Annotated in this window: 86 protein-coding genes and 1 other annotated feature; of the genes, 59 read left to right on the forward strand and 27 right to left on the reverse strand. The window is 42.8% G+C overall.

The window, feature by feature from the left end; translation table 11 throughout:
- Positions 1-149: 149 nt before the first annotated feature.
- Positions 150-461, reverse strand: coding sequence for a DUF2316 family protein (locus EKM80_RS03420; protein ID WP_125551723.1), 312 nt, complete (start codon positions 459-461; stop codon positions 150-152).
- A 111-nt stretch (positions 462-572) separates the two neighbouring features.
- Positions 573-1,577 (reverse strand): amidohydrolase family protein, encoded by a 1,005-nt coding sequence (locus tag EKM80_RS03425; RefSeq protein WP_125551724.1) that lies wholly within the window; start codon positions 1,575-1,577, stop codon positions 573-575.
- Positions 1,578-1,737: 160 nt separating this feature from the next.
- Between EKM80_RS03425 and EKM80_RS03430 the strand changes: the two genes are divergently transcribed.
- A complete protein-coding gene (locus EKM80_RS03430; protein WP_125551725.1) occupies positions 1,738-2,292 on the forward strand; it encodes a hypothetical protein in 555 nt (184 codons plus the stop codon).
- A gap of 83 nt (positions 2,293-2,375) precedes the next feature.
- Here EKM80_RS03430 and EKM80_RS03435 read toward each other — a convergent pair whose 3' ends face one another.
- Positions 2,376-2,849 carry a MarR family winged helix-turn-helix transcriptional regulator gene (locus EKM80_RS03435; RefSeq protein WP_125551726.1) on the reverse strand — a complete coding sequence of 158 codons (474 nt, stop codon included), beginning with the start codon at positions 2,847-2,849 and terminating at the stop codon, positions 2,376-2,378.
- Between the two features lie 215 nt (positions 2,850-3,064).
- Here EKM80_RS03435 and EKM80_RS14815 point away from each other — a divergent pair, with 215 nt between their 5' ends.
- The 4 genes from EKM80_RS14815 to EKM80_RS03455 all read left to right on the forward strand — a co-directional run bounded on the left by EKM80_RS14815 (position 3,065) and on the right by EKM80_RS03455 (position 6,904).
- On the forward strand, positions 3,065-3,649 hold the full coding sequence (locus EKM80_RS14815) for a hypothetical protein (protein WP_164509493.1): 585 nt from the start codon (positions 3,065-3,067) through the stop codon (positions 3,647-3,649).
- A gap of 50 nt (positions 3,650-3,699) precedes the next feature.
- The gene (locus EKM80_RS03445; protein ID WP_125551727.1) at positions 3,700-4,458 is read left to right on the forward strand and encodes an SDR family NAD(P)-dependent oxidoreductase; all 759 of its coding nucleotides are present in this window, start codon (positions 3,700-3,702) and stop codon (positions 4,456-4,458) included.
- Positions 4,459-4,674: 216 nt separating this feature from the next.
- Positions 4,675-5,241, forward strand: a complete 567-nt coding sequence (locus tag EKM80_RS03450) for a PadR family transcriptional regulator (protein ID WP_125551728.1) — start codon at positions 4,675-4,677, stop codon at positions 5,239-5,241.
- 85 nt (positions 5,242-5,326) lie between these two features.
- Positions 5,327-6,904, forward strand: a complete 1,578-nt coding sequence (locus EKM80_RS03455) for an MFS transporter (RefSeq protein ID WP_125551729.1) — start codon at positions 5,327-5,329, stop codon at positions 6,902-6,904.
- Positions 6,905-6,978: 74 nt separating this feature from the next.
- Here EKM80_RS03455 and EKM80_RS03460 read toward each other — a convergent pair whose 3' ends face one another.
- The 4 genes from EKM80_RS03460 to EKM80_RS03470 form a co-directional block, all read right to left on the reverse strand.
- Positions 6,979-7,368 carry an antibiotic biosynthesis monooxygenase family protein gene (locus EKM80_RS03460; RefSeq protein ID WP_318531433.1) on the reverse strand — a complete coding sequence of 130 codons (390 nt, stop codon included), beginning with the start codon at positions 7,366-7,368 and terminating at the stop codon, positions 6,979-6,981.
- Positions 7,352-8,092, reverse strand: coding sequence for an MBL fold metallo-hydrolase (locus tag EKM80_RS03465; protein ID WP_125551731.1), 741 nt, complete (start codon positions 8,090-8,092; stop codon positions 7,352-7,354). Before EKM80_RS03465 ends, EKM80_RS03460 begins: the two co-directional genes overlap by 17 nt.
- Before the next feature lie 113 nt (positions 8,093-8,205).
- Positions 8,206-8,349: a hypothetical protein gene (locus EKM80_RS14820; RefSeq protein WP_164509494.1), complete on the reverse strand. Its 144-nt coding sequence runs from the start codon at positions 8,347-8,349 to the stop codon at positions 8,206-8,208.
- Positions 8,346-9,770, reverse strand: coding sequence for an MDR family MFS transporter (locus tag EKM80_RS03470; protein ID WP_164509495.1), 1,425 nt, complete (start codon positions 9,768-9,770; stop codon positions 8,346-8,348). The genes EKM80_RS14820 and EKM80_RS03470 overlap by 4 nt, the downstream gene beginning before the upstream one ends.
- A gap of 126 nt (positions 9,771-9,896) precedes the next feature.
- On the opposite strand from EKM80_RS03470, the gene EKM80_RS03475 reads away from it, so the two are divergent.
- Positions 9,897-10,322 carry a MarR family winged helix-turn-helix transcriptional regulator gene (locus tag EKM80_RS03475; RefSeq protein ID WP_125551733.1) on the forward strand — a complete coding sequence of 142 codons (426 nt, stop codon included), beginning with the start codon at positions 9,897-9,899 and terminating at the stop codon, positions 10,320-10,322.
- 70 nt (positions 10,323-10,392) lie between these two features.
- Here the strand turns inward: EKM80_RS03475 and EKM80_RS03480 are convergent, their stop codons facing one another.
- From EKM80_RS03480 to EKM80_RS03495, 4 genes are all read right to left on the reverse strand, one after another.
- Entirely contained in the window at positions 10,393-10,704 is a 312-nt protein-coding gene (locus EKM80_RS03480; RefSeq protein WP_125551734.1) for an OB-fold protein, read from the reverse strand.
- A gap of 1 nt (position 10,705) precedes the next feature.
- Complete coding sequence (locus EKM80_RS03485; RefSeq protein WP_125551735.1) at positions 10,706-12,823, reverse strand: HelD family protein; 2,118 nt, start codon at positions 12,821-12,823, stop codon at positions 10,706-10,708.
- A gap of 241 nt (positions 12,824-13,064) precedes the next feature.
- Positions 13,065-13,622: a hypothetical protein gene (locus EKM80_RS03490; RefSeq protein WP_125551736.1), complete on the reverse strand. Its 558-nt coding sequence runs from the start codon at positions 13,620-13,622 to the stop codon at positions 13,065-13,067.
- 47 nt (positions 13,623-13,669) lie between these two features.
- The gene (locus tag EKM80_RS03495; protein WP_125551737.1) at positions 13,670-14,683 is read right to left on the reverse strand and encodes an amidohydrolase family protein; all 1,014 of its coding nucleotides are present in this window, start codon (positions 14,681-14,683) and stop codon (positions 13,670-13,672) included.
- Positions 14,684-14,804: 121 nt separating this feature from the next.
- On the opposite strand from EKM80_RS03495, the gene EKM80_RS03500 reads away from it, so the two are divergent.
- Positions 14,805-15,374 carry a TetR/AcrR family transcriptional regulator gene (locus tag EKM80_RS03500; protein WP_125551738.1) on the forward strand — a complete coding sequence of 190 codons (570 nt, stop codon included), beginning with the start codon at positions 14,805-14,807 and terminating at the stop codon, positions 15,372-15,374.
- 87 nt (positions 15,375-15,461) lie between these two features.
- Here EKM80_RS03500 and EKM80_RS03505 read toward each other — a convergent pair whose 3' ends face one another.
- Together EKM80_RS03505 and EKM80_RS03510 are read right to left on the reverse strand one after the other, a co-directional pair.
- On the reverse strand, positions 15,462-16,313 hold the full coding sequence (locus EKM80_RS03505; protein WP_125551739.1) for an alpha/beta hydrolase: 852 nt from the start codon (positions 16,311-16,313) through the stop codon (positions 15,462-15,464).
- A gap of 85 nt (positions 16,314-16,398) precedes the next feature.
- The gene (locus EKM80_RS03510; RefSeq protein ID WP_125551740.1) at positions 16,399-17,364 is read right to left on the reverse strand and encodes an amidohydrolase family protein; all 966 of its coding nucleotides are present in this window, start codon (positions 17,362-17,364) and stop codon (positions 16,399-16,401) included.
- Positions 17,365-17,469: 105 nt separating this feature from the next.
- Between EKM80_RS03510 and EKM80_RS03515 the strand changes: the two genes are divergently transcribed.
- The gene (locus EKM80_RS03515) at positions 17,470-18,033 is read left to right on the forward strand and encodes a helix-turn-helix domain-containing protein (RefSeq protein ID WP_125551741.1); all 564 of its coding nucleotides are present in this window, start codon (positions 17,470-17,472) and stop codon (positions 18,031-18,033) included.
- Between the two features lie 117 nt (positions 18,034-18,150).
- Entirely contained in the window at positions 18,151-18,618 is a 468-nt protein-coding gene (locus EKM80_RS03520) for an RrF2 family transcriptional regulator (protein WP_125551742.1), read from the forward strand.
- A 406-nt stretch (positions 18,619-19,024) separates the two neighbouring features.
- Here EKM80_RS03520 and EKM80_RS03525 read toward each other — a convergent pair whose 3' ends face one another.
- Both EKM80_RS03525 and EKM80_RS03530 read right to left on the reverse strand, forming a co-directional pair.
- Positions 19,025-19,315, reverse strand: a complete 291-nt coding sequence (locus EKM80_RS03525; protein ID WP_125551743.1) for a YciI family protein — start codon at positions 19,313-19,315, stop codon at positions 19,025-19,027.
- A gap of 6 nt (positions 19,316-19,321) precedes the next feature.
- Complete coding sequence (locus tag EKM80_RS03530) at positions 19,322-20,479, reverse strand: alpha/beta fold hydrolase (RefSeq protein ID WP_164509496.1); 1,158 nt, start codon at positions 20,477-20,479, stop codon at positions 19,322-19,324.
- A 222-nt stretch (positions 20,480-20,701) separates the two neighbouring features.
- Between EKM80_RS03530 and EKM80_RS03535 the strand changes: the two genes are divergently transcribed.
- The 9 genes from EKM80_RS03535 (at position 20,702) to EKM80_RS03570 (ending at position 28,813) form a co-directional block, all read left to right on the forward strand.
- Positions 20,702-21,283 (forward strand): MarR family winged helix-turn-helix transcriptional regulator, encoded by a 582-nt coding sequence (locus EKM80_RS03535; protein ID WP_164509497.1) that lies wholly within the window; start codon positions 20,702-20,704, stop codon positions 21,281-21,283.
- Between the two features lie 34 nt (positions 21,284-21,317).
- Positions 21,318-21,722, forward strand: a complete 405-nt coding sequence (locus EKM80_RS15000) for a 6TM ABC transporter family protein (protein WP_225418801.1) — start codon at positions 21,318-21,320, stop codon at positions 21,720-21,722.
- Positions 21,723-23,210, forward strand: coding sequence for an ABC transporter ATP-binding protein (locus EKM80_RS03540; RefSeq protein ID WP_225418806.1), 1,488 nt, complete (start codon positions 21,723-21,725; stop codon positions 23,208-23,210).
- Positions 23,211-23,586: 376 nt separating this feature from the next.
- Positions 23,587-24,180, forward strand: coding sequence for a hypothetical protein (locus tag EKM80_RS03545; protein WP_125551746.1), 594 nt, complete (start codon positions 23,587-23,589; stop codon positions 24,178-24,180).
- A 34-nt stretch (positions 24,181-24,214) separates the two neighbouring features.
- The gene (locus tag EKM80_RS03550) at positions 24,215-24,658 is read left to right on the forward strand and encodes a MarR family winged helix-turn-helix transcriptional regulator (protein WP_125551747.1); all 444 of its coding nucleotides are present in this window, start codon (positions 24,215-24,217) and stop codon (positions 24,656-24,658) included.
- A gap of 18 nt (positions 24,659-24,676) precedes the next feature.
- Positions 24,677-25,666: an amidohydrolase family protein gene (locus tag EKM80_RS03555; protein WP_125551748.1), complete on the forward strand. Its 990-nt coding sequence runs from the start codon at positions 24,677-24,679 to the stop codon at positions 25,664-25,666.
- 580 nt (positions 25,667-26,246) lie between these two features.
- Positions 26,247-27,527 (forward strand): thiolase family protein, encoded by a 1,281-nt coding sequence (locus EKM80_RS03560; RefSeq protein ID WP_225418802.1) that lies wholly within the window; start codon positions 26,247-26,249, stop codon positions 27,525-27,527.
- Between the two features lie 18 nt (positions 27,528-27,545).
- Positions 27,546-27,980, forward strand: a complete 435-nt coding sequence (locus EKM80_RS03565; protein ID WP_125551750.1) for a Zn-ribbon domain-containing OB-fold protein — start codon at positions 27,546-27,548, stop codon at positions 27,978-27,980.
- A gap of 83 nt (positions 27,981-28,063) precedes the next feature.
- A complete protein-coding gene (locus EKM80_RS03570) occupies positions 28,064-28,813 on the forward strand; it encodes a glucose 1-dehydrogenase (RefSeq protein ID WP_125551751.1) in 750 nt (249 codons plus the stop codon).
- Between the two features lie 136 nt (positions 28,814-28,949).
- On the opposite strand, the gene EKM80_RS03575 is transcribed toward EKM80_RS03570, so the two are convergent.
- Positions 28,950-29,861, reverse strand: a complete 912-nt coding sequence (locus EKM80_RS03575) for a LysR family transcriptional regulator (RefSeq protein WP_125551752.1) — start codon at positions 29,859-29,861, stop codon at positions 28,950-28,952.
- Positions 29,862-30,165: 304 nt separating this feature from the next.
- On the opposite strand from EKM80_RS03575, the gene EKM80_RS03580 reads away from it, so the two are divergent.
- Both EKM80_RS03580 and EKM80_RS03585 read left to right on the forward strand, forming a co-directional pair.
- Complete coding sequence (locus EKM80_RS03580; RefSeq protein ID WP_125551753.1) at positions 30,166-30,564, forward strand: (deoxy)nucleoside triphosphate pyrophosphohydrolase; 399 nt, start codon at positions 30,166-30,168, stop codon at positions 30,562-30,564.
- 10 nt (positions 30,565-30,574) lie between these two features.
- Positions 30,575-33,499 carry a DUF3427 domain-containing protein gene (locus EKM80_RS03585; protein ID WP_125551754.1) on the forward strand — a complete coding sequence of 975 codons (2,925 nt, stop codon included), beginning with the start codon at positions 30,575-30,577 and terminating at the stop codon, positions 33,497-33,499.
- A 442-nt stretch (positions 33,500-33,941) separates the two neighbouring features.
- Here the strand turns inward: EKM80_RS03585 and EKM80_RS03590 are convergent, their stop codons facing one another.
- On the reverse strand, positions 33,942-34,979 hold the full coding sequence (locus EKM80_RS03590; RefSeq protein WP_125551755.1) for a toxin Cry1Ac domain D-VI-related protein: 1,038 nt from the start codon (positions 34,977-34,979) through the stop codon (positions 33,942-33,944).
- Between the two features lie 802 nt (positions 34,980-35,781).
- Here EKM80_RS03590 and EKM80_RS03595 point away from each other — a divergent pair.
- The gene (locus EKM80_RS03595) at positions 35,782-36,738 is read left to right on the forward strand and encodes an alcohol dehydrogenase catalytic domain-containing protein (RefSeq protein ID WP_125551756.1); all 957 of its coding nucleotides are present in this window, start codon (positions 35,782-35,784) and stop codon (positions 36,736-36,738) included.
- Between the two features lie 101 nt (positions 36,739-36,839).
- On the opposite strand, the gene EKM80_RS03600 is transcribed toward EKM80_RS03595, so the two are convergent.
- Together EKM80_RS03600 and EKM80_RS03605 are read right to left on the reverse strand one after the other, a co-directional pair.
- Entirely contained in the window at positions 36,840-37,508 is a 669-nt protein-coding gene (locus EKM80_RS03600) for a nitroreductase (RefSeq protein WP_125551757.1), read from the reverse strand.
- A gap of 85 nt (positions 37,509-37,593) precedes the next feature.
- Positions 37,594-38,478, reverse strand: coding sequence for a LysR family transcriptional regulator (locus EKM80_RS03605; protein ID WP_125551758.1), 885 nt, complete (start codon positions 38,476-38,478; stop codon positions 37,594-37,596).
- A gap of 112 nt (positions 38,479-38,590) precedes the next feature.
- On the opposite strand from EKM80_RS03605, the gene EKM80_RS03610 reads away from it, so the two are divergent.
- The 11 genes from EKM80_RS03610 (at position 38,591) to EKM80_RS03660 (ending at position 47,538) form a co-directional block, all read left to right on the forward strand.
- Positions 38,591-39,463, forward strand: coding sequence for an aldo/keto reductase (locus EKM80_RS03610; RefSeq protein ID WP_125551759.1), 873 nt, complete (start codon positions 38,591-38,593; stop codon positions 39,461-39,463).
- A 59-nt stretch (positions 39,464-39,522) separates the two neighbouring features.
- Positions 39,523-40,389: an aldo/keto reductase gene (locus EKM80_RS03615; protein ID WP_125551760.1), complete on the forward strand. Its 867-nt coding sequence runs from the start codon at positions 39,523-39,525 to the stop codon at positions 40,387-40,389.
- A gap of 190 nt (positions 40,390-40,579) precedes the next feature.
- Positions 40,580-41,005 carry a MarR family winged helix-turn-helix transcriptional regulator gene (locus tag EKM80_RS03620; RefSeq protein WP_125551761.1) on the forward strand — a complete coding sequence of 142 codons (426 nt, stop codon included), beginning with the start codon at positions 40,580-40,582 and terminating at the stop codon, positions 41,003-41,005.
- Positions 41,005-41,883: an NmrA family NAD(P)-binding protein gene (locus EKM80_RS03625; RefSeq protein WP_125551762.1), complete on the forward strand. Its 879-nt coding sequence runs from the start codon at positions 41,005-41,007 to the stop codon at positions 41,881-41,883. Before EKM80_RS03620 ends, EKM80_RS03625 begins: the two co-directional genes overlap by 1 nt.
- 107 nt (positions 41,884-41,990) lie before the next feature.
- Complete coding sequence (locus EKM80_RS03630; protein ID WP_125551763.1) at positions 41,991-42,470, forward strand: DUF2975 domain-containing protein; 480 nt, start codon at positions 41,991-41,993, stop codon at positions 42,468-42,470.
- 9 nt (positions 42,471-42,479) lie between these two features.
- Positions 42,480-42,689, forward strand: a complete 210-nt coding sequence (locus tag EKM80_RS03635) for a helix-turn-helix domain-containing protein (RefSeq protein ID WP_125551764.1) — start codon at positions 42,480-42,482, stop codon at positions 42,687-42,689.
- Between the two features lie 258 nt (positions 42,690-42,947).
- Positions 42,948-43,568, forward strand: a complete 621-nt coding sequence (locus EKM80_RS03640) for a DUF4767 domain-containing protein (protein WP_125551765.1) — start codon at positions 42,948-42,950, stop codon at positions 43,566-43,568.
- Between the two features lie 162 nt (positions 43,569-43,730).
- Positions 43,731-44,087 carry an MmcQ/YjbR family DNA-binding protein gene (locus EKM80_RS03645; protein ID WP_125551766.1) on the forward strand — a complete coding sequence of 119 codons (357 nt, stop codon included), beginning with the start codon at positions 43,731-43,733 and terminating at the stop codon, positions 44,085-44,087.
- An 87-nt stretch (positions 44,088-44,174) separates the two neighbouring features.
- Entirely contained in the window at positions 44,175-45,182 is a 1,008-nt protein-coding gene (locus EKM80_RS03650; protein ID WP_125551767.1) for an aldo/keto reductase, read from the forward strand.
- A 32-nt stretch (positions 45,183-45,214) separates the two neighbouring features.
- A complete protein-coding gene (locus tag EKM80_RS03655) occupies positions 45,215-45,727 on the forward strand; it encodes a nitroreductase family protein (RefSeq protein WP_125551768.1) in 513 nt (170 codons plus the stop codon).
- 392 nt (positions 45,728-46,119) lie between these two features.
- On the forward strand, positions 46,120-47,538 hold the full coding sequence (locus EKM80_RS03660) for an amino acid permease (protein WP_125551769.1): 1,419 nt from the start codon (positions 46,120-46,122) through the stop codon (positions 47,536-47,538).
- An 88-nt stretch (positions 47,539-47,626) separates the two neighbouring features.
- Here EKM80_RS03660 and EKM80_RS03665 read toward each other — a convergent pair whose 3' ends face one another.
- Entirely contained in the window at positions 47,627-48,679 is a 1,053-nt protein-coding gene (locus tag EKM80_RS03665; protein ID WP_125551770.1) for a DUF6933 domain-containing protein, read from the reverse strand.
- A 218-nt stretch (positions 48,680-48,897) separates the two neighbouring features.
- On the opposite strand from EKM80_RS03665, the gene EKM80_RS03670 reads away from it, so the two are divergent.
- From EKM80_RS03670 to EKM80_RS03690, 5 genes are all read left to right on the forward strand, one after another.
- Complete coding sequence (locus EKM80_RS03670) at positions 48,898-49,356, forward strand: ferritin-like domain-containing protein (protein ID WP_125551771.1); 459 nt, start codon at positions 48,898-48,900, stop codon at positions 49,354-49,356.
- Positions 49,357-49,603: 247 nt separating this feature from the next.
- The gene (locus EKM80_RS03675; protein ID WP_125551772.1) at positions 49,604-51,385 is read left to right on the forward strand and encodes a CocE/NonD family hydrolase; all 1,782 of its coding nucleotides are present in this window, start codon (positions 49,604-49,606) and stop codon (positions 51,383-51,385) included.
- Between the two features lie 185 nt (positions 51,386-51,570).
- The gene (locus tag EKM80_RS03680) at positions 51,571-52,479 is read left to right on the forward strand and encodes a LysR family transcriptional regulator (protein ID WP_125551773.1); all 909 of its coding nucleotides are present in this window, start codon (positions 51,571-51,573) and stop codon (positions 52,477-52,479) included.
- 404 nt (positions 52,480-52,883) lie between these two features.
- Positions 52,884-54,458 carry an Nramp family divalent metal transporter gene (locus tag EKM80_RS03685; RefSeq protein ID WP_125551774.1) on the forward strand — a complete coding sequence of 525 codons (1,575 nt, stop codon included), beginning with the start codon at positions 52,884-52,886 and terminating at the stop codon, positions 54,456-54,458.
- Between the two features lie 20 nt (positions 54,459-54,478).
- The gene (locus EKM80_RS03690; protein WP_125551775.1) at positions 54,479-54,904 is read left to right on the forward strand and encodes a universal stress protein; all 426 of its coding nucleotides are present in this window, start codon (positions 54,479-54,481) and stop codon (positions 54,902-54,904) included.
- A gap of 194 nt (positions 54,905-55,098) precedes the next feature.
- On the opposite strand, the gene EKM80_RS03695 is transcribed toward EKM80_RS03690, so the two are convergent.
- Positions 55,099-55,653, reverse strand: coding sequence for an amidohydrolase family protein (locus EKM80_RS03695; RefSeq protein WP_225418803.1), 555 nt, complete (start codon positions 55,651-55,653; stop codon positions 55,099-55,101).
- Between the two features lie 344 nt (positions 55,654-55,997).
- On the opposite strand from EKM80_RS03695, the gene EKM80_RS03700 reads away from it, so the two are divergent.
- Positions 55,998-56,471, forward strand: a complete 474-nt coding sequence (locus EKM80_RS03700; protein WP_125551776.1) for a CD3072 family TudS-related putative desulfidase — start codon at positions 55,998-56,000, stop codon at positions 56,469-56,471.
- A 1-nt stretch (position 56,472) separates the two neighbouring features.
- On the forward strand, positions 56,473-57,030 hold the full coding sequence (locus tag EKM80_RS03705) for a CD3073 family putative ECF transporter S component (protein WP_225418804.1): 558 nt from the start codon (positions 56,473-56,475) through the stop codon (positions 57,028-57,030).
- Positions 57,031-57,297: 267 nt separating this feature from the next.
- On the opposite strand, the gene EKM80_RS03710 is transcribed toward EKM80_RS03705, so the two are convergent.
- Both EKM80_RS03710 and EKM80_RS03715 read right to left on the reverse strand, forming a co-directional pair.
- On the reverse strand, positions 57,298-57,714 hold the full coding sequence (locus EKM80_RS03710) for a hypothetical protein (protein ID WP_125551777.1): 417 nt from the start codon (positions 57,712-57,714) through the stop codon (positions 57,298-57,300).
- A 166-nt stretch (positions 57,715-57,880) separates the two neighbouring features.
- Complete coding sequence (locus tag EKM80_RS03715; RefSeq protein WP_125551778.1) at positions 57,881-58,663, reverse strand: ElyC/SanA/YdcF family protein; 783 nt, start codon at positions 58,661-58,663, stop codon at positions 57,881-57,883.
- A 356-nt stretch (positions 58,664-59,019) separates the two neighbouring features.
- Between EKM80_RS03715 and leuC the strand changes: the two genes are divergently transcribed.
- From leuC to EKM80_RS03730, 3 genes are all read left to right on the forward strand, one after another.
- Entirely contained in the window at positions 59,020-60,393 is a 1,374-nt protein-coding gene (leuC, locus tag EKM80_RS03720; RefSeq protein WP_125551779.1) for a 3-isopropylmalate dehydratase large subunit, read from the forward strand.
- Positions 60,393-60,968, forward strand: a complete 576-nt coding sequence (gene leuD / locus EKM80_RS03725; protein WP_125551780.1) for a 3-isopropylmalate dehydratase small subunit — start codon at positions 60,393-60,395, stop codon at positions 60,966-60,968. The genes leuC and leuD overlap by 1 nt, the downstream gene beginning before the upstream one ends.
- Positions 60,969-61,118: 150 nt before the next feature.
- Positions 61,119-61,400, forward strand: coding sequence for a hypothetical protein (locus tag EKM80_RS03730; protein ID WP_125551781.1), 282 nt, complete (start codon positions 61,119-61,121; stop codon positions 61,398-61,400).
- Positions 61,401-61,465: 65 nt separating this feature from the next.
- Here the strand turns inward: EKM80_RS03730 and EKM80_RS03735 are convergent, their stop codons facing one another.
- Positions 61,466-62,131, reverse strand: coding sequence for a TetR/AcrR family transcriptional regulator (locus EKM80_RS03735; protein ID WP_125551782.1), 666 nt, complete (start codon positions 62,129-62,131; stop codon positions 61,466-61,468).
- A gap of 262 nt (positions 62,132-62,393) precedes the next feature.
- On the opposite strand from EKM80_RS03735, the gene EKM80_RS03740 reads away from it, so the two are divergent.
- The 3 genes from EKM80_RS03740 to EKM80_RS03750 all read left to right on the forward strand — a co-directional run bounded on the left by EKM80_RS03740 (position 62,394) and on the right by EKM80_RS03750 (position 65,792).
- Positions 62,394-63,275 (forward strand): ABC transporter ATP-binding protein, encoded by an 882-nt coding sequence (locus EKM80_RS03740; protein WP_125551783.1) that lies wholly within the window; start codon positions 62,394-62,396, stop codon positions 63,273-63,275.
- Positions 63,276-63,292: 17 nt separating this feature from the next.
- Positions 63,293-64,897 (forward strand): ABC transporter permease, encoded by a 1,605-nt coding sequence (locus tag EKM80_RS03745; RefSeq protein ID WP_125551784.1) that lies wholly within the window; start codon positions 63,293-63,295, stop codon positions 64,895-64,897.
- 313 nt (positions 64,898-65,210) lie between these two features.
- Positions 65,211-65,792: a homing endonuclease associated repeat-containing protein gene (locus tag EKM80_RS03750; RefSeq protein ID WP_125551785.1), complete on the forward strand. Its 582-nt coding sequence runs from the start codon at positions 65,211-65,213 to the stop codon at positions 65,790-65,792.
- 51 nt (positions 65,793-65,843) lie between these two features.
- Here EKM80_RS03750 and EKM80_RS03755 read toward each other — a convergent pair whose 3' ends face one another.
- From EKM80_RS03755 to EKM80_RS03765, 3 genes are read right to left on the reverse strand one after another with little or no spacing between them, the layout of a single operon-like run.
- Positions 65,844-66,602, reverse strand: coding sequence for an ABC transporter permease (locus EKM80_RS03755; protein ID WP_125551786.1), 759 nt, complete (start codon positions 66,600-66,602; stop codon positions 65,844-65,846).
- The gene (locus EKM80_RS03760) at positions 66,595-67,305 is read right to left on the reverse strand and encodes an ATP-binding cassette domain-containing protein (protein ID WP_125551787.1); all 711 of its coding nucleotides are present in this window, start codon (positions 67,303-67,305) and stop codon (positions 66,595-66,597) included. The genes EKM80_RS03755 and EKM80_RS03760 overlap by 8 nt, the downstream gene beginning before the upstream one ends.
- Positions 67,298-67,675, reverse strand: a complete 378-nt coding sequence (locus EKM80_RS03765) for a GntR family transcriptional regulator (protein WP_125551788.1) — start codon at positions 67,673-67,675, stop codon at positions 67,298-67,300. The genes EKM80_RS03760 and EKM80_RS03765 overlap by 8 nt, the downstream gene beginning before the upstream one ends.
- A gap of 293 nt (positions 67,676-67,968) precedes the next feature.
- Here EKM80_RS03765 and EKM80_RS03770 point away from each other — a divergent pair, with 293 nt between their 5' ends.
- The 14 genes from EKM80_RS03770 to EKM80_RS03835 all read left to right on the forward strand — a co-directional run bounded on the left by EKM80_RS03770 (position 67,969) and on the right by EKM80_RS03835 (position 82,750).
- Positions 67,969-68,277 carry a bacteriocin immunity protein gene (locus tag EKM80_RS03770; protein ID WP_125551789.1) on the forward strand — a complete coding sequence of 103 codons (309 nt, stop codon included), beginning with the start codon at positions 67,969-67,971 and terminating at the stop codon, positions 68,275-68,277.
- A gap of 281 nt (positions 68,278-68,558) precedes the next feature.
- On the forward strand, positions 68,559-68,858 hold the full coding sequence (locus tag EKM80_RS03775) for a hypothetical protein (RefSeq protein WP_125551790.1): 300 nt from the start codon (positions 68,559-68,561) through the stop codon (positions 68,856-68,858).
- Between the two features lie 113 nt (positions 68,859-68,971).
- Complete coding sequence (locus EKM80_RS03780) at positions 68,972-70,150, forward strand: MalY/PatB family protein (RefSeq protein WP_125551791.1); 1,179 nt, start codon at positions 68,972-68,974, stop codon at positions 70,148-70,150.
- A 183-nt stretch (positions 70,151-70,333) separates the two neighbouring features.
- A complete protein-coding gene (locus EKM80_RS03785; RefSeq protein WP_125551792.1) occupies positions 70,334-70,624 on the forward strand; it encodes a hypothetical protein in 291 nt (96 codons plus the stop codon).
- A gap of 228 nt (positions 70,625-70,852) precedes the next feature.
- Positions 70,853-71,692 (forward strand): BglG family transcription antiterminator LicT, encoded by an 840-nt coding sequence (gene licT / locus EKM80_RS03790; RefSeq protein ID WP_125551793.1) that lies wholly within the window; start codon positions 70,853-70,855, stop codon positions 71,690-71,692.
- A 101-nt stretch (positions 71,693-71,793) separates the two neighbouring features.
- Complete coding sequence (locus tag EKM80_RS03795; protein WP_125551794.1) at positions 71,794-73,677, forward strand: beta-glucoside-specific PTS transporter subunit IIABC; 1,884 nt, start codon at positions 71,794-71,796, stop codon at positions 73,675-73,677.
- Between the two features lie 20 nt (positions 73,678-73,697).
- Positions 73,698-75,137, forward strand: a complete 1,440-nt coding sequence (locus EKM80_RS03800) for a glycoside hydrolase family 1 protein (RefSeq protein WP_125551795.1) — start codon at positions 73,698-73,700, stop codon at positions 75,135-75,137.
- 503 nt (positions 75,138-75,640) lie between these two features.
- Positions 75,641-76,708, forward strand: coding sequence for a helix-turn-helix transcriptional regulator (locus EKM80_RS03805; protein WP_125551796.1), 1,068 nt, complete (start codon positions 75,641-75,643; stop codon positions 76,706-76,708).
- A 135-nt stretch (positions 76,709-76,843) separates the two neighbouring features.
- Positions 76,844-77,320 carry a GyrI-like domain-containing protein gene (locus EKM80_RS03810; RefSeq protein WP_125551797.1) on the forward strand — a complete coding sequence of 159 codons (477 nt, stop codon included), beginning with the start codon at positions 76,844-76,846 and terminating at the stop codon, positions 77,318-77,320.
- Positions 77,321-77,341: 21 nt separating this feature from the next.
- Positions 77,342-77,728: a hypothetical protein gene (locus EKM80_RS03815; RefSeq protein WP_125551798.1), complete on the forward strand. Its 387-nt coding sequence runs from the start codon at positions 77,342-77,344 to the stop codon at positions 77,726-77,728.
- A 165-nt stretch (positions 77,729-77,893) separates the two neighbouring features.
- Positions 77,894-78,166 (forward strand) — a binding site (T-box leader).
- A gap of 52 nt (positions 78,167-78,218) precedes the next feature.
- Entirely contained in the window at positions 78,219-79,829 is a 1,611-nt protein-coding gene (locus tag EKM80_RS03820) for a peptide ABC transporter substrate-binding protein (RefSeq protein ID WP_125551799.1), read from the forward strand.
- A gap of 9 nt (positions 79,830-79,838) precedes the next feature.
- Complete coding sequence (locus tag EKM80_RS03825) at positions 79,839-80,561, forward strand: gamma-glutamyl-gamma-aminobutyrate hydrolase family protein (protein WP_125551800.1); 723 nt, start codon at positions 79,839-79,841, stop codon at positions 80,559-80,561.
- Between the two features lie 136 nt (positions 80,562-80,697).
- The gene (locus EKM80_RS03830; RefSeq protein ID WP_125551801.1) at positions 80,698-81,324 is read left to right on the forward strand and encodes a hypothetical protein; all 627 of its coding nucleotides are present in this window, start codon (positions 80,698-80,700) and stop codon (positions 81,322-81,324) included.
- Positions 81,325-81,550: 226 nt separating this feature from the next.
- A complete protein-coding gene (locus tag EKM80_RS03835; protein WP_125551802.1) occupies positions 81,551-82,750 on the forward strand; it encodes a hypothetical protein in 1,200 nt (399 codons plus the stop codon).
- The last annotated feature ends 273 nt before the right edge of the window (positions 82,751-83,023 follow it).

Here is an 83,023-nt window from a genome sequence, read left to right on the forward strand (position 1 = left end):
TGGCCCTTTTGGTCTAGTTTTATTTATGTTGCACTTCTATTTTAAATCCGGCAGTTTTTACGCTGGGCTGACGTGATAGTTAAAAATACGGGTCAAAAAAAACAGACACTCACGCCCTCAAGGGGAGTTTGCCTGTTTTTGACTGGTGCTTAATTATCACCGGCCGTAATTTTACGTTGATCAATCGCGCGGCTATTCAAAAACCAATATTGGTGCCAATCGCCAACTAGAGCGGTAAAGGCAACTGGTTCCTGTCCATTTGCTTGCACTTTTTCAATGAGATAATTGCGCAAGATCCACGGGTCATTGAGGGAGCTTTGTGTCAGTGTAAATAACCGCTCCAACTTGGCCAGGCTAATATGCAAATCAGCGGCGACTTGTTCCTTGGTTAGGCCACTGCGGTTAAAATTTTCTTGTAATTCATTGATGGTATTCTTAACTTGTTGTGGATTTAATGACATATTTAGTAACTCCTTTAAAATTTAATTAGTGTGAATTGAGTTGGAGAAGTGGACTTCACCTGATCTGAGAAGCAAGGAGCAGGCAAAATTTATTCTTCTTTCAAATACCCGCTATTTCAAATGGAAAACACGTTCGGCGTTACCGTGGCTAAATGCTTCTAGTTGTGCTGAGGTTAAGGCCGTGTTATCCAAAAACGTCCGCGTATTGGCCGGCTGCTTGTACGGATAATCAATTGAATAAATCAGGTGTTCCGGCCCCATTTCCGCTAAGATAAAGTTTAACTGCGGTTGGCTTAAAATACCGCTGGGCGTGACGTAAACATTCTGGCGGTAATAGTCGGAAAATGAGTGCTTTAAACCAGCGTAAGCGTCGAGCTCATCGTCTAAACGTTCGAGAAATTGTGGCACTAATTCGCCCCAGTAGCCGGAGATTAGTTTCAAATTAGGTAATTTGTCGAAAATTCCGGAAATAATCATGCGCATGACTTGAATCCCAACGTCCATATGCCAACCATAGCCAGCGCTGGAAAAAATACCGGTGACCACGTCGGACCAGCCGGCACTAGCAAAATAATGCTGGGTGATGTCATTGGGAATAAATGAGGGATGGAAATATATCGGCACATCTAAGTCACTGGCCATTTTAAAGATGGGGAAGAAGAAGGCATTATCAAAGAATTTACCTTGATAGTTGCCCTTAAGCAATACCCCATTAAAATGCAGTTCCGTGATAGCACGCTTCAACTCAGCCGCAGCGGCAGCGGGGTCGCCAACGGGCAATGCTGCCAGCGCACCAAACCGGGTAGGGTTAGCGGCAACGACTTGCGCCAATTCGTCATTGGCTTGGCGACATAATGGTATTGCCAGCGCAGGTGCTAAATTTTGCGGCGAAGAATTACCGTAAGACAGCACTTGTTGATCGATACCATAATGCGCCATGAAAGTGAGGCGCTGGTCGGTAAAGTCTTGCATAATTTCTGGTGTTGGTAGGGAGGTGCGCATATAGTGCAACATGTCCGGACTTAAATTAGGGGCTGCCGCCTTACCAACTGACTGATTAATTGCTTGCGTAATTTTAGCGGATTCATAATGTTCTTCAACCGTAATAATTTTCATAGAGAACGCTCCTTTAGGCTGCGTAAAACAAGTCGTTGACCCAGACCTTGAGTCAATTGATAATTGTACTTTGACTTAACAGTTAGTATTATAGGAGGCAAGAAACTTAAAGCAAAGGTGGTTAAGCGACATAGTACTAGGTTATGTCGCATTTAATAAAATGGCAAAAGGATTTTTGTATCAACCGGTGAAAATAGATCAGCGGAAGCACCAAAGTGAAGTGAAGCTATTCAACGCATTAGCACGAAAATATCGATCTGGCGCTACTTTTAAACAAATTGCGATCACAGAATTCTGTCGTAGCGCAGGCGTTTCACGAGCGACTTTTTATCGCCATCATCAAACACTGACCGACATTATAGTAGTGCAATTTTTGATTGTGATCGCAGGTTTTGAGCGGCAAATTGATACGTTGACGCAAGCAGATTTTGCAAATAGTAGCCAAATTGTTGTGGCGACGATTTATACAAACCTTGAATTGATCAAAATGGTGCCGTGGAGCGGGGCACAAGCACAGGTACAAGCATTACTCAGTGGGACGGCGCAACAAATTTTAATGTTGCGTGATCATCCTAAAGCAACGCAAAACTTTGTTAGTGGGTTTCTCGGCGCAGCTATTCTCAACTTTGCGCTACAAATTGCTACGGTTCAGGAACCAATTACCAAGGCCACTGCGCTTAAATTGTACCAGCAGTTATTACCTAATAGCCTATAAAGCATGAGTGGCTTAAGCTAAGGGCGACTAGCTGATCAGTTTGTAGCTTGACTACTTTTGAGTTTGTTTGGTGCAGTCTTATTTTAGCCTTTAAATAGCGACATTTTTGTATCTGGATCAATAATTTTAGCTTTGATCATCAGGCGCATACTTTCATGGAGGTGTGTGCTTAAGGCTGCTTGCTCTTCTGGGGGCAGTGTCTGCACGTGAGCATCAATACGGTCTTGAATGAGTTGCATGTGTTTTGCGATAACAGTTTGGCCTTTAGGGGTCCCGTAAACATTGACTATCCGGCGATTAGTTTGATTATGTTTGCGCTGTACCAACTGGCGGGTTTCAAGGGTGGTGATCAGCCGCGTTAATTGGGCGCGCGAAATTCCAGTATTGGTGGCTAGTTGGCTCATACTGACGCCAGGATGTTGATAAACTTTACTAAGTGTCATTGCCTGTAGTCTAGTTAAGTTGAATTCCTCCAGTGAACGGTTTTGCGTAATTGCTTGGCTTAAATTAAAAAACATTTCACCTAAGCTTTGTGATTGACTAGTTTTAGCGGTCATAGTGCATTGCTCCTCTATTTTTAGCTACTTTTAAAGAATTAAAGCGCCAGCTAATTTGTTGTACGTTAATCATTGACAGATATCAATTATGAGTTTAAAGTAGATGATTGTCAAATGTAAAACATTAATTTTAGACGATTATTTGGGCTCAAACTGACCAAGTAATCACCTAATAGCTGATAATAGGGACAACTTGAAGGGAAAGCGACTAAATAATGAACGATTTTGAAGCAATCAGTCAGTTGGTTTTGCGGGAACGAATGTATCGTGGTCGGCATGTTAAGGCCTTAGCCGACTGTTATTTCTCTGACGCCACAGTGACCACTAGTTGGCAAAGTGGCCCTGTAGCGACTTTTCTTGGCAAACAACCAGTTGAAGTTGATAACAGCATGCCCATCGTAGGTCGTTTTGGCACGCCAATTGTCCATCAAAATGAGACACGGGCATATGTTGAATTATCGTCGACGACAAATCGGTGGCAATTAGTCAATGGTGTAGAAGCTGTTTTAGAATCTTATATGCGCCTAATTTATCGAGTGGCGAAACGAAATGGTGAGTGGAAAATTGTTGATCTAACGTCGATCGATGAAAGTGACAAGCTGACGCCAGCCATCCCAGGTCAAGACTTAAAAATCAAGCCAGAAGCAGTGGCTAATCTACGCCGTAGTTACCGCTACTTAGCGTATGTTCGCCAAAATGCAGGGGGTACGATCAGCCAAGATCTACTGGGAACAGACCGTGCGCAAGATGAAAATAATTTATATGAAAATTCCGAAAAATGGTTACACGAAAATGATTAGTAAATAAGATTAATACAGTAGCGTAATCGGTGAAACGAGAGGTAAAAATAATGACACAGACAAAACCAGTGATTACATTGATCACCGGTGCAGATAAGGGCATCGGGTTTGCAACAGCGCAGGCATTAGGCCAAAAGGGACAACAGATTTTAATTGGTGCGCGCAATCGACAACGTGGCGAACAGGCCGTGGCGCAACTTAAGGCTGCTGGTATACAGGTAACCTTTATCCAACTTGATGTTACTGATAAGACTCAAATCAAAGTAGCAGCCGAAAAAATTAAGGCCGACTACGGTTACTTGAGTATCTTGATCAATAACGCTGGCATCGCATTAGGTAATCATTTACCGGCTTCGCAAATGAGTACCGACACGATGCGGCAGGAGTTTGATGTTAATTTCTTCGGCTTGGTTGATGTGACCCAAGCAATGATTCCATTATTAAAGACCGGCCAGCCAGCAAAAATTATTAATGTCTCTAGTAATATGGGGTCGCTGGGCCTTGCGACTGATCCAAATTCGCGATTTTATAAAGTCAGTTCATTAGGTTATCAAGCAACCAAGGCATCAGTTGATTTTGCCACGATTTTGCTCAGTAAGGAATTGGCAGCTGCAGGTATTACCGTTAATTCGGTTAATCCCGGTTGGACGGCCACTAATTTTGGCGGACGGCCTAGTGATGCACCTAAGCCAGCTGGGATGCAAGACGTTGCCACTGGTGCCGCTCAAATCATTAAAATGGCTAGCTTGCCATTAGATGATCCACAAACGGGCACCTTTACAGAAAATGAAGGGTCCCTGCCCTGGTAAAGTGGTGGCTATTTTATAATCTTAACTTAAAAAGGTGAGGCTGTGATATAAGCAAAATTATGTCACAGCCTTATTTTAATGTCGCAGATTTGCGACGTATTTGGCTAATACCCAGGAGCTGATCGGCTTATGGCACACTTTTTTCTGAAAAAAAGCTTGTTTTATATGTCGTAGCGACGTATACTTAATCAGTCGCTACGACATATAGGAGGAATCATGTACGAGTTATTGATTTTAGGTATTTTGCAAATCCACAACATGTCTGGTTATAAGTTGGCGCAAGTACTGGAAAGTAGCCTAGAGCCACGCCGAGTAATTTCTAATGGCGTGATGTATCCCTTACTTAATCGCTTGGCCAAGCAAGGCTATATTGAAATAGCGGCTGAACCGAATACGCATCGTAATAAAAAAATGGTGCAGATCACCGAACTAGGACGCCAGCGGTTCCAAGAACTAATGGCGCAGCCGGTGGCGATGGATGCGAAGCGAGAGTCTATTTATCGCTTTAAATTCAGGGGGATGGCCAGTGTCGATACGGCCACACAACAAGCTATTTTGGCAGATTATGCAGCGGCCACGCAAGCGGATCTAGACAGTTATCAGGCTTTTAAGACCCATGTTCAAGCGCAAGTGGGCGTGGAGTTAGCCGCAAATACCTCGTTAGTAACTGGGGCGCGGGCTCTGGATTTAAGCATTGCGATTTGCCACGCTAAGCAAGCTTGGACTAAGCAATATCAAGCTAAGTTAAAGGGCCATACTTCTACTAGGCGAACTGAGCCGTAGTAGAATGGACACCGCCTGTAACATCAGAATTTATTAGCGGTTTTAAGCTAATAAAATACCTTAATTGTGGAATAGGAGAATCAGCATGCAACAAAGCAAGCATAATATCCGCCAATGGATTGCCTTAGTCGCAATGAGTTTAGGCGTTTTTATGGGTCTATTGGATGTAACCGTCGTTAATGTCGCGTTACCAACAATGGTTCGTAGTTTTAATACGACCTTTACCAATTTACAATGGGTTTTAAATGCCTATACCTTGGTCTACGCGGTCACCTTACTGATCATGTCCAAGTTAGGTGATATGTATGGCCGAAAAAAGATTTTTCTTGGGTCACTGATTTTATTTGTTATTGCCTCGGCTGTGAACGGGATGGCCACTAATTTATTAGTTTTAGATATTGGTCGTGGGATTCAAGCCCTTGGTGGCGCCGGGATGATGTCGTTATCGATGGCGTTAGTGGCGTCTAACTTTGCTGGTCGTGAGCGCGGATTAGCCTTAGGTATTCTGGGCTCGATCATGGGTATTTCCACAGCTTCAGGCCCGCTGATCGGTGGGTATTTGGTCGAGCAATTTGGCTGGCCCGCAATTTTTTATGTTAATGTGCCATTTGGTATTTTAGCGGTGATATTAACCGTGATTTATGTTAAGGAAACACCGAGCTACGGTAAAAATCAGCGGATTGATTTCGCTGGGATGTTCCTGTCTGCCACCGGATTATTTGCCATTATTTATGGGTTGATCGTTAAGGAAGGACATCCGCATTTAAGCTGGCTTAGTGGGCAAGTTAGTGGCTGGCTCGCGGGTGGTGTAATTTTGCTAATTGCGTTTGTCATTGTAGAATTACACGTTGCGGATCCAATGGTCGATATTAGCATGTTTAAACGGCCCCACTTTATTGGCATTGTGCTGGTTGCGTTTGTTTTAGGCGCTGGTATATACGCATTCAACGCTTACCTAACGCCACTAATGCAAAATTATATTGGGTATTCAGCCGTCCAAACTGGCGTGCGCCAATTGACGATTAGTGCGTGGTCATTGATTCTCGGGCCCGTTGTCGGTATTCTCGGTGCACGTTATTCTAAGAAATGGATGATCTGTATCAGTTTGTTCATTGGTGGGGCTGGCTTCTTATGGATCGGCCACGCCATGGGTCCTGGGGTCAGCTTTGTTGATTTATGGCCTGGCATGATTCTAATTGGGATCACCAACGGGATGGTCAATCCATTACTGAACACAACAGGGATGGAAGGCGTTATTCCTAGTGAAATGGGGATGGCATCAGGCTTGTTAAATGTGTTCCGACAGCTAGGAACCACAGTTGGGGTCGTTAGTTTAGGCTTGATTCAAAACGCGCAGTATGAAAACTATCTTAATGGGCATCTGGGTCAGATCAATATGCCAACCGCTGCTGTAACCGGGCTTAAAAAGGCGTTGCTCGATGCTGGACCATTTTCAGGTCATGGGATTGCTTTTTCACAACGCGTGAGTCAAGCACCATTTGCTAAAGCCTTTCAGCATGTTGTGGTGACCGCCTATCATAACGGCATGGCCGCTGTATGTATTACAGTTGCAGGCGTTGTTATTGTTGGTGGCGTTGGGGCGGCGTTGTTATTACGCAATCATGTGGAAGTGCCAGATATTACTAAACCAGCGGATAAATAATAATTGTTCTTGATTAAAAAATAGTAAAAAAAGTTGGTCTAGTTATGAACTGGACCAACTTTTTTGTGTACCACTTAATCATACAGGTGTGTATATGAAGCAACTGGGCGGAAGAAACCACGGTGAACCACTACGTTAGCAGTACCACCTAAATCACTGGCTAATTTTTTAGCGTAGTCTGGATTGTTATTGGCAGCGACCCAAGCATCATATGATTGCCAGTGGGCGACGTTAATAATTTGGTATTGATGATCTTTTAGTAAGGACTTTTCTAGATCCGCGCTAATGAAGCCAGCTTCTTGACCCATGATTTTTGAGCGGCGCTGCCAATCAGCAATAAACTGATCCATATCAGCGGCGGCAATTTCAAATAAATTGATAAAGTCAAAAGGTGCTTCGGGGTGTTTGATTTCTGGATTTTTTCTACTGGCATATGAAAGTGCTCCTTTATTTTTGTTTGCTATTAAGTGTTTGGGCTATCAGTTCAGGTAGCCATTTTTGTTGGAAAATTTGATCAGCGTTGCTTAATAAATCAGCGCCATGACTGACTAGTAGTTGGTCGAAGGAATAGTTAGCTAACTTTTTTAAACTTGCACGTGCTGTGGTGTAATTTTCATTACTAGGCGCAATCATGACGTGATGATCAACGTTAGTGATCGTGTCCGCGGCAAAAAGAATATTGTGATGGCGATGCCACAAAAAGGACAACTGGCCGGCACTGTGGCCAGGGGTAGCGATGGCGGTAATGCCACCTGCTAAAGGAATTTGTTCACCATCAACTAAACGGTGGGTGACCGGCGCCGGACTAAAGAACGGAATCTGTTTACCTGGATCACCAGCAGGCGTGTAAATCGGTCGTACGGGAATGAAAGCTTCTAAAATAGCGGCATCTTGTTGGCTCATCCAGATTGGCGCATGTGACTGCGCTTCAACTTCACCAATATTACCCACATGATCAGGATGGCCATGGGTCACTAGAATTTGTTTAATAGCGCTGGTGGTCAGATTCATTTTCTGAAGGGCGCGGATAACGATGTTAGGGTGACCTCTTTTAACCGGATAACCAGTATCAATCAATATCCAGCCATCAATTGGGTCGTGAATTAAAAAGGCGTGAACAAAATCAAGTTGCAATTGATACAGATCATCTTCTAATTGGACAATTTCTAGGGGTTCTAAGGCAGACATATCAATTAGCTCTTTTCTTTTATGCAAAATTAAGCGGTCATCACTTTCAAGCGACAAACCTAATTGAATGGTTATTTACTTATGTGGTGTTTGATTGTTGCAGCGATATTTTCTTACAGAATCAGGCTGATGTCGGCGATAATGGCACAAATTAGGAAAAATAATGCGCTCAAATTATGCTGGCGTTGTTTTTTAGTTACAAAAACATAGCTGAAAAATAAGCCAATGCTGGCGATGGTTAACAGCCAAATACTCATTTGTTCAGCACCTCTTTCTCTTTTAACATTTGGCCCATGATCAGGCCTAAAACCAGCAGGATAAAGACAATGGCGAAGGCCACGTGATAGCCACTGAGCAACGCGCTAGTTTTGGATGCTTGTGTGAGCATTTTTTGATTAGCGACATCTTGTTGGACACTGATCAAAATTGCGGTACCAATGGCCGAGGCGGTAAAGCGCATCATATTATTACCTGAGCTACCATGGGAAATTAAATCCTTAGTTAAGCCGTTGATTCCCATTGTCGTTACCGGCATTTGGACAGCAGAAAAACCAAAACTACGGACAGCGTAAAGCAAAATTATTTCAATTAATGGTGTGGTTGGTGTTACAAAGATAAAAGGCAACGTGCCCAGAAGCATAATGACTAAACCGACGCGAATCATACGTTTACCGTTAAAATGATTGAGTGCGTAGCCGGTAATTGGGCTCATGGCTGCGTTCACTAAAGCACCTAAAATCAAGCACATTCCTGATTCCATGGCTGAAAAACCATGAACAGTTTGTAAATAAAGCGGTAGGACAAATTCGAAACCGGCAAAAGCAATCTGTGAAATTGAAGTGATCGATACCGAAATCGAATAGTTATGTGATTTGAAGATATCTAATTTTAAAACCGGGTTGGTAATATGCAATTGGCGGCGAATAAACAAAACAACTAATACGCTGCCAACGATAATACCAGTGCTGACTTGCCAATTAGTCCAACCTAAGTTGCCAATCATGGCAAAGCCATAAAGTAAGCTACCAAAACCGAGAGTGGAGAGGATAACAGATGGCCAATCGAGGCGGGATTTATTTTCCATCACCACATCACGTAGACCGAAGAAACCTAGGATGAAGGCCAATAAAATCAAGGGAATTAAAGCGCCAAAAATATTATGCCAGTCCCAATTATCAAGCACCCAGCCGGAGAAGGTCGGACCAATCGCTGGTGCTAAGCCAAACACGATCCCCATTAATGCAGAAACCGTGCCGCGTTGCTTGGCGGGATAAATTGAATACAGCATTGTCGTACCGATACCGGCCAGTAAGGCACCACCAATGGCCTGAATTAAGCGGCCAACCAATAATGCGTTAAAAGAATTAGCCAGATAACAGCTGGTGGTGCCAATGAGGAAAAAGCCCATCGAAAATTCAAACAACCATTTAGAGCTGAAATTATCAGCTAGCCAAGCAGTGACTGGCGTCATGATGCCCACAATTAGAGAATAACCAGTCGACAGCCATTGCGCGGTTGCCGCCGTGACCCCAAATGTGTGCATTAGCGTTGGTTGCGCAACGGCTAAAATAGTTTGGTTAAAATTACTGCAAAACATGCCGATCATAATAATGATCAAGAAGAGGGTGCGGTTAAAAGGCTGCCCTTGGTTATCATGTGAAGTTGCCGTTTTATTCACCCCTTTGAATAGATAGTTGTTTATCGAAAAATTATGCATTGTAATTATATAATTAATGAAGTGTTTGCTTCACAACTAATTAATTACTATACTTAAGTTAAAAATAAAGTAGAGTAGGCGACATAAATGAAAACAAATGATCCAAATAATGTTTCAGATCGATTACACAAAGCTGTGGCATTAGAAACTGATTTGGTCAATCGACAACTGCGGCACATTGGACTTAATAATCAGCAGGCCCGGTTGTTGAAATTTGTGAGCGAGCATCCTGGCGTGATTCAAAAAGAGGTGGCCACTTTTTTAAATCGACAAAATGCCACGATTACCAATATGCTTAAAGCAATGGTTAAACAAGGTTATCTAACGCGAAAAATTCCAGTGGATAATGAGCGCCAGAAAAAGCTTTATTTAGAGCCCAAAGGCGAAGAGTTGATCACCTCGATCAACCTGATTTTTGCTGAGCTTGAGCAGCAGATCACAGCCGCGATTCCTCCAGCTGAACGGGCTGACTTTATCAAAAACCTCGATCGCATTAAACAAGCCTTAAGTTAACGCTAGTGTATTTGTACAGACAGGAAGGTTATTAGCCTAGAAACGAGCTAATAACCTTCTTTTTTTGATGCTATGAATTCACAGTTTCAATCGTACAATGTTTTAAGACCACCATGCCTTGCGTGAAGCCTTCACTGTTGCCGGTGATAACAACGCGGTCACCCGTTTGCACGCCGCCCATGTCAGGGACAACGCAGCCGACCCAAGTTTTATTACCAACTGGATTGCCTAGTTCAATGCAAGGTAGGCCGTATGAGTCAGGACCAACATAAATTGCAATTCCGCTAACCGTCACCATTTGGTCATCATAAATACTATCGTGTAAACCGGTATAACTCTCGTATAATGTTTCGCTGGTAACTTGGCTAATTTTTTGTGGCATATTAAAACGCTCCTTTTAAATTTAATAATGGGGTTAAAGTCTGATCAGCTAAAATGCTAACGTGATGGGTGGCACGAGAAATTGCTGTATAAAGACGGTGTCGGGCTAGTGGTGTGTCTGGGTATAAGGCTTGCTTTTGGTCAGGGATGATCACGCTATTGAATTCAAGTCCCTTGGCCAGCGCTAACGTTAGCAAAATAGTGCCATGGCTGGGTAAGTGACTTTTTTGTGTAATCACTTGATGTGGGGTTGTGGCTAATTGTTGATCTAGCCACGCCAATTGTTCAGTATTTGCGGCAATGATCGCGGTCAAACCAGTTGCCGTGGTCAACTTAGCGATGTGCTTCTTTAGTGCGTGACCATAATTATCTTTAGCGGACACGACCTCAATGCTGGGCATAACCCCAGCAGTTTGAACTGAGTTTGCTTTGACCGGCGCGTCGCCTATGGCAAGACGCGAAAATAAAGCGGTGATCTCCGGTGTTGAGCGATAACTAGTCAGCAGGTGGCACGTCGTTGTTTTTTTATTGTTGGTGTTAAAAAGCACCTCAATTTGCTTAAAGGTAGCTTTACCGGGCTCGATGGCTTGGTTTTCATCGCCTAATAACATAAAGTGTGCTTTTTTGAAAAACTGATTTAAAATCATTAATTGTGCTTCGGAGTAGTCTTGCACTTCATCGATCATGACGAATTTTGCTTTAGAATTACCATAACCGGTTAAAATTATCCGCAGATAAAGCCACTGCAGGCGTGTTACTTTACCTGTACCGGTTAGTCGTACACTGATATGAGTCAGGTTAAGCCAACTATAATTAGCCACTGCACTGATCGTGTCAGTGTATTTAATTCGTAAATAATGCAAGGCTAACTGTCTTTTAGCGCGATTGGTTTCTGGATCAATCAAGTGATGAAAATACTTTTTTTGTTCAGTTTGATCCAGCGCCAATAGTTCATCTTGCACGGTTTCAGTCTGGGCTAAGCGGTTTAATTCTCGCTGCAGCGCTTGGTTAACGGCTGCCTGGACTGCCGTCATCCGTTTTGTACCTAAAGGTAGATGGGTAAATTGGGTATTGATTTTGGCCAATGCATCTGCGGATAGCAGAGTATTTCGCGCCACCATAACTGGTTGAAAATCAGCGGCTTGTAAATCTAAATCAACTAAGTCAGTGGCCATCTGCTCTAATTGTTGTCGTGTCGTTGGCTCTGGCGTAAATTGTTCAGTTGGGAGCGCCAACTGGTCAACAAATTGGACCCAAGTCAGGTTAATTGGATTACTTTCGCCTAAATCAGGTAAGACGGTACTGATATAGTGCTGGAACAGTGGGTTTGGTGTGAGTAGATAAATAGCATCAGGCGTTAACTCAGTCCGCTTTTGATAGAGTAAATAGGCAATGCGCTGCATCATGACGGATGTTTTTCCGCTACCAGCGATACCATTGACCAGTAGCACCGGCACGTCTGGATAACGAATGATCGTATTTTGCTCTTTTTGAATAGTGGCTGTAATCGACTGCATCTGATCGGTTTGATGCTTAGAAAGTGATGCTTGCAACAATGGATCTTCAAGCGCAATGGTTGTATCAAAGTAAGCCAGTAAGTGATCACCGTGAATTTCAAACTGCCGCCGTAACTTTAAATCAGTGGCAACAACTCGTTGACCAACATGATAGGTGGTTGGTCCGTTGGCTTGATTATAGTAAGTTTCCGCAATTGGCGAGCGCCAATCAATAATCATTTGCGCCTTGTTTTCATCCGTCATGCCCACAGTGCCAATATAGAAATTTTCTGGTGCTTCCGTCGGCGCAAATTGTAGTTGCACCTTAGCAAAATAGGGTTGCTCTAATAAAAGTTTTAGCTGTGCTAAGGTGGTTGCAGCAATATCGCGATCAAAATTATAAGTGTCGATCTCGCGGTTACGGGACTCAATATCAGCTAGGGTTTCCATCGTTTTAATATCAGTATCAAAGTTCAAGGTGATATCTGAACCAAGATTACTTTTTGCCGCTAAGGCTTTTGTTTGCGTTGCCGTTTGTTGCGCTTGTAACTGGGTCTGTTTATGCAGTAATTGTTGATAAGTTTGCTTGAGGTAAGCTTGTTCATGCTCGAAAACAGTTGTCATTTATCGACCTCCTTGGAAAACAAAAGTAGCCATTAATTGAATAATCATCACTAATGTTGTTTAGCGAATAGTTTAGAATACAACTTAACGCAAAAACTATCATAATACAATGTTATATAGTTGTCAATGAAACTGTTAGAAATAAATCTAAATTATTTAATGACGATAGAAAGACTAAAAAAGACCTAGTCATTGACTGGGCCTTTTCAGGTACATAATTATTTTTGTAAACCAACCGTAACTAAGCTTCTTGATACAGAAAGCCTAACAGTGCTAACCAGACAACAACTAACAGACCAGGAATAGCAAGGTAAGACATGGGTAAAACGCCGCCAAAGAAGCTATAAACGCCTAACCAAGCGGCAATGAAGAAGCCTAGATATTTCAAAAGTTTGCTCCTAGTGAAGAGACAGACACTAATGATCCAAATTGCGCAAAGCACATGGCCACCAAGGCGTACCGGCATGGCAATTGAAGCCGCTACGTTAGCCATGGTCATGATGCCACAAGCAACATCCAAAGTGATCCAGCCATAACCGGCCATTTTAGCCCAAGTGGGGGCTTTTAATCTAGGGATGATCGCGATAATGATCAAATGGTAAAGCACGCCTAACGCACCAGAGAATTTAGTCCCTGACGTGAAAAGAATGACGATAAACATCAGTGCGGGAATGATGCCTAACACTTTTAGGCTGACGTACTGACGGTTGATATCGAAGGGCTTCCCGCGCCAATCCAGTAGACAAACACCTAAGAAAAGTAACAACATGATACCGAAGAAAAGATAATTAGCCTTCATATAAACATACCTCCTAAATTATTTTCAAAGTCTGCGTTATTTAGTTATTACGCTAAATGCAATAATTTAGTTGCGTTACCATAGGCAATTTTTTCTTGGTCACTTGTGTTAAGGCCAGCGTCAGCTAAAAAAGTGGTGGCGCCGGTTGGCTGATTATAAGGGTAGTCGACTGAGTACATTAAGTGGTCGCTGCCAACTTCGGTCAGTGCCAGTTGTAGTTGCGCTGGGAAAAACATGCCACTGGGAGTAATGTAAAAATTATCCCGATAGGTTTGGCTGATACTGCGCTTGAGCTTAACAGTTAAGCCGAGGGTTTGGTCTAATCGTTCAAGGAAATTAGGTACCATTTCGCCCCAATGACCGGTGATGATGTGTAAATTAGGGTGACGGTCGAATACGCCGGCTAAAATAAGCCGAATCATTTGAACGCCTAAATCTTCGTGCCAACCCCAACCAGCGCCAGCAAAGGTGAAGGCTGTCAGTTCTGACCAGCCGCTGCCTTGATAGTAGTGCTCGTCAATGGCGCTAGGAATAACTGCAGGATGAAAATACAACGGCACATCCAATTGCTCGGCTTTAGCAAAAATTGGTTCGTAAAATGGATCATCGAAGAAGCGACCAGCATAATAGCCATGGATCATAGCACCTTGTAGGCCTTTTTGTGTGACGGCCCGCTCTAGTTCAACTGCGGCAGCTGCGGGGTCGCCAACTGGTAAAACGGCCCAGCCACCAAAACGATCAGGCTGGGTGGCAATAGCTGCGGCTAAATCATCATTAGCCATTTTTGCTAACGGTACAGCGACTTGTGGGTCAAGATTTTGGGGTGAGTTGTCGCCATAACCGAGAATCTGTTTTTGAATTTGATTGGCGTCCATAAAGGCGAGGCGTTTGGTGCCAACGCTAGTTATTGCAGTATTATCTTTTTTTGATTTAGCTAAATATTCGGCAATACTGTGGTCAGCGGGGTTTTTATGCGGGTTAATTGGTGCTGGCATATATGGTTTTGCGGCGGCGTTGACGCGTTCTGATTCCCAATGTTCTTCTAAGGTAATAAATTTCATGGTGGTTCCTCCTTGTATGCTTGCTTAGTTGATAAATCTAATACTAGCGGATTGCGTGGCGTTTTAATACTTTGTTTTGTTGTCAAAATAGGGTACTATGTAACATAAAGAGGCGGAATTCATGAATTCAATCAAAATGCAACTGGCGTATAACCGGCATGTCGATCAACGCCTGCAACAGACCCAAAATCAATTAATTGCTACATTGATGCGTTATTATGACGCTCAAGTTGAATTCGCTAAAATTAGTGTGAGTCAGTTGTGCCGCGATGCTCAGCTGACGCGGCAGACTTTTTATCGCCATTACGGCAACATCGGTGAGGTGGTTGAAGTCAGCTGCGTTAGAATGCTCAATCAATTTTTGCAGCAGGTTGATCACACCCGTGATTCGGCACGGCTTGCGGCGCAACTAGTGGTAAATGCACTTGATCAGCAACGGTCGTTATTGGCGGTGATGTTCTGGAGTGAGGTTGACGAAGCAGTTATACAGTACATTACTGGCGATATTTTGCGCGTCTATGGCTTTCAGGATGATCAAACGCGGCATAAACCGTTTATTGCTGAAATGACGGCGCGTGGTATCATCAATTTTGCACGGCTAATGCTGAAGCAACCGCAGATCGTTAAAGCAGATTTGGTACAGCTGTATGCGCAAATGGTGCCGTTACCGGCAGTGATTTTTAAAGACTAAACGGTGGGGAAAAGCGAGTTAAACTAAAAAAGCTGGTCTAGTTAATGAACTAGGCCAACTTTTTGCGACTAATTTATGGAATTCTTATTATAAACGGGTTGCGAGTACTGCCGCAAAGCCTTTAGGATCTTGCGCATAGCCTAAGTGGCCGCCGGGAATGTGAGTAAGGGGAACGTTCAATTTTGTGGCAATATCAGTGGTGGCTTCGACTGGGAAGGAACCATTAGAAGCGTCGCCGACAAATAAAACTAATTGATTTTTGTGGGCAACAAGTACGGCGAAGTCGATTTTACGGCTGGTATATTGGCGAATTTCATTTTCAAACCAGAACGCTTGGCTCCGTGTCTTGGCGTCAGCAGCACTAGTTGCGGCATCGCTAAGATCAGCCACTTTGGTTGCTGGCTTGGACATTGCTTTTGCGTCGGCCGCACCGATCCGCATAAATTTACCAAAGGTTTGCATCGCGGCCATCATACCATCTTTTTCGGCAACGGTAACGACGGTTTGATTATCAGCTTGTAATTGTTCACTATCTGGTAAGAAAGTGTTCAGTGGTGTTTCATGCAACATGACTTTATTGAAAATATCAGGGTAGTCTTGTAACGTCTCCATAACGACGATTGAGCCAGAGCTACTGCCCAGAATCGAAACGGGGTCGTCACTGACTGCTTTAGCTAAAGCGGCCAAGTCACTAGCATCGGTTTTTAAGCGGTAAGTGCTGTGCACGTTTTTGATTTCATCAGGTAGTGGCGCTGTTAATTTACTTTGCCCAAAATTGCGCCGGTCGTACATGACGACTTGATAGCGATCTTTAAGGCTTTCAGCTACTCCACGGAAGATATCACCGGTGCCGTTAGCGCCAGGAACAAAAATCAACACTGGACCGTTACCGATTGTTTCATAGTGTAATGTTGCACCGTCTAAGACTAATTCACTCATATTAAAAATCTCCTCTATATAATATAATTTATAATTCTTGGCTGTTACAGATCATGCCTATTCAACTTAGGTAAAAATCGCTAAGTTAAAGTTGGGCCTTATTTTGGTTGAGTTCAGTTAATAGCTGCTGACCATTTTTGTAGAACAGCATTTGTTTAGTGGCAGCGGATAAAAGACCACTGTTTTCCAACGCTTGGGTTAATTGCTTGACCTGTGGCGCCGGCGTGTATGGTGAATCCGAAGCGTACAAGAGGTGCGTTGGGTCGGTCATCTGTTGTAAAATTGGTAACTGATGCGGTAAAACTAGGCCAGCAACATCAAAGTATTGGGTCGCCAAGGTGCTAATTAAGTCCACTTGGTCATCGGTTAGCTGTGGATTAAGTTTTTGCGCCAAACTCATGCGGTCAGCGATGACTGGCAGTAGCGCGCCGGCGTGCGGAATAATAAACTTAATGTTAGAGTAGCGGGTGAAAATACCCTGCAGTACCATGTTAGCCACTGCGCGCGTGGTGTCAAAGAAGAACTCCATGATGGGTGCTGGCAGCTCCGCGGTGACGTTTGGTATCATTGGTTGTGGTTCATTAGGATGTAACATCACTAGCGTTGGTTGTTGATTCAACTCAGCCATGATGGGGTCTAACCTAGGATCACCTAGGTAAGTCCCAGCGGCGTTAGTGGGTAAAGTGAAGCCGGTGGCGTTATTTTGCCGCGCCCGCTTAATTTCAGCAATACTGGCATCGACATAAGGTAGGGGTAAGGTGGCCGCATAGCCGATTTGTTCCGGATAAGTAGCTTGTTGTTTAGCCGCATAGTCGTTGCTTTCAGTGGCTAATTCACTTGCAAGGCCAGCATCCTGAACGTTGGCAATGTGTGGTGACGACAGGGAAATTAGCGAATACGTAATATCGTTAGCGGCCATGGTTGCCAAGGTTGTATCGATCGTGTATTCAGGGGTTTTAACGCCATCACCGTGATCGTCAAAGTAATCTTTCAGAAATTTTTTATAACCCGGAGATAAATAATGGGCGTGGAAATCAATTTTACGGTACATTAGTGGTCCTCCTTAGATTTAAAAAGGTTGAATTAATTAACTCACACCGTGTATAATAAACTCACGGTGTGAAATAGTCAAGCAAAAAGATTGGAGTAATGATCAATGAGTCGTAAAGCAAGTTTAACCACGGAAATGGTGGTGCAAGAGGCGTTAGCAATGGTGCAAGCTGGGGGCTTTAATTCGCTATCGTACCGCGGTTTAGCCCGCCAATTAAAGGTACAACCACAGACGCTATATCGGTATGTTGCCAATATTGAGGTGTTACAAATTGCAGTGATTTTAGCCTTTTTAGATCAAGTGATTGCGACTGCGCAAGCGGCGGTGATCGGCATGAGTGGACAGGAAGCGTTGCTGGCTTTTGCCCGCGCCACCTTTGAATTTTCCCGGCAGAATCACGCGTTTAGTGGGATGCTTTATCTGATCAGTCAAATCAATGATCAGCAAGCCATTCGTGAAAAAATATTAGAATTACGTGAAATTCCGCTGCTGATTTTGCAAAGAAGTCAGACTGATCCAAAAAAGATAAAACAGCGCGTACAGGTCTTGTTGAGTCTTATTTTTGGCTTTATTGAATTCACGGATGTTGGGTTATACGCCGATAAGTCAGTAGCTAGTGATGCATTGGTTGCCGATCTTACAGCAATCATACCGGACTGGTTCGAATGAAGTAATTGGCTTAAGTGGTGGTGAAAGCTGATTTAATTGGTTATTTTGCGCCAGTGTTATTTATTAGTATCGCAATTCCGCTATACTTAAGTCAGTCGATTAGAGAGGATAATGACCATGAAATTTAAAATTGGGGTTGAACAAGCCATCTATGTGGTGGTTATTTTAGCGCGGCAAATTGATCACCAGCCCTTAAAAAGTAAACTACTGAGCCAGATTTTGCAGGTTTCAGACTCGTACTTACATAAAATTACGCATCAACTGGCCGTGGCGGGAATTATTACTACCGCTGCTAGCAAAACTGGTGGGCTAACTTTAGCGCGGCCAACGACTGATATCACTTTATTAGATGTTTTTCAAGCAATTGAGGGTGCGGCTACCTTTGCTTCATGGAATAATTTACGCGATAATGTGTTAAAGCTTGATCGGCAGGCGTTTAATCAGAAGTACGATGAGGTGGGACATCAATTTCAACAGGCAGAAGATAATTATAAAAAGACGTTGGCTCAGGTTAGCATCGCGGCGTTATTAGGCGATGAGGCGGCGGCCTATGTTGATTGGCGGCAAATCACCACTCAAGAGTAAGCATATGCGCCAGATTAAGAAAAAAACGAGGCTGTGACATAAGTAATATTATGTCGCAGTCCCATTTTTATTGCCAAATATTATAGCTTAAACGTGTGCCATAAGACACTGTCGCTCGTTCTTAAAAACACTGCTTGCCAAGTATCAAAATCAACACTTATTCGCTAAGCAGAACGTGCTTCCCGTTGTCGATTGAACTATTGCCGAAGTACGGCAAGTTCAAGTCGCAGCTCCCTCCGCTTGCCATGTTTCTTGCGGCAAGGCTTTTGCCACAAGAATGGTCATCGACCGTAGCATCTAGGATATATTAGCGAACTTTGCTAATATATCTACAATTGCGGAGTAGTAGGCTAATGCTCAGGAGCTAACCGTCTTATGGCACACTCTCTTTTTGCATTGTAATTGGTTAGCCTAGCTCACCAAACTGTGGTTTCCACGGGGTAATCGTCATGGTTGTGATTAAATCGTGACGATAATAGGGATCTAAATGAATGAGCTGGGTTAGTTCTGTCTGATTTTTAACGGCAAAAATTAAAATTGCTTGACGCTTGTGGTCGCCATCACTGGGACCAGAGACGATTAAGTTACCTAATTTGATTTGACGCTTTAAATAACGGACGTGGGCAAATAAATGCTTGGTCCAACCAACTAGGTCATCATGGGTGTAGGTCACGACATAATACTTAATTTTAGCCATCGACGATCAATCCTTTTGGAAGTTATTTTGTTCAACTGTTTGGTAGAACTTGGTTAGCTGTTCCGCTACAGCTTGGGGTTGCTCCATAGGCATCATGTGCGTGCCGGGATCCAGTGAAACTAATTTTGAATTCGGGTAAGCGGCAGCTAGTTGTTGCATAATCGGTGGAATAGCGGAGGCATCTTGTTGCCCACCTAAGGCTAAAACGGGCATTTTAAGGGCACCGGCAGTTTCAGTGGCGTCACCAGCAGCCATGGCACGCCAAGCTGCAGCCCAATTGGCGACGCTAATGTGTAGGACACACTCACGACCATAACGGACTTCCCAAGGATTACGAGCAATAGTTTCTGGTGTAAACCAGCGAATTAAGGATTCAGCGACTTGGGCGGCCATACCGTCTTTTTCTGCGGCAACCGCACGTTGGGCTAAAACTGGGAACCCTTTTAACCCAGTGGCAATCAAAGCTAGGGAACGAGTTGCTTCCGGATAAGCAGTGGCAAAGGCTTGCGCAACAGCACCACCATAAGAAGCACCATAAATATCGGCTTGTTTAATATCTAATTGTACTAATAGTTGATGCAGATCTTGGGCTAATTGATCTAAATCTTTAGTTACCGGTGCGTTGCGGGCCCAGCCATGGCCGCGAATATCATAAGCGATTACCCGCGCACCAGTTTTAGCTAATTCAGGGTAAACTTCACGCCACGTCCGATGATCTAGAGCTAAGCAATGAATTAAGATAATCGGGAAACCTGCTGCGTGGTTATCCCACACCATGGTTTCATGATCACCGACATTGATTAGTTCTTCCTTAACATTGGGACGTAGACGGTCACTTTCTTGCTTTAAATAAGGCGCAATTGCCCGCGCCGCATTAACTGCGCGGGGGTTACCGGTATAAATACTAGCTAGATTCAAAACGTCTTGAATCTCATTATCTGTAGCGCCGGAATCAGTGGCCGCCTTAACGTAGACCTGAAGCTGATCGTCCATATCACCCATACCGATTAGTAAGGCTAAAGTATTTAAAGCCCAATTTCGATCGCCAATAATGGCGTTACTATTGAGCTCTTTGCCTGTATTGGCCATAGCACGGCTTAATTGGGGCGTTAGCTGGGCTAATTCAGTTACTTTTTGATCAACAATTGATTGTTTAGTTGGCATTATCATTATCTCCTTCTATCCGTAGATATTTATTATCTATAGATTATCAGCAATAGTACACCGAAAAAATTAAATCGTCAACACAAAGGTTTTAATTTAAAACTTTTTGAAAATTAGTTAGGCTAATCGTTGACATAAACTAACTATCGGTGTAAACTTCATTTTGTTAGTTAGCCATATAAACAAAACTAACTAAATAGAAAAGCAAAAGGAGTTTAAATGATGACTGAAAAAACAGATGAATTAATGAAAATATTTGGCCAGTTATTCCAGCACCGTGGTTTTGTTGGGGCTGCGATCACCAGCACCCAGTCGAAAGAACAGCGCCAGGAACAAAACCAGCGCGGCCCGCTGCGGGTTTTGCAGTTGTTGGCGGACAAAGGTGAATTAACTAATACAGCGATTGCGGAAGCATTCGATATTCGACCTAGCTCCGTCAGTGCATTGGTCAGTCGGTTGGAAGCAGTGGCCATGATTGAGCGCCACAGTTCGCCGACGGATAAGCGAGTCATGCTGATTTCGTTGACGACAGCTGGCCGCAAATTACTGCATGCCCAAGACGAGTACACGGCTGCAACGTTGGCCGGTTTGTCCGCAGCCGAAGTTGAACAGTTAAGTACGCTACTAAAAAAAGTATTAGCCGCGCTGCCGGCTGAAGATAATAGCTGGGCGCAAGGCTGGAACCGTGGTGGTAAACAAGCGCCATGGCAGGGGCCAACAACGCCCCATAATAAACCTAAAACGAATGGTCCAGAAGATTTTGGCGGTCACAATGGCTGGCCCTTTGGTTTTGAACAAAAATAAGTACCGCCGCTAACGGCGAAAGAAGGCAATTAATATGCAAGAACAAAAATTTGAGCAACAGCAAGACTTTCAAAGTGGCGGGCGACAATTTCAAGGCCCGCAACCAGGACAAGACTTTCAAGGCCCACCCCGGCGGTCAGGGTTTGATTTTAAAGGATTCTTGGGCTTGATCCGTAACGTTAAGCCGCGCTATTGGCAGCTTGTGGTGGGCTTGGTGTTAGGCTTAATTGCGACGAGTATGCAATTGCTGGTGCCAAAAATCGCCCAACAGCTGATCAATCAGCTTGGTCATCACGTCAATATGATGTTGGTGGTGGGTGTATTGGCGTTGTTCGTTCTCAGTGCCATTTTTAGTGCTGTTGCGGGCACAACGCTGGGCATCTTTGGTGAAAACGTGGTCGCTAAGCTACGTGATTTTCTGTGGGCCAAGATTCTATGACTGCCAGTGAGCTACTTTGATGACCATAAAGCAGGGGAAGTTTCGTCGCGGCTGGTCAACGATTCTACCCAAGTGAAGGATCTGCTGGCGAATACGTTACCAACAATGGTCACCTCCTTACTCCAATTAGTTGGGGCCATGGTCTTGATGGTATTAATGGACTGGAAGATGACCTTACTGATGTTTATCGTTGTGCCGGTGGTCATTCTGATTGCGTTACCGATTGGGACAAAATCACGCAACATTGCGATTTCACGGCAGGATGAATTGGCCAGTTTTAATGGTGAAGCCAACGAAGTTATTGGTGAAACGCGGTTAATGAAGTCTTCAACTGCTGAAGCCGTTGAACGGGCATCCGGTTATCAAAAAATTGCTCAGCTTTATAATTTTGGCAAAAAGGAAGCTATTTATGATTCAATTGCTGGTCCGTTAATGACGATGGCAATGATGGGGATGGTCGTTGGCATTCTAGCTTATGGTGCTGGCCGCGTTGCTCAAGGCACGATGACCATGGACACCATGTTCTCGTTTTTGATGTACCTGGTACAGTTGATTGGACCTTTTACGACTTTAGGTCAATTCTTCTCCGCAATTGCCAAGGCGAGTGGGTCAACGGAGCGGATCCAGGATCTAATCAACGCTACCGAAGAAGATCAAACGACTGGTGAAACGATCGATGCTAATGGGCAAGTGTTGCGTGTTGACAATGTCGACTTTGGCTATGAGCCAGATAAGCAGATTTTACATGAGGTGTCGTTTAAGGCAGAACCGAACACGGTGATTGCCTTTGCGGGGCCTTCCGGTGGGGGTAAATCAACTATTTATAGCTTATTGGAACGTTTTTACGAACCAGACAGCGGTACCATTAAAATTGGTGATACCAATATTGCGGATGTGAACTTGACAAACTGGCGGCAGCAAATTGGTTTAGTCAGTCAAGACGCCGCGGTTTTGGCGGGGACAATTCGGTATAACCTGACTTACGGTTTGACCGGCGACTATACTGACGAACAGTTATGGGCTGTATTAGCGCTGGCTTACGCTAAGGACTTTGTAGCGGAGATGGCTGATGGGTTGAACACGCAAGTCGGTGAACGCGGGGTTAAACTTTCCGGAGGACAACGACAACGGATTGCCATTGCCCGCGCGTTCTTACGTGATCCACAAATTTTGATGCTGGATGAAGCGACAGCGAGCTTAGATGCAGCATCGGAAATGATGGTACAAAAAGCGTTGACCCAATTGATGCATAACCGAACTACACTAGTGATTGCCCATCGCTTAAGCACCATTGTTAATGCCGATCAGATCTACTTTATTGAAAACGGCACAGTTAGTGGTCACGGGACGCATGATTACTTGGTCGCTCACCACAAATTGTATCAGGAGTATGTTGCTGACCAATTTGGTGCGGAAAAGAAAACTACTTCGGTGACGAAAGAGAGTGAGCAGCAAGCTGATCTAGCAAATGGACCAGCGTTAGCTTAATTGGTAAAAAATTGAGTTATTGTCTGATCACAGCAGACGACAATCATTTGCTTATTGCTAATAGTTACGTGGCTAAGTGGCAGCAAATTTACAACTGAGATCTAGCTAAATGTCGAGAGCACAGTTTGATGATGGATAATTAGAATTTACTTGCTAAAAAGGACAATCAATATGATTGTCCTTTTTTGGTGTCCAGCGAACACAGCGTAGCAGTAAAATAGCGTGATTATCCCAAATTATAGCGTATTACTAATTTTTAGTTGTAAATACTTGCGTGCGCAACTATTATGATACATAATGTACTTTGCTCGTAACAAGGCATGTCCTTGCTACTGCTTGTCAGAGTGTTATGACGTAAATGAAAAGAGGATAATTAATGCCAGCATTGGAAATTAATGGTCGAGCTTATTCAGAATTACCGCTGCCTGCAGATTACCAGTTGGTCTATGATCGACAAGTAACTCGCGACAATGAAACCGTGCATTTACTGCGCTATCAACCGGCTAATTCACCGACGGAAGCCTTGGAACATGAGCGTGTGGTGGTGTTATGCCGCGATGATGGCTATGTCATGGCCTATAATGCGTTGATCCATCCGAGCACTGGCGCCTTTCCAGAAAAAAAGCAAATTTGGGCTAAAGCGGAAAAGGTCTGGCAAAATGTTGATTCTACTTATCGGCAACAGCTTGAGCGTTTAAATATGTCGCAACAAGAACGGTCTTATGTTGCTGCCACTGGCAAAAAAATGACAGTCCCAATTATTTGGGCTAAATATGCCGATACGCAAAATGTGGGTAATTATTGTTGGGTCGGCCTAGGCACCAACAATGAAGTTTTGGAATTTGAGCGCGATAGCTATTGGGACTACACTGCTGGTCGGCAAAGTTCTGAAATGTGGAACTATGATGATTGGATTCTTGCCCATCGTGGTGAAGGTCCGCAACTAGCACCACCACGGGCATTAGCCTAACTTACTTGGTACAAGATTTATAGGAGGTAGCCACATGCAAGAATCACGTGATAATTCGATTCATAAGTGGTTGATCATTGCTGGCCGACAAATTAGCCAGCAGCTGGATCAGCGATTGGCTAGCATCGGCCTGAATGCCAGTAATTATTTCTATATTTTAAAAATTCACGATAATCCAGGTCTGACCCAAAAAATATTGGGTGAAAAAGAATTTATTGATCCGAGTAATGTGACCCGCGCAGTTAAGCAACTCATTGGCCAAGGTTTAATTGAACGGCGGTCGCATCCCCAAGATAAACGTGCTTATCAGCTTGTTTTAACGACTAAAGGTGCCGCCGTTTATCCGCAAATTTTTCAAATCTTGGATGCAGTGGAGCAGACACTGACAACGGCAGTTACGGCTCAAGGTGCTGATCAGCAGCATTTTATTAACGCCTTGCAGCAGATCAGTCACACAAATAATGATAGCAACAATTAAGTAGAGGAGTCGATTTTTATGAAGTTGATCACAGTTGAGGAACATTTTGATACGCCAGCTAATATTGAACAATTTAACGCACATTCAGCGGTTAAAAATAATAATCCGCAACAGGCGATGTTAGCGCCCTTGTTGACTAATTTTGCTAAACACATTGAATACATGGATCAATATGGTATCGATATGCAGGTGGTTTCTGATGCCGGTAACTCGGCCCAAGTCTTACCTGATGAGTTAACAGTCGCTGCTTGTCAGGTGCAAAATGATACGCTGGCGGAATCGATTGCGGCTTATCCCGACCGTTTTGCTGGGCTAGCAACGTTGCCAGTTAACGTTCCAGACGCCGCGGCGCAGGAATTAGAACGCGCTGTGACCAAGCTAGGTTTAAAAGGCGGCATTATCAGCGGCACGATCAATGGTCAGTTCTTAGATGACCCCAAGTTTGAAACTATCTTTGCCATGGCTGCTAAGTTGGAGGTACCACTTTATTTACATCCCGGCGTGATCCCTGATGCCCAGAAGAGTATGCTCTATGATAGTAAGGCCTATGACGCTAAATTAGCTACTTTTATGGGTGGTGCAGCTTGGGGCTGGCATATGGAACAAGGTGTCCAAATGGTTCGCCTGATCATTTCCGGCTTGTTGGAAAAATATCCCACGCTGAAACTTGTTTCCGGACATTGGGGTGAATTTGTGCCTATGTTTATGGAACGTTTGTCTGAATTTTTACCATTCTCTGGGCTGGATTTACCGCATGAATTCAGCTATTACTATAAGCGTAACGTCTACATCACCCCATCTGGGATGTACACTGCACCACAGCTTCAATTAGCCCGTACTGAAATGGGGGCGGATCATTTAATGTACTCCGAGGATTTCCCTTATATTCAACGTAAGGAAGCTGTGCGGCAGTTCATTACTACCGCTGACTTAACTGAGCAGGAGCGGGAACAATTTGCCCATGGCACGGCAGAGAAGTTATTTAAATTAGCCAAATGTGCCAGTTAAAAGGATCATTATCACGACTTTCTTGGCTAAAGTCGTGGTAATGATTCTTTTTTGTGCTGTTACTTGAGTAGATAAGTATTTCTTTTTTACTTAAGAAGCCATATTTGGCAATATTTTTTGGCGCTTACTACCGGTTGTTGATCGTATTCATCTTTTAACTGACTGGGCAAATAATTTTGAATCAAATCAGCTAAACTGAACTGCTGGAAATCTGTAGTCGTTCTTTTTCAGTATCATTAGACAGTAGGGTGGCGGCTACAGCACACTGAATGACATCGTTTAGAAGACTGTCAAGCTGTCAATAAAATAACTTATAGAAACGATTAGCTATACATTTTGTGAATGTTAGAACTTGTTTTGGTTTTACATGTATAAAAACAATTGTACAGATTTATGGTCGGCGGTTATAGTTAGACTTGTAGTCAAGGACATTAGCCGTGAGGCACAGTTACAAGATTATATGATGTATGCGTATACAAAGTTTACTAAAAGAATCACTTACTAAACTAACACACTTTTAATTGTGTTTTTGTCGGCACAAGAATTAGGTTGGATTTAAAATGAAAGGGGCACATTTATTATGAAACAACAATTCACCCGTCCTGTTTCGGTTGTCGGAACAAGTACTTTAGGTCAACGCTATTTTGATGATCCTGAATATGAGGGTCTTTCGATTTATGAACTTTGGGCTTGTGCATGCCATCAAGCGATGGACGATGCTGGGGTTAAACCAAAGGATATCGATAAAATTGTCTATTCACAATTTGCCAATTTTGTCACTGCTGGTAACGCGATGGCCATGGTTGGTTCCTTGGAAGAATGGGCTGGTGTGGCTGGTAAGCCGATCACCCATATTGAACAAGCATGCGCCAGTGGCTATATTGCCTTCACCGAAGCCTGTAATGCCGTTGCTTCTGGCAAAGCAGACATCGTATTGTGTGCGGGAGTGGAAACACCAAAACATTTTAATGCGCGTAATCAACCTGCGTACATGATCCAACCCATTTCTAAGTATGATGGTTGGTGGTCACCAGGCCGTGTCCTATTCGACACGACTTACTATCGCTTCGATGGGGTCAGTGATAACTTACTTACCGAAGAGCAAGGTAAATACTATCAAAAACATTACGGTATTTCTGAAGAAACACTGGATGAGACCTATAATGCCATGGCCGTTAATTTGCGCCGCAACGCTTCACGGAATCCACGGGCTTGTGAGCGCAAAGAATATACGGAAATCGCTAAAGAAAATGGCTACGACGATGTGATGGATTACATGCGCTCCGACCATAATCCAAAAATCACGCAGTACATTCGTAAAAGTGGCAGTGTGCTGCATAACGTTGCTGCCGGTGCGATTATCGTTTGTTCCGAAGAAATGGCTAAGAAATTAAATAAAAAAGCAGTTACAGTCATTGATCATGCCAGCTCTTCAAATACACAACGGCATCCATATTGTTTCCACCAAATGAATGTTGACGTGCGGGATGCCTTATATAAGAACCAACCTGACCTTAAAGGTGACGATCTTGATTTAATGGTCACAACTGTTATGACTTCTGGTGAACAGTTAGATAGTGCAGAAGTCTTTGGTTATTTGCCAGAAGGGAAAGGCTATCAGTATGAATTAGATGGTCGGACTTGCTTCGATGGCGATACACCAATCAATCCCCATGGTGGCGATTTAAGTTTTGGGCATGCCTTTGGGGCGGCTGGGATCAATATGATCAGTGAAGCCATCTTGCAAATGCGTGGCGAAGCAGGCGGCTGTCAGGTACCTAAGCCAGTCAATACTTGCTTAGTCCGTGGCATGGGCGGCGGTCACACCACAGTCGGTATCTTACTTGAAAACCAGCAATAAGCTAAGGGAGGAATCACAATGTATAAACTAAGACCAATTTTAAAAACTTATTACGATAGTTTAGAGGATGGCAAGGTTTTGGGCATGAAGTGTACAGACTGTGGTGACGTAGTTTGGCCACCATTACCAACTTGTCAAAAATGTGGTGGTTATAACTTAGATTGGTATGATATGGGCGACGAAGCTGTTATTGATGAAATCAGATACGAAGATTCCAGTGTCGGCGGCGATTATACTTTCCGTAAAGCCAATGATTACTTTGTCGATAAATCGCCATACTGCATTTGCGTTGGTCATTTTCCACGCGGCACTGAACAATTCCACGCGGCATTGTACGGGGTAACTGAAGAGAACAAGGACGAATTAATCAGTCAATTACCGCTGAAAGCTAAAGTTAAATTCATTCAATTAGATGGCGGCTTTAAATCAGTTGGCTTTGAAATTAAAAAATAAACTTTAATTAAAACGTGACTAAAAGGTAGTTAGCTTTTTAGTTACTCTGAAAAAAACTGGCAACACGAAGGGAGCACATCAACATGGGTCGTTTAGATGGCAAAGTCGCAGTAATTTCTGGTGGTACACGAGGAATCGGGCTCGCAACTGCTAAGCGTTTTATTGAAGAAGGCGCAAAAGTCGTGGTTACTGGGCGGAATGCCGCTGTCGGACAAGACGCGCTGCAAGAACTTGGCTCGTCTGCACTGTTCGTTCAACATGACGTGGCTAAGGAAGCTGATTGGATCGAAGTGTTCAAACAGACGATCGCCACCTTTGGCAAAGTCGATGTTGTCTTTAATAATGCGGGAATGGCGGACTTTAACGATGCTGAACACGTTACCGAAGATGCGTGGCACAAAGTCTTATCCGTTAATTTGGACGGTGTGATGTTTGGGGTCAAACATGGCATCCAAAACATGAAGGATACCGGTGGCGGGTCAATCATTAACATGTGCTCGATTGAAGGGCTGATCGGCTATCCAAGTTTGTTCGCCTTCTCCGCTTCAAAAGGCGGCGTGCGGATGCTCTCTAAATCAGCTGCGTTATACTGTGCCAAACAGAAATATGGCATTCGGGTGAACTCGATTTATCCCGGACCAATCCACAAACCAGAAATGGACGGCGATCCAGCGGAGAAGAAGCTGGTCGAAGCACATTTGCCACTAGTACCGTTGGGTCGTTTTGGTGAAACCACGGAAGTTGCCAACTTAGCCTTATTCCTAGCTTCGAATGAATCAAGCTTCTCCACTGGGAGTGAGTTTGTACTCGATGGTGGGTATACGGCACAATAGGACAAAAAAGCGCGCGCTATAAAGCTTGAATATTAGCCTAGTAAGGCGATCAGGCATCGCTTTATAGCATACGACTAAAGTAACAATGAAAAATGAGCTATCCCATAAATTAACTTATGGGATAGCTCATTTTTTGTTATTTAGCCAGCTTTTGCGGCAATTCAGCTTGGCGCAATCGTAATAATTCATCCACAAAGAGGGCAGTCATTGGATTGGTATTATTTTTTTTATAGGCTAAGACAAAATTTAAATCGTCGTCTAGGCCTTCAATATCTAAGATTTTAATATCAGGATTGGCCACCTTATTGACTGAATGTAAGAAGGTGATTCCTTTGCCCGCACCAACTAACAGCAGCGTTTTTTCCGCATCGGTCACATAGCTAGTCGCATTAGGCGAAAAACCGTTTTTCATACAGAGGCTGGTCACATAATCGACGGTAAATGGCGACACCTTGCGATCCAGCATAATGAAATCCTCATTAGCCAAATCTTTTAGATCAACTGAATTTTGATTGGCTAAGCGATGATTGCGCGGTACAGCAATCTTTAACTGATTTGTTTCCAGATTGATCCGTTCTAAACCAGTAAGTGAACGCACACAAGTGTTCAGTGCAAAAATCAGATCGCATTTATCAGTTAATAGCTGTTGCTGCAACTCCGGTGGCGTACCACGTAAAAGCGAAAAATCGATATTTGGATGTTCCTTGGTAATCGCTTTGAGCACACTGTACATTAGTTTAGTATCCAAAAAGCTTTGATAGCCGATATTTAAAAAGCCAGCATGATGTTCCTTATCCGGCTTAATTCGATTTTTAAGACTATCACAACGATTAACAATATCGATGGCATCATTTAAAAGTAAGGTTCCTGCTTCCGTTAGTGTCAGCTCGTGACGACTACGCACAAAAAGCTGCGCCCCCAGCTCTTCCTCCAAGTCCATGATCTGGCGGCTCAATGTTGGCTGGGTCACAAATAAATGTTCCGATGCCTTGGTAAAACTCGAATATTCCGCTACAGAAATAAAATACCTTAAACTTAATAAGTTCATCGCCCAGGACTCCTTGATTAAAAGTTTGTGGCTTAAGTTGATTTCGTAGATGCTATTATTAGCATAGCATAGATAGCGTGCTGAGGTGGGGGAAATGGTTGAGTGAGGAGATGGAAATCAGTCTGTTGGAACATTAGAGTCGAAGCACTGAAATCCAAATTAACACCTATTGGCCCATATCCATCTAATAACATTTAAGCTATAATTATCTTCATATAGTTGGATATTTTACTCAATTGTAATTAAAGACTTAATCTAAGTATAAGCACAAATTTTTATCATAGTCGTAGAAAGAGGTTTCGTTTTGAAAAAAGTAATTGAAGTTGTTGGAGCAATTATTGTCGCTGAAGGGAAAATTCTTTGTTTACAGCGAGGACCAGGCCGCTCGTTGGCCAATTACTGGGAATTTCCTGGTGGTAAGATTGAACCGCAGGAAACCCCAATTAATGCACTAAAGCGAGAATTAACCGAAGAATTATTAATTAAAGTTAAGGTTGATGAAAATATTTATGAATCAACACAGTATGAATATGATTTTGGTACAGTCCATTTGACTACCTTTGTTTGCCATTTAATCAGCGGGCAGCCTAAATTAACCGAGCATATCGCAAATAAATGGTTACCAACCAAGGAATTAGCTACGTTGGCATGGGCACCAGCAGATATTCCAACTGCCAAAAAATTAGTAAATAACGGACTATAAGAGGATAAACATGGATATATTAGAACGGTCACTTAAAAAAGCTTTCATCGATCATCATATTGCCGGTTCACATTACGATCAAAAATTAATCATTAATCAGCCCAGTAATAAAGAATTTTTGCTAAATACGCTTCAAACAGAAATTTCGACTTGTAGCGATTTCTTTTTCTCAGTCGCCTTCATCACGCAAAGTGGCCTGGATACAATTAAAACCCAATTGGCCGACTTAGCGCAACGCAATATTAGTGGTAAGTTATTAACGTCGACTTACTTAACGTTCAATAACCCAGAAGTTTTTAAATCATTGTTGGCGATTCCTAATCTAGAAGTCCGTATTTCCCAGCGGAATGGGTTTCATGCCAAGGGATATCTATTCACTCAAGCAAACTACTATTCTTTTGTGATCGGTAGTTCAAATCTAACCATGAATGCGCTGAAACTTAATTATGAATGGAATGTTCGATTGACTTCCTACGAAAATGGTGAATTGATTCAAGAAATTAGCGATCATTTAGTGGGTGAATGGCATAATGCATTGCCGCTAACACCAGCATGGATTGCTAACTATGCACAAAATTATCAACCTGTCATCCAGCGTAAGCAGCTAGTTCCTGCGGTTGCGGAAGATAAACGGCCGTATATTGTGCCGAATAAAATGCAACAAGTTGCCCTGAAAAATTTGGCTGAGTTGCGGGCCAGTGGGGAGCAAAAAGGCCTTGTTATTTCCGCTACTGGGACCGGTAAAACGTATTTAGCGGCTTTTGATGTTCAGCAGGCTAAGCCCAAGCGCATGCTGTTTATTGTGCATCGCGAACAAATATTAAATAAGGCTAAGGCCTCGTTTATGCAAATTATGGCCGATGAGCCAGCTGAAAACTTCGGAATTTTGTCGGGTAATCAGAAGGATACCGAAGCTAAGTATCTCTTTGCCACGATCCAGACGATTGCCAAACCGGCTTATCAGGAGCTATTTGCCAAGGATTGTTTTGATTATATTTTGATTGATGAAGTCCATAAAGCTGGCGCTCAATCGTATTTGAATGTGTTGGCTTACTTCACGCCTAAATTTTTGCTGGGGATGACGGCGACTCCGGAAAGAACTGATAATTTCAATACTTTTGAATTATTTGATTACAACATTGCTTATGAGATTCGACTACAAGAAGCGTTGGAAGAAGATCTGTTATGTCCGTTTCATTATTTTGGGGTTTCTGATTATGAAAAAGATGGTAGGGTCATTTCCGAAACCACCGACTTGCAGTATTTGGCGAACAAAGAACGCGTAAACTTTTTATTAGATAAGATCAATTATTATGGTTGTTCCCATAATACGCCGAAAGGGTTAATTTTTTGTAGCCGTAAGGATGAAGCCCAAGCATTGGCGCGCTTATTCAATGAATGTGGTATTCCCAGCACCTATCTGACCGGTGAACATTCCGTTGCTGAGCGGGAAGCGCAGATTGCCAACTTGGAAAATGGGGATATTAATTATATTTTCACAGTTGATGTCTTTAATGAAGGAATTGATGTGCCGAAAATTAATCAGATTATTATGTTGCGTAATACCCAATCAAGCATTATCTTTGTCCAGCAGCTAGGGCGGGGCTTACGCAAGGATAACTCAAAAGATTTCGTCACAGTCATTGATTTTATTGGTAATTATAAAAATAATTATATGATTCCAATGGCACTGTCTGGCGATACTAGCCGGAGTAAAGATCGTTTACGCAAAGGGACTTTTGATACCAACTATATTTCTGGATTATCGGCCATTAACTTTGAAGCAGTGGCGAAAAAGCGGATCTTTAAGTCGATTGATGCTAATAAGTTAGATTCGATGCAGGGATTAAAACAGGATTATAGTGATTTAAAAAAGCGTTTGAATCGGGTGCCATATCTAACCGACTTCAGTCAACAAGCGAGCCTAGATCCACTGGTGATCGCTAATAAATTTGATTCTTATTATACGTTCCTGGTTAAAATTGGCGATAATGAAGGCACCATAACTGAGAAACAAAATAAGTTTTTATATTTTTTGTCCCGTGAGCTATTGCCGGGAATGCGGCAACACGAAATTGTTTTATTGTCAAAATTAATTGAAAGTGATCACACGCTAAGCAAGCAAGATTTAGCCACGCTTTTTACGGACGGTCATTTGATTCACGATACCGCTACGATTGACTCGGTGCTGGCTACCTTATCGTTAACCTTTTATACAGGTGGCTTGAAGAAAGCTTACGCTGGTGCGGCGCTAGTTCAACAGCAGGCCGATCAGGTTGAATTGACCGCTGCTTTTCAAAGCGCGCTGCAAAATAATTACTTTAAAAAGTTAGTGGTGGATCTATTAGAAGCTAGTCACAATAAATCCAAACAGTTTAGCAAAACTGAACCCCTAACCCGCTATGAGTACCAGCGGCGGGATGCTAAGTACCGGCGGCGGGATGCGCTGCGTCTGTTAAATTGGCCGGAACAAATGGTTGATCAAAATATCGGCGGTTACGTGGCCAAAGATGGTAAATTTGTTATTTTTGTCACCTTGGAAAAGGGGACTGACTTCAAAGGTGCTCAAATGGCTTATGAAGATGAATTGATTGATAATGCAACCATGCACTGGTTTACCAAATCGCCGCGGACGTTGGAGTCGAAAGACGTGAAAAAGTTACAAGATCCAGAACATTGGACCTTCTACCTCTTCGCTAAAAAGTCGGATGATGAGGGCGCTGAATTTTATTACTTAGGTGAAGTCAAGCCACAGTTACAAACAATTAAGCAGTTGGAGAAGCCAGTGCGCGATGGTAAAACGCGGAATGTAGTGGCAATGGATCTGCAGTTAGCTGTGCCACTGGAGATGGAATTCTATGAGTACTTGCGGAAAAAAATAGTAAATAAAACTGCGGAGTCTGAAAAGGCTCCAAGGGTCGGATACAAATTCTAATTTGAAAGCTTTACTGTAATTAAATCTCGATTCAGATTTCAGAGTTTAAAGGTGTCAGTGAGTATTTACAAGATTACGCCGCTACTTAATTGGTTTCATAGTTTCAATAAATATGACGTTGCTGGATTGAATATTTGATTCACCAATATCAAAATATTCTAGTCAATTTAAGGCCGATGTATTGAATTAGAGGAAATACAATTAAGATTCACTTCAGATTACTATGCTATACCTCGGCTTATTGTGATTATTTTAAATAACGTAAAAGTTGAAGTTAGAAAAATAAAAAACCAGCTTCCTAGGAAAAGCTGGTTTTTTGTAATAACTCATAAAGTCGATTAATTTTATTCGGCTACAAATACTGATGGCCTAATCGTTCAAAGAAATTAAAAAGAGTGTGTCAACAAGTGTTAAGTTTCTCTTGTAAAGTGGAAGTTAGCTTTTATTCAAAGCCACATTTTGTATATCCTCTGGCTACTGCATCAGATAATGACATACTTTGTATATTGCCGTTGGCATTGCGTAGACCACGACAACTAGGATCAAAGTGATATTTAGTGCCGCTTGTCGGCGCAATCCAAACAGTTTGTTGAGTTTGATCAGTAGGAGCACTACTTTCTGTTACTACTTGAGCTGCCGCCACACTTGATTGTGATGCTGCTTCAGATGCGCTATCAGCAATAGCTTGTTTAACTGAACTTTCAGATATAGCTTTTGCAATACTTTCTGATTCAATTTTGCTCTCAGATTCAACTTTTGCAATACTCTCTGATTCAGCTTTGCTATTAGACTCAGCTTCTGCAATGCTTTGGGATTCGGCTTTTGCTTGTTTTATGGATTCTTTTTTGGTTGCAGCAGCTTCTTTTTTTGCAAGAATTGGTTGCAACTTCTTAGCTTGTTTTAAGTATTTCAAACACCAGGTTTTAACATTACCGGTCGATAAGTTACTAATATCTCCGTTAACATCATTGATATCAGCCATTGTTGTGCCTGCTACAAGCTTATCTTTAGAACTATCTGTAAATAATTGTGTTACTCTACGTGGTGCTTGCTCATAAGGGGATGATTTTATGTTGATTGTTTTAGTAGCGTCATCGTATTTATTTTTAGCATATACTTTGTATTTACCGGAATGATCAACGACAAGTTTCAATGTACCTTGTTTATCGACTGATGTATATGTTGTATCATATGCAGAAGATTCAATATCTTTAATTTTAACCTGGGCATTTTTGTTAGTTTTAACCACTAGGCTGGCGTCGCCGTTTTTATCAATTGTCGATGAGGAACTTGAAATATTTATTTTTGGTGGACTTGATAGTAAATTAACTCCAATAAATCCTAAAACTAACAATCCTGCACCAATATAAATTAGATTTTTTACCTTTTTTTTATTCTGATCCTTCTTTCTGATTTTGACTATACCAACGATAACAGCAATTAGTCCAACTAACACTACAAAAGATAACATAATAACCATATCCAACTCACTCCTATTATGATAAAATAAGTTATCAGCTTCTTTATCTATAACGGGTTTGCCCTTATCTGTGTTCGGCAGATAAGGGTGTTTTTTTGGCCTAAATAATTTGGATATTTAAGCGATATAGCTAGACAAGTTTTAATGAGCACAATTAGAAAGCGATTTCTATAATTATGATTATAGCATGCAGTATTAACTGCGACAATTAATTTTTGTGATTAATGCAAACGTCGGCTCAGCGATGATGGAGTTTAAATGATAATTATTATTGTATATTTCTGATGCATATAAATATAATTTTAAAATTCAGGTGTGCGATTAAGTGATTTTAGGTTAATCATAATGTTTTCATTATGTATTATGCTTTTATATCGGATACCGTCGTTCATATCTAATAGATACAATCCATGCAAAAAAGCCACTTAGCCGCATTATCAATTTAACAAACGAGCTAGACAACTTTTTCAATTGATTGGATTAACTTAGACACCCAGTTTTAGGGCGAAGTTCTCTGGTTTTTACGCGTAGCCGGGGTGCAGCCAAAATGTGGTAAATCATGGTGTCCCAGTATTTAGTGAGAAGGACGTTGATGCCTTGGGGATAAGAATCACGGAAATTGGGTAAAGCGGCATTTCCAAGTCGGACTGCCGCAGCCTTAATATATATAAACAGTGACAAGGAATATGAAACAGTAGCTGCAGGGTGTATTAGTTTTTCTTGAACAATTGCTGGGATGAATGTAGGCTGATTAAGTAGTACCAATACCTAAAAGTAATTAACTAATTGAGGAGGAATCGGTATGCGAGCAGTTGTTTTAACTAAACCAGGCGATGCCAACACATTTGAGTATCAAGAGGTGGCGACACCGGCAATCAAGCCAGGTTGGTCGTTGATCAGAATCAAGGGTTTTGGGATCAATCGTTCGGAAATCTTCACCCGTAATGGCTGGTCACCCTCAGTGAAATTACCACGGATTTTAGGGATTGAAGGCGTGGGTGAAATTGCAGTAACCTCTGATAGTGAACGTTTACCTAAAGGGCAAAAAGTTGTCACGTTGATGGGTGGCATGGGCCGTGAATTTGACGGTAGTTATGCCGAATACGCGTTGATTCCTAATGCTAATATTTATCCAGTGAAAACAGATTTGTCATGGCCAGAATTAGCGGCAGTGCCAGAAACTTATTTTACCGCTTATGGCTCACTGCTAAATTTGAAACTCCAAAAAAATGATACGTTGCTGGTGCGTGGCGCTACCAGTGGGGTTGGCGTTGCGGCCGTTAAACTGGCCAAAGCTATTGAACCTAGTGTAAAAGTTTTTGGCACTACGCGTGATCTTGGTAAAAGTGATCAGCTCAAGGCGGCTGGGTTTGATGGTATTTTTGAGGATAAGGCCAATGAATTGCAAGTGGGTGATCGGCGCTTTAATAAAGTGCTGGAATTAGTTGGTGCGCTGACGGTGGCGGATTCTTTACAGGCAATCGCGCCAGACGGTATTCTTTGTGTTACTGGTGAGCTAGGTGGTGTTTGGGGCATTAAGGATTTTGATCCGATCGGCGCCATGTTGTCGGGCACTTACTTGACCAGCTTTAGTTCGGACAGCATCACCGAAGCCAAGTTCAATGCTCTGTTACAATTGATTACGACGCATCACATTGATGTGACGCCAACCAAGACCTTTGATTTGGCGCATACCGGCGCGGCGCAAGCCTTTTTAGACAGCGACACTAGTTTTGGTAAGGTCGTCGTATTGCCGTAAATGTAGCGGTAGTCATTGTCAAAATGGTGTCAGTAAATTATAATTTTAGGCGTAAAAGGACCCCCGAGTTTGATTTAAAACTCGAGGGTTCCTTTTATTTGCTAGTTACTAATTTTCAGAACTTGATCTAGGGCTTCGCGTTGTGCGGTGATCCGATTGACAGCGGCACCTTTGTCGGCATAGCCTAGGGCGATACCGCTGATGATTTGTTCATTTTCTGGAATGGCTAAGTTTTGGCGTAGCATATTAGGGTATTTGACAAACTGATAGGCCGTCATTGAATCAATGTGCCGATTCTGTGCTGCCAAAATCAGGGTTTGACCGAAAGCACCTAAGTCGTACAAGGACCAGCTAGAATAGCCGCTAGGTAAGGTCAGATAAACCACGGCGGGGGCATTATATAACTTAGCTGCTGCCTGTTGCATCAGGTGAGGGCCATTTTGACCTAAGGTAGTTGTAATGCCAGCTGACCATTGCGACATATTAGCTTGGGCTTCTTGCGACCACTTTTCACGTGCGGTCACTGGCAAATCAGAATGACTAGGTTCAAGCTGGTCGTTAGAATCAGCGTTATCCAGTTTTGCTTGTGCTTGGCGAACCGTCTCAAGCGTTGCCCCTGTAGCAATGTAAATGTGTTCTGGTTGTGAATTGACCCATGATGGTGCTTGTTGGGCGGCAGTCACAAGTTCACGTAAATCCTGCTCACTGACGATTTGATCGGTAAAATATCTAACGGAGTGGCGCGCACTAATTGCTTTTTCTGTATCCATAAAAGTCTTCTTTTCTATTTATAATTAATTATAACTATACGCCATTGGCAACCTGATTTCACGTACTTAGACTAACGCCAAGGGGCTACTTTTTGGTTTTTGGCCAGGCTTGGCTGACTTGCTCAATCAGTGGTAACACGCGCTGCTTTTGGCTTTTTAAATAGATTGCGTAAATGGGCATCTGGGCGCTAGCATCGCTTAGTGGGATGCAAACGCGGTTGTCGTCAATTCTGTTTTGTTTTAATAGTGTCGCGTCAAAACGGGCAAGATTGGTGCTGAAATACGGGAAATCAGAGTACTGGGTGATCTCAACCAGTGCCGCGAGCTGTTGCTGATAGAGAAATTTAGCCTTAGGAATCTCCTGCTGAATAATTGTGCGCCACGGACCAATTGCACTTAAAACTAGAAAGCTTATACCGCTAAGTTCCTTAAAGCTGATTGTCTTTTGGTTGCCTTGAAACATGAATTTATTCAGATTTACCGCCAGTTTTTCTGTGCCGACATATGTTGCTTCAATTGTTTTAGTCGAAAGAGCTTGATTGGAAAATAATAAGGTGCCGGTACGATTAGTTAACCAGTCAGCGACGGATTTATTTTGTACAAAATCCCAATCAAGTTGTACTTTTTGCGGTAGGTTAGGGCGTAGGTGTTCCAATAACATTAGTGGTCCTGGTAGTTGTGCGCCAATTTTTAGGGTAGTTTGATTTTGGTCGAAATTACGAATCTGTTTGATTAATTGTTGATTAGCTTGCAGTAATTTAGCGGCTTCACTTGCGGCCAATTCACCGGTTTTAGTTAGGCTGATTCGATTTGGTTCGCGCTTAAATAGCTGCACTTGAAGGTCAGCTTCTAGCTTTTGCATCCCGCGAGTCACCGTTGGTTGGGTGACGTTCAGTAGCGCAGCGGTTTTGGCCAGCGTACCATTTTGCGCAAAGGTGACAAGTTCTTCTAATAAGTAGTTATCTAGCATTAGGGTCACTTCCAGTATACGTTTACTGTATACTAGCATGATTAACTAGTAATTTTCAACTAGGGCTTGGCGCGGTAGACTTAGATCATCAACTCAGGAGAGGATGTTTTATATGACCAATGTACCAACAATTAAATTAAATAATGGTGTTACCATGCCGCAACTAGGTTTTGGTGTCTTTCAGGTACCAGACCTAAACCAAGCCGAGGCGGCTGTTACGACAGCTTTACAAACTGGTTATCGCTTATTGGATACGGCAGCGGCTTATCAAAATGAAGCGGCAGTGGGGCAAGCAATCAGTAAAAGTGATGTAAAGCGCGAAGACATTTTTGTGACCTCTAAATTATGGGTATCTGATTTTACTTATGAACGTGCGCAAAATGGCATCGATGCTTCATTGCAACGCTTAGGCCTAGATTACATGGATCTGTACTTGTTGCATCAACCTTACGGCGATGTTATGGGGGCTTGGCGGGCATTAGAAGAAGCTTACAAAGCTGGTAAAATTCGTGCCATCGGTGTCTCTAACTTTTATGCTGACCAACTTAAAAATTTAGAATTAACGATGGCGGTTAAGCCGGTTATCAACCAAATCGAAGTTAATCCGTGGTACCAACAAACCGCAGAAGTTAAGTTTAACCAAGGTGAGTCCGTTCAGGTTGAAGCGTGGGCGCCATTTGCTGAAGGTAAGCATGGTATTTTTACAAATGATACAATTACCCAGATTGGTCAAAAATATGGTAAAACCACTGGTCAAGTGATTTTGCGCTGGTTACTGCAACGGGGCATCACGGTCATCCCTAAATCTGTGCATCAGCAACGAATGGCTGAAAATTTTGATGTGTTTGATTTTGAATTAAGTGCCGCTGATATGGCAACGATGGCTGGCTTAGATAAAGGTGAAAGCCAATTCTTTGATCATCGCGATCCAGTGACCATCGAGCAGATTTTTGGCTCTAGTTTACAACAATTACACCGCGGTTAAATAACATTAGGCCGCGCGACTGTTAGTCAGCTATGTTATTTAAATAGGAGGAAGTCACAATGGTAAATACACCAACGATTAAATTAAATGATGGTAATGAAATTCCGGCGATTGGTTTTGGCACCTTTCAAATTCCTAACGATGGGTCAACCTATAAAGCAGTTAGTGCCGCTTTAGCAGCTGGTTATCGGCATATTGATACAGCAGTGGCTTATTTTAATGAAGCCGAAGTGGGTCAGGCGATTAAGGATAGCGGCATCCCGCGCGCGGATATCTGGGTGACCAGCAAATTATGGTTACAAGATTTTGGTTACGAACCAGCTAAAAAAGCCATCGACCTTTCGTTAGCCAAACTTGGGCTAACCTATCTGGATCTTTATCTGATTCATCAGCCTTATGGGGATGTTCCTGGTGCTTGGCGGGCAATGGAAGAAGCGCAGCAAGCCGGCAAGATCAGATCGATTGGCGTTTCGAATATGAGTCCCAAAATTTGGCGGCAATTTGTGCCCCAATTTACAACTGTACCAGCGGTCAATCAGGTGGAATTCAATCCCTATGCGCAGCAGCAGGAGTTGCGCCAGCTATTAGCTGCCGCGGACGTTAAGTTAGAGGCGTGGGCACCACTAGGTCAAGGAAACCAACAATTACTCAATGAACCAGTGATCACCCAGTTAGCCGCAAAATACAATAAGGACGCTGGGCAAATTATCTTACGCTTTGAGCATCAGGAGGGCATCATCGTTTTTCCTAAGTCAGTTCACGCAGCGCGAATCCAAAGTAACTTAGCTATTTTTGATTTTGAATTAACGGCTAACGAAATGGCGCAGTTGCGGTCATTAGATACGGGCAAAACGCAGCATGATCCTGATGCACCCGGCTTGCAAGCCAGGTTGTTGTCGGCGTTTGATGTGCATGCCAACGACTAAACTAATGAAGTCACTTTGAAATACGTAGCTAAAAATAATAGTAGCACGAACAACCCTTTGTACAGTTGAATCAAACGATTCAATGATACAGATAGGAGCTGGTTCGTGTTTTTTTGTGCAGCCAGCAACTAAACAACTTTACTTTTGCCAATATAGTTAGTAAACTAACTATATCTAAAGGAGGGGTTTTATGGCTAATACTGGTTACTTATTAATGAGTATTTCAAAGAAATTAAAATATAACTTAAATCATGCGCTCACTGACTTAAACATTACATTGCAGCAATGGTCAGTGCTGCAGCAGTTAGCGCATTTCAGTCAAACGGCCAATCAGGTGACCGCTAATGATTTAGCCACGATCCTTGATATGGATAAACCGACAATCTCAGCAATTATTAAACGATTGACAGCTAAAAATTTTATTTATAAAACCAAAAACAGCCATGATAGTCGCGCGTTTGATGTATTTTTAAGCCCAGCCGGCACCGACATCTGTGCCCGAGCGATGGTAATCAGTGATGCAGTTTTAAATCAATTTATGGCGCAGCTTTCCATAACGGAGAAAGATAGCTTGAATCAGATATTACAAAAACTTGATCGGGAGGATTTACAATAATGGAGAAAATATTAGTGCTTGGCGGTACCGGCAATATTGGGTTTCCCTTAATTACCGAGCTGGCCAAAAGCGACAATGTGACAATTATTGCCGGCGTTCACCAGCCAACAACTGAGGCGGCCAAGTTTCAGGACTTTAAAAATGTTACCGTTAGTAAATTTGATTTCTTAGATGCTGGCACTTTTGCTGGTGTTTTAGCCGGCGTTGATCGTGTTTTTTTCGTGCGGCCACCACAATTAGCTAAGCCTAAGGTAGATATGTTTCCTTTTTTGGATCAGGTTAAAGCTAGTCAGGTTAAGCACATCGTTTTTGTGTCGTTAATTGGCGTTGAAAAAAATCCGATGACCCCGCATCATAAAATCGAGCAGCAAATTCTTAAATTAGGCATTCCGCACACATTTATCCGGCCTAGCTTCTTTATGCAGAATTTAAATACGACGCACTTAGTTGATATTCGGGATCATCACACGTTATTTGTTCCTGCAGGTCATTCGAAAACCAGCTTCATTGATACAAGAGACATTGGGGCAGTGGCGGCTAAATGTCTACTATCGACTGAGTATATTAATACTGAATTAGAAATTACCGGTGAAAAAGCGTTAACCTATACTGAAATTGCTGGTATAATGTCTAAAATTCTTGGGACGGCTATTGATTATAGTCAGCCAAGCTTGCTGCGTTTTCGTAAGACCATGCTCAAACGTGGTCTGAAAAAAGAGTACGTTAATGTTATGGTGATGCTGTATCTAATTACGCAGCTAGGTAACGCCAACAAAACAACGACCACGCTGGAACAAGTGTTGGGTCGGCCGGCAACTTCATTTGAACAATATGTCACTGACTATAAAGCTGTTTTTACTGGCCAGACACGAATTTGATTTTGCCAAGGCTTAAGCTAAATAATATTGAAAATCAATATTTTTTTATTGATAAACGATAAAAAGACTGATAAAATAAAGTCATCTTAATTATGGGGTGACTGCTAATGAAACGCGAAACACGTTTTCTGAAATTTGTGATTTATTTAATGGCTTTATTTGCTTTAGGACTTTGTATTGCGATTTTACCGCTCGCTTTTAGTGCCATCACCGCACAGCGCTGGGCGATCAAATTAATGTACACGGCGACTTTTATCGGTTTATACGCCAGTGCCGCAGCGTTTTTCGTTGCATTACGGCAAGGCTTGCTACTGCTGCGCTACATTGACAACGACTGTGCTTTTTCTGAATTATCGATCACGGCATTGCGTAAAATCAAGGTCAGTGCAACGGTGCTTAGTGGCTTGTATTTTATCGGCTTACCGTTGGCTTATGTGGTTGCGCAGGAACAGGACGCCCCCGGCATTATTGTGATTTGCTTCATGTTTGCCGTTGCGGCCAGCACGATTGCCGTTTTCGCCGCTGTTTTGCAAAAATTATTGACCCACGCCATCGCGTTGCAACGCGAAAATGACTTAACGGTCTGAGGTGCGCCTATGGGAATAGTAATTAATTTAGATGTTATGTTAGCTAAACGTAAAATGAGCGTGACCGAATTATCGCAACGCGTGGGCATCACCATGGCCAATCTTTCTATTTTGAAAAACGGCAAGGCTAAGGCCATTCGTTTTTCAACGCTAGAAGCGATTTGTGCGGCTTTAGAGTGCCAACCAGGTGATATTTTGGAATACCGTGGGCCTAAGTGAAAATGAGCTAAATTAAAGTGGCGACTATTTTTTGGCCAAGTTGCAATTGTGAGTGGTTCAAGAGCGAGTCTGACTTTTAGGGCAATAGATTATATTTGATAATTTGGGTATTTTTACGATTAAGCAAGTGGTAAAATTATTTTGTAAGCGCTAAATAAAAGTGTTGCTTCAACAAATTAATGGCGGATAAGCGCGTAGACTTGATCAACTTTACTAGTATCGGATCAGGGCTATTTTTTTAAGGTGGGGGGCCTAGGGATGCACATGAAAAATTTGCAACTAGCAACGGTATTACTTGCTGGGGCACTGGTTTTGACTGGGTGTAACAATCAAAGTAAATCAAATACTGCAGCTACTAGTCAGACAACAAGTGACCATTCAGTCAGTAGACAAAGTAGCTCTAGTCAGGTAATTAAGCAAAGTAGTGAAGCTAAGCAATCAATGAGTTCGAAAGAATCCGCGCCAACAGCGCTTTGGGACAGTCATAAAGATACGCAATTAAAAACATTTATCGATCAATGGGCACCAACCATGGATCAAACATATACCGAATATGACGGGCAGACGCCATTGAAAACTTCAACCGGCACCGTCTATCCCACTGATTTAGCGCAAGCAACGGTGGCTGGGGCAACGGGCGTGCTTGGCTGGAGTGAAAATGGTTTGGGTAGCTATACTTATAATGTGGTGGCAATCTACAATTATGATGGGACGCACCCGCCATTACCCAATCATATTACCTATTTATTTGCTTTTCACAATGGCCAACCTATTGTATTAGTCGATCAAAGCCGTGATGGAGCACCGATTTTAACGGAAACGAAGAATGCGCAAGTACAAGCAAACTTTACGCAAATCGCCAGTAGCACTAGCAACTAATGAGTTGATCATTTAAGTTGACGTTCCGTGGCCGTCAACGGCGGTTCGCACCACGTTTAATTTGCTCTGGAATCAGTAGTATAGTGATCTTAAAATGGTTAAGCGCTGCTATTATAGGGGAAGGTGGCAGTCGCCCAACCCCAGTAAAAAGAAGGTGACCAGATGATCACACGTGAAAAAATCATTGCCTATCTGGCAGAAACTTATGCGGTGCAACCTGAATATCCGTTTAAAAAATTTCCCAATTATTGCGTGTTCAAACATCAGCGCAATCACAAGTGGTTCGCCTTAATGATGTCAATTCCGCAGAATAAACTTTATGGCACTGATTCGACTGAAATTGAGGTCATTGATGTTAAAATCAATCCAGAACTGGGTGATATTTTAAAAACCAGCCCAGCCTATTATCCGGCTTATCACATGAATAAAGAACATTGGCTTACCGTTGATCTTGCAGCGTTGACTGATTTTAAGCCATTAAGTGACTTGATTGCTGACAGTTATCAATTAACCCAATAAATACAGTGCAAAGCGGTTTTTAGTGGGATAAACGCCTATAATATAGACGTAAATTTGTCTACAGACTAATTTAAATGGGGTATTAATATGCAATATGCAAACTTAGGACAAACGGATATTAAGGTTTCGAAAATTTGTATCGGCGCGATGAGTTTTGGTCAGCCAGGGACAATGCACGATTGGAGCTTAGATTATCCAGCTAGTGAAAAAATCATCCAGCACGCTTTGAGCTTAGGCATTAATTTTTTTGATACAGCTAACACTTATTCGGCTGGGACTAGCGAGGAATATTTAGGGCGGGCGTTGAAAAACAATCAGGTGCCGCGGGAGCAAGTGGTGCTGGCGTCCAAAGTCTATTTCAATCCAGGGCGGTTATCGAAGACAGCGATTCAGCGGGAAATTAATGGTTCCTTGAAACGACTGGGTACCGACTATTTGGATCTGTACATTATTCATCGCTTTGATTATGACACGCCAATCGAAGAAACGATGGCAGCGCTAAATGAGTTAGTCAAAGCGGGCAAGGTGCGGGCAATTGGCGCCTCGGCAATGTATGGTTATCAGTTTGCCAATATGCAGCAAGTGGCTAAAGATCATGGTTGGGCGCAATTTCAGACGATGGAAAACCACTATAATTTGTTGTACCGTGAGGATGAGCGCGAATTAATCCCTATTTGTCAGCAAATGGGGGTGTCCTTGATGCCATATAGTCCATTGGCGGCAGGACATTTAAGTCATCGCCAATGGCAAGTGAATACGTTGCGTAGCCAAACTGATCGTGTCGCCATGGGTAAATATGATCGGGCGGAAACTGAGGATCTGCGAATCGTTGAGCGGGTCTATCAATTGGCTAAACAGCACAACGTTTCGATGACGCAAATTGCTTTAGCGTGGCAGTGGGCTAAGGGAGTAACGGCGCCAATTGTCGGTTCAACTAAGGCGGCTCATTTGGATGAGGCTGTAGCGGCGCTAGCGGTACAACTCACGCCGGCTGATATGCAGATGTTGGAAGAATTGTATGTGCCGCATGGAATTGTTGGCGCCATCGCGCAAAATCCGCCGCAGGGAACGGTGTTGCTGGATGAAAAGAAGTAATTGAGTGAACTAAAGACTAGGGAGATCTTATCATGCAAACATTTGATGCCATAATTAAACGCAAAGGGATACGTAGTTTCAACGCTAAACAAATTAGCAACGAGCAGGAGAAAAAATTGATTCACGCGGCGAATGCGGCGCCAATCAGTGGCGGCGGTTTCCGCGATTCAGCACGACAGATAACCTTTGTTCAAAAGCCGGAATTGTTGCAGCAAATTTCTAAGCTAGCGGGTGACGATGGTGATCCGCTGTATGGTGCACCAACGCTGATTATTCTCTCAGCACCGGAAAATTCTTTTCACGCTGAACAGATTGATATCGGCTTGATGGCGCAATCAATTTTGTTGGCGGCCACGGATCTAGGCTTAGATACGATTTTGATCACTGGCATTATAGCGGGGTTAAAGGCTGACGCAAAATTGCTAGCCGCGCTTAATTTACCGCAGGACTATCAGCCATTTGTCGGCATTGTAATTGGCTATACTGACGACACAACGGTAAAAACACGTGCTTACCGGGATGATAATGTTAACTATATCCGCTAAATTGAATATTAAACTGGAGGCTATGGCATAAGGAAAATTATGTCGGCGCCTCCTTTTTGTTGCCGTGCGAACTTACGCAAGTATTAGGTCACAAACGAGCGGGAGTTATCGGTAACCCTTAGTTGCCAGCCGATAAAGTTGCGCGGTATTGTAATAGTGAATTCAAATAAGTACAAATTTTATCTAGAAATAAGCATTCAAATTGAAATAAATGCTATTTTTAATGGTACTTTAATAATGGTATAATAGCTAAGATTGTTCTTATTGGTTTCGATTTTGATAGTTTTAGCGCTTGATCCTTGTTACATATAAAGTGGTGGGATACTAAAGAAAAGTTGTTATTTTTGCGTACGGCTTGATAAAGGATGTGCGCTACATAGCTGGAGGCAGAAATGAAGCAGAAAAATAAACAGGCGCCGGAATTACAGCGCTCGATGACAGCCGGACAAATGGAGATGATCTCCCTTGGTGGCGCGATTGGCGTAGGTCTTTTTATGGGGGCCACATCAACAATCAAATGGACAGGGCCGTCGGTTATTTTAGCCTATATGTTTGTTGGGCTGATTCTCTATATTGTGATGCGGGCGTTGGGGGAAATGATCTACGTTAATCCTGGGACTGGCTCGTTCGCTGATTATGCGACAGAATACGTCCATCCCTTAGCTGGGTACATGGCCAAATGGGCGAACGTTTTTGAGTACATTGTGGTCGGCATGTCTGAAGTAGTGGCGGCAACCGAGTATTTACGGTATTGGTGGCCACATACTAATTCTTTTGTCGCTGGGATCATCATTATTTTATTTTTAGTTGCGGCGAACTTGGCCAGTGCTAAGGCGTATGGCTCGTTGGAGTTTTGGTTTGCAATGATCAAGGTTGTAACCATTATTATGATGATCGTCTTAGGCCTAGCGATTATTTTCTTAGGTTGGGGTAATGGTGGCCAGCCAATTGGCCTGAGTAATCTGTGGCGGCACGGTGGTTTCTTTACCGGCGGCGTGCAAGGCTTCTTCTTCTCGATGTCGATTGTTGTCGGCTCGTATCAAGGGATCGAGTTGCTGGGAATTTCAGCTGGTGAAGTGGCCAATCCGCAACAGGCCATTGTTAAATCGGTTAAATCAGTGCTACTGCGGATTCTGATTTTCTACGTTGGCGCGATTTTTGTAATTGTCACCATTTACCCATGGAATCAGTTAAGTAGTATTGGCTCACCATTTGTGTCAACCTTTGCTAAAGTCGGTATCACAGCTGCGGCGTCAGTGATCAACTTTGTCGTACTGACCGCGGCGCTTTCCGGGGCTAATTCCGGAATTTATTCCTCAAGTCGGATGTTGTTTAAATTAGCGCATGAAGGCGATGCACCGAAAATACTTGGGCGAGTGTCGAAACGAATCGTGCCTGATGCGGCGATTCTAGGGATTTCTGGTGGTATTTTACTCGGTTTTATCATTGACATGATAGCGTCAATTTATAGTAAATCCACCGCCAATTTGTTTGTAGTCGTGTTCAGTTCCTCAGTTTTACCAGGGATGGTGCCTTGGTTTGTGATCCTGCTGGCCGAGCTGCGTTTCCGTAAAGGGAACCCTGAGTTGATGCAGACGCATCCTTTTAAGTTACCATTATACCCGGCAGCCAATTATTTTGCGTTGGCGATGTTGTTGGTGATCGTCGTATTCATGTTCATTAATCCGGATACGCGGATATCCGTGATCGTTGGTGCAGTAGCTTTGATCATAGCAGCAACTGTTTACCTGATTCGACATGGGTTTGGTCGAGTTGCTAGGATAAGTAAGAAAAACAGACAACTACCGTAAGGCTAGCTGCCTGTTTTTTTGTATTTTGTCATAATTAGCGTTTTTTGTTAGTTAGCAAATCGTCATTTTAGGTGGTTTGCTGCACTGCTTAGTAAAAGTCGCCTAAATTCTCGATCAAGCGGATGTGTTCAAAACCAGTGTTGACGCCAATTTTGATTGCTGCTTTAGCGGCAGCACCAGCAGCTTGCGTTAATTCACCACTCAGAACTAAAAAGTCAAAAAATTTGCGCAATGAAGTCGCATTCGTTTGTATATCACTCGTTGAGTAAGCAATTTTACGTGGGAACCACTCACCTAAATATTCTGCAACTTCTTCACCGGCCTTTAGCGGCGTTTTAATCGTGTAATAGAGTAGGAAATTGTTGATAAAAAGGTCACTATTGGCAGCGTGTTTATTGATAACTTTACGACTAAAGCCTTTATCATTAGCTAGATAATTTTTAAATTCAGTCAGCAATAAATGGTTGTTGGACTGTACCGCAGCCATGATTTTTTCATAACGGTCGCCATTCCCAGTTAATAGTGCCTGATCGTTTTCGTACTTGTCCCAGCGATGATAGTTGGTCCAAGTTTTATGGAGTTGGTAGCTATTTTCGGCGGCAAAGTTGGTGCTGTCAACGATAGTTAAGTTAGTTGCAAATGCAGCTACGGCAGCATCTTTAACAAAGGCGTATTTTTTATGTTGGAAGGGAATTTGCATTAAATAAGCCATTAATTTCGTTTGGATCACTTGTTGTGGCTCATGTAGTCCATGTAGCTCAGCTATTAAAATTAAATTAGACATTGCGCCAGTGACATGGCGATCGAAGCCAGCGTTTAGCTCAACTTTACCAGCCATTTCTAAATACTTGTCAATGGCTGTATCCGAAATTCCAACCAAGGTAAAAGCGGCCCGCACGCCAGCAACAATATATTGGGCCAACTGTTTTTTACTTTTAGCATTGATATCGTAAAGCACAATTGTGGCGTAGGTTAAATCGTTGACGAGGATAACGACTTTTTTACGCTGTAACGTGTAGTAATTAGCATGCCAAGAGAAGAAGGGATTCGCTTGAGCAAAATTCTTTGTGATGGTAGGATCAGTTACTTTAACGAGCTGATTGAAAATGGGTAGGGCTTTTTTAGTGGGATTAATAATCATGGCTGTGGCTCCTTTTTTGGTTATATTGTTAGCATTTAATTAATAATTATCACCACAACTTTACTAAAGTTTAGGGTAGCTTGTAAACCTAATTGCATTTATACTGCGTGATTGTGGTGGCGTTTGTTACTAGTTGGCAACTATAAGCGACTTTCGTAGTATTTGCTTGGCACGTCTGCTACAATGCAAGGGCAAACTAAATGATAGGAAGTGTTACGATGAGCCAAACTGAAAAAGTAATTGCTACATTGCAAACTTTGGCTACTGGTGCCACTGGTCAAGCTAATCACCACGTGATTGCGGCACAGATTTTTGCTAGTCAAGGTTTTACGAAGTTAAGTACCAAATATACTGCTCACGCGACTGAAGAACAAGATTTTGCTGGTCAATTTATGGCCCGTATTCTTGATCTCAATGGTCAAGTACAGCACGAAGCTCAGCCGGCGCAACCAGTATTTACTGAATTTAGCGCCTACTTAAAGGCTGAAGCAGCGATTTCACAAAAAGGCATTACTGCGCTGGAACCGTTATTGGATCATCACTTGCTGGATATCACCAGTTACGATCTAGTTAAGGCTTATGTGGAAGATGAAGTGGAAGATCTGAATTGGACGCAGCAACAATTGGACATGCTAACGCTGATTGGTAAGCAGAATTATTTGACCCAGATGCTGTAAAACTTGATTTGGTTGATGGCACATTAATTAAGTTATTTTTTGACGGTGAGTTTACGCTATTCAGGCGGCGACTTACCGTTTTTACTTTAAGTTGCTATAGTTATTATAGTTTATCGTTATTCATTTTTTACATATCACGGCTATTCAGAAAATATGTATCCAAAATTGCAATTTTACTTCCATAATATTGGCTCGTATACTCAAAGAGAACTAAGATCTTAGACATAATTAATTGGAGGTAATAAGAATGACTGCAAAAATTACTGAAAAAATGATATTTAGCCCATCCTTTGACTACATTGATAACGGGGTCGAACATGGTGTGCTTAGTCCCTTTGAAACTAAAGAAGTTATTTTGAAAAAGGGCCAACAAATTGCGCCTGGTTTTAAACCACTAGCATGTGATATTAAAATGTTAAAAGACGTTCCGGTTAAATTACGGGATGGCGTCACAATATATACTGATATTTATTTACCAACTACCGGCGAAAAGGTACCAACATTGATTGCTTGGAGTCCCTACGGTAAAAGTGCCGGCACCGCGCCACGCTATGTTAATTTATTCAATATGCTAGGTATGGGCGAAAAATGGAATTCAGGTTTAACTAAATTTGAAGCACCAGATCCAGCTTACTGGGTGCAACATGGTTATGCGGTCTGCAATCCTGATATGCGGGGAATCGCGCATAGTGAAGGTAATACGACTATGCTTGGTTCTCAAGAAGCTGAAGATGGTTACGACTTAATTGAATGGTTAGCTGCTCAATCATGGTCTAACGGTAAAACTGCCTTGACTGGTACATCATACTTGGCTTTCTCACAATGGTACATTGCTGCGGCTAAGCCACCGCATTTGACTTGTATCAACCCAACTGAAGGCTTGGCTGATGGTTACCGTGATTTAGCTTATATTGGCGGCATTCCTGACGAAAACTTTATTGAACGGTTGGCAGTTAACCATGTTAGTGCAACTGGTGGAAAACGGGAAGACTTGACCAAGGAATTACGGGCTGAACCTTTAGCAACTGCTGATATTTGGCAAGATAAAATAGCCCATCCTGACGAAATCACTGTACCTGCCTTTGTGATTGCTAGCTATTCCAATACCTTGCACACTATGGGGACTTTCCGGTCATGGCGGACATTGGGTTCGAAAGAAAAATGGTTACGAATCCATGATCGTCAAGAATGGCCATATTACTACGATGAAGCTAACACTGAAGAATTACGGCGTTTCTTTGATTATTACTTGTTAGACAAAGACAATAACTGGCCAGATACGCCTCAGGTTCGCTATTCATTGATTGACTTTGAAGGTCATAATCAAACGGATATTCCCGCTGCAGCTTTCCCACCAGCTGGTAGCCAAAATACGCGTTATTATATGAACGGAATGACACGGGCTTTACAAGCACAACCTGAAGCAAAAGATTTGCCAGTTAAATATGTTGCTGGTGGTCTACCAGGTCGTGCATCATTCCAAATGACTTTTGATAAAGATACTGAATTTGTCGGTTATCCGAAAGCAAAACTCTTCATGGAGGTTGATGGCTACAACGATATGGATGTCTTCGTTTGGCTACAAAAGTTGGATGCTCGCGGTAATGTTTTAAGCGAATTTGTCGTACCTAACCATGGTGCTGCCCTGCAAGACTTCACACAAGAAGGCGCATCAGCACTACGTTATAAGGGTGCTTGGGGTCGTTTACGTGCCTCAATGCGGCACTTAGATGAACAGACCTCAACTGACGAGATTCCTACTTACACCTTTGATCGTGTTGAAAAACTTGAAAAGGGTGAAATTATTTCCTTGGACATCGTCTTAAGCGCTATTGGTTTGTCGTATAAAGCTGGCGAAACTTTGCGTGTTGTCGTTAGCTCGAAAGATGAACTTGGTGGGGTTATGCCAGGAACACCAGGTGGCGAAGTTGATAATAAAGGCGTGCACATTCTCCATACTGGTGGCAAATATGCCTCATACCTGCAATTACCATTAATGACAACACAGAGTGTTAAAAAAAGCGTTTAGATTTTGAGCACTAGCTGAGTAGGGCAATAAGTAGCACGCAGTGATACGTTTGACCTGCGTAGCTAGGCGCAGAAATCTGCTTTTTTAGCACGTTTACACCAAATAAATTGTTCCGAATTAATATGTTTACAGTAACTTTGTGCTAAAGTTACTGTAAACATATTTTTTTGAATGGAGCTATATTTATGAAGCTATCGACGTTAAAATATTTTGTTGAAGTCGCCACGGAGAAAAGCTTTACTAAGGCTTCAGCAAAACTTTTTGTTTCACAACCCACGCTAAGTCGGCGTATCCAAGAGCTAGAAACTGAATTAGGGGTGCCGCTATTTATTCGTCAAAGCCATGACTTAAAATTATCTAGTGCAGGAGAAAAATTTCTCATTGAAACTACTGATGTTTTACAGCGGGTCGATCATTTAGCCCATATGTTTGATAAGCAGAAAAATACGACTGAAACAGCCGTTATTTTAAAAATTGGTTATTTGCCTAATTTCAATATGGGCAGTATGTATGAAATTCTTGATCAATTTAAGGCAGCGCATCCAGACGTGCAATTTATAATGAAACAGGCGGCACCAATGGCTCTAGTTGATGGACTAGCTGACGGTCGTTATGATCTAGCTTTTGGGTTAGATACTTATTTTCAAGCTAGTCAGCATATTGACCAGACGCTTTTCATGGAAAATCATTTGCAGATTGCCTTGCCGATCCAGCATCGGCTAAGTCATCAACGTAAATTACACTTTGCGGATCTAAGCAAAGAGATATTTATTTTGCTTGAACGCCAGCAATCTCCGGTAATCGTTGATTATGTGATCAACCAGGGTTTGCAAAATGGCTTTAACTTAAAGGCTAACTTTTATGTTAAAGACCTTGATGAGGGCCTATCGATGGTTTCGGTTGGTAAGGGCTTGGCTTTCTTGTATTCAGGCATGAACGATGGGACTTTAGCTGAAAAATACCATATCAAAATTAGCGACTTAGTAGATGTTAGTCATGATCAAAATATTGTTAGCGCGATTAATAAGAACAGTCAGAATCCGTGTTTGCGCGAATTATATACATTTATCAAAAATAGTGCGCCAGTGCAATGAAAGCCGGTGCACATTATAAACTATCGTGCGCGGTAAAATAAAACATTTACGATATCCCATAATAATTGACAGCTGAAACATCATAGCTGTCAATAGTTATGGGATATTTGTTTGCTTAGATTTAAGTGGCTGATTACTTTACTAGGCAAAAAATATATTTTTCAAAATTATAACATTGCTCAGGTGTGGATCTTAATTAATTTTCATTAGTTTAAAGTAGTATGATTTTAACTGCAACGTTGGTATCTAAATGATGGCAGCACTTTAATAGGCATACCATATTAATAAATAAGAAAAACGATTTATTTTGTTAGGGATACCTAATAAAGTATTTAAATTTTTTAATTTAAGCGCTATAATGGATTTGGTCAAGTAAGTTGGTGGCCAGAAAGGTGTGAAGTAGTATGGCGGAAAACGAAACAACACCGCGTAAACATAAATTAATTGAATACGCGAATGGGCCTTCGCTTGAGGAGATTAATGGGACGGTTGAGGTGCCAAAAGGAAAGGGATTTCTGAAAACTTTATTTATGTATTCTGGTCCAGGTGCATTAGTTGCGGTTGGTTACATGGATCCTGGTAATTGGTCAACCTCGATTACCGGCGGGCAAAATTTTCAATATTTGTTAATGTCTGTTATCTTGATGTCAAGTTTGATTGCGATGCTTTTACAATACATGGCAGCTAAACTTGGCATCGTGAGTCAGATGGATTTAGCCCAAGCAATTCGCGCTCGTACCAGCAAAGCACTCGGCGTTGTTTTATGGTTGTTGACGGAATTAGCAATTATGGCGACTGATATTGCTGAGGTTATTGGGGCAGCCATTGCTTTATATTTACTGTTTCATATTCCGTTGATGATTGCAGTGTTCGTTACTGTTTTAGACGTTTTGTTATTGCTATTATTAACTAAAATTGGCTTCCGTAAAATTGAAGCAATCGTTGTTTGCTTGATTTTAGTTATTTTATTGGTTTTTGTTTACCAAGTTGCCCTATCTAATCCAGATTGGGGTGGTATTTTTGCAGGCTTGATTCCTAGAGCTAAAACTTTTTCTAGTGCAAAATCAATCGGCGGTCATTCGCCACTGACTGGTGCATTAGGGATTATTGGCGCGACAGTGATGCCGCATAACTTGTACTTACATTCAGCAATTTCACAGACACGCAAAACTGATCATAGTGACGAGGAAGATGTGGCGCGCACAGTTCGCTTTGCTAGCTGGGATTCAAATATTCAGTTAACGGCTGCTTTCTTTGTTAATGCGTTGCTACTGATTATGGGGGTGGCCGTTTTCAAAAATGGCGCGGTTAAGGATCCTTCATTTTTCGGCTTATTTCAAGCGTTATCGAATACTGCAACGTTAAGTAACGGGTTGTTAATTAGTGTTGCTCGTTCTGGAATTTTGTCGACCTTATTTGCCGTTGCCTTACTTGCTTCAGGGCAAAATGCAACAATTACTGGGACTTTAACTGGTCAAGTTATTATGGAAGGTTTTGTTCATTTACGGATGCCATTATGGCTACGGCGTTTGGTTACGCGGGTGATCTCAGTGATTCCAGTTTTGATCTGCGTTATGATGACCAGCGGTAAAAGTGCAATCGATGAACATACAGCGTTAAATACTTTAATGAATAATTCACAGGTCTTTTTGGCCTTTGCATTACCGTTTTCCATGTTGCCGTTATTGATGATGACGGATAGTACAGTTGAAATGGGGCAACGGTTCAAAAATTCATTATGGGTCAAAGTACTGGGGTGGATCTCAGTTATTGGATTGACCTATCTAAATCTGATTGGTTTGCCTGGACAGATTGAAGGCTTCTTTGGCACTGGCGCGACTAAACAGGAGTTATTATTAGCCGATAATATTGCTTATATTTTGATTGTGATCGTATTGGCGCTATTGATCTGGACTGTTTATGAACTATACCGCGGCAATAAAAGGTTTGCGACTAAAATGACTGCGGCTACAAATTAATAAGACGAGGGTGTGAGCTGATGAAATTTTCACGGATTTTAGTGGGTGTTGATGATTCCCAAGATGCTTTATTAGCATTTAAATATGCCGTTGACCAAGCAAAACAAGATCAAGCTGAACTAGTGATTGTTTCCATCTTAGAAAATGAGGAAATGAATGTGTATCAGGCCTTGAGCAAAGATTATGTTCATGGTGAGCGGTCTGAATTAGAACAGCATGTACTAGATTATCAGCGCCAAGCACGTAAAGCTGGCGTGGAAACGGTCAGAACGATTGTTTCCGAAGGTGAACCAGGTGAAGTTATTGTGAAAGATATTATTCCACGTGTTAAGCCTGATTTATTGATTATTGGTTCAGAATCAAAGCATGGGTTAGCACAACATTTTGGTAGTCAAGCAGCTTATATGGCCAAATACGCACCCATTTCAGTATTAGTTATTCGTTAAATGAGTATGAAAATAAACACTATTTATTGAAAATCTTTGATGATTTTCAGTAAGTAGTGTTCATTTTTTTTACTTTATTTATTGCGCTGCTCTATTTTGTGTTCCTTTAATTGTTCTAGCAGGCTTAGCATGGATTCAATTTTGATCTCGCTGTTGCCTAGTCAATTAGTGACTGTGCTTTTGATACGGCTGCTTTATTTCAACTTCAATAGACTTTCAATATTACCATGCGCAATCTTCTCTTTATCTGTTGCGGCAATATTGGTGTTAGCTAGGAAGTCGCGGGCATTGTCTTTAACGTAAGGGTAGTCTTGCGCCCATAAGACGTGATCAGCACCCATTTCAGTAAGGACAAGTTGCATTTGGGGCCAAGTGTACATGCCACTAGGCGTGATGTACACATTCTTCTTGTAATAGTAGGAAACTGGATGGGCCAATGGATTACCAACAACTGGGGTGGTGGCTTCATCTAAGCATTCGAGGAAGTGAGGGACAAATTCGCCCCAATGGCCAGAAATTAATTTTAAGTTAGGTAACTTGTCAAACAGGCCAGATAAAATCAAGCGAGTGACGTGTAGCCCAGCTTCCATGTGCCAACCCCAACCTGGCGTTGCCATGATTGCGTTAAAGCCGATTGGATTCATAGCGCTATAATAATTTTTGCGAATTGTTTCTGAAGGCATTGAGGGATGAATGTACAAAGGGACATCTAATTGTGGGTAGGTGGTATAAATATTTAGTCCAAGCAACGTCTACTGTAAATGGTGATGATGTTTGGATCAACAGCAAGCTGCATCACGCTTGGTGCGACTTTTGGGTTACTAAAAATTTTAGCTAGTACTCGTCGAATCCAGTTGGAATATCACTGAGTTGCCAAGTTTTATTGTTGATTCGTTATCTGCATATGATTTTGAAACCTGTTGTAACTATAAATATACAACTCAAAATTCTAAGTAGGAACCGATTTCAGTCTATTCTGGCTGGTAAAGCGTTCGCTCAATTCTTGATGCAAAAAAAATTTAGTTTAGCATATTGTATTTTAGCTAAATTCGTCGTATATTTATTGTAAGCGTTTTATTTGGAGACGATAATGATGCGGGCAGTTGTAATTTTAGCACATTGTATTTTAAATCAATCAGTGGTTATTCATGGATGGGAACGGGCAATTGGGGCTTTTCCGTTTGTCAAAACATTACCTAGCGAGCTTAATATTGTCCAGTTACCTTGTCCGGAATTTATGGTTTTAGGACCAAAACGTCCGCCGTTAGAATATGCGGATTACGCAAATTTAACTGGTTTTCGCCAAGCTTGTGATCAGCTATTACGGCCCGTAATAGCTGAACTGAATCAATATGCAACTAATCAAGTAAAGGTTCTTGGTGTAATTGGAATTGCAGAAAGTCCTAATTGCGCGATTCGTGGTCAGCAGGGTGTTTTTATGCAAGAATTTTTCAAGCTGTGTCAGCTAACACAACTGGAAATGCCTTATCTGGAAGTACCGGTGGATTATCCTGATATGACACAAATTTTTATGGCTCAATTAAGTCAGTTTTTGGAGGAGAAGTAGCATGCAAATACATAGTCGAACTAGAATCATTGCTTATTGTGCAATCGCCGCAGTAATTAACTTGGTATTAGGCGAAGCCGTTGGATTATTGCATATTCCTTTACTTTTTTTGGATACTTTAGGCACTATTTATATTGCCGCTAATTTTGGTATTGGTTGGGGCGCTATGACCGGATTTTTGTCGAATGTGTTAATGGTACCATTTAGCGGTATTATGGAATTACCTTTTGCAATTGTTAGTATTGCGGTTGCTATCGTGGTTGGTTTGTTTTCAAAAGGTAAGGGTTTCACATTAAGTAAAGCAATTATTGCCGGTTTAATTTTGGCTTTCGTGGCGCCAGCAATTGGTACACCAATTCGTTTATGGTTGTATGGCGGCTTCACAGGTTCTGGTACTGATTTATTAATTTTCACTTTAAAAGCTAGTGGTAAATCAATGATTTCTGCAACATTTATGGGGACAGTTGTAGGTAACTTTGTAGATAAGATCCTATCGTGTGTAGTTATTTCTGTATTACAAACGAAACCAAGATTCCAAACTATTTTACATCGCGGTTAAAACTTAAGTATAATTTTTAGAAAATATTAAGCTATGTTACCACTACTTTCAGTTGGTAATGTGGCTTTTTATCTCGTTATATTTAAAGAGTTGGCTCATTACATTAAAATGGATTATGTCCGTTGGTAAAACAAATAAATTTAACATAAAAAAGCCTGGTACCTGTCGAACACAGGTATCAAGCTAAGGTAATTCGTCTAAATTGCTATTATTTAACTTCTTTGTTGCATCACTTAAGCTAGTTGGAAAAATTTTTATTGCCATAATTTAAGTACGCGCCCGAAATTTGTTGCGGCAATGGGGACAGGTAATTTGAATTTTGCCTTTACCACGGGGAATACGAATACGCTGGTGACAGCTCTTACAATTGAAGAAGCGATACTGCTTACGCTGCTGCCATTCGTGATAGTGGCGACGGACTGGTTTAGTTAACCAATTGGTTCGTTGTTGGAACTTAGTATTCTCAGCGGCACGTTTATAAATTTGACGGGAAAAAATCCGCCAGTAAGCGACTATCAGCAGTAAAATACCTAATAGATTGAGCCAGCTGGTGTGTATAAACATGGTCAAGAAAATCAAGATCAGTCCACCAAACATTAAAAACTTGTTCAAGCTATCCATGACGCCGTAACGTCCACGCATAAAGTTGGCAACCTTATAAAGCCATTTTGGTGGTTGTTTCACTCGTATCTGCCTCCTTTATAATTGATGTTATTCATTATGCCAAATCACTGCTAGAAAATCATCGGGCAAAGGATGGAGAATGGCGAATAATTGGTATTTTTAGCTTGAATGACTACTTTAGTTGGTAAGCACTTTTCCATCAGGTGATATTGCTTTACGTCTTTAATCACGCCCCGCTAAAGCGCGGGTTGGCTTGGCGCGTGTCAAAGTTGGTTTGCAGTGCTTGGGCAGCGGTGATTACTTTAGGTGGAACCGTGACATGAACGAGATAGTTTTTGCCAGCGGGACCGTAGCCGGTTGCAGTATCAGCTAAGCGGCTGATTTCACCTAAAAGTAGCGTGGTGTATTTAGTGACCGACCACATACCCGTTGGTGTTTGGGCGTAAGTCAGGGTGTTATGGTCAGCGCAGACGGTTACCTGGTAGGCGGCATAATTGATCAATTCAACATCGGGAGCAACGTGTTGTCGCATGGTGGCAGTCATTCGTAATTGCATGGTGGCGTCTTGGCAGAGAATTAGCGACTTATAGGTGATTTTTTTGGTGGCTAATAGCGCTAATAAATTGGTGACGTTATTACCGCAATTAGTTGACGCCGTTTCTAAATAGTCGACGGTTAGGTGATCGCGTTGCTTGAGTAATTGCGCGAATAATGCTGCTTCATTATTAGCAGTAAAATTAATTTCTGGATATAACTTTTGTGCTTGCTGAAATAAGGCCGCAGTAGTGTGACCGTAGCCGCCGACAATCACATAATATTTAGCAACGTGCTGACGAATTGCAGTCGCTAGTGTGGTTACGCCAGCTAGGATGCTGCCGCCAAATAAGACGAAGACGTCGGCTTGGTTGTAACCATATTGTTGGCGTAGCGCTGCTTGGCTTAATTCAGTCAGATCGCGGCGGCCACAGAATTGGCCTAAAAGATTGATTTGTGTGGCAATTTTTTGCATCGTGCACCTCTTGCAGTAGATTCGTGAGCGCAATTAATTAGTTAGTTTTTACTAATATTGCTATAGCTTCACTTTAACATGAAATTTTAGCAAACTGAAGGGGAACGTATAATTAATTAAAACGGATACACCATCCCTAATTAAAGGTTATCAGCACGGTAAAACTACGCAAATTAGCCACTAAACATTGTGCTACTTTTCTAAAATTTAAATTAGTATTTAAATTGAAAAAAGGTGATTGAATTACTTGATTTAATTAGCGGCAACGACCATAATAATAATTGAAAATATATCTGTAAGCGATTGAATCACGCAAACTTGTTTCAGCATCACTATCTTTTAGGGAGGTAATTTTATTGGGACAGACTATGTTTGACAAGTTATGGCAGCGACATGTGGTGGCTGGTAAGCCCGGCGAACCACAGTTGCTGTACGTTGATCTCCAATTGATCCATGAGGTAACATCACCACAAGCTTTTGAAGGCTTACGCGAGAATCATCGTCAAGTGCGGCGGCCGGATAAAACGTTTGCTACGCTGGATCATAATGTACCAACAGCGGATATCTTTAACATTCAGGATGTGATCTCGCGTAAACAGATCCAAACGTTGGAAAAAAATACTAAAGAATTTGGTATTCGTTTAGCCGATCTAGGCGATGAAGATCAGGGTATTGTCCACGTGATTGGGCCAGAACTTGGGTTGACGCATCCAGGCATGGTGATTGTCTGCGGTGATTCGCACACTGCCACCCATGGCGCTTTCGGCTCTATTGGTTTTGGGATCGGTACCAGTGAGGTTGAGCATGTGTTAGCCACCCAGACAATTTGGCAACAAAAGCCAAAAAATATGGGTGTGCATGTGCACGGCCAGTTACCTAAGGGCGTATACGCTAAGGATATTATTCTTGGCTTGATTGCGCGTGAAGGGGTGGCCTTTGGGACTGGTTATGCTATCGAGTACTACGGCGATACGATTGAACGCTTGAGTATGGAAGAGCGGATGAGTATCTGTAACATGACCATTGAAGGTGGCGCTAAATACGGTTGTATTCAGCCTGATCAAACTACCTTTGATTATGTTAAGGGGCGTAAATATACGCCTAAAGACTTAGATGCTGCGATTGCCAATTGGCGGACTTTGTTTACCGATAGTACTGCTGATTTTGATACGATCATTGATATTGATGCCAGTCAGTTGGCGCCAATGGTTTCGTGGGGGACTAACCCAGGGATGACCGTAGCAGTGGACGAGGCGTTTCCGCCAGTCAGTGATGAAAATACGCGTAAAGCCTATGATTATATTGACTTAAAGCCAGGGCAAACGGCACCAGAGATACCAATTGAGTACGCCTTTTTCGGTTCGTGTACCAATGGCCGGCTGTCGGATTTACAGGTAGAAGCAGCGATTCTGAAGGGGCATCAGATTGATCCTAAAGTGACGGCGCTAGTGGTTCCTGGCTCGCGGCGTGTCAAACTTGCGGCTGAAGCATTAGGTCTGGATAAGATTTTCAAGGATGCTGGCTGTGACTGGCGTGAACCGGGGTGTTCGGCTTGTTTGGCGATGAACCCTGATAAAGTACCAGCTGGAGTTCATTGTGCGTCCACCACGAATCGTAATTTTGAAGGTCGGCAAGGTGCCGGCGCGCGGACCCATTTGGCAAGTCCGGCGATGGTCGCTTATGCGGCGTTGAATGGGCATTTTATTGACATCAGAAAGGTGGAAGCGTGATGGAGCCAATCAAAACCATTAGCAGTCATATTGTACCCGTGATGGATGATAATATTGATACTGATCAGTTGATTTCCCGTGACTCGCTGAAAGAAGTCGCTAAAGCAAGTTTTGCTGATATGCTTTTTTACGGGCAACGTTATTTAGCTTCTGGCGCTAAAAATCCCGCTTTTCCCTTAAATGATCCGCAACGTGCCGGCGCGCAAATTCTGATCACTGGCCATAATTTCGGTTGTGGTTCAGCTTGGGAACATGCCGCGTGGGCGTTACGCGATTATGGATTTCGTGCAGTAATTGCCAAAGATTTTAATGATATCTTCTATATGAATAGCATTAAAAGTGGGGTGCTACCGATTGAACTAACCGATGCACAATGCGAGTTGTTAGCCGCATTACCTGCGACAGCACAGGTTACAGTTGATCTGCCGCAACAAACGGTGACCAGCGCGGGGCAGACATTTAAGTTTAAAATTGATCCGCTGTGGAAGTCTAAATTGGCGACGGGAACCAGTGATATTGAGCTGACGAGTGAATTTAACACGCAGATCGATCAGTTTGAACAGGATAATAATTGATTTTTTAGCAACTAATTGCCTTGTTGGTGATCAGTTTCTTTTTTGGCGGTTAAAAATAATTAACTTTTTCGGCCAAACTTAACCGCGGTCAAGTTTTGTGTATTTCTTTTCAGTTATGCTTAGTTCATCAAATGAAAGAGGGCATCCATTATGACAACTAAAGCAGATTTTATTACGACTGAATTTCCGAAATTAAATTTCTATACTAGCCAAATTCTCAAGGTGCATGGCGCTCATCATCCTGAGCTGGGCACAGTACGTGAACTATTTGTGGACATTGCTACTAAAATTGACGCTGATCCAGAGGCTGACCTTACCGCTGAGTTAGGGCAATTAGCGGTGGTAACCGATAATTATACGGTGCCAGCAGATGGTTGCGAAGCTTATCAAGCAACTTATGAATTACTGGCTGATTTTCAACAAATTGCTTAACGCAAATAAAAACTAGGCCGCCTGTGTGGGCAGCGGTCTAGTTTTTGCGTTTTAGCAGTATTTTATCACGGTTGTTCAGTTGGCGGCGCGGCTTTGAGTTCGGCTAAAGCGAGTTCGTCGGTAGTCGGTTTACGCGCTTTATTTGGCGCCACTCCTTTAAGCAACATTTCGGTCCATTCCGCGGTGTAAGGACGAATGCGTTCATAGATTCGGGGACTAGAAATGCCTTCGATCAGGGCATCAAAGTAGAGCATTAAAAATTCGTCGGAATATTTTAAATCGACGGCGCCTTCTTTACGGCCACGGTGGAAAAGATCCAGCATTAAGTTAAGTGATTCGGCCGTATAGACCTGATTAAGGCGGGATAATTCGCTATCTTCTTTTTCCGTGAGGTAGGTCATTAAGTCAATATAAAATTGCTGCTTCACAGTGTCTAGCAGGCGCATCTTATTTTGGCTTAGTGCGATAAAAGTTTCGGTAAATGATTTATTCTGGGCGATCAGTGCCCTAGCTTCACGATACAGTCGTTCGATAAATTGTTTAAAGATTTCATGGATCAATTGTTCTTTGGTGCCAAAGTATTTGAAAATAGTGGCTTTACTGACGTTGGCCTGGGTGGCGATGGCATTGATCGTTAAGTCAGCGACACCAGTTTTGGTGTTCATTAAGGTAAAAGTGGCGGTGAGAATCTGCTGCTTTTTTTGTTGCGCGCGTTTTTCAAATCCATTCATAGGAACCGCCCTTTCTTGATGAAAATAGTTTTTAAAACTATTTTTAGTTCATAACTACTCTATTGATCATTATATATATCTACTTATAAACCGGCAAGCCTGAAAGAGTCTTTTTTTATTTATAAATTTTAGTTGACTATTGCTGCTGACGGCTATATTATTGACCCATCAACCGGAAGATAGTTTAAAAAATTAAAATTATAGCTAAGTTATAAACTATATTATTTTAAATAGTTTATAACTATAAAGGAGCGTGGTCTAAATGGCGGCTATTATTGAGGCTCAGGGGTTACAGAAGCATTTTGGTAAGTTTCAGGCGTTACGCGACATTAGTTTTACCGTCAATGCTGGGGAAGTCGTCGGTTTTATCGGGCCTAATGGTGCCGGTAAATCGACAACGATCCGCGTATTACTAGGAATTATTCGTGGTGATGGTGGGCAGGCCACTATCTTTGGCCGCAATGTGTGGCAAGAGCGCTTAGCGATTCATCCGCGAGTTGCCTACGTGCCAGGGGATGTTGCGCTATGGGGAAATTTGACCGGCGGCGAGATCATTGATCTGTTCATTAAATTGCATGGCGGCGGTGATAAGACCAAGCGTGACGAGCTGATCAAAAAGTTTGAACTCGATCCGCGGAAAAAGGCTAAAAGTTATTCGAAGGGGAATCGGCAAAAGGTAGGCTTGATTGCGGCACTTTCAGTACCGGCTGATCTGTATATTTTCGATGAACCAACTTCAGGGCTTGATCCATTGATGGAAATGGTCTTTCAAGAAGAAGTTGAGCAGATCAAGGCCGCTGGCAAGGCAATCTTGTTATCATCACATATTCTTAGTGAAGTTGAACGGCTTGCCGATAAGGTGGCCATTATTCGGCAAGGTAAAATTGTCGAAACGGGGACGTTAGATGAATTACGGCATTTGACCCGCTCAACAGTACGATTAGTGGCAGAACAAGATCCGCATGATTTGGCGACGCTTAGGGGTGTTTATGATTTCACGCAAAAGGGTGCGCAAGTCACTTTTTCAGTGGATAATTCGGCGCTGAACACGGTGTTGCGTGCAGTAACTACGTTAGGCGTGAAAAAATTTGAAGTGGTTCCGCCAACGTTGGAAGATCTGTTCATGCGGCACTATGAGGATTGAAGTGGGAGGTGAAGTTGATGAATGAAAAGTTTGCGCTGTGGACGGTATTGTTGCGCCAATATTTGAAGCGTGATTGGCGTAAAATTGTGATCTGGGTGTTGGGACTGGGATTATTTGCCAGTGCTTATGTGCCGGCATTTAAGGAAATCGCTAAGGGTAGCGGGTTGCCTACGATGTACACGACTATGAAAAATCCAGCGATGATCTCAATTGTTGGACCGACGCCAATAAAAAATGCTGCGGACTACACGATTGGTGCCATGTATGGGCAAGAAATGTTGCTGTTTTGTGGGTTATTTGCCATGATTGTGGCCGCTTTACATGTGGTCGGTCATACACGTAAGGAAGAGGATTTCGGTTTAACCGAGTTGGTCCAGTCATTTCGCGTCGGCCGGCAAGCCAATTCTTTAGCGGTCATTGTGGAAACCATTTTTATTAATCTTTTGTTAGCGCTATTAACTGCTGGTGTGATGGTTAGTTTCAGGGTTGCTTCAATTTCGCTGCCGGGAGCGCTACTGTTTGGCGGCGCATTGGGTTTAGCCGGTATTCTTGGTGCGGCGTTGGCGTTATTATTTGCCCAAATTATGCCGACTTCTGGTGGCGCGAGTGGGGCAACGCTAGGGTTGGTCGGTCTATTGTATGTGGTGCGCGCGGGAACTGATGTGTCCAATGTGACATGGTCATGGTTCAATCCGCTGGGCTGGTTATATTTGACCTTTCCGTTCACCGATAACAATTGGGCGCCCTTAGTTTATGGGCTGTTAGTCAGTTTAGTGCTAGTCGTAGTGGCATTTGTACTAGAGGGACGGCGGGATGTTGGCGTCGGTTATTTACCTGAGCGTGCCGGCCGCGCCACAGCTAAGTCTGGCTTATTGTCGGTGCCTGGCCTGTTTTTGCGATTAAATCGGGGTACGATCATCAGCTGGATGGTGGCTTTAGTGTTGCTGGGGATGGCGTATGGGTCAATTTATGGCGATATGCAGTCATTCTTGGAGAGTAATGCGCTAATGAAGCAGATGTTTGCGGCCACCCATACGTCGATCGAGGCGTCATTCACCAGTACGATCATCGTCGTGTTAGTCGATTTGGCGGCAATTTTACCGATTGCCATCGTCAACAAATTATTTACTGAAGAAACGCGCTTGCATCTGAGTCAATTATATGTAACCAAGGTGAGTCGGCGTAAACTATATTGGACTAACGTGAGTTTAGCGCTGGTAGCTGGTGTGCTGGGCGTAGCGTTAGCGGCTGGTAGCTTAGGTGCGACCGCCTTAGCCGCAATTGGCGCTACTTCCAAAATGACCTTGTTTGACTTCTTGGCGGCTGGCTTTAGCGGTTGGCCAGTGGTGTTATTTGTTACTGGTTTAGCGGCGTTAGCACTAGGTTGGGCGCCGCGACTCGGTAAAATTGCTTACCTCTATTTAGGCTATTCGTTTGCACTAAACTATTTTGGTGGTATTTTAAACTTGCCAGATTGGTTCACGAAAACGGCCGTCCAAACTTGGTTGCCGCGGTTACCCGTTGCACAATTTAATGGGCCTACCTTTGCGACGATTACCGTGCTGGGCATCGTGTTGCTCGTGCTAGGCGATCTTGGCTACCAACGCCGCGATTTAATTTAAGGTGCAGAAGCTACCATTAAGGACAATCAAGCCGTAAAGTAAATATGCGGCCGACCGAGTTAGGTGGAAGCAGTAACATCATGTTATCCGGACCGGCTAAGGCTATGACGTTACTTTATTGTGCACAATTGTGATTGACGGTACACTAAAAATGAATTACTGGCGCGCGGCGCAACCGATTGTTTGTTATTTTACAAATATTTACGACATATTTTGTCATTTCTTAAGCAACGTTGCATGGTATTCGACAGCTAACTATGTCATAATAACAATTGCGTTGAACTATCTAAACGTTAGATGGAGCGAGAAAACAGTGACAGAGTGTATCATTAATATTACCCGCATCACCCAATTACTGTTCGATGAGTCGATTCAGTTACAAGCAATCAGCAGTTTAGCTGGCGTGCGGGCCGGTACGGTAGCGAGTTACCAGCGTAAAGCCAAGCCGATGAGCGAGATGCCATTAGGTTTGGCCCAAGCGCTAAGTAAAGTGGCAGAGTCCGCGTCGACATTGGCTTATGCACGGCAGTTATCGACACTAACACCGAAGAAAATAGATGCAGAAGTCCAGCGGAAAAGGTTGGCAAATGAATTACAACAACAAATCAAGCAACAAAAGCGCGTACCAAAATCAACTGAATTTCGTAACTATCATTTAGTCGTGGTACATTTTGGCTCGTGGCATAATTTCTTGATCAGCCAAGGTATTGAAGATTCACTGGTGAAAAAGCCACGACAGTCTACCACTACCAAGGAAAAAATGATTGCAGCTTACATTGAACAGGCTAGCGATTTAGGGCATTTACCGAAATCCTATGAATTCCGGCACTATGCTTCAGCTAAGCGTTTGTTTGGCTCGTGGGCAGCATTTATGGCGGCAATTAAAATTCAATAATATCACAAAGGAGCAACTCAGCAGATCGTTATGCTGGGTTGCTCCTTTGTTTTAAGCAGTTTGGTTAGGTTCCACGCGATTTTTCAATAGGAAAATGTTGATCGCGGAGAAAACAATGATTAAGACGGCGCAGACACCACTCAGGCTGTACATGCTGGCAGTAACGCCAGTCGCCATTTGGCCGCTATACAGTGGAACCAGTAGCTTTTCTAATAAGTCGCCGGCTAGAGACATGATCTTCAACACGATCATGGCGACGATAATATAGAAAACGGTGATAATAAAGCGGGAGCGGACAACCGGCAACCAAGTACTGATGGTGCGGCCTAATAAGTGGATCAAGGAAATTAGCGCCCAACCGTACAAGACGAGTGCTAACAAGGTGATCACACCACTGACAAAATAGGTCCAGCTGCTGGCGGATAAGTTGATGTCGCCTAATTGATTCAGTAGGGTCAAGCTGCTAAGACCAAGCAGTAGCACTTGGATAAGCAGAAAATATAAAAAGCTTAGTGCAGTTGAGCAAAGATTAGCTAAATATAACTTGAAGTCAGTTGTTGGCAGTAGCCGGTAAGTATTGCTGGTCCAGACTTGCTCGGTATTGCGCGCCAATAAAATAAAGAGAATTAAACCAGCTAAAAAGCCAAATGTTCCCATAAAGCCAGCGGGTGCGGCAACTTGGTAGGTTTGATGAAACAGTAAGTTGACCACAGCAATAATGGCGCCAATCAGTTGTAGGCCGACAACCATGTAGACACTGCGGCTTTTCTTTTTAAATAAATTGAACAAAAGTGGCCAGAATTTAGTCATGTTGTTCGCCTCCAGTATAAATATTTTCGTAATAGTCTTCGATACTTTGGCCTTGTTGGCGAATCGTATCAGCTTGTGCGGTGGCCACTACTTTTTGATCTTTGAGTACAATGACAGCGTCTAATAAGTTGGCAATATCATCGACGTGGTGATCACTGATCAAGATCGTTGCATCGTCGGGCTTCCATTTAAGAATGCTGGCGATAATTTTCTTCCGGCTCATGCCATCAATACCATCAAACGGTTCATCTAATAGGTACAAAGGCACTTGGCGGGCCAAGGTCAAGGCGATAACAAATTTTTTGCGGTTACCTTTGGACAATTGGCCGAGGCGCTTTTTGCTGTCCAATTCGAGAAAATCGGCCAATTGTTGGTAGGCGGATTGATCAAAATCTGGGTACAGCGTCTGATAGTCGTGGACAATTTGGCCTAAATGGGCGCGATTGTTGGCACCGTCCAATTGATGACTAAAGCTGACGAGGCGTTTGCGGTCCGCCGCGCGGGTCTCGCCGTTAATGGCGACGCTGCCGTGATAACCTTGCGCAATGCCACTGATGATACGCATCAGGGTTGTTTTGCCGGCGCCGTTTGCTCCGAGTAAGCCGACGATGCTGCCAGTGGGAACGGTACAACTGACGGTGGTCAAAATACTGGCTAAATTTAATTTATAAGTCACGTTTTTAATGTTTAGAAGTTCAGTCATGTTGGTCATCCTTTCGCTGGTCAATATAGATTTGAAGCTGTTGAACCATGGTTGCTGGTGGAATGTTTAACGCGGCCAAATTGTCATAAAGCTGGTCAAATTCGCTGGTAATGACTTGTTGCTTTAGCGCCGTTAGAATAGTTTGATCGGTAGTGACAAAGTTGCCCTTACCGCGCTGTGGTATGATCACGTTTTCCTTGATCAGTTCGCTTAATGCGCGCTGGATCGTATTCACGTTGACGGTTAGGGTTACCGCTAATTGGCGAATCGTCGGTAGCTGGTGGCCAGCAGTCAGGTGACCGACGATGATCTCACGGTAAACATATTGCTTGATCTGATAATAAATTGGTACCTTATCATTAAATTGCATGGTAAGCCTCCTAACTTGCGTCTGCTGGGGATTTATATTTTGCTTAAGTTGTTTACGGTGTACTGGTTTTGACCAGTACTGCCGGTGCGCTAGTCAAATTCTGCATAGCCGCAGGGTTAAGTAGCACCTGTGTCTTGATCAAGTGTATTAGCTTTCTATTACACTATAATGCTAGTGCACCTGATTGGCAAGTTTTTTATTTGGTGGCGGACTAGCTTTTTTAAAGTGATGACCTATTTTTTAGCGTATATTAAGACTATAGACTAATCTAGATTGAAAGGAGGCAGAAAACGATGCGGGCTAAACAGCAAGTTAAGGTGACACAAATGTTGGATCAAATCAGCGCGGCGTATGGGGATGCGGTGGTTAAACAGCAGCCAGCGTTGCAACAAATTTTATTAAAAGCGGCGACCCAGTTGGATAAAACCGGTGACTATCAATTAGTGGCGGCTAAATTATGCAAGGCACTTGCGCTGTACTATTGGCAGCACCAGCAGGATTTTCCCGCCGCAGCGGTGGTATTGCAGCAACAAATAAAAGGGCTAGCGCTTAAATATGATGCTACTGCCGCAGCGGCAATGTTGTTGCCAATCTGGTTTTGACAGAAAATATTGCGGTAAGTTAGGCATTTTTGCGGCTAAAGTACGTAGTTAATTGTATTCTAATTGTTATTAAAATATTTTATAGACTTATTTTGTGGACTAATTTTATCTAGACCAATTTTGATGTAACCGATTCAGCTGTTGGTGAACCAATTTACTAACATTAGGCCACTGATGAATTTCAGGAATCACCTGGTTTGGTAACGCTCACTGACGCTTGACCTAGCCAATTTTTGTGTTATATTGTTTCCGTTAAAGGACGAGGGAGGCCAAAAGATAATATGCAAGAAACTGATGCACTGTTGAATCACCTAGCCATCAATACCGTTGTCACCTACTTGTGTCGGCAACATCAGCGGGATCCGCTTGCAGCCATTGCTAAATTGATCATAACCGTTGCGGCTTATCGTGGTGAAAAATACATTGACGACCGTGACTTATATCAAGCAGCGGTTTGTTTTTCCGATTTGAACACGAAAGAACGGCACGCGGTAACGGAGCAGTATTTTGCTTATTTGAAAAAAGCCCAGTCGCAAGGTAAGCCGGATGAACACCATTGTTCGACTCCAGGGATAGAGTAGACATTAACTAAATAATCGATTGACTTGGCAAGTTTTCTGATTCAGAGGGCTTGTTTTTTGTGTCGTTGCGCGGGTTGTGCTATGGTGACTATGACAATAAGGAGGACGACTACATGAGTGACTTTGACTTTGATACTTTAATTCAGCGCCGACAAACAGCGGCAATCAAGTGGCAGGTGGCGACCGATGAGTTACCGCTGACCATCGCCGATATGGACTTTAAAACAGCACCGGCAATCATCGCAGCGATGCAGGCTAAGGTGGCCAGTGGCGTTTTTGGTTATGAATCAGTACCGCCAGCCTATTATACGGCAGTCGCGCAGTGGTACGCCAACCAGCATCAAACTAAATTAGCGCCGACTTGGCTACAATTTGCCACAGGTGTGATTCCAGCGTTAGCGTCACTACTGCGCCATTTCAGCAATAGCGGTGATAACGTGGTGGTACAGGCCCCTGTGTACAACACATTTTTCAATGTGATTGCGGCTAATGGTCGACACGCCTTGTCTAGTGATCTGCAATATGACCGCCAGCAGCAACGTTATCAAATTGATTGGGTGGATCTAGCCGCTAAACTCGCCGATCCGCGGAGCACGATCATGATTTTGTGCAACCCACACAATCCAATTGGCCAAGCGTGGTCGCCGGAAACACTTGAGCATATCATCGCGCTGTGCCAACAGTATCAGGTCCTATTAGTCAGTGATGAGATCCATGGCGACTTGGTGTTAGGCACACCAGCATATACGCCCGTATTTAAATTAAAAGCAGCAGCACAGTCTAAGGTAGTGGCGTTGGTCTCGCCGTCAAAAACCTTCAATTTAGCTGGATTGCACGCCGCAACCGTGATCACAGCGGACACCAATCTTCAGGCACAGCTCGGCCTTGCTTTGCAAAACGACGGCTTAAGCGCGCCTAACTTACTGGCAGTTACAGGTAGTATTGCCGCTTATAGCCAAGGTGCCAGCTGGCTAGCGGCGTTGAAACAAAAGTTAACCAGTAATCGGCAGTTGGTGGCGCAGTGTTTGACGCAGCAATTACCGCAAATCAAACTAGCTTCAGCGAATGCCACTTATTTGTTGTGGCTAGATGTGAGCGCGCTAACAACAGATAGTGCGGCCCTGGCCACTTATTTACAGGCGCATACAGGGCTATTACTGACGCCCGGCAATGTTTATCGCGGCAATGGCAGTCAATTTTTGCGGCTTAGTACGGCCTGCCCGACGGCAGAATTGCAGGATGCGCTGAACCGCTTAGTTGCTGGGGTAAGCGCCTTTCAGCAGGAAGCTTAACTTACATTACAGGTGTTGACAGCGCGCCGTAGCTAAATAAAAACGCGTAGAAATCGTTATCGATTTCATGAAAACGTCTGTAAATCAACGCAAAACTTCTAAGCAAAATCACTTGCTTTCACTTTGCTGACTTTTTATAATAGGAAAATCAGCGAAAATTTAATGAAGTGAGTGAACGACTATATGAAGTTATTAATGATCATTATTTTGGCACTTTTTCTAATTGGGCAATCGGTGATTTTATGGTTGCTGTATCGGCGCAATCAACGCAACAGCGGCAGTGGTTCAGAGGCTAAATGGTTACGTTACTACCATAATGGCTGGTTGGCTGCCGGCGTGGTGATTGTCACGATTGGATTCTGTTCTTTACTATTTTACGGCGGTACACACATGAATATTGGTAGCACGTTATTTTACTGTTTAGTGGTTGATTTTTGTGCCTACGATGTCCCGACACTGGCGCAATCGAAGTAGGGTACTGTATAAAAATCAATAATTGCTGTTGACAACGCATACAATCGTGGTAACATTAATTAAGTAGTCGTGGTGTTATTACGTTGGGGTAAGCACGAGCGAGTTTTAAAAATGAATATGAATTAAATTATAAGGTGTTATCAAATTTTTGAGCATGACTTATTTGTGGCTAGGGCTTTTTGTGGCTAGCACAGGTAAGTCTTTTTTTGGAGCGAGGTTAAGCGTAGCGTGAAAATCAAAGGGGTACTAAACAACAATACCGCAATTTCGGTTAATCAAAATGGGTTAGATGTCTTGCTTATGGGGCCAGGCATCGCTTTCGGTAAGAAAAAAGGTCAAGATATAATTCTTGATAAGGTAGAGAAAACCTTTATCATTAAGGACAAGGATACTTTGAACAAATTTACCGACTTGGTGATTGACGTGCCAATGGCCGAAATCATGATGGCTGAAAAAGTAATCAATTTTGCCAAGCTGAAATTAGGTAAACAGTTCAACGAAATCATTTACGTTAATTTGACCGATCACATGCACAATACAATTAAGCAAAAGCATGAGGGTATTACGTTGCGTAATCCACTAAAATGGGATGTTGCGCGTTTTTACCCAGATGAATATGCTGTCGGTCAAAAAGCATTGGCCGTGATCAAAAATGATTTAGGTATTGAGTTGGAGGACGACGAAGCCGCATTTATTGCTTTGCATTTTGTTAATGCTGAAGTTGAAAACGGTAACGGCCAGAATCTTGCTTATGACGTAACTAAAATCGTCAAGGAAATCGAGGATACGGTTAAAGCTTATTTTCATACTGAATTTGATGAGACGTCGTTAAATTACTATCGCTTCATTACTCATTTGAAATTTTTTGCCCAGCGTTTGTTGGCCGGTAAGCACTATGAAGACGATGATGATGACTTACTAGTGGTCATTAAGCAGCGTTACACTAAGGCGTTTGCCTGCGCCCAGCAAGTGCAAGCTTTTGTTCAAAAAAGCTATAATTATGAGATCAGTAGCACCGAGTTACTTTATTTAACTGTTCATATCAATCGTTTAATTAAAAATCTATAGGAATGTGATCTTAATTGAGCATGACCTAAACCGCCGTTAAATACGGTGTGTTTCGGTTATGCTCTTTTTCTACCATTATAATAATATTAGGAGATGTCAATATGGATTATGCAGCATCCGCCCAAGCAATTTATGACGCCGTGGGCACTAAAAGTAATATTGTATCGTTGATTCATTGTATGACTCGGCTTCGTTTTCAATTACATGACGAAAGTATTGTCGATGACGCAAAGGTGAAACAAATTCCCGGCGTGGTCGGCGTTAATCACCAGTCTGGTCAGTATCAGATTATTATCGGTAATGATGTGGCTAATTATTACGACGAGTTAGCAAAAATGGGTGACTTCACTGATGATGGTAGTACTGCCGCAGCAGAAGCACCGCAGCAAAAGGTCAATTTATTTAGCCGGTTTGCTAGTTTCATTTCTTCCTGTATGTCACCATTGATTCCGGCGTTGATTGGCGGCGGGATGATCAAGGTAATCTTGATTTTATTGCCACTTTTAGGTTGGTTGAGCACTAAAGGGCAAACTTACGCTATTTTGAATATTTTCGGTGACGCACCATTTTATTTCTTACCAATTATGTTAGCTTACACGGCGGCCAACTACTTTAAAGTGACACCAATGTTAGCAGTTACGATTGCTGCAATTATGATCCATCCTAATTTTACGGCCATGGTAACAGCAGGTAAAAGTGTCCACTTCATGGGTTTACCAGTAACTTTGGCTAACTATTCATCATCAGTTATTCCGATTCTGATTATGGTTTGGTTGATGAAGTATATCGAAAAGGGTATCGACAAAATTTGTCCAACCTCCATTAAAAGTATTTTAAAACCACTATTGGTCATTTTTGTTTCTGGGACATTGGCATTAGTTATTGTCGGGCCATTAGGAACTTACGCCGGTGATTTATTATCTGCCATCATCTTGTTTGTTCAGGCAAGAGCTAGTTGGTTAGCAATGCCATTGATGGCTGCCTTTATGCCATTGATCGTTATGACCGGGATGCACTGGGCTTTTTCACCAATTTTCTTGGCTGCTTCGTTGGCCCATCCTGATTCTTTAATATTACCAGCGATGTTAGCTGCTAATATTGCGCAAGGCGCTGCTAGTTTAGCAGTAATGTTTAAAGCTAAGAACAAAAATACGAAACAGATCGCCGGTGCTGCTAGTATTTCCGCCTTATTGGCTGGGGTAACCGAACCAGCTTTATACGGGGTCACGTTAAAATATAAAAAGCCGTTGTATGCCGCAATGATTTCTGGTGCTATCACGGGCCTATTCATGGGGATCGTCAACTTGAAATCCGTTGCCTTCGCGGTACCATCCGTTATTTCTATCCCACAATTTATCGTTAAGGGCCAGAACGCCAACTTTATTGATGCATTGATCGTTTTAATTGCTTCATTTGTGATCACCTTTGTTTTGACTTGGATCTTCGGTATTGATGAAGAACCAGAACCAGCATTGGCCACGGCCGGCGCAACTACGACTGCAGTCAACGAAGAAGTTGCATCTGGTAGCCAAGCGACAACTAAAATTTACAGTCCAATGGCCGGAGAAGTTATTAATTTGGAAAGTGTGGCCGATGATACTTTTGCGCAAAAGATGCTGGGTGATGGGGTAGCCATTATTCCGCAGGATGGCAAAATTTACGCGCCGTTTTCTGGTACTGTTGTGACTGTTTTTCCAACTAAACACGCAATTGGTCTCAAAAGTGATTCCGGTGTGGAATTATTGATCCATTGTGGCCTAGATACGGTAAACTTAAAAGGAGCACCATTTACACAGCATGTTCAAACCGACCAGCATGTTAAGCAAGGTGATTTGTTGATGGAGGCTGATCTGGCAGCAATTAAGCAAGCTGGTTACGATATTACAACACCATTAGTTGTTACCAACACGAAGGAATTTGTTGCCGTCGAGTCAACTGATAAAACAGTTGTATCGAAAGATGATGTTGCACTGTACGTTATTTAATAAAAGAAGGAGTGCTGAAAATGTCAAAATTTCCTAAAGGATTCTTATGGGGTGGTGCGACTGCCGCTAACCAGCTTGAAGGTGGTTATCGTGAAGGTGGTAAAGGTTTATCAATTGCTGACGCCTTACCAGGTGGGCCAGAACGTTTTAAAATTGCCAATCAGCCTGATTTTGACTGGCAATTAAAACCAGACCAATACACTTACCCTAACCATGCAGGTATTGACCATTATCATCGTTTTCGTGAAGATATTGCTTTGTTTGCTGAAATGGGTTTTAAATGCTATCGTTTTTCAATTGCTTGGTCGCGGATCTTTCCACAAGGTGACGAGACGGAGCCTAACGCAGCTGGCTTAGAATTCTACGACCAGATCGTCGCGGAATGCCTTAAGTATAATATCCAGCCAGTGATCACTATTTCCCATTATGAAATGCCATTGAACTTAGTGACGACTTATGGTGGTTGGAAAAACAAGCAATTGATCGGTTTTTATGAACGTTTTGCGCGTACAGTGTTGACGCGTTACTATAAGCAGGTCAAATATTGGATGACGTTCAATGAAATCAATAGCGCATTGCATTTTCCAGTGATGGGACAAGGTTTAGTTGCCAGTAATGGGGCCAATGATATGCAAAATATTTATCAGGCGTGGCATAATCAGTTTATTGCTGGTGCTAAAGCGGTACAAATTGGCCATCAGTTGGATCCAACCTTAAAGGTAGGGTGTATGTTGCTGTACGCAACGACATATAGTTACAACGCCAACCCAGTCAATCAGTTGGCCACATTGAAACAAAACCAGGCGTTTAACCAATTTTGTGGGGATGTTCAAGTTCGCGGTGCTTACCCAAGCTATACCGAAAGTCTACTGCAGCAATATGGTTTTAGCTTTAACGATTTGGATACCACAGCGGACGAATTAGCGTTACTCAAGGCTAATCCAGTCGACTATATTGGCTTCAGTTATTATATGTCAGCCACCGTCGATGTCACTGGCGAAACTCAAGACAAAGCTAGCGGCAACTTGATTGGCGGCGTCAAGAATCCTTATTTAAAGGCAAGCGATTGGGGCTGGCAGATTGATCCCACTGGCTTACGAATTGCTTTGAACGAAATGTATCAACGTTATCAAAAACCACTTTTTGTTGTTGAAAATGGTCTTGGTGCCAAAGATGAAATTAGCGCCGATCACCAAGTTAATGATAATTACCGTATCGACTATTTACGCAAGCATATTGAGGCTATGGCTGGCGCGGTAGATGATGGTGTCGATTTAATGGGCTACACACCTTGGGGCTGTATTGATCTTGTTAGTGCATCAACTGGTCAAATGTCAAAACGCTATGGCTTCATTTATGTTGATCTAGATGATAATGGACAAGGTACGTTAAATCGCTACCCGAAGAAGTCATTCAGCTGGTACCAACAAGTGATTCAGAGTAATGGGGCAAAGCTGTAAAATAATATTGGCAAACTGCATCTGTCTGGATGCAGTTTTTTTGTGCCTAATATATAAACTACGCAAAGTACCGGTAACTAGTTTAACTTAATTAGCGAGCAACCAAAAAAATTAGGTTCAATTGATGCCATTAATTTTGAGCATAATGTGCGTATTTGGCTGGGCTGAGAATAAATTAAAATTAAGGTACTTAACTTACGCTAAAATAGGTAACTTGCACATACCCATTTTGGTAGCTGAAGTATTTTTCTGATCAAAAGGAACTAAATGAAACTGTCTTGCGTAAACCGCCTTGTTATCAACTTAACAGCGGTTTTTTTAATTTAAAAAAGTTAGCGGTTTGGTGCAGCTTAAGCTCTGGTCAAGCGACCAGAATAAATTTTGTTAGTCAAGCGCTGTTATAGGTAAAAAAAGTCGTAGTAATTAAAGAAAGCGCTATATTACGTCTTATTGTTTGCGTATAATAAACTTATCGAAGCTAATTAATTAAGGAGGGTGTTTGTATGGTTGCTCAAGGGAAAAAAGTTAGTAGCGGGGATAGTATTAAACGCGTAGTTAATTTGTTGTTACGATTAGAGCAAGGGGAAAAGTTTACCCGAGCTAAATGGCGTGAGGCGTACATGAAGGAGCTAAGTGAGCAAAAGCAAAAAAATGGGGTCAAGTATGATCCCGCACAGAGTGATCGTACGTTCCAACGTGATTTAGCGCACATTAAAAATGGGTTGAAGGAAACCGGCTTTCAGCTCAAACTTTACCGCAAAGCTTATGCTGATACGGATATTAATCAACGTTATGAATATCAATTAGCTGCTGAAAATGTGGAAACTGGACTTGTTAACGCTATTGCCATTGCACAAATTATCATTGCTAGTCGTGCTTTTAAAAAGGGGCATCTCACTGTAGAAAACGAATTACAGCAAGTGTTAGACACATTAAAAGTAACGCTAACCCCCAATCAGCAGCAACGCTTTGATAAAGCAATCAGTCGGGCAATCGGCAGCTATGAACCACTGAAATATCCTCAATTATTAGGTTACTTAGGGCAGATTCTGGATGCCATTGCTAAGCATCAGCGCTTGGTGTTTATGTATAAAAAAGGAGCTGCTGCCAGCGTTGCCCAATTACATAATGCCCAGCCGGAAACGATATTTTTTGATGTGAGCTACTTTTATGTTGTCATGCGCTATGCTAATGAAGCGCAGCCCAAATTATTTCGGTTAGATCGTATTACGGAAATTCAAAAAATTACGGCCGGTGAGCAGTTGGACCTTGATACGCATTTTAAGTTGAAAGAATTCCGACACGAGGCCGTTTTGCTAGCAATGGGCCAACTGACAACGTTCAGATTTATTTGTCGGATCCCACCGCAAATTGCCTTGGATCGTTTCCCAGGCGCTAAGATTATAAGCAAGCCTAATTCGCCGGCGATCATTATTCAAGCACGGGCCTATGAAAAAGGTGCGACCATGTGGTTAATGAGTCAAGGTAAAGAAATTGAGTTAATTTATCCATCGGATTTTGTTAAACGATTTAAGCAAGAGGTTAAGGCTACCTTTGAGCAGTATGACTGATTGGAATAGACAAAGCGTTGCGTTGCTTTAAGTTTCTAGCGACATTTCATCTAAGTTGACCTATCGTTTTGGCAATGTTCATCGTATACTGGAAGATAATGTGTAACCGTAATCATTAGAAAGCAGGTTGAAACCATGACAACAACTTATACCGTACAACAATTTTCTGAACTCAATTTAACGGGCTATGCAACGACACTACCAGCGCTGAGCACAACCAATGCAGCGGCAGTGTCTGAGTTGAAAGGACAACATTTTCAGACACTCGGCCGTAGCGGCAAGTTTTCAGCATTGCTGCAAGGTAGTCGCGATCATTATGGCTATGCACTTAGCACAGTAACGGCCACGCAACTAGATTATTTTGCTGGCGCTAATACTACTGTTACTGATCCTGCGGCGGTGAAGCGTCAGGTGCCAGCTGGTGCTTATGTGGTTATGCGCGCACAGGGTGGCTATGATCGCCCGTTATTTGACCAGTTGCTCAGCGACTTTTTCACGGAAATTCTACCGCAAAATCCACAATTAAGTGTTAATCGAGCTTTCTTTTTGGAGATTTTACGCAACGGTCAGCCGCAAAACGCTGAAGTTGAAGTACGAATTCCATTAAATTAACCAAGAAAGTGAGCTTGATTTATGACTACATTTGATGAATTACTTCAAACACACGCCCATTTGATTCTTAATGACGCCGTGTTGACCCATAATAATCTAACCCGCGAACAATTACGCCAAAAAAGCGAGCAACTGGCTGCAACGGCTATAATGGATAGCGAGTCCTTATTTAGCAATCCAGCGCAACTTAAGCAATTAGCCAATCGTTACGCACAAGATCAGCGTACGCTGGTGATCTTACCCGGTCAGCAGACGTTAACGCAGTTGGAACAAAGCCTGCAAGCTACTGCTAATGGTGCACTGAGAAATTTGCAGCAACAATACCTTAATATGTTGCGGGCCTACAGTATTGAGGCAACTGGTCCGCACATTATTGTCGGTGAAAAATTGTCTGAGGGGCAATACTAAGCTGGAATGATCATTGGTTTACCGCGCCATGTGTCAGCAAAATGGCCTGTAGCTGACCTCATTTTTGATTATAAGTATAAGTAATAGTACCTTAAATTAATTAAATTTAGTTCTTGACAGTTATGGGGAAAAGCTCTAAAGTGATGGTAATCATTAAAATTAAATAATAAAGCAATGAGGAGCAGAGTAAGTCGCTTGTGCTATACAGCGAGTATCGATTGGTGTAAGGATACTAGTGTTAGCGGCTGAAGATGAGCTCGGAGCAGTCGCTATTGAATGAAAGATAGCACAGGAATCGCCTGTTATTGCGACACGGTTTACGCTGATTGCGGCAATGCTTGACTAGCATGTTTTGCTAAGGCAGTTGAACTGATGAGGTCGCTATTATAACGTAGCGGCAAATGATGGTGGTAACACGGGTAATAACTCGTCCTGACTTAAGGTTAGGGCGATTTTTTTATACAATTTTTTAAATTTTGGGGGGATTTAGATGCATTATCGACGTGGATTTATCTTAGGGGCGGTTGCAGTTTTGTTAGCGGCGGCAACACCAATCAGCTCAGTGGCGGCTAAAAGTACCGTATTTCATAGTACTAGTAATGCGACGATCGAGAGTTTAGACAGCACCAAATATGCTTTGGCGGTCAGTACTGAAGCCATCAAGGCGTATGCGGAAGGGCTGTATACATACGGCAAAACGAATCAAGTTGTGCCGGGAATGGTTACTGGGCAGCCGCAAGTCAACGCGGCCAAAACGGTGTACACATTTACCATTCGCGCTGCCAAATGGTCTAACGGTACGGCAGTTACAGCGGATGATTTCGTATACGCGTGGCAACGGCTAGCAAATCCCAAAACCGCATCCAGCAACGCTTATCAAATTGATATCATTAAAAATGGTGCCGCTGTCCGGGCAGGCAAAAAATCGGTTAGTGAGCTAGGGGTCAAAGCGTTAAGCAGTCATAAATTACAAGTGACCTTAACGCAGCCAGTTCCTTATTTGAAGCAATATTTAACTGGCGCTTCCTTTGTGCCGATCAACCGTAAATACGCCGAAGCTCAAGGCGCCAAGTACGGCACTTCAGCTAAGCACGTCATTGCTAATGGACCGTTCATTGTCAAAGGCTGGACCGGCATCAACGACAAATGGACCTACGTGCGTAACGCCAACTATTGGGACGCTAAGAATGTGAAATTGGACAAAGCCACAATTCAAGTGGTCAAAGAGTCCGCCACTGCCGCCAACTTGTTCGATAATCAACAGATTGATTACGCGGTGCTTGGTGACAGTAATTTACAACGTTATACCGGTAAAAAAGTCTTGCATAAAGCGACAACACCAACGATTGGGTATATCAGTATTAACAACAAGCGGACGACCACAAGTAATCGCCATCTACGGCTAGCTTTGGCCCAAGCTTTTAATAAAAAGTCGTTGACCAAAAACGTTTTGAAGGATGGTTCAACACCGTTAAATGGCTTGATACCAACTAATTTTGCTAAATCACCTAGCGGCAAAGATTACCGCAATTCAACTGGCCAATTTTTGACGTACGCACCAAGTAAAGCCAAGGCTAACTGGAAGTTGGCCCAAAAAGAATTAAATAAGAAGAAAGTTACTTTAGAGTTACTCGTAGCGGATACGCCGCAAGCTAAAAACGTCGGCGAATATTTACAAGGTCAAATCGAAAAGAATTTAGCTGGAGTTACGATTTCCATAAAGTCAGTACCCGTGGCGCAACGAATCGCTGCTGAAAAAGCTGGCAATTACGACTTAGCCTTTGGGACTTGGGCACCAGATTACGCTGACCCAGTCGACTTCTTGTCCTTGTATCAAAGTGCCAGCGACCTGAACTTCTCTAAATACCAAAACAGCAGTTATGATCAGAAGCTAACCGCGATCACCAGTACTTTAGCGACTAATACAACCGCCCGTTGGCAAAAAATGCAAGCTGCTGAAAAACAATTGATCCAACAAGATGCTGCCTTGGCACCGGTTTATCAAGCAGGTGTAACGTACTTGCAGCGCGGGGATGTTAGTGGCTTGAATCTGTCGCCATTTGGGTCGATCGTTAATTACAAATACGTTGATGTGAAGTAGGTGAATAAGATGACAAAACCAATTATTGCGATTGTTGCCAATCAATATGAGTTCGCGGAAAATGTATTCCATCATCATCCCGCCAGCTACGTACCTCAATTTTTCTTGACGGCGATCAAAGCCGCTGGTGGATTACCGTTAGTTGAACCAGCTGCCATTGACCGCTACGTTGTCCTGGCGGATGGTTTCTTGCTAACTGGCGGCCAGGGGGTCACACCGATTTTGTACGGTGAAGAACCGCAGCCTAAGCTAGGGATGACCTTGCTAGTGCGGGACCAATTTGAAATTAGTTTAGTCCAAGCTGTTGCTAAAACGCAGAAACCGTTACTTGGCGTTTGCCGCGGGATGCAGGTATTGAACGTTGCTCTAGGTGGCAGCTTATACCAAAATTTAAGCTACCGAACTGAACCTAGCTTAAAGCACATGCAAATCCCCACCGCGGACACCCAACCAACGCATACCGTTAATTTAGCGCCTGGCACTTTGCTAGCAGATACTTTTGGCGATTCAGTGCTGGTGAATTCACTGCATCAACAGGCCATCAAGCAAATTGCCAACCCACTGGAAGTGGTGGCGCGGGCTAGCGATGGCGTGATTGAAGCAGTCCAAAGCATTGCTGGTGTTACCCCGCAAATGCGCGGCGTCCAGTGGCATCCCGAAATGTTACTGAATTATGAACCGCGGCAGCTAGTCGTTTTTCAAGACTTAGTGAACCAAGCGACAACAGCGTAAATATGCGGGGGCTGCAACTTCAGCTGTGGTTACTTGAAAACTGGTTGTACCATTGTCTAAGTTTATTGACGACTTTTACTAGGTCCAAGCGCATGCTATACTGAAAAGCAAACGTTAACATGGAGGACTTCAGCAAATGGAAAATGACTTAACTACTTTACAGCATGACCTTGCAGCGCTGATCGATGACTTGGATGGCCAACTGTTCAAAAAGATTTTTGCGCGGCTAAGCGACGTCTACGTCACTGGAATGTCACTAGGCGTCGAGGCGGCGTATAATTATTTTATTGCGCAGGATCAAGGCATCCCGATGGCCGAATTGACCACCAAAATTCCTGATTACACGCGAACAATGCAGGTTTCAGTGTTGCGCATTTACCGGACCCTGAAGGAACGTCTGCAAAATGAAGAATCCACCGATTATGATTTAATGGCTGCACGCTTGCGTGGTCAAATCTTGGCTGATCAAAAATTAGCGCCGTGGGTGGCGGCTGAGCGTGCAACGACCGCAGACTTTGGTATTAAGGATTTGCTGGATATTTATTTTTACGGCTACTGGTATGGCTTCAAAATTAGTTTTTTGACGGCCTTGACTAAAAACGAATACGTTTATCGCCAGCGGCCTGTGTTACCAGACGAAAGTAATGAGCTGGTTGAACAGTTGGCAACTTATGAAATCGATGCACAGTATCGCTTTACCCGCGGCAATAACGCTGCACTAGCGACAACTTACTATAATATTTTGAATGGTCCGTTTGTGTGACAACGGGTAGGCTTTTTGAAAAATATTCAGGTGCTGTCATTAAATCACGCGAAGTGAGTCGAAGCTACTATCTTTAATTAGATAGTAGCTTTTTTATAAAAACTAAGCGCCATAAAATGCGTAGTTTAATAATATAGGGGTTAGCGAACATGGTAATTGAATCAGGGTGATAAAACGCTTACAATTAAACTGAGATAGTAACAGGCAAAGAAAGGGGGCGTTGACCATGCGCCTAAAAAGAGGTTGGCTATGGCTAATTAGTGTGCTGGCATTGTTGATTGGCGCTAGTAACGTGAGCGCACAACAACTTGTGGGAACGTATCAAGGCACAAACTATTCATTGACCCTGCGTAAAAATGGCACCTTTGTTCAGGACCGAATCACAACTAACAAAAAAATAAGCCGCAGCACAGCTAAAGGTAAGTGGCAGCAAATGCATAACGGTCAGCTAGTTTTGCACACGACGGCGGTGGTTAATGAAACTTTTGCTTCACTGACAGCCTATCAACAAGGCCAAGCACCAGTAACGCTACGCCAACACAAAAACAATGCCTTAACTAAAAGTGAAGCGCGCCGGCAAAAAATAACCGTTAAAAACGGTTATTTGGTGACCGCAAAGCAAGGTCAACTAACACCAACGACAACAGCCACTGTGGCGTACAATCAACACTACCGCACGGAAAAGCAAAAGTATCAAGCTGCAGCAGTCCATAAACTAGATCAAACGACTTGGGAGCAACCAGCTAAATTTGGCATTAGTTTTAACGCTGATGGGACCTTTGCGGCGTGGCAGGTAACGACATTTAACGGTGAAAAAGTGGGTAAAAGCGCATTTGACGGCACATTCACTTACGCGCCAGCGACTAAAACTGTTCAGCTGACCTTACGCCAACAATCTAGCGGCTATCAATATGCTAATGCGGCAGCGCTGACAACGCAGCAGTATCAGCGGCAATTTATTGCCACGGCGCCAGTGACCAGTTATCACTTGACCAGTAGCACTAATTTAACCACTAGCGATCCAGAAAGCACCATGCAAATTAGTGCGACGAAAAAACTTTATACGCCGTTACCGACCGTTAATACTTTCGCCGCGGCGCAACAACCAGCAACAGTTACACCACCATTTAATAGTGCGGCAGGCTTCGCTGATTGGCTGAGTGAAAATGCAGATCTAGATGCTGGATTAACGATGCCAGCGGTTATCGCTCAGCGTCGTGACCAAAGTGCCCAAAATCAGGCCACGGGGCAGGCCATTGATCTAACATATATTGTTCAATTTGATTGGGCGCAGACAACGACTGTGGGGATGAGCTTTGCTTATGCCACGGACGGTCAAATTTACACTGCTTATCCACAAAGCAATGATACTGGTTGGTACGTGAACCACGAGCTAACGGCACAGTTAACACACGCAACAGAATAGTGACAACGGTCAGCAAACAACGCTTAAAGTAGGTTGAATGGCGCAAATTAAATAATTAACACTAAGTTAATTATTTCGCTATTGCTAAGCTAAACTGATTTGTGCTACAATAACGCGGCACAGCGCATTCCCTAGCAGGTAGATGACGTGCTGTTTAGCTAGTTGTCGTGGAAAAGGCAACTAGTTTTTTTGTACATAAATAAGCCTGACCAGCATGATTGTTATAGTCCCTTTATGGTTGACAGATGAAATAATATAATTCATTTATCGATC

Source organism: Loigolactobacillus jiayinensis, from assembly GCF_003946445.1.
GTDB classification, from domain to species: domain Bacteria; phylum Bacillota; class Bacilli; order Lactobacillales; family Lactobacillaceae; genus Loigolactobacillus; species Loigolactobacillus jiayinensis.

Coding starts and splice junctions, on each gene's coding strand:
- EKM80_RS03420 (WP_125551723.1), bottom strand. CDS start 461: ATGTCATTAAATCCACAACAAGTTAAGAATACCATCAATGAATTACAA.
- EKM80_RS03425 (WP_125551724.1), bottom strand. CDS start 1,577: ATGAAAATTATTACGGTTGAAGAACATTATGAATCCGCTAAAATTACG.
- EKM80_RS03430 (WP_125551725.1), top strand. CDS start 1,738: ATGGCAAAAGGATTTTTGTATCAACCGGTGAAAATAGATCAGCGGAAG.
- EKM80_RS03435 (WP_125551726.1), bottom strand. CDS start 2,849: ATGACCGCTAAAACTAGTCAATCACAAAGCTTAGGTGAAATGTTTTTT.
- EKM80_RS14815 (WP_164509493.1), top strand. CDS start 3,065: ATGAACGATTTTGAAGCAATCAGTCAGTTGGTTTTGCGGGAACGAATG.
- EKM80_RS03445 (WP_125551727.1), top strand. CDS start 3,700: ATGACACAGACAAAACCAGTGATTACATTGATCACCGGTGCAGATAAG.
- EKM80_RS03450 (WP_125551728.1), top strand. CDS start 4,675: ATGTACGAGTTATTGATTTTAGGTATTTTGCAAATCCACAACATGTCT.
- EKM80_RS03455 (WP_125551729.1), top strand. CDS start 5,327: ATGCAACAAAGCAAGCATAATATCCGCCAATGGATTGCCTTAGTCGCA.
- EKM80_RS03465 (WP_125551731.1), bottom strand. CDS start 8,092: ATGTCTGCCTTAGAACCCCTAGAAATTGTCCAATTAGAAGATGATCTG.
- EKM80_RS14820 (WP_164509494.1), bottom strand. CDS start 8,349: ATGAGTATTTGGCTGTTAACCATCGCCAGCATTGGCTTATTTTTCAGC.
- EKM80_RS03475 (WP_125551733.1), top strand. CDS start 9,897: ATGAAAACAAATGATCCAAATAATGTTTCAGATCGATTACACAAAGCT.
- EKM80_RS03480 (WP_125551734.1), bottom strand. CDS start 10,704: ATGCCACAAAAAATTAGCCAAGTTACCAGCGAAACATTATACGAGAGT.
- EKM80_RS03485 (WP_125551735.1), bottom strand. CDS start 12,823: ATGACAACTGTTTTCGAGCATGAACAAGCTTACCTCAAGCAAACTTAT.
- EKM80_RS03490 (WP_125551736.1), bottom strand. CDS start 13,622: ATGAAGGCTAATTATCTTTTCTTCGGTATCATGTTGTTACTTTTCTTA.
- EKM80_RS03495 (WP_125551737.1), bottom strand. CDS start 14,683: ATGAAATTTATTACCTTAGAAGAACATTGGGAATCAGAACGCGTCAAC.
- EKM80_RS03500 (WP_125551738.1), top strand. CDS start 14,805: ATGAATTCAATCAAAATGCAACTGGCGTATAACCGGCATGTCGATCAA.
- EKM80_RS03505 (WP_125551739.1), bottom strand. CDS start 16,313: ATGAGTGAATTAGTCTTAGACGGTGCAACATTACACTATGAAACAATC.
- EKM80_RS03510 (WP_125551740.1), bottom strand. CDS start 17,364: ATGTACCGTAAAATTGATTTCCACGCCCATTATTTATCTCCGGGTTAT.
- EKM80_RS03515 (WP_125551741.1), top strand. CDS start 17,470: ATGAGTCGTAAAGCAAGTTTAACCACGGAAATGGTGGTGCAAGAGGCG.
- EKM80_RS03520 (WP_125551742.1), top strand. CDS start 18,151: ATGAAATTTAAAATTGGGGTTGAACAAGCCATCTATGTGGTGGTTATT.
- EKM80_RS03525 (WP_125551743.1), bottom strand. CDS start 19,315: ATGGCTAAAATTAAGTATTATGTCGTGACCTACACCCATGATGACCTA.
- EKM80_RS03530 (WP_164509496.1), bottom strand. CDS start 20,479: ATGCCAACTAAACAATCAATTGTTGATCAAAAAGTAACTGAATTAGCC.
- EKM80_RS03535 (WP_164509497.1), top strand. CDS start 20,702: ATGACTGAAAAAACAGATGAATTAATGAAAATATTTGGCCAGTTATTC.
- EKM80_RS15000 (WP_225418801.1), top strand. CDS start 21,318: ATGCAAGAACAAAAATTTGAGCAACAGCAAGACTTTCAAAGTGGCGGG.
- EKM80_RS03545 (WP_125551746.1), top strand. CDS start 23,587: ATGCCAGCATTGGAAATTAATGGTCGAGCTTATTCAGAATTACCGCTG.
- EKM80_RS03550 (WP_125551747.1), top strand. CDS start 24,215: ATGCAAGAATCACGTGATAATTCGATTCATAAGTGGTTGATCATTGCT.
- EKM80_RS03555 (WP_125551748.1), top strand. CDS start 24,677: ATGAAGTTGATCACAGTTGAGGAACATTTTGATACGCCAGCTAATATT.
- EKM80_RS03560 (WP_225418802.1), top strand. CDS start 26,247: ATGAAACAACAATTCACCCGTCCTGTTTCGGTTGTCGGAACAAGTACT.
- EKM80_RS03565 (WP_125551750.1), top strand. CDS start 27,546: ATGTATAAACTAAGACCAATTTTAAAAACTTATTACGATAGTTTAGAG.
- EKM80_RS03570 (WP_125551751.1), top strand. CDS start 28,064: ATGGGTCGTTTAGATGGCAAAGTCGCAGTAATTTCTGGTGGTACACGA.
- EKM80_RS03575 (WP_125551752.1), bottom strand. CDS start 29,861: ATGAACTTATTAAGTTTAAGGTATTTTATTTCTGTAGCGGAATATTCG.
- EKM80_RS03585 (WP_125551754.1), top strand. CDS start 30,575: ATGGATATATTAGAACGGTCACTTAAAAAAGCTTTCATCGATCATCAT.
- EKM80_RS03590 (WP_125551755.1), bottom strand. CDS start 34,979: ATGGTTATTATGTTATCTTTTGTAGTGTTAGTTGGACTAATTGCTGTT.
- EKM80_RS03595 (WP_125551756.1), top strand. CDS start 35,782: ATGCGAGCAGTTGTTTTAACTAAACCAGGCGATGCCAACACATTTGAG.
- EKM80_RS03600 (WP_125551757.1), bottom strand. CDS start 37,508: ATGGATACAGAAAAAGCAATTAGTGCGCGCCACTCCGTTAGATATTTT.
- EKM80_RS03605 (WP_125551758.1), bottom strand. CDS start 38,478: ATGCTAGATAACTACTTATTAGAAGAACTTGTCACCTTTGCGCAAAAT.
- EKM80_RS03610 (WP_125551759.1), top strand. CDS start 38,591: ATGACCAATGTACCAACAATTAAATTAAATAATGGTGTTACCATGCCG.
- EKM80_RS03615 (WP_125551760.1), top strand. CDS start 39,523: ATGGTAAATACACCAACGATTAAATTAAATGATGGTAATGAAATTCCG.
- EKM80_RS03620 (WP_125551761.1), top strand. CDS start 40,580: ATGGCTAATACTGGTTACTTATTAATGAGTATTTCAAAGAAATTAAAA.
- EKM80_RS03625 (WP_125551762.1), top strand. CDS start 41,005: ATGGAGAAAATATTAGTGCTTGGCGGTACCGGCAATATTGGGTTTCCC.
- EKM80_RS03630 (WP_125551763.1), top strand. CDS start 41,991: ATGAAACGCGAAACACGTTTTCTGAAATTTGTGATTTATTTAATGGCT.
- EKM80_RS03635 (WP_125551764.1), top strand. CDS start 42,480: ATGGGAATAGTAATTAATTTAGATGTTATGTTAGCTAAACGTAAAATG.
- EKM80_RS03640 (WP_125551765.1), top strand. CDS start 42,948: ATGCACATGAAAAATTTGCAACTAGCAACGGTATTACTTGCTGGGGCA.
- EKM80_RS03645 (WP_125551766.1), top strand. CDS start 43,731: ATGATCACACGTGAAAAAATCATTGCCTATCTGGCAGAAACTTATGCG.
- EKM80_RS03650 (WP_125551767.1), top strand. CDS start 44,175: ATGCAATATGCAAACTTAGGACAAACGGATATTAAGGTTTCGAAAATT.
- EKM80_RS03655 (WP_125551768.1), top strand. CDS start 45,215: ATGCAAACATTTGATGCCATAATTAAACGCAAAGGGATACGTAGTTTC.
- EKM80_RS03660 (WP_125551769.1), top strand. CDS start 46,120: ATGAAGCAGAAAAATAAACAGGCGCCGGAATTACAGCGCTCGATGACA.
- EKM80_RS03665 (WP_125551770.1), bottom strand. CDS start 48,679: ATGATTATTAATCCCACTAAAAAAGCCCTACCCATTTTCAATCAGCTC.
- EKM80_RS03670 (WP_125551771.1), top strand. CDS start 48,898: ATGAGCCAAACTGAAAAAGTAATTGCTACATTGCAAACTTTGGCTACT.
- EKM80_RS03675 (WP_125551772.1), top strand. CDS start 49,604: ATGACTGCAAAAATTACTGAAAAAATGATATTTAGCCCATCCTTTGAC.
- EKM80_RS03680 (WP_125551773.1), top strand. CDS start 51,571: ATGAAGCTATCGACGTTAAAATATTTTGTTGAAGTCGCCACGGAGAAA.
- EKM80_RS03685 (WP_125551774.1), top strand. CDS start 52,884: ATGGCGGAAAACGAAACAACACCGCGTAAACATAAATTAATTGAATAC.
- EKM80_RS03690 (WP_125551775.1), top strand. CDS start 54,479: ATGAAATTTTCACGGATTTTAGTGGGTGTTGATGATTCCCAAGATGCT.
- EKM80_RS03700 (WP_125551776.1), top strand. CDS start 55,998: ATGCGGGCAGTTGTAATTTTAGCACATTGTATTTTAAATCAATCAGTG.
- EKM80_RS03705 (WP_225418804.1), top strand. CDS start 56,473: ATGCAAATACATAGTCGAACTAGAATCATTGCTTATTGTGCAATCGCC.
- EKM80_RS03715 (WP_125551778.1), bottom strand. CDS start 58,663: ATGCAAAAAATTGCCACACAAATCAATCTTTTAGGCCAATTCTGTGGC.
- leuD (WP_125551780.1), top strand. CDS start 60,393: ATGGAGCCAATCAAAACCATTAGCAGTCATATTGTACCCGTGATGGAT.
- EKM80_RS03730 (WP_125551781.1), top strand. CDS start 61,119: ATGACAACTAAAGCAGATTTTATTACGACTGAATTTCCGAAATTAAAT.
- EKM80_RS03735 (WP_125551782.1), bottom strand. CDS start 62,131: ATGAATGGATTTGAAAAACGCGCGCAACAAAAAAAGCAGCAGATTCTC.
- EKM80_RS03740 (WP_125551783.1), top strand. CDS start 62,394: ATGGCGGCTATTATTGAGGCTCAGGGGTTACAGAAGCATTTTGGTAAG.
- EKM80_RS03745 (WP_125551784.1), top strand. CDS start 63,293: ATGAATGAAAAGTTTGCGCTGTGGACGGTATTGTTGCGCCAATATTTG.
- EKM80_RS03755 (WP_125551786.1), bottom strand. CDS start 66,602: ATGACTAAATTCTGGCCACTTTTGTTCAATTTATTTAAAAAGAAAAGC.
- EKM80_RS03760 (WP_125551787.1), bottom strand. CDS start 67,305: ATGACTGAACTTCTAAACATTAAAAACGTGACTTATAAATTAAATTTA.
- EKM80_RS03765 (WP_125551788.1), bottom strand. CDS start 67,675: ATGCAATTTAATGATAAGGTACCAATTTATTATCAGATCAAGCAATAT.
- EKM80_RS03770 (WP_125551789.1), top strand. CDS start 67,969: ATGCGGGCTAAACAGCAAGTTAAGGTGACACAAATGTTGGATCAAATC.
- EKM80_RS03775 (WP_125551790.1), top strand. CDS start 68,559: ATGCAAGAAACTGATGCACTGTTGAATCACCTAGCCATCAATACCGTT.
- EKM80_RS03780 (WP_125551791.1), top strand. CDS start 68,972: ATGAGTGACTTTGACTTTGATACTTTAATTCAGCGCCGACAAACAGCG.
- EKM80_RS03785 (WP_125551792.1), top strand. CDS start 70,334: ATGAAGTTATTAATGATCATTATTTTGGCACTTTTTCTAATTGGGCAA.
- EKM80_RS03795 (WP_125551794.1), top strand. CDS start 71,794: ATGGATTATGCAGCATCCGCCCAAGCAATTTATGACGCCGTGGGCACT.
- EKM80_RS03800 (WP_125551795.1), top strand. CDS start 73,698: ATGTCAAAATTTCCTAAAGGATTCTTATGGGGTGGTGCGACTGCCGCT.
- EKM80_RS03805 (WP_125551796.1), top strand. CDS start 75,641: ATGGTTGCTCAAGGGAAAAAAGTTAGTAGCGGGGATAGTATTAAACGC.
- EKM80_RS03810 (WP_125551797.1), top strand. CDS start 76,844: ATGACAACAACTTATACCGTACAACAATTTTCTGAACTCAATTTAACG.
- EKM80_RS03815 (WP_125551798.1), top strand. CDS start 77,342: ATGACTACATTTGATGAATTACTTCAAACACACGCCCATTTGATTCTT.
- EKM80_RS03820 (WP_125551799.1), top strand. CDS start 78,219: ATGCATTATCGACGTGGATTTATCTTAGGGGCGGTTGCAGTTTTGTTA.
- EKM80_RS03825 (WP_125551800.1), top strand. CDS start 79,839: ATGACAAAACCAATTATTGCGATTGTTGCCAATCAATATGAGTTCGCG.
- EKM80_RS03830 (WP_125551801.1), top strand. CDS start 80,698: ATGGAAAATGACTTAACTACTTTACAGCATGACCTTGCAGCGCTGATC.
- EKM80_RS03835 (WP_125551802.1), top strand. CDS start 81,551: ATGCGCCTAAAAAGAGGTTGGCTATGGCTAATTAGTGTGCTGGCATTG.